Source organism: Mesorhizobium sp. L103C119B0 (assembly GCF_000502235.1).
In the GTDB taxonomy this organism is placed as follows: Bacteria; Pseudomonadota; Alphaproteobacteria; order Rhizobiales; family Rhizobiaceae; genus Mesorhizobium.
Genome location: NZ_AYXE01000007.1, coordinates 283,426 through 394,973, shown reverse-complemented (window position 1 = coordinate 394,973; position 111,548 = coordinate 283,426). Strand labels below are relative to the sequence as shown.

113 protein-coding genes and 1 pseudogene (1 of these 114 running past the window's edge) are annotated in these 111,548 nt (G+C 64.2%); 61 read left to right on the top strand and 53 right to left on the bottom strand.

What is annotated here, in order from left to right; all coding sequences use genetic code 11:
• Nucleotides 1–1,601 carry the 5' portion of an AI-2E family transporter gene (locus X728_RS151655; protein WP_023831738.1) on the bottom strand. 400 nt of this gene lie to the left of the window's left edge, so 1,601 of the gene's 2,001 nt are visible here — the first part of the coding sequence; it begins with the start codon at nt 1,599–1,601; its stop codon lies beyond the left edge, outside the window.
• 185 nt (nt 1,602–1,786) lie between these two features.
• Between X728_RS151655 and X728_RS151660 the strand changes: the two genes are divergently transcribed.
• The gene (locus tag X728_RS151660) at nt 1,787–2,020 is read left to right on the top strand and encodes a hypothetical protein (RefSeq protein ID WP_023728467.1); all 234 of its coding nucleotides are present in this window, start codon (nt 1,787–1,789) and stop codon (nt 2,018–2,020) included.
• A gap of 200 nt (nt 2,021–2,220) precedes the next feature.
• Entirely contained in the window at nt 2,221–3,300 is a 1,080-nt protein-coding gene (locus tag X728_RS151665) for an aminopeptidase (RefSeq protein ID WP_031195552.1), read from the top strand.
• Between the two features lie 29 nt (nt 3,301–3,329).
• On the opposite strand, the gene X728_RS151670 is transcribed toward X728_RS151665, so the two are convergent.
• Complete coding sequence (locus X728_RS151670) at nt 3,330–4,535, bottom strand: ROK family transcriptional regulator (RefSeq protein WP_023831736.1); 1,206 nt, start codon at nt 4,533–4,535, stop codon at nt 3,330–3,332.
• Nucleotides 4,536–4,680: 145 nt separating this feature from the next.
• Here X728_RS151670 and X728_RS151675 point away from each other — a divergent pair, with 145 nt between their 5' ends.
• The 7 genes from X728_RS151675 to X728_RS151705 all read left to right on the top strand — a co-directional run bounded on the left by X728_RS151675 (nt 4,681) and on the right by X728_RS151705 (nt 11,687).
• Nucleotides 4,681–5,946, top strand: coding sequence for an ABC transporter substrate-binding protein (locus X728_RS151675; RefSeq protein WP_023710878.1), 1,266 nt, complete (start codon nt 4,681–4,683; stop codon nt 5,944–5,946).
• Between the two features lie 80 nt (nt 5,947–6,026).
• Nucleotides 6,027–6,962: a sugar ABC transporter permease gene (locus X728_RS151680; protein ID WP_023831735.1), complete on the top strand. Its 936-nt coding sequence runs from the start codon at nt 6,027–6,029 to the stop codon at nt 6,960–6,962.
• Nucleotides 6,955–7,860 carry a carbohydrate ABC transporter permease gene (locus tag X728_RS151685; protein WP_023831734.1) on the top strand — a complete coding sequence of 302 codons (906 nt, stop codon included), beginning with the start codon at nt 6,955–6,957 and terminating at the stop codon, nt 7,858–7,860. The genes X728_RS151680 and X728_RS151685 overlap by 8 nt, the downstream gene beginning before the upstream one ends.
• A gap of 82 nt (nt 7,861–7,942) precedes the next feature.
• Nucleotides 7,943–9,049, top strand: coding sequence for a sn-glycerol-3-phosphate ABC transporter ATP-binding protein UgpC (gene ugpC, locus X728_RS151690; protein ID WP_023831733.1), 1,107 nt, complete (start codon nt 7,943–7,945; stop codon nt 9,047–9,049).
• 39 nt (nt 9,050–9,088) lie between these two features.
• Nucleotides 9,089–9,856 (top strand): SDR family oxidoreductase, encoded by a 768-nt coding sequence (locus tag X728_RS151695; RefSeq protein ID WP_023831732.1) that lies wholly within the window; start codon nt 9,089–9,091, stop codon nt 9,854–9,856.
• The gene (locus X728_RS151700; protein ID WP_023831731.1) at nt 9,853–10,875 is read left to right on the top strand and encodes a TIM barrel protein; all 1,023 of its coding nucleotides are present in this window, start codon (nt 9,853–9,855) and stop codon (nt 10,873–10,875) included. The genes X728_RS151695 and X728_RS151700 overlap by 4 nt, the downstream gene beginning before the upstream one ends.
• Complete coding sequence (locus tag X728_RS151705; protein ID WP_023735070.1) at nt 10,875–11,687, top strand: SDR family oxidoreductase; 813 nt, start codon at nt 10,875–10,877, stop codon at nt 11,685–11,687. The genes X728_RS151700 and X728_RS151705 overlap by 1 nt, the downstream gene beginning before the upstream one ends.
• 408 nt (nt 11,688–12,095) lie before the next feature.
• On the opposite strand, the gene X728_RS151710 is transcribed toward X728_RS151705, so the two are convergent.
• The 5 genes from X728_RS151710 to X728_RS151730 form a co-directional block, all read right to left on the bottom strand.
• Nucleotides 12,096–12,530 carry a hypothetical protein gene (locus X728_RS151710; RefSeq protein ID WP_023671095.1) on the bottom strand — a complete coding sequence of 145 codons (435 nt, stop codon included), beginning with the start codon at nt 12,528–12,530 and terminating at the stop codon, nt 12,096–12,098.
• 693 nt (nt 12,531–13,223) lie between these two features.
• Nucleotides 13,224–13,772 carry a dihydrofolate reductase family protein gene (locus X728_RS151715; protein WP_023744134.1) on the bottom strand — a complete coding sequence of 183 codons (549 nt, stop codon included), beginning with the start codon at nt 13,770–13,772 and terminating at the stop codon, nt 13,224–13,226.
• A gap of 185 nt (nt 13,773–13,957) precedes the next feature.
• Complete coding sequence (locus X728_RS1000000168900; protein ID WP_081725353.1) at nt 13,958–14,227, bottom strand: PilZ domain-containing protein; 270 nt, start codon at nt 14,225–14,227, stop codon at nt 13,958–13,960.
• Nucleotides 14,228–14,286: 59 nt separating this feature from the next.
• A complete protein-coding gene (locus X728_RS151725) occupies nt 14,287–14,496 on the bottom strand; it encodes a hypothetical protein (protein WP_023671091.1) in 210 nt (69 codons plus the stop codon).
• Nucleotides 14,497–14,697: 201 nt separating this feature from the next.
• Nucleotides 14,698–15,060, bottom strand: coding sequence for a hypothetical protein (locus X728_RS151730; RefSeq protein ID WP_023831729.1), 363 nt, complete (start codon nt 15,058–15,060; stop codon nt 14,698–14,700).
• A 45-nt stretch (nt 15,061–15,105) separates the two neighbouring features.
• On the opposite strand from X728_RS151730, the gene X728_RS151735 reads away from it, so the two are divergent.
• The 4 genes from X728_RS151735 to X728_RS151750 all read left to right on the top strand — a co-directional run bounded on the left by X728_RS151735 (nt 15,106) and on the right by X728_RS151750 (nt 17,830).
• Complete coding sequence (locus X728_RS151735; protein WP_023740887.1) at nt 15,106–15,378, top strand: hypothetical protein; 273 nt, start codon at nt 15,106–15,108, stop codon at nt 15,376–15,378.
• A gap of 260 nt (nt 15,379–15,638) precedes the next feature.
• On the top strand, nt 15,639–16,391 hold the full coding sequence (locus X728_RS151740; RefSeq protein WP_023831728.1) for a DUF4142 domain-containing protein: 753 nt from the start codon (nt 15,639–15,641) through the stop codon (nt 16,389–16,391).
• Between the two features lie 31 nt (nt 16,392–16,422).
• The gene (locus X728_RS151745; RefSeq protein ID WP_023831727.1) at nt 16,423–17,028 is read left to right on the top strand and encodes a hypothetical protein; all 606 of its coding nucleotides are present in this window, start codon (nt 16,423–16,425) and stop codon (nt 17,026–17,028) included.
• Nucleotides 17,029–17,209: 181 nt separating this feature from the next.
• On the top strand, nt 17,210–17,830 hold the full coding sequence (locus X728_RS151750; RefSeq protein WP_031195548.1) for a hypothetical protein: 621 nt from the start codon (nt 17,210–17,212) through the stop codon (nt 17,828–17,830).
• 47 nt (nt 17,831–17,877) lie between these two features.
• Here X728_RS151750 and X728_RS151755 read toward each other — a convergent pair whose 3' ends face one another.
• From X728_RS151755 to X728_RS151765, 3 genes are all read right to left on the bottom strand, one after another.
• Complete coding sequence (locus X728_RS151755) at nt 17,878–19,026, bottom strand: PHB depolymerase family esterase (protein ID WP_023831726.1); 1,149 nt, start codon at nt 19,024–19,026, stop codon at nt 17,878–17,880.
• A gap of 209 nt (nt 19,027–19,235) precedes the next feature.
• Nucleotides 19,236–20,222, bottom strand: coding sequence for an aldo/keto reductase (locus X728_RS151760; RefSeq protein ID WP_023831725.1), 987 nt, complete (start codon nt 20,220–20,222; stop codon nt 19,236–19,238).
• 243 nt (nt 20,223–20,465) lie between these two features.
• Complete coding sequence (locus tag X728_RS151765; protein ID WP_023831724.1) at nt 20,466–21,206, bottom strand: FadR/GntR family transcriptional regulator; 741 nt, start codon at nt 21,204–21,206, stop codon at nt 20,466–20,468.
• A gap of 104 nt (nt 21,207–21,310) precedes the next feature.
• On the opposite strand from X728_RS151765, the gene X728_RS151770 reads away from it, so the two are divergent.
• From X728_RS151770 to X728_RS151780, 4 genes are all read left to right on the top strand, one after another.
• Nucleotides 21,311–22,216, top strand: a complete 906-nt coding sequence (locus tag X728_RS151770; RefSeq protein ID WP_023814663.1) for an NAD(P)-dependent oxidoreductase — start codon at nt 21,311–21,313, stop codon at nt 22,214–22,216.
• A gap of 83 nt (nt 22,217–22,299) precedes the next feature.
• Complete coding sequence (locus X728_RS1000000170355) at nt 22,300–22,794, top strand: hypothetical protein (protein ID WP_023831723.1); 495 nt, start codon at nt 22,300–22,302, stop codon at nt 22,792–22,794.
• The gene (locus X728_RS151775; RefSeq protein WP_023804645.1) at nt 22,791–23,564 is read left to right on the top strand and encodes a DUF1828 domain-containing protein; all 774 of its coding nucleotides are present in this window, start codon (nt 22,791–22,793) and stop codon (nt 23,562–23,564) included. The genes X728_RS1000000170355 and X728_RS151775 overlap by 4 nt, the downstream gene beginning before the upstream one ends.
• 215 nt (nt 23,565–23,779) lie before the next feature.
• Complete coding sequence (locus X728_RS151780) at nt 23,780–24,667, top strand: AraC family transcriptional regulator (RefSeq protein ID WP_023814664.1); 888 nt, start codon at nt 23,780–23,782, stop codon at nt 24,665–24,667.
• Between the two features lie 322 nt (nt 24,668–24,989).
• On the opposite strand, the gene X728_RS151785 is transcribed toward X728_RS151780, so the two are convergent.
• Both X728_RS151785 and X728_RS151790 read right to left on the bottom strand, forming a co-directional pair.
• The gene (locus tag X728_RS151785; protein ID WP_023814665.1) at nt 24,990–25,787 is read right to left on the bottom strand and encodes a FadR/GntR family transcriptional regulator; all 798 of its coding nucleotides are present in this window, start codon (nt 25,785–25,787) and stop codon (nt 24,990–24,992) included.
• 3 nt (nt 25,788–25,790) lie between these two features.
• A complete protein-coding gene (locus X728_RS151790; protein WP_023831722.1) occupies nt 25,791–27,233 on the bottom strand; it encodes an FAD-binding oxidoreductase in 1,443 nt (480 codons plus the stop codon).
• A gap of 157 nt (nt 27,234–27,390) precedes the next feature.
• Here X728_RS151790 and gloA point away from each other — a divergent pair, with 157 nt between their 5' ends.
• Entirely contained in the window at nt 27,391–27,801 is a 411-nt protein-coding gene (gene gloA, locus X728_RS151795; RefSeq protein WP_019856614.1) for a lactoylglutathione lyase, read from the top strand.
• A 74-nt stretch (nt 27,802–27,875) separates the two neighbouring features.
• On the opposite strand, the gene X728_RS151800 is transcribed toward gloA, so the two are convergent.
• From X728_RS151800 to X728_RS151815, 4 genes are all read right to left on the bottom strand, one after another.
• Nucleotides 27,876–28,844, bottom strand: coding sequence for an ABC transporter permease (locus X728_RS151800; protein WP_023704158.1), 969 nt, complete (start codon nt 28,842–28,844; stop codon nt 27,876–27,878).
• Nucleotides 28,845–28,848: 4 nt separating this feature from the next.
• On the bottom strand, nt 28,849–30,351 hold the full coding sequence (locus X728_RS151805) for a sugar ABC transporter ATP-binding protein (RefSeq protein ID WP_023704159.1): 1,503 nt from the start codon (nt 30,349–30,351) through the stop codon (nt 28,849–28,851).
• 5 nt (nt 30,352–30,356) lie between these two features.
• Complete coding sequence (locus tag X728_RS151810) at nt 30,357–31,397, bottom strand: ABC transporter permease (protein WP_245266148.1); 1,041 nt, start codon at nt 31,395–31,397, stop codon at nt 30,357–30,359.
• A 102-nt stretch (nt 31,398–31,499) separates the two neighbouring features.
• Nucleotides 31,500–32,570: a sugar ABC transporter substrate-binding protein gene (locus X728_RS151815; RefSeq protein WP_023831720.1), complete on the bottom strand. Its 1,071-nt coding sequence runs from the start codon at nt 32,568–32,570 to the stop codon at nt 31,500–31,502.
• A gap of 304 nt (nt 32,571–32,874) precedes the next feature.
• Here X728_RS151815 and X728_RS151820 point away from each other — a divergent pair, with 304 nt between their 5' ends.
• Nucleotides 32,875–34,470 (top strand): GMC family oxidoreductase N-terminal domain-containing protein, encoded by a 1,596-nt coding sequence (locus X728_RS151820; RefSeq protein WP_023831719.1) that lies wholly within the window; start codon nt 32,875–32,877, stop codon nt 34,468–34,470.
• Between the two features lie 459 nt (nt 34,471–34,929).
• Here X728_RS151820 and X728_RS151825 read toward each other — a convergent pair whose 3' ends face one another.
• The gene (locus X728_RS151825) at nt 34,930–35,067 is read right to left on the bottom strand and encodes a hypothetical protein (protein WP_155923982.1); all 138 of its coding nucleotides are present in this window, start codon (nt 35,065–35,067) and stop codon (nt 34,930–34,932) included.
• A 185-nt stretch (nt 35,068–35,252) separates the two neighbouring features.
• Here X728_RS151825 and rsgA point away from each other — a divergent pair, with 185 nt between their 5' ends.
• Nucleotides 35,253–36,266, top strand: coding sequence for a ribosome small subunit-dependent GTPase A (gene rsgA / locus X728_RS151830; protein ID WP_245266147.1), 1,014 nt, complete (start codon nt 35,253–35,255; stop codon nt 36,264–36,266).
• A gap of 60 nt (nt 36,267–36,326) precedes the next feature.
• Here the strand turns inward: rsgA and X728_RS151835 are convergent, their stop codons facing one another.
• Genes X728_RS151835 through X728_RS151865 form a run of 7 tightly spaced genes read right to left on the bottom strand, consistent with a single transcriptional unit; the run spans nt 36,327 to nt 42,642 of the window.
• The gene (locus X728_RS151835) at nt 36,327–37,118 is read right to left on the bottom strand and encodes an SIS domain-containing protein (protein WP_023683131.1); all 792 of its coding nucleotides are present in this window, start codon (nt 37,116–37,118) and stop codon (nt 36,327–36,329) included.
• Between the two features lie 37 nt (nt 37,119–37,155).
• The gene (locus X728_RS151840; protein ID WP_023831716.1) at nt 37,156–37,926 is read right to left on the bottom strand and encodes a GntR family transcriptional regulator; all 771 of its coding nucleotides are present in this window, start codon (nt 37,924–37,926) and stop codon (nt 37,156–37,158) included.
• Nucleotides 37,923–38,798: an ROK family protein gene (locus X728_RS151845; RefSeq protein ID WP_023831715.1), complete on the bottom strand. Its 876-nt coding sequence runs from the start codon at nt 38,796–38,798 to the stop codon at nt 37,923–37,925. The genes X728_RS151840 and X728_RS151845 overlap by 4 nt, the downstream gene beginning before the upstream one ends.
• On the bottom strand, nt 38,795–39,535 hold the full coding sequence (locus tag X728_RS151850; RefSeq protein WP_032897776.1) for a PIG-L family deacetylase: 741 nt from the start codon (nt 39,533–39,535) through the stop codon (nt 38,795–38,797). Before X728_RS151850 ends, X728_RS151845 begins: the two co-directional genes overlap by 4 nt.
• Nucleotides 39,532–40,389, bottom strand: coding sequence for a carbohydrate ABC transporter permease (locus X728_RS151855; RefSeq protein ID WP_023831713.1), 858 nt, complete (start codon nt 40,387–40,389; stop codon nt 39,532–39,534). Before X728_RS151855 ends, X728_RS151850 begins: the two co-directional genes overlap by 4 nt.
• The gene (locus tag X728_RS151860) at nt 40,386–41,318 is read right to left on the bottom strand and encodes a sugar ABC transporter permease (RefSeq protein WP_031195540.1); all 933 of its coding nucleotides are present in this window, start codon (nt 41,316–41,318) and stop codon (nt 40,386–40,388) included. Before X728_RS151860 ends, X728_RS151855 begins: the two co-directional genes overlap by 4 nt.
• 49 nt (nt 41,319–41,367) lie before the next feature.
• A complete protein-coding gene (locus X728_RS151865) occupies nt 41,368–42,642 on the bottom strand; it encodes an extracellular solute-binding protein (RefSeq protein ID WP_023831711.1) in 1,275 nt (424 codons plus the stop codon).
• Between the two features lie 315 nt (nt 42,643–42,957).
• On the opposite strand from X728_RS151865, the gene X728_RS151870 reads away from it, so the two are divergent.
• Genes X728_RS151870 through X728_RS151880 form a run of 3 tightly spaced genes read left to right on the top strand, consistent with a single transcriptional unit; the run spans nt 42,958 to nt 46,000 of the window.
• The gene (locus X728_RS151870) at nt 42,958–44,250 is read left to right on the top strand and encodes an extracellular solute-binding protein (protein WP_023831710.1); all 1,293 of its coding nucleotides are present in this window, start codon (nt 42,958–42,960) and stop codon (nt 44,248–44,250) included.
• Nucleotides 44,250–45,140, top strand: a complete 891-nt coding sequence (locus X728_RS151875; RefSeq protein ID WP_023744116.1) for a sugar ABC transporter permease — start codon at nt 44,250–44,252, stop codon at nt 45,138–45,140. Before X728_RS151870 ends, X728_RS151875 begins: the two co-directional genes overlap by 1 nt.
• Entirely contained in the window at nt 45,137–46,000 is an 864-nt protein-coding gene (locus X728_RS151880; RefSeq protein WP_023831709.1) for a carbohydrate ABC transporter permease, read from the top strand. Before X728_RS151875 ends, X728_RS151880 begins: the two co-directional genes overlap by 4 nt.
• A gap of 13 nt (nt 46,001–46,013) precedes the next feature.
• On the opposite strand, the gene X728_RS151885 is transcribed toward X728_RS151880, so the two are convergent.
• The gene (locus X728_RS151885) at nt 46,014–46,265 is read right to left on the bottom strand and encodes a hypothetical protein (protein ID WP_023683121.1); all 252 of its coding nucleotides are present in this window, start codon (nt 46,263–46,265) and stop codon (nt 46,014–46,016) included.
• Nucleotides 46,266–46,492: 227 nt separating this feature from the next.
• Nucleotides 46,493–47,677 (bottom strand): Gfo/Idh/MocA family oxidoreductase, encoded by a 1,185-nt coding sequence (locus X728_RS151890; protein ID WP_023831708.1) that lies wholly within the window; start codon nt 47,675–47,677, stop codon nt 46,493–46,495.
• 86 nt (nt 47,678–47,763) lie between these two features.
• On the opposite strand from X728_RS151890, the gene X728_RS151895 reads away from it, so the two are divergent.
• The 8 genes from X728_RS151895 (at nt 47,764) to X728_RS151930 (ending at nt 57,122) form a co-directional block, all read left to right on the top strand.
• Nucleotides 47,764–48,651: a MurR/RpiR family transcriptional regulator gene (locus X728_RS151895; RefSeq protein WP_023831707.1), complete on the top strand. Its 888-nt coding sequence runs from the start codon at nt 47,764–47,766 to the stop codon at nt 48,649–48,651.
• Between the two features lie 79 nt (nt 48,652–48,730).
• Nucleotides 48,731–49,513 (top strand): SDR family oxidoreductase, encoded by a 783-nt coding sequence (locus X728_RS151900; protein ID WP_023726487.1) that lies wholly within the window; start codon nt 48,731–48,733, stop codon nt 49,511–49,513.
• Nucleotides 49,510–51,045 (top strand): mannitol dehydrogenase family protein, encoded by a 1,536-nt coding sequence (locus X728_RS151905; protein WP_023831706.1) that lies wholly within the window; start codon nt 49,510–49,512, stop codon nt 51,043–51,045. The genes X728_RS151900 and X728_RS151905 overlap by 4 nt, the downstream gene beginning before the upstream one ends.
• A gap of 22 nt (nt 51,046–51,067) precedes the next feature.
• Nucleotides 51,068–51,982 (top strand): sugar phosphate isomerase/epimerase, encoded by a 915-nt coding sequence (locus X728_RS151910; protein WP_023831705.1) that lies wholly within the window; start codon nt 51,068–51,070, stop codon nt 51,980–51,982.
• A 77-nt stretch (nt 51,983–52,059) separates the two neighbouring features.
• Complete coding sequence (locus X728_RS151915; RefSeq protein ID WP_023683115.1) at nt 52,060–53,094, top strand: ABC transporter substrate-binding protein; 1,035 nt, start codon at nt 52,060–52,062, stop codon at nt 53,092–53,094.
• 266 nt (nt 53,095–53,360) lie between these two features.
• On the top strand, nt 53,361–54,911 hold the full coding sequence (locus X728_RS151920) for a sugar ABC transporter ATP-binding protein (protein WP_023831704.1): 1,551 nt from the start codon (nt 53,361–53,363) through the stop codon (nt 54,909–54,911).
• Nucleotides 54,908–55,879, top strand: a complete 972-nt coding sequence (locus tag X728_RS151925; RefSeq protein WP_023831703.1) for an ABC transporter permease — start codon at nt 54,908–54,910, stop codon at nt 55,877–55,879. The genes X728_RS151920 and X728_RS151925 overlap by 4 nt, the downstream gene beginning before the upstream one ends.
• 262 nt (nt 55,880–56,141) lie before the next feature.
• The gene (locus X728_RS151930; protein WP_023669687.1) at nt 56,142–57,122 is read left to right on the top strand and encodes an ABC transporter permease; all 981 of its coding nucleotides are present in this window, start codon (nt 56,142–56,144) and stop codon (nt 57,120–57,122) included.
• A gap of 291 nt (nt 57,123–57,413) precedes the next feature.
• On the opposite strand, the gene X728_RS151935 is transcribed toward X728_RS151930, so the two are convergent.
• Nucleotides 57,414–57,854, bottom strand: a complete 441-nt coding sequence (locus X728_RS151935; RefSeq protein ID WP_023831702.1) for a hypothetical protein — start codon at nt 57,852–57,854, stop codon at nt 57,414–57,416.
• Nucleotides 57,855–58,013: 159 nt separating this feature from the next.
• Nucleotides 58,014–59,006: a hypothetical protein gene (locus X728_RS15180; RefSeq protein WP_023831701.1), complete on the bottom strand. Its 993-nt coding sequence runs from the start codon at nt 59,004–59,006 to the stop codon at nt 58,014–58,016.
• Nucleotides 59,007–59,204: 198 nt separating this feature from the next.
• Here X728_RS15180 and X728_RS1000000171020 point away from each other — a divergent pair, with 198 nt between their 5' ends.
• Together X728_RS1000000171020 and X728_RS151945 are read left to right on the top strand one after the other, a co-directional pair.
• The gene (locus X728_RS1000000171020) at nt 59,205–59,873 is read left to right on the top strand and encodes a hypothetical protein (RefSeq protein WP_031202403.1); all 669 of its coding nucleotides are present in this window, start codon (nt 59,205–59,207) and stop codon (nt 59,871–59,873) included.
• A 13-nt stretch (nt 59,874–59,886) separates the two neighbouring features.
• A complete protein-coding gene (locus X728_RS151945; protein WP_023737565.1) occupies nt 59,887–61,098 on the top strand; it encodes a cytochrome P450 in 1,212 nt (403 codons plus the stop codon).
• On the opposite strand, the gene X728_RS151950 is transcribed toward X728_RS151945, so the two are convergent.
• The 5 genes from X728_RS151950 to X728_RS151970 all read right to left on the bottom strand — a co-directional run bounded on the left by X728_RS151950 (nt 61,064) and on the right by X728_RS151970 (nt 64,570).
• Nucleotides 61,064–61,315, bottom strand: a complete 252-nt coding sequence (locus tag X728_RS151950) for a hypothetical protein (RefSeq protein WP_023831700.1) — start codon at nt 61,313–61,315, stop codon at nt 61,064–61,066. The genes X728_RS151945 and X728_RS151950 overlap by 35 nt on opposite strands.
• A gap of 15 nt (nt 61,316–61,330) precedes the next feature.
• Entirely contained in the window at nt 61,331–61,996 is a 666-nt protein-coding gene (locus X728_RS151955) for a glycosyltransferase family 2 protein (protein WP_023831699.1), read from the bottom strand.
• Nucleotides 61,993–62,868, bottom strand: a complete 876-nt coding sequence (locus tag X728_RS151960; protein ID WP_023686531.1) for an alpha-1,2-fucosyltransferase — start codon at nt 62,866–62,868, stop codon at nt 61,993–61,995. The genes X728_RS151955 and X728_RS151960 overlap by 4 nt, the downstream gene beginning before the upstream one ends.
• Before the next feature lie 105 nt (nt 62,869–62,973).
• On the bottom strand, nt 62,974–63,333 hold the full coding sequence (locus X728_RS151965; RefSeq protein WP_023691921.1) for a hypothetical protein: 360 nt from the start codon (nt 63,331–63,333) through the stop codon (nt 62,974–62,976).
• An 88-nt stretch (nt 63,334–63,421) separates the two neighbouring features.
• A complete protein-coding gene (locus X728_RS151970) occupies nt 63,422–64,570 on the bottom strand; it encodes an amidohydrolase (protein WP_023831698.1) in 1,149 nt (382 codons plus the stop codon).
• Between the two features lie 278 nt (nt 64,571–64,848).
• Between X728_RS151970 and X728_RS151980 the strand changes: the two genes are divergently transcribed.
• The 3 genes from X728_RS151980 to X728_RS01000000166780 all read left to right on the top strand — a co-directional run bounded on the left by X728_RS151980 (nt 64,849) and on the right by X728_RS01000000166780 (nt 66,505).
• The gene (locus X728_RS151980; protein ID WP_023744108.1) at nt 64,849–65,844 is read left to right on the top strand and encodes a GlxA family transcriptional regulator; all 996 of its coding nucleotides are present in this window, start codon (nt 64,849–64,851) and stop codon (nt 65,842–65,844) included.
• A 68-nt stretch (nt 65,845–65,912) separates the two neighbouring features.
• The gene (locus X728_RS151985; protein ID WP_023669694.1) at nt 65,913–66,194 is read left to right on the top strand and encodes a type II toxin-antitoxin system ParD family antitoxin; all 282 of its coding nucleotides are present in this window, start codon (nt 65,913–65,915) and stop codon (nt 66,192–66,194) included.
• Nucleotides 66,195–66,244: 50 nt separating this feature from the next.
• On the top strand, nt 66,245–66,505 hold the full coding sequence (locus X728_RS01000000166780; RefSeq protein ID WP_050589910.1) for a type II toxin-antitoxin system RelE/ParE family toxin: 261 nt from the start codon (nt 66,245–66,247) through the stop codon (nt 66,503–66,505).
• On the opposite strand, the gene X728_RS151990 is transcribed toward X728_RS01000000166780, so the two are convergent.
• Genes X728_RS151990 through X728_RS152000 form a run of 3 tightly spaced genes read right to left on the bottom strand, consistent with a single transcriptional unit; the run spans nt 66,492 to nt 71,000 of the window.
• Nucleotides 66,492–67,811, bottom strand: a complete 1,320-nt coding sequence (locus tag X728_RS151990; protein ID WP_023735099.1) for an HlyD family type I secretion periplasmic adaptor subunit — start codon at nt 67,809–67,811, stop codon at nt 66,492–66,494. The two genes, X728_RS01000000166780 and X728_RS151990, sit on opposite strands and share 14 nt — an antisense overlap.
• A 3-nt stretch (nt 67,812–67,814) precedes the next feature.
• Nucleotides 67,815–69,575, bottom strand: coding sequence for a type I secretion system permease/ATPase (locus X728_RS151995; protein ID WP_023831697.1), 1,761 nt, complete (start codon nt 69,573–69,575; stop codon nt 67,815–67,817).
• Entirely contained in the window at nt 69,576–71,000 is a 1,425-nt protein-coding gene (locus X728_RS152000) for a family 16 glycosylhydrolase (protein ID WP_023831696.1), read from the bottom strand.
• Between the two features lie 415 nt (nt 71,001–71,415).
• On the opposite strand from X728_RS152000, the gene X728_RS152005 reads away from it, so the two are divergent.
• Nucleotides 71,416–71,859, top strand: a complete 444-nt coding sequence (locus X728_RS152005; protein WP_023683102.1) for an SRPBCC family protein — start codon at nt 71,416–71,418, stop codon at nt 71,857–71,859.
• Nucleotides 71,860–71,929: 70 nt separating this feature from the next.
• Here X728_RS152005 and X728_RS152010 read toward each other — a convergent pair whose 3' ends face one another.
• The 3 genes from X728_RS152010 to X728_RS152020 all read right to left on the bottom strand — a co-directional run bounded on the left by X728_RS152010 (nt 71,930) and on the right by X728_RS152020 (nt 75,305).
• Nucleotides 71,930–72,895, bottom strand: coding sequence for a hypothetical protein (locus tag X728_RS152010; RefSeq protein WP_023831695.1), 966 nt, complete (start codon nt 72,893–72,895; stop codon nt 71,930–71,932).
• Nucleotides 72,896–73,023: 128 nt separating this feature from the next.
• Nucleotides 73,024–74,526, bottom strand: coding sequence for an ATP-binding protein (locus X728_RS152015; protein WP_023737555.1), 1,503 nt, complete (start codon nt 74,524–74,526; stop codon nt 73,024–73,026).
• A 137-nt stretch (nt 74,527–74,663) separates the two neighbouring features.
• The gene (locus tag X728_RS152020) at nt 74,664–75,305 is read right to left on the bottom strand and encodes a glutathione S-transferase family protein (RefSeq protein WP_023750095.1); all 642 of its coding nucleotides are present in this window, start codon (nt 75,303–75,305) and stop codon (nt 74,664–74,666) included.
• A 146-nt stretch (nt 75,306–75,451) separates the two neighbouring features.
• Here X728_RS152020 and X728_RS152025 point away from each other — a divergent pair, with 146 nt between their 5' ends.
• Nucleotides 75,452–75,682, top strand: coding sequence for a hypothetical protein (locus X728_RS152025; protein ID WP_023726475.1), 231 nt, complete (start codon nt 75,452–75,454; stop codon nt 75,680–75,682).
• A gap of 133 nt (nt 75,683–75,815) precedes the next feature.
• On the opposite strand, the gene X728_RS152030 is transcribed toward X728_RS152025, so the two are convergent.
• Nucleotides 75,816–76,301, bottom strand: a complete 486-nt coding sequence (locus X728_RS152030; protein ID WP_023726474.1) for a hypothetical protein — start codon at nt 76,299–76,301, stop codon at nt 75,816–75,818.
• A 175-nt stretch (nt 76,302–76,476) separates the two neighbouring features.
• Here X728_RS152030 and X728_RS152035 point away from each other — a divergent pair, with 175 nt between their 5' ends.
• Together X728_RS152035 and X728_RS152040 are read left to right on the top strand one after the other, a co-directional pair.
• Complete coding sequence (locus X728_RS152035; protein ID WP_023707576.1) at nt 76,477–76,842, top strand: RidA family protein; 366 nt, start codon at nt 76,477–76,479, stop codon at nt 76,840–76,842.
• A 102-nt stretch (nt 76,843–76,944) separates the two neighbouring features.
• The gene (locus X728_RS152040) at nt 76,945–78,171 is read left to right on the top strand and encodes an amidohydrolase/deacetylase family metallohydrolase (protein WP_023726473.1); all 1,227 of its coding nucleotides are present in this window, start codon (nt 76,945–76,947) and stop codon (nt 78,169–78,171) included.
• Between the two features lie 228 nt (nt 78,172–78,399).
• Here the strand turns inward: X728_RS152040 and X728_RS152045 are convergent, their stop codons facing one another.
• On the bottom strand, nt 78,400–80,190 hold the full coding sequence (locus X728_RS152045; RefSeq protein WP_023831694.1) for an NAD(P)/FAD-dependent oxidoreductase: 1,791 nt from the start codon (nt 80,188–80,190) through the stop codon (nt 78,400–78,402).
• A 403-nt stretch (nt 80,191–80,593) separates the two neighbouring features.
• Between X728_RS152045 and X728_RS15300 the strand changes: the two genes are divergently transcribed.
• From X728_RS15300 to X728_RS152075, 6 genes and pseudogenes are all read left to right on the top strand, one after another.
• Nucleotides 80,594–80,683 (top strand): K(+)-transporting ATPase subunit F, encoded by a 90-nt coding sequence (locus X728_RS15300; RefSeq protein ID WP_023669708.1) that lies wholly within the window; start codon nt 80,594–80,596, stop codon nt 80,681–80,683.
• 18 nt (nt 80,684–80,701) lie between these two features.
• Nucleotides 80,702–82,405 (top strand): potassium-transporting ATPase subunit KdpA, encoded by a 1,704-nt coding sequence (kdpA, locus tag X728_RS152055; RefSeq protein WP_023831692.1) that lies wholly within the window; start codon nt 80,702–80,704, stop codon nt 82,403–82,405.
• 232 nt (nt 82,406–82,637) lie between these two features.
• Nucleotides 82,638–84,731 (top strand): potassium-transporting ATPase subunit KdpB, encoded by a 2,094-nt coding sequence (gene kdpB, locus X728_RS152065; RefSeq protein ID WP_023699135.1) that lies wholly within the window; start codon nt 82,638–82,640, stop codon nt 84,729–84,731.
• Between the two features lie 12 nt (nt 84,732–84,743).
• A complete protein-coding gene (kdpC, locus tag X728_RS152070) occupies nt 84,744–85,310 on the top strand; it encodes a potassium-transporting ATPase subunit KdpC (protein ID WP_023710827.1) in 567 nt (188 codons plus the stop codon).
• A gap of 67 nt (nt 85,311–85,377) precedes the next feature.
• Nucleotides 85,378–88,109: pseudogene (locus tag X728_RS01000000166775) on the top strand (sensor histidine kinase KdpD).
• A complete protein-coding gene (locus tag X728_RS152075) occupies nt 88,106–88,798 on the top strand; it encodes a response regulator transcription factor (protein ID WP_023691942.1) in 693 nt (230 codons plus the stop codon). Before X728_RS01000000166775 ends, X728_RS152075 begins: the two are co-directional and overlap by 4 nt.
• 15 nt (nt 88,799–88,813) lie before the next feature.
• On the opposite strand, the gene X728_RS152080 is transcribed toward X728_RS152075, so the two are convergent.
• Nucleotides 88,814–89,404 (bottom strand): invasion associated locus B family protein, encoded by a 591-nt coding sequence (locus tag X728_RS152080; RefSeq protein WP_023691943.1) that lies wholly within the window; start codon nt 89,402–89,404, stop codon nt 88,814–88,816.
• Nucleotides 89,405–89,651: 247 nt separating this feature from the next.
• Here X728_RS152080 and X728_RS152085 point away from each other — a divergent pair, with 247 nt between their 5' ends.
• A complete protein-coding gene (locus X728_RS152085; protein ID WP_155923979.1) occupies nt 89,652–89,924 on the top strand; it encodes a hypothetical protein in 273 nt (90 codons plus the stop codon).
• A 122-nt stretch (nt 89,925–90,046) separates the two neighbouring features.
• Nucleotides 90,047–90,523 carry an NUDIX hydrolase gene (locus tag X728_RS152090; RefSeq protein WP_023669717.1) on the top strand — a complete coding sequence of 159 codons (477 nt, stop codon included), beginning with the start codon at nt 90,047–90,049 and terminating at the stop codon, nt 90,521–90,523.
• A gap of 6 nt (nt 90,524–90,529) precedes the next feature.
• On the opposite strand, the gene X728_RS0135240 is transcribed toward X728_RS152090, so the two are convergent.
• The 5 genes from X728_RS0135240 to X728_RS152105 all read right to left on the bottom strand — a co-directional run bounded on the left by X728_RS0135240 (nt 90,530) and on the right by X728_RS152105 (nt 95,748).
• Nucleotides 90,530–91,390, bottom strand: coding sequence for a citryl-CoA lyase (locus X728_RS0135240; RefSeq protein WP_031210406.1), 861 nt, complete (start codon nt 91,388–91,390; stop codon nt 90,530–90,532).
• The gene (locus tag X728_RS0135235) at nt 91,387–92,565 is read right to left on the bottom strand and encodes a CoA transferase (protein ID WP_031195530.1); all 1,179 of its coding nucleotides are present in this window, start codon (nt 92,563–92,565) and stop codon (nt 91,387–91,389) included. Before X728_RS0135235 ends, X728_RS0135240 begins: the two co-directional genes overlap by 4 nt.
• 15 nt (nt 92,566–92,580) lie before the next feature.
• Nucleotides 92,581–94,104, bottom strand: a complete 1,524-nt coding sequence (locus X728_RS152095) for a tripartite tricarboxylate transporter permease (RefSeq protein ID WP_023733580.1) — start codon at nt 94,102–94,104, stop codon at nt 92,581–92,583.
• A gap of 4 nt (nt 94,105–94,108) precedes the next feature.
• On the bottom strand, nt 94,109–94,645 hold the full coding sequence (locus X728_RS152100) for a tripartite tricarboxylate transporter TctB family protein (protein WP_023700086.1): 537 nt from the start codon (nt 94,643–94,645) through the stop codon (nt 94,109–94,111).
• A 125-nt stretch (nt 94,646–94,770) separates the two neighbouring features.
• Nucleotides 94,771–95,748, bottom strand: a complete 978-nt coding sequence (locus tag X728_RS152105; RefSeq protein ID WP_023820582.1) for a tripartite tricarboxylate transporter substrate-binding protein — start codon at nt 95,746–95,748, stop codon at nt 94,771–94,773.
• A 206-nt stretch (nt 95,749–95,954) separates the two neighbouring features.
• Here X728_RS152105 and X728_RS152110 point away from each other — a divergent pair, with 206 nt between their 5' ends.
• Nucleotides 95,955–96,728 carry an IclR family transcriptional regulator gene (locus tag X728_RS152110; RefSeq protein ID WP_023686553.1) on the top strand — a complete coding sequence of 258 codons (774 nt, stop codon included), beginning with the start codon at nt 95,955–95,957 and terminating at the stop codon, nt 96,726–96,728.
• On the opposite strand, the gene X728_RS152115 is transcribed toward X728_RS152110, so the two are convergent.
• From X728_RS152115 to X728_RS152125, 3 genes are all read right to left on the bottom strand, one after another.
• Nucleotides 96,715–97,815: an OmpA family protein gene (locus X728_RS152115; protein WP_023735111.1), complete on the bottom strand. Its 1,101-nt coding sequence runs from the start codon at nt 97,813–97,815 to the stop codon at nt 96,715–96,717. The two genes, X728_RS152110 and X728_RS152115, sit on opposite strands and share 14 nt — an antisense overlap.
• Before the next feature lie 120 nt (nt 97,816–97,935).
• Entirely contained in the window at nt 97,936–98,475 is a 540-nt protein-coding gene (locus X728_RS152120; RefSeq protein ID WP_023686555.1) for a GNAT family N-acetyltransferase, read from the bottom strand.
• 142 nt (nt 98,476–98,617) lie between these two features.
• Nucleotides 98,618–98,848, bottom strand: coding sequence for a YdeI/OmpD-associated family protein (locus X728_RS152125; RefSeq protein WP_023683083.1), 231 nt, complete (start codon nt 98,846–98,848; stop codon nt 98,618–98,620).
• A 141-nt stretch (nt 98,849–98,989) separates the two neighbouring features.
• Between X728_RS152125 and X728_RS152130 the strand changes: the two genes are divergently transcribed.
• The 4 genes from X728_RS152130 (at nt 98,990) to X728_RS152145 (ending at nt 102,691) form a co-directional block, all read left to right on the top strand.
• Nucleotides 98,990–99,445 (top strand): DUF2214 family protein, encoded by a 456-nt coding sequence (locus X728_RS152130; RefSeq protein WP_023683082.1) that lies wholly within the window; start codon nt 98,990–98,992, stop codon nt 99,443–99,445.
• 178 nt (nt 99,446–99,623) lie between these two features.
• Nucleotides 99,624–100,601, top strand: a complete 978-nt coding sequence (locus tag X728_RS152135) for a tripartite tricarboxylate transporter substrate-binding protein (protein ID WP_023683081.1) — start codon at nt 99,624–99,626, stop codon at nt 100,599–100,601.
• A gap of 98 nt (nt 100,602–100,699) precedes the next feature.
• Complete coding sequence (locus tag X728_RS152140) at nt 100,700–101,173, top strand: tripartite tricarboxylate transporter TctB family protein (RefSeq protein WP_023683080.1); 474 nt, start codon at nt 100,700–100,702, stop codon at nt 101,171–101,173.
• Nucleotides 101,174–101,182: 9 nt separating this feature from the next.
• A complete protein-coding gene (locus X728_RS152145; RefSeq protein WP_023683079.1) occupies nt 101,183–102,691 on the top strand; it encodes a tripartite tricarboxylate transporter permease in 1,509 nt (502 codons plus the stop codon).
• Here the strand turns inward: X728_RS152145 and nth are convergent.
• Nucleotides 102,651–103,484: an endonuclease III gene (nth, locus tag X728_RS152150; RefSeq protein ID WP_023683078.1), complete on the bottom strand. Its 834-nt coding sequence runs from the start codon at nt 103,482–103,484 to the stop codon at nt 102,651–102,653. The genes X728_RS152145 and nth overlap by 41 nt on opposite strands.
• A 22-nt stretch (nt 103,485–103,506) precedes the next feature.
• On the opposite strand from nth, the gene X728_RS152155 reads away from it, so the two are divergent.
• Nucleotides 103,507–104,001: a DUF2244 domain-containing protein gene (locus X728_RS152155; protein WP_023831691.1), complete on the top strand. Its 495-nt coding sequence runs from the start codon at nt 103,507–103,509 to the stop codon at nt 103,999–104,001.
• 10 nt (nt 104,002–104,011) lie between these two features.
• Here the strand turns inward: X728_RS152155 and X728_RS152160 are convergent, their stop codons facing one another.
• On the bottom strand, nt 104,012–104,827 hold the full coding sequence (locus X728_RS152160; RefSeq protein ID WP_023831690.1) for a class I SAM-dependent methyltransferase: 816 nt from the start codon (nt 104,825–104,827) through the stop codon (nt 104,012–104,014).
• 115 nt (nt 104,828–104,942) lie between these two features.
• Here X728_RS152160 and X728_RS152165 point away from each other — a divergent pair, with 115 nt between their 5' ends.
• The 5 genes from X728_RS152165 (at nt 104,943) to X728_RS152185 (ending at nt 109,487) form a co-directional block, all read left to right on the top strand.
• Complete coding sequence (locus X728_RS152165; RefSeq protein WP_031192912.1) at nt 104,943–105,848, top strand: methylated-DNA--[protein]-cysteine S-methyltransferase; 906 nt, start codon at nt 104,943–104,945, stop codon at nt 105,846–105,848.
• Between the two features lie 141 nt (nt 105,849–105,989).
• Nucleotides 105,990–106,898: a ribokinase gene (locus X728_RS152170; protein ID WP_023714115.1), complete on the top strand. Its 909-nt coding sequence runs from the start codon at nt 105,990–105,992 to the stop codon at nt 106,896–106,898.
• Nucleotides 106,895–108,355: an amidase gene (locus X728_RS152175; protein WP_031195527.1), complete on the top strand. Its 1,461-nt coding sequence runs from the start codon at nt 106,895–106,897 to the stop codon at nt 108,353–108,355. Before X728_RS152170 ends, X728_RS152175 begins: the two co-directional genes overlap by 4 nt.
• Nucleotides 108,356–108,453: 98 nt before the next feature.
• Complete coding sequence (locus X728_RS152180) at nt 108,454–109,068, top strand: LysE family translocator (protein ID WP_023669737.1); 615 nt, start codon at nt 108,454–108,456, stop codon at nt 109,066–109,068.
• Between the two features lie 146 nt (nt 109,069–109,214).
• Nucleotides 109,215–109,487 carry a hypothetical protein gene (locus X728_RS152185; protein WP_245266146.1) on the top strand — a complete coding sequence of 91 codons (273 nt, stop codon included), beginning with the start codon at nt 109,215–109,217 and terminating at the stop codon, nt 109,485–109,487.
• Nucleotides 109,488–109,696: 209 nt separating this feature from the next.
• Here X728_RS152185 and X728_RS152190 read toward each other — a convergent pair whose 3' ends face one another.
• Complete coding sequence (locus X728_RS152190; RefSeq protein ID WP_023698210.1) at nt 109,697–110,638, bottom strand: nucleoside hydrolase; 942 nt, start codon at nt 110,636–110,638, stop codon at nt 109,697–109,699.
• Nucleotides 110,639–110,782: 144 nt separating this feature from the next.
• On the opposite strand from X728_RS152190, the gene X728_RS152195 reads away from it, so the two are divergent.
• Both X728_RS152195 and X728_RS152200 read left to right on the top strand, forming a co-directional pair.
• On the top strand, nt 110,783–111,208 hold the full coding sequence (locus tag X728_RS152195; protein ID WP_023669741.1) for an Hsp20 family protein: 426 nt from the start codon (nt 110,783–110,785) through the stop codon (nt 111,206–111,208).
• Between the two features lie 64 nt (nt 111,209–111,272).
• Complete coding sequence (locus tag X728_RS152200; protein ID WP_023831687.1) at nt 111,273–111,530, top strand: DUF1150 family protein; 258 nt, start codon at nt 111,273–111,275, stop codon at nt 111,528–111,530.
• Nucleotides 111,531–111,548 lie beyond the last annotated feature (18 nt).

Below are 111,548 nucleotides of genomic sequence, written 5' to 3'. Positions count from 1 at the left end.
CCTTGCACCTCCAGCACCTGAGCGAGCATGGCGGCAGCGGCATCGTCGAGTTCACCGCGACCGCCGGCACAAAGCACCGACATGTCCTTGCCGTCGGGCAGCTCGATCTCTTCCTCTTCGATGCCATCTGTTTCCTTGCTCGCGGTCCCTTCGGCGGTGGTTGTCGGCGCATCTTCCTCGCTTGCCTCTTCCTGTGCATCGTCGGCAAGATTTGCCACAAGAATTTGGGCGCTCGCCGCCACCTGCCTTCGCTGTTGATCGCCCATCACGCCTCGCATGCGGTCCTGCTCGCCCAACAGGAGAGCAGGAATGGCGACCGTGTCGTAGAAATCGATCAGGTACTTCTCCTCGAGGATCTCCTCGGCATGGTCAGTTGCCTCGTCGGGATCGCCGGCCAGGAGCCGTTGATAGAGCCGGGCATGAGCTTCAAGGACGGGCTCGTTGCCAAACAGGACGTCGAGAAATTCGAACTGCGGAACATGTCGCCCGAGGACGACGAGGCAAACTGTCAGCGGCGTCGAAAGGACCAGGCCGAGCGGCCCCCACAACCATGTCCAGAAAATTGCCGCAACGATGATTGCCAAAGGAGAAAGTCCCGTGCGCGAGCCATAGAGCCACGGTTCGATGACGTTGCCGGTTACCAATTCCATGACGACAAACAGTGCGGCGGTCCACAGCACCAGCGACCAGCCGGGCGCAACCGCCAAGGCCAGAAACAAGGGCAGCAGCATGCCGATAACAGGGCCGATATAGGGAACGAAGCGCAGCGCCAGTGCCAGCAACCCCCACAGCAGCGCGTTGGGAATGCCGAGCACCCAAAGGCCAATTGCGATTGGTATCGCGTAGACGATGTTGACCACCAATTGCATGATCAGATAACGGCCAACCCGTTTGCCGGCATCCTGCAATGCCTGCGTTGTGCGATGGAGGTCGCCATAGCCGACAAGGCGGATAAACCGGTCGCGCAGATCCTCGCGCTCAAGCAACATGAAGATGACGACGATGATGATCAGGCCAGCTGATGCCAGCGGGCTGATCAACGGTCCGATGATGTTCTGCAATACCTCCAGAGGTCTCTCGCGGGCGACGATCTCGACGGGAACAGGCTCGCGCCGGGGCTTGTCCGCCGCAGGCGGCGCCACATCCTGCTTGTCGATCTCCTGACCGACGCGCTCGATCACCCCGCTCAGCCTGGCAATTATGCCGCCACCAACGCCCGTCTCCTTGAGGGAACGCACCTTGGTCAGAATGTTTGTCTGGTAGACGGAAATGTTCTGAGCAAGCTCGCTTACCTGGGTCGCAACAATGAAGCTGAACAGGCCCAGGGCCGCGAATGCGCCAATCACGCTCAGAAGCACTGCGGGCAGCCGAGGCAAGCCGACACGCTTCAGTGCGGAGACCATCGGCACCAGCGCAAAGGTCAAAAGCAGCGCGATGGCAATGGGAAGGAACACCTCACGACCGAAATACAGCGCAGCTACTGTCGTGACGATGGTTGCCACGGTAGGCAGAGCTGTGCGCGGATGGGCATTGCCTGCCGCAAGAATCCGTCCTAGCCCCCGCTCGGACGATGAGATGTCGTTTCGACGATTGGCAGCCACGTGATTCCCCCCGTTTCCTAGCGATAGTTAGACCCATTCGCCTGCCGGGCAATGTTTAGCAGGGCCGAATACATACGTTTTGCGGTTTTGCGCCCTGGGCGCTGTGCTCTGACGGTTCAGTCGATATCGTCGGAGCCGCAAATCTGTGGTAAAGCCGCCGCCCAACCAACCAAAGGACGACATCTGTGAGCGAACCGACTGTGGCCGAAGCGACCGAAAGTATCTATGCCTCGCTGCGGGCGGACAATGCCGACATCGACGCCCATATCGCGGCGCTCAAGGCTGCGCTGACACGAGAGGGCGCAAAACAGGCGGTGTTCGATCCGGCAAAATTGGCGCAGAACAACCGCTCGGGCCGTAAGTTGATGCAGGCTTATTTTCGCCAGCGCGGCGTGAGCGTGAGGTTTTCGGACCAGTAGCGCGCGGCAGCTTGGGGGAACGGTGTCCCAACGGACGGTCCGTATCTAGCCCGCTCCGCCCTGCGGTGGGCTTTCGTCAATCCTAGGCGAATGGCCTCATTGCCCTGCCCAGGTCGGTGTCGCCCCCTGCCCCTGCAGCTCTTGACGGAACCCGGTGCCTCCTGTTTGAGGGTGGACCAGGACGTTTGCTGCATGGGGAGATGGGCAAGGGTGGGCAAACAGTGAAGCGCGTTCTTCGGATGCTTGCCGCGGTCGTCATGGCGTCCGGGGTGACCGGCTGCACGAGCATTTCCTACTACGCGCAGTCGTTGCAGGGTCACGCGCAGATCATGGCCGCCCGCAAAAATGTTGGAAAACTCATCCGTGATCCTTCGACGCCCGAGGCATTGCGCGCGAAATTGACGTCGGCCAGCGCGATAAGACGGTTTGCGACAGATGAACTGGCACTGCCCGATAACAGCAGCTACCGCAGCTATGTCGACATCCATCGCGACGCCGTGACCTGGGCCGTTTTTGCCGCGCCGCAATTCTCGCTCGCGCCACGAACATGGTGCTTTCCGGTCTTCGGCTGCGTTCCATACCGGGGTTACTTCTCCCGGAAATCCGCGACTGAGAACGCAGTCGAACTTCAAAGACAGGGGCTGGACGTCTATGTCTCGGGCGTCACCGCCTATTCCACGCTTGGCTGGTCCAGTGACCCGCTGCTGAGCACCATGCTGCGTCAGGACGACACCTATCTCGCAAGCCTTGTTTTTCATGAACTGGCGCATCAGCGCCTCTATGTGGATGGCGATTCCGCATTCAACGAGGCATTCGCCGTTGCCGTTGAAACCAGCGGCGTCAGGGAATGGCTCCGCGCCGCCGGCGACCGGGCCGGATTGCGCCGATACGAAGCCGACCGCAAACGCAGCGCCGATTTTCTCGGACTGGTGGCGAAGACGCGCGACGAGCTAAGGCAGGTCTATGGTAGTCCCCGCACCCCGGAAAAGATGGCAGCCGCCAAGGCAGCAACCATCGACCGGTTGCGGGCGCGCTACCGGCAGATGCGCGACAGGCACTGGGCGGGATACCGGGGATACGACGCCTGGTTCGCTGCCCCGATCAACAACGCCAAGCTCGCGGCAACTTCTGTCTACGGTGAACAGGTTCCGGCCTTTCTTCGCTTGTTCGACCTGTGTTCGGGCGACTATCCAAGGTTTTACGCTTCTGTCCGGCGGATCGCGGATTTGCCCAAATCGTCACGCGCCGAAGCGCTCAAGGCTGCGGACACGTGCAATTGACTTGAACAAGCACAGGCTGGTCCTGACGATCACCCCAGCGACAGTTCCTTCGTCTGGTGTCTCAAAACGAGGCCGACCGCGCCCAGCAAGGCATCGTTCTCGGTGTGCCTGCCAACGATGATGCGCGTGCGCAGGGCGGGAGCGACATCCCGGGACTTGATCAGCGTGTGGCGTTCATAGGACGCGATCAGCGGCGTCAACAGAATGTCCCCTGCCAAAGCCATATGGCCGCCGATGATGATAAGCGGCGGATTGAGCACCGAGCCGATCAGGCCGAGACCCCGGCCGGCGATCTCGGCGGTATCCTCGATCATCCGCAACGCCCTGACGTCGCCCTGCTCGGCCATGGCGATGACATCGTCCATGGTGACTTGCCGCCCAACGACACGCGAAATCTGTTCCAGCGGCCGGGTAAAACTCGCGTAGAGCTCCAGGCATCCGCGATTGCCGCAGCGGCAAAGGTCGCCGCCGGGATCGATGCTGATGTGCCCGAATTCGCCGGCGCCGCCGGCGACGCCCGTCACCAGCCGGCCATGCTGGACAATGGCGCCGCCGACACCCAGATCGATCTTGAACAGCACGAAATCGTCCTGGCCGACGGCCGCACCCCACATCAGCTCGGCAATGGCCGCGCAGTTGCTCTCGTTGTCGGCGAAGATCGGCTGTTCCAGGACGGGTCCGAACACATCTCGTATGTTGACGCCGGCCCATGTTGGAACCATGCTGGCGCGCAGCACCACTCCATCGCGGCTGACAGGGCCGGAGACGGAGACACCAACCCCCAGGAGCCCCGCCACCGGCAGACCGTTTTCCCTGTAGGATTGGGCAATTGCCGATTTGACCGCCTGGGCCGCCTGTTGCGGCTGGTAGTCCAGCGCCATTGGAATATTTTGTTCGGCAATGACGGAATGCGAGACATCGGCGACGATGAGCCGTATCTGCTGAAGAGCCAGGTGAATGCCGACGCAGGTGCCCGCTGTCGGATTGAGCGTCACCGCCGCGGCTGGCCTGCCGATGCCTCTGATGCCGTCGCGGCTGGTCGGGGCTTCGATCACCATTCCAGACCTTTTCAAGCCGTTAAGCGCGGTTGACACCGTCGAGCGCGCCAGACCGGTGGCGCGTGCGATCTGCAACGCGGAGAGTGCGCCGCGCTCGCTCAGGCAGCGCACGATCATGCTCTCCGGCGACGCGGAGGGTCTGTCGATCAGCCAGGTTCTAAGCGAAGGTTTTGTCATGGCTCAACATAAACATCGTTGACTGATAGCTCCAATATGTCATCTTGGAAAGAACTCGAGATTGACGCATCTCGCCGGCGGCGGCTTCAAACCGCGGCCATAAGCGGTCGAGACGAACCGTGCAACACGATATGGGAGTGAAACGATGAAGTCCGTCATGACCGCGCTTGCGGCCGCTGCTGCGTGCACATTTTTCGCCGGAACAGCCTTCGCCGAACCCAAGACCAACCTTTTGCACCAGTGGGCGACCGGATCGGACGCCCAGGCGATCGCCAAGCTCGGCGAGATGTTCACCGCCAAGGGCGGCAAATGGGAACAGACCTCGATCGCCGGCCACACCGCCAATACGCTGGCCAAGCTGCGCGCCGACGTGATCGCCGGCAATGCCCCGCCTGCCGTGCAGCTCAAGGGCCCCGAGATCGCCGAATGGAACGAGACCGGCATGACCGCCGATCTCGACGAGTTGGCGGCCTCGGAAGGGTGGGAGAAAGTGGTGGCGCCGGAATTGCTTCCGGTGATGAAGCCGACCGGCAAATGGGTCGCCGCGCCCATGAACATCCACCGCATCAACTGGCTCTGGGCCTCGCCCAAGGTCATGCAGGCGGCCGGCGTGGCGGAAATGCCCAAGACCTGGGCCGAGTTCAATGCCGCCTGCGACAAGATCGTCGCCACAGGCAAGATCTGCATCTCGCATTCGACCGCCGACTGGACGGATTCGACGGTGTTCGAGGTCGTGCTCTACGGCCAGGACATCGATCTCTACCGTAAGGCCTTTGTGGAAGGCGATGTCGAGTCCATGCGCAGCCCGGGAATGGTCAAGGCCTTCACGCAGATGCGCCTGATGACGAGCAAATACATGGATCCGGGCATGGTCGGCCGCGACTGGGATTCGATGTCGGCGCTGGTCGGCAAGGGCGACGCGGCGTTCCACATCATGGGCGACTGGACGATCGGCCTTTTGACCGCCGCCGGCTTCAAGGAAGGCACCGACTATGTCTGCGCCCAGGCGCCGACCGATTGGGGCAAACCCGGCTTCATCCTCAACTCGGACTCGGTCGTGTTCTTCAAGCAGAAGGACCAGGATTACATCGACGGCCAGAAGCTGCTGGCCAGCCTGATCCTGTCGCCCGACTTCCAGACGGTCTTCAACCAGGCCAAGGGCTCGATCCCTGCACGCCTGGATATCGATCTGTCGAAGGGCTTCAATCCGTGCCAGCAGCTCTCGCAGAAGGATCTGCAGGCTTCGATCAAGGACGGCACGCTGGTCCGCTCGATGGCGCACAACATGACCATCCCGCAGAAGATGCGCGGCGCGATCATGGACTCCATTACCGAGTTCGTGGCGACACCGGACATGTCGCCCGAGGATGGCGCCAATGCGATGGCCGACGCGGCGGAAGCACAGAAATAGACGGGAATGGCCGGGCGCGATGCCTATCCGCCCGGCCGTCCTCCCTTTCAGTCCCGTGCTCTGCCAATGCTGTACTCTGAATGTCAAATCAAGACCTGATCCTGTCGGTACCGACGCCCGCCCGCCCCTGGCGCGAGCGGCTGGGCTCCGCGATGCCCTTGCTCGTGCTCGGCCCCTCACTCGTGGCGAGCTTCGTCTACGTCTTCGTGTTCACCGGCTGGACGCTCTATATCTCGCTGTCCAACTCCTCGCTGCTGCCGACCTACGGCTTCGTCGGCCTGGACAACTACGCGTCGCTGTGGGCGAACCGGCGCTGGAACATCGCCTACAACAACCTGTTTTTCTTCAGCGCTTTCTACATCGTCGGCTCGATGGCGGTGGGACTGCTGCTGGCGATCCTGATCGACCAGCGCGTGCGCGGCGAAGCGGCCTGGCGCACGATCTTCCTCTATCCGCTGGCCGTCTCCTTCATCGTCACCGGCACGGTCTGGAGCTGGCTCTACAATCCGACCGACGGCATCCAGGCCATGGTGCGCGGTTTCGGCTGGACGAGCTTCAGTTTCGCACTGGCCAGCGACCGGCACTATGCGATCTACGCGGTGATCATCACCGGCGTCTGGCAGGCCTCGGGCTTTGCCATGGCGCTGTTCCTGGCCGGCCTACGCTCGGTGGATCAGGACCTCGTCAAGGCCGCGCAGATCGACGGCGCATCGACATTCCGCATCTATCGCAAGGTGCTTCTGCCAACCATTGCGCCGATCTTCCTGGCGGTCGCCGTCATCCAGATCCAGTTCGCCATCAAGACCTTCGACCTCGTGGCGGCCCTGACCAAAGGCGGCCCGGGGATCTCGACCACCTTCCCCGCCATCTACGTCTATGACCTGATGTTCCAACGCGGCCAGATCGGCGAAGGTGCGGCCGCCGCCATCATGATGCTTGCCGCTGTTGCCGTGGTGCTGGTGCCCTATTCATTCTGGGTGGTCTGGCGCCGGCGCAAGGAAGCCGGCCATGGCTGACGTCTCCCTGGACCAGTCGCTCGACCGTCGCGCTGCCGCAGTCGCGTCGCGCCGGCATTTTCTCACCCGCTTCGCCATCTATGGGCTGCTGGTCGTCTTCGCGGCGATCTACCTGGTCCCGTTGCTGGTCGTGGTGCTGAATTCATTCCGCGACCAGCAGGAGATCGCACGCAACGGGTTGATCTCGCTGCCGCGCAGCTTCCGCCTCGATGCCTGGGGCCAGGCCTGGAGCACCTATTGCATCGGCGGCACCTGCGAGGGCATGCAGCGCAACTTCTACAACTCCCTGAAGATGACGATCCCGGCCACGATCATGTCGACGGCGGTCGGCGCGATGAACGGTTACATCCTGTCGAAATGGCGCTTCAGAGGCTCGGAAGCTTTGTTCACCTGCATGCTGCTCGGCGTCTTCATTCCGGGCCAGATTTCGTTGATGCCGTGGGCGTTCATCCTCGGCAATCTCGGCCTCAGCAATTCGGTCTACGGGCTCGTCCTCATCCACGTCATCCAGGGCATTTCGTTCACCACTTTGTTTTGCCGCAACTACTACGTCAGCATCCCCGACGACCTGATCAAGGCGGCGCGCATCGACGGCGCCGGCTTCTGGCGCATCTTCCGCAAGATCATTCTGCCGCTCTCCTCGCCGATCCTGATCGTCACGGTGATCTGGCAGTTCACCGGCATCTGGAACGAATATCTGTTCGGCGTCGTCTTCACCTCCGGGCAGCAACAGCCGATCACGGCAGCGCTCGTCGCGCTGACGGCAAGCGGCACCAATGTGCGCGCCTACGATGTCATGAGCGCCGCCGTGCTGATCGGCGCGCTGCCGCCGCTGCTGATCTATCTCTTCGGCGGCAAGTATTTCGTTCGTGGCCTGACCCAAGGGGCGATCAAGTGAGGCGCCGTCAAGTGAGGCGCGATCCAGTGAGCGGAGCCTGTCTCCTGTCGCCGATCGTCCCGTCCGCCAAGAAGGGCATCGCATGTCGACATTGACCATCCGATCGCTGCGCAAGAACTTCGGCGCGGTCGAGGTGCTGAAGGGCATCGATCTCGAAGCGCGGAACGGCGAGTTCATCGCGCTGGTCGGACCGTCCGGCTGCGGCAAGTCCACTCTGCTGGCGATGATCGCCGGGCTCGAATCTGTTACCTCCGGCGAGATCCGCATCGACGGAAGGCTGGTCAATTCGGTGCCGCCGAAGGACCGCGACATCGCCATGGTGTTCCAGTCCTACGCGCTCTACCCGACGATGACGGTGCGCGAGAACATCACCTTCGGCATGGAAAGCCGCCGCGTCCCGAAGCCGCAGCAGGACGAGGCCGTCAGTCGAGTTGCTGCCTTCCTGCAGATCGAACCGCTGCTTGGGCGCAAGCCCGGACAGCTCTCGGGCGGCCAGCGCCAGCGCGTCGCCATGGGCCGGGCGCTGGTTCGCGATCCCAAACTGTTCCTGTTCGACGAGCCGCTCTCCAATCTCGATGCCAAGCTGCGCGTCGACATGCGCACCGAAATCAAGAAGCTGCATCACCGCGTCGGCAAGACCACGGTTTACGTCACCCACGACCAGGTCGAGGCGATGACGCTGGCGTCGCGCATCGCCGTGATGCACCAGGGCGAGGTCCAGCAATTCGACGATCCCGCCACGATCTACAACCGTCCGGCCAACATGTTCGTCGCCGGCTTCATGGGCTCGCCGGCGATGAATTTTTTGGCCGCGGAACTGAGCCAGGAAGGCGGTCACGCCACTGTTGTGTTGCAGGCCGCCGATGGCAAGACGGCCAGCCTGCCGATCGTCCAGGCGCTCCCATCCGATACGCCGCGACAAATCATTCTCGGCATCCGGCCGGAGCACATCTACCGCTTCGATCCGGATCTTGCGCGCCGCAAGCCGGGCATCGCGCAAATCGATGCCGTGGTCGAACTGGTCGAGCCGACAGGCGCGGAGACCATGGCCGTCCTGCGCCTGGGCGGCAAGGAGATCACCGGCCGTTTCGACCCCGACGGCACGCCGCTTATGGGCGAGACGGTGACGCTCGGCATCGACATGGCGCGGGCGTGCCTGTTCGACCCGACGACCCAACGCCTGATCTGACCCGATCTGACCGAAGCTTGATCTGAAAAGAGTTCCGCCTTGTCCTTCGCCACCTATCCGAGCCTGTCCGAGCGTGTCGTGCTGATCACCGGCGGTGCGTCGGGCATCGGCGCCGACACGGTCCGCGCCTTCGCCGCCAATGGCGCACGAGTGGCGTTTCTTGATCTGCAGCAGGAGGCCGGCGAGCAGCTTGCCCGCGACCTCGCCGCCACGGCAGCGCATCCGCCCCTGTTCCTGCGCTGCGACGTGACCGATATCCCTGCCCTGCAGGCCGCGATCGGCACGGTGCGCGACCGCCTAGGGCCTGTCGCGGTGCTGGTCAACAACGCCGCCGATGACAATCGCCTCTCCGTCGCCGACGTGACGCAGGAATATTGGGACCACGCCCAGGATGTGAACCTCAGGCACCACTTCTTTTCCGCTCAGGCCGTGCATCCGCACATGAAGGAAGTGGGCTTTGGTTCGATCGTCAATTTTTCCTCGATCGCCTGGCGTTTCGGCGCGTCAGAGATGGCGCCCTATGCGGCGGCCAAGGCTGCGGTGGTCGGGCTGACCTTCGCGCTGGCGCGGGCGTTTGGCCCCGACAACATCCGCGTCAACGCCATCGAGCCGGGCGCCGTCATCACCGACCGGCAGCGGGAGCTTTGGTACAAGACCCAAGGTTCGGTCGATCAGGTCGTGCAGCGCCAGGTGATCCGCAAGGTTCTGCTCGGCGAGGAGATCGCGCGCACGGTGCTGTTCCTCGCCGCCGACGACAGCCGCATGATCACCAAGCAGTCGATCACCGTGGATGCCGGCCTGCGATGACCACACCTGACTCAAAGGATCGCTTCATGCTCGAGGTCGGCCTGAACCCCTACGGCCTGACCTATCATCTCGGCCTCCAGGGCCGCGGCACGCCACGCGCCAATCCGCAGCCAGCGGGGCTCGAAGGTTTCATCGCGCTCGCGACCGAACTCGGCGCGCGCGTGCTGGAGATCTGGGTGCCATGGCTGAGCGAGCTTTCCGACGACGCGGTGATCGCGCTGCGCGAACGGCTCGCCGGCCTTGGCATCACGCCGGTCGTCAGCGGCGGCCTGCTGGTGGGCGAACCGCTCGACGATGCGTTTCGGGCCGCGCGCCTGCTCAAGGCCAAAATCATCCGGACGGCGCTGACGCCGGTTCTCTGCGGCGACCGCAACGCCGCCGGCGCAAAATGGAGCGAGTACGTCGGCATCATTCGGGGGCGATTGGTGGAATGGGGTCCCCGCGCGAATACCGAAGGGTATGTCCTTGCGATCGAAAACCACCAGGACTTTACCAGCCGGGAACTCGTCGATTTCTGCGCCCTCGGTGGTGACAGTGTGGGCGTGACCTTCGACACCGGCAACACGTTCCCGGTCGGCGAAGCGCCGCTCGATTTTACGAAGGTGATCGCCCCCTATGTCCGCCATGTCCACCTCAAGGATTACCGCGTGCAGTTCACGACCGAAGGTTACCGGCTGATCCGCTGCGCCATCGGCGACGGTGCGGTGCCGTTTGCCGAGCTGTTCGCCATTCTTGGCCAGCACCACGATCGCATGACCGCCGTTCTCGAACCGGGCGCCTTGGAGGCCCGGCATGTCCGCTATCTCAGCGACGACTGGTGGCGCGGCTATCCCCCGAAGACGGCGCGCGACTTTGCCGCCTGCCTGGCGGCCGCGCAGCGCAACCGGCTGCCCGACGATGCCGACACAAGCACCCCCTGGGAGCGCGAAGACGACGTCTCACTGGTTTTCTATGAGCTCGACATGATCCGGCGCAGCGCCGCCAACATGCGCAAATTTGGTTTGATGGAGAAGATGTGATGACGGCACGTGAACTCGATGGATTAACCGCCTTCGTAACCGGCTCCGGCCGAGGCCTCGGCCGCGTGATGGCCGAGCGCCTGGCGGAACTCGGCGCCAATGTCGCGATCCACGACATGGACGAGGAAGCGCCGGCCAAATATGGCGAGTTCGCCAATCTCGGCGAAGTGGTCGAGCGCCTGAAGCGGCACGGCACGAAGGTCACGTCGGTGACCGGCAACATCGGCGACCAGAAAGCGGTTGCCGAGATGAAGCGCAGGATCGAGGCCGATCTCGGCGACGTCCATGTGCTGGTCAATTGTGCCGGCGGCGACATCGGCGCCAGGGGCGGCAAGCCGAACCCGAACAACGCCCTCGACATCGAACTCGACGACATCCGCGTGCTCACCGAGAACAATCTGATCGGCACGATGCTGGTCTGCCAGGCCTTCGTGCCGCCGATGAAGCAGCGCGGCGGCGGCTCCGTCATCAACATCGCCTCCGCGGCGGCACATCTCGGCTGCTCGCCCGAGGTCGTTTACTCCACCTTGAAGGCCGCGGTCGTGCATTACACCCGCTGCCTGGCCAAGGAACTGATCGACGACGGCGTGCGCATCAACGCGGTCAGCCCCGGCGCCACGAAGACGGCACGCTTCCAGGCGACCCGCGTGGTCGATCCGGAGCGCATGGATTCCAGCCGCAAATCGCTGAACCGCTATGCGGAACCGGAAGAGATCGCGGAGGCGGTGGCGTTTCTGGCTGGCCCGCGGGCGCGGTTTATCAACGGGCAGGTGCTGCGGGTGGATGGCGGGTTTACGATCTTTCCGGGGTGATGGGGGAGGCCTCGAATTTCAATTTCGGGGCCGAAAGCGGAAGGTCCGTTTTCGGGATTCCTGGGTTAAATTGCCCCCTCACGCCTCGATCTTTTCGCAGCGTCAAAACGGCTGTGGAGGGATTGGCAGGCTATACCGCTGACGAAGCGCACATGTGACGCACCGAGGATAAGTAACCCCGCTTGGTCACGAGGGCGCTGCCGACCGGTTGGTCGAAACTGGCGCTGGTACTCGCTATTCACGAAATTGCCGATCACCCTGACGAGGTCCACTAAGCAATGGTGAACGTCATTTCTGAAGTCGCAAGCAACTCGGCCGCCCTACTCCATTGAGGTCAGCCATGCCTTCGCGGAGCCGACGCAATCTCTGCTGGAGCCTGCATGCTTCTTCAGGCGCAAGCGCTGTGTCTCAGTGCGGCATGAATCCTTTTCTCAGCCAAGCCAATATCTTGCTCCCATTGAGAACCCTGCGGACACGCCCGGCGGCCCAGCCAGCCTGCATGGTGGCGCCGGTGTGGCAACTGCAGACGATCTCATGCAACTGCCAATCGGAGAGTTCGAAGAAGCGTCTGGCTTCCCCGTAGGTATCCGATTGCATGCCCGATGCACGCAGCAGTGGATCGTCAAAGGCGACACTAATCGCCGATCCGACCGCGCGCGCTTCTCCGCGGACAGAGGGATGCAGATGCTCAGTCCCGGTGAGAGCCACAAGGGAGCGCGTCGGATTTCGATAGAGCAGTTCCGCCCACCGCTCTATCCGTTGTGTCCTTGTAGCCAGCAGAGCCGGCGATAGTGGACTGATGTCCGCGACTGACTGGAGTTGATCGAGTGTCTGGTGCTTCATGACTGCCTCCTGTTGGTCGTTCCAATCCCAAGGCCTTTGCTGCAGGATTGGCTCACACGCTAAGCCGCCTCGTAAAGGAGCGGCGGCCGATCAGGTGTTGCCACCAATCGCCCACAGGCACCGCGCGGCGGCATCTGCAGCGACCCCAACTGCATTCCTTCGCCAATGTTCCAGCGGGATGAAAAAAACTGTGCGGCCGGCCGACCCGACGGATCCGGCTGGCGCACGCAGGATCCTGAACTGCTGGACGATGATGACGCAGGCCTGGAAAGGCGGCTAGGTTGGACCTTGCTTTTCAGGCTTGACCATGATGTTTCACTACCCGCTCGGTCATCGCGGGAAGGCCAGGAGCAGAGCCGCTGGCAACGGTGAGTTGCGGACCAGGGCGGGCGGTGGTGGACGACGCCCTTGGGCCGCCAGGTCACTGAAGGACCAACCGAAGCGGCGCTTCGGGCGTAAAAGCGATGTCCTTGTAGGTCTGCAATGTCTGCTTATGGAGGAACGGCGGCAAGGCCTCTTTGACCGGCATGGGGCGCATTGCTGACCGGCAGATTTTCGGCCGACAGCAGACCCTCTGCTGCTTGGGTACCCAGCACGCAAGCTGACATGTGAGACCTCGGTGCGAAGGCCGGGACCAGGCCCACTGCGAACGTACGTGTTGGTTCGCATGTTGGCGCTGAAGCGCCTTATCGTTCAGCCTCGCGGCACATAGATCATATGAACCGTATCGTCATCGATCAATGTGCTCGACACCAGTTGCAGCGGAGGCCTTGCCTCGTGGAAGAAAGGCTTGCCCTTGCCGAGCACGAACGGCCTCACGTGCAGGTGATATTCCTCAATCAGGCCCAGCCCGGTCATAAGACCGGCCAGTTCCGGACCGGAAACGCTCAGGATACCCTCCGTGCGGGCCGCGATCTCGCGAATCTGCGCTTCAATATCGCCGGAGATGAGGGTGGCGTTCGGGCCGACCCGTGAAAGTGTGCGCGAAACGACCCATTTGGGCAGCTTGCGCCAGAGTGTCGCGAACTGGCGAAGCGAAGCATCCCATTCCGCGTGATCATCGTCCCAATAGCGCATGACCTCGTACATCCGGCGGCCATACACAGCGCCGGCATGGTTGCGAATCGTCTCGATCCAGTACTCGAAGTGCTTCTGGCTTGGTGCGCCCATGACCAGATTTCCGGCAAGGTCATCGACATAGCCATCGATGGAAACGTTCATTCCCAAGATAAGTTTGCCCAAAAGCAGCGCCTTCACCTAGTGGGTCCACGGACCAACCGCTTGCAATGCAAGCGGTCAGAGGCTATCGCAACTGATTGCAAATCGCAAGCAGCATGGAAGGAAGCGTTCGTGCCGCAAACGAGCCCTGCCTTGTCCCATCAACCCTGCACTTGAACAGCTGGGTGATCCGTCCCGGCTACCGCCATCTACGCCTGCCGTCCCGAATCGAGTTGCACCCCAAGTCGCTCGTTCCGTCTCCACCGCACCACGGCGCGATAGCTGGTATGATCGACCGGCACGTGAAGCACGAAACGGTCGGGGATTGCGATATCGGCCTTCACCCGCAGCTCCGCACCGTGGGCGTGCTGGTTGCAAACCAGACAATTGATACTGGCGTCGCCAACGCGGATTGTCGCTTCCTTCAGAACAAGATCACGGATATGCGACCGTCGCTCTATCGGTGGGTCAGTCGGCATTGCCTTATCCCTCTGATTTGACGACCTGAAACTCTTCTGAAGCCGGAATGGAAAGCGCACTACCGGCCCAGCGGTTGCCTCGAAAGACTGACGAGCTCGGCTTCATCGACCACGCCGGCCATATAGTTCGCGATAATCCGGGATGCGATGGCGTCGCGTGCTTCGGGCGACTGACCGTCGCGCTTAAGCTGCTCGAATACACGGCCCAACAGCTCGAGTTCGGATGGCTGCAAAACGCCGGCCTCGGTGGCTTTGCGTCGAATGGGCATTTGTGATCCTCCACTACGGTCAACAACATACGACCGCGGCAGGGAAACTCAACTCACCTGTCGAGGGCGCCGCGCGGGCGGCGCCGACCACAAATCCCGTTTACCCGAGCGGGGAGTTTTTCACTCAAAGCCACGGTGATCTGGCGTCCATACAAAGCCCGCCAGCAAAGCCGGCGGGCGCAATATTCATAAGATACGCCGCTAGAACCAGCTTCGGTCGCGTTCCTGGCTTTGCCCGAGCAGCATGCCGATCAACAACCCGGCAATGCCGCCAAGCACGAAAGCGCTGCTGATGGTGCCGGGATTTTGCTGGACGGCTTCGGACACCGTCTGCGCCTGCGATCTCAGCTGCTGCGTTGCCCGTGCCGCGCGCTCGGTCGCGCTGCCATACCAGCCGCCGGCTTCGCCAACGGCATCTTCTGCGCGCTCGGCAAGCGTCCGGTTGATCTTGCTGATCTCGCGCTTCAGCGATGCGACCTGCTTCTCCAGGGCCTCCTGGGCCTCTCGGGCGGAAATCTTCGGGGTGTCCTTCGGGGTGTCCTTCGGGGTGTCGTTCTCGGCCATGGCTGTTCCTTTCGTTGAGGCAGGGGGAACGGCCAACGGACAAGGATGGTTCCGCTGCCTGCCGTCACGGTCATTCGCCGGGCCGGCCGCCAACTTTGGGAACACTCTCCCGATCCAACGGTTGTGGCTGATGGAGGCACGCATTTGTCGAATCGATCGAGCCATGCTGAAACGCTGCGGACGGTCTCCGACCTGCTCCACCGCGCCCGCCGTGTCATTCGCGACGGCGGCCATGCGGCGGCGATGTTCGAAATAGACACGCTGCTGCAGGTCGCACAAACAGAGGTTGCGCGCCGCCTCGAACGCAACGATCGCTGAACCTCGATAGGGCACCGCGGGCGGTGTTCATTTGCGGGCGGCGAAGGCCTCGTTTCCCTTTGCGATGGACTTGAAGGCGCCCATCGAGCGGGTCGCCGTCCGCCCCACGCGTCGACATCGCAAAGGCGCAAAAGCCGAGGATGAGGGGCCATCATCGCGGCATCGACCCTCCCGGTTATAACGCTTGGGCGGCGGAACAAAGCTTGGCCGCACTGGTTAGGCTCACAGCACGATGTGTGCCCCAACGAGGATCTCTGTCCATGAAAACACGTGTTCTTCTAGCTTCGCTGGCCACCGCCACAGCCATGGTCTTCGCCCTGCCCGCCTTCGCCGCCGACAGTGCTCAGGACTTTGTCGACAAGGCTGCCATCGGCGGCCTGTTCGAAGTGGACTCCAGCAAGATCGCAGAAGGCAAGGCCCAGGATCAAGGCGTCAAGGATATCGCCAAGAAGATGATCGACGATCACGGCGCCGCCAACGCCAAGCTTGCGACCATCGCCGGCGAACAGAAGCTGAAAGTGCCGACGGAGCTGGACGCCAAGCACAAGGCCGATCTGGAGGCTCTGCAGAATGCCAACGATGCCGTCGACAAGCCCTATGTCCAGATGCAGCGCGATGCGCATTCGGAGGCGGTCACGCTGTTCGAGAGCTACGCCAAGGACGGCGACAACGCGCAGTTGAAGACCTTCGCCTCCGAGACCTTGCCGACGCTCAAAATGCATCAGGAAATGGTCGAGAAGATCGCTTCCGCCGACAATGCATCGTCGGCCACCAGCTCCACCACCCCGGCCGTGAGCACGACCGACACCACCAATCCGGCCGCCCCGATCCCGGGTGCCAACAGCTTCACCGAGGATCAGGCGAAGAGCCGCATTCAGGATGCCGGCTTCTCCGGCGTGTCCAAGCTGACCAAAGACGACCAGGGCATCTGGCGCGGTCAGGCCACCAAGGATGGCAAGACCACGACCGTGGCGCTCGATTATCAGGGCAACGTCGTTGCCGGCGCCAACTGAACCTCTGAACCAGATCGAGGAGATCAAGACCATGAAAACCGTAACCGGACTTTTCGACAACTACGATGATGCCTCCGATGCCGTCGGCGAACTGGAGGCAATCGGAGTGCCGCAGGCCGACATCAGCATCATCGCCAACAATTCGGATGACTGGTACGACGACGGCGACACTTCCAACGCCGCCGAGGATGCAGCCGGCGGCGCCGGTCTTGGAGCCGTCATTGGCGGCGCCGGCGGGCTTCTGACAGGGCTCGGCATCATGGCCATTCCGGGCGTCGGTCCGGTCGTGGCCGCAGGATGGCTGGCCGCCACCGCGGTCGGCGCCGTTGGCGGCGCGGTCGTCGGTGGCGCTGCCGGTGGCATCGTCGGGGCGCTGACCGAGTCAGGCGTCCCCGAAAGGGATGCGCATGTCTATGCGGAGGGCGTTCGCCGCGGTGGCACGATGGTGACCGCCAGGGTCAGCGACGAACTCGCCGATGAGGCCGAGCGTATTCTTGGCGAGTCCAACTCGGTCGATCTGCAAGACCGCCGACGCGCCTACGAAGCCGGTGGCTGGACCGGCTTCGATGCCAATGCCGACCCCTACACCGACATCGAGGCCGAGCGCGACAGAACGCGCAACGCCAGCCCACTTTGATCATCGAGCCCCGCCGCCATACGGCGGCGGGGCCAAGGGTGCTGTCGGCGCGCTGCGAGCGACATTCAATTTCGGCCATAAGGGGCGGGTCTATTCGGACCTGCCCCTTTTCGCTGTTGCCTTGGCTTGACCGGCTCTTGCCGTGTTAGCATCGAACCAACGGAACCAGCCCCAGGAAAGCATGAGCCCGTCCCCGCAACTGATTGCCGAATGGCCGTTGTCGCCGTCAGCGACACTCGGGTCCGCCGTGCGCTCCAAGGGGATCGAACGTGAAGTCAGAGCCCGCCTGCCATGGGCAGTCAGGAAGCACGTCAAGGCCGAGACGGGGCGCATCGCATTGCGAATGTCGAGATCCGAAGCGGAAGCGTTCAAGGCCGCCTCTGCCAGTATCTCCAAAACACTGGAGGGAGTGGAGGCGCTGCCTGTGCTTCCGCGCGAGGTCGAGGATATCCTTACGATCTCTTCGCGCGAGCGCCACAAATGGCTCAAGGACGGTCGGCTGCAAAGCACCGGCACACGCACCGTCAAGATGCGTGGGCGATCAAAGTCTGTCACCTTCCACGTTTTCGACCCGCGCCACATCGAAGACGTCCTGGACCGCGATCTGGCAACCGTGTGGAGAGAGCAGGATGTCCAGGAGGTCGCCGAGAACAGGCGGCGCGGCGCGGGCAAGGCCGCGCTGACGCGCGCGGGAAAGGGCACCGGGCAGGCTCGCACTGCGAGGAACGCCCGGGACACGGATGGCCCGCCGCCCGGACTGAAGGGCTGGGATGCGTTCGAGGACGAAGGCCTGCTGCGATAATGATGCTGGCGCTTGCCCTTGTCCTTTGTGCGGGGCGAGCCTCAGCCTCAGCGCATCAATCCCGCTGCCCGCAGCGCGTCCTCGATGACCTTGGTAATCCCGCCCGCCGGACCGCTTGGCGGATTGACAGGCTCCGGGGGCGGATCGACACGGACGGCTCGCGGTTTTTCCTTTGGCGAGAAAGGCTGCAATGCAGTGCCTGAAGCGGCCTTGGCTTTCGCCGTGCGTTGTACCTCTGGCTTCGTCAACCCCCAGAAACGGGCGATGTGGCGCGTCGAGGAAATCCCGACATCCAGCATGAACGGCCCTGCTTTGCCGAGAGCATTGTCGCCGCTCGCCTGCAATGGCGTGCCATGGCCCATGCCGGCAATGCTGTATGTCTCGACCACGTCGCGGCCTTTGCCATCGGACCAGACTTTTCGGCTCTGACCGTCGACCTTTTCCGTGCGTGTCGGCGCTTGAGCGAGGCCGTGCACGCCCTGCCATTGCGCCAGCACCGCGTCGGCATTGGAAGGCACCACGGTCGTATCGGCCGAGCCCTGCCAGACCGAAATCCTCGGCCACGGCCCCTTGTGCGGCGAAGCCTCCCGCAACAGACGCTGCAGGTCGCTTCTGGACGGGCCGCCATGGCCACGCATGCGGTCGAAGGCTTCGGGGATGGTCGAGGCGCTGCCATAGGCAAGCCCGGCAATGATCGCGCCGCCGGCAAACACGTCCGGGTAGGTCGCCAGCATCACCGCCGCCATGGCGCCGCCGGCGGAAAGACCGGTGACGAAGATCCGCTTGCGGTCGAGACCGTGGGTGACCACCGCCGCCTCGATCATCTGGCGGATGGACAGCGCCTCGCCGCTGTCGCGGCTTATATCGCCCGGCACGAACCAGTTGAAGCAAAGATTGGCGTTGTTGGCGCGCTGCTGCTCGGGGAAAAGCACGGCAAAACCCTGCTCGTCGGCGAGTTCGGTCCAGCCGGAACCATGGTCGTAGCCGGCGGCAGTCTGGGTACAGCCATGCAGCACCACGACCAGCGCCGCCTGCTTCGGCAGGTTTTCAGGAAGATAAAGCCGCGCACGCAAGGCGCCCGGATTGGACCCGAACCCTGTCATCTCGGACAGGTGATCTTCCTTGCTCAGCCCTGCACCGGCTGGCCGGCCGCGCATCGCGCTCAGCCGGGCGATGGTATCGGATATGTCTCGCAAATCGGTATCCTTGCGCGCCGGAATGGGCAGACTCGTGCACACAACGCACACGCAGGAATATCGTTGCTGCACTGCACAATAACAAGCGGCGCGGCCGATTAAATGACCCGGTGGATCATGGGATCCGCTGCACGGCTTGTGACGGACCAGCGCAATTTGGCCCGGCTGACCTCTTGTCAGTTAGCCGGTCGAGGCCGGCAGGCGCTGGCTCACCAGCGCTGATGCACGTAGGGCTTGATGTTCTCGTCGTAAACCGCCTTCACCTTGGCCATCAACTCGGAGGACAACGGCGCAAGCTCCGCCGCTTCCGCATTGGAAACCGCCTGCGCCGGATTGCGGGCGCCGGGGATGACGACCGTCACCGCGTCGAACATCAGGATCCAGCGCAGCGCGAATTTCGCCATGGTGGTGTCGCCTGACACCAGCGGCCGCACCTTCTCGACCGCCGCCAGCCCGACGTCATAGGGCACGCCCGAAAATGTCTCGCCGACATCGAAGGCTTCGCCATTCCTGTTGAACAGGCGATGGTCGGTGGTCTCGAACTTGGTGTCCGTCCTGAACTTGCCGGACAACAGGCCGCTGGCCAGCGGCACGCGGGCGATGACGGCGACATCGTTCTTTTTCGCCTCAGCGAAGAACAGCTCGGCCGGGCGCTGGCGAAAGGCGTTGAAGATGATCTGCACGCTGACGACGCCGGGATATTGCATCGCCTTCAGCGCCTCTTCGACACGCTCGACGCTGACGCCGTAATTGCGGATCTTGCCCTGCTCGGTGAGCTTGTCGAGACGCTCGAACACCTCCGGATGATAGTAGAGATCGGTCGGCGGGCAATGCAGCTGCACCAGGTCGAGCGTGTCGGTCTCGAGGTATTTCAGGCTGCGGTCGATCCAGCCGGTGAGGTTCTCGACGCTGTAGCCCTCGACCGTCTGCTTCGGCAGCCGCCGTCCGGCCTTGGTGGCGATGAACGGGCGCGCGCCACCGCGTTCCTTCATCACCCGTGCGATCAGCTTTTCCGAACGGCCGTCGCCATAGACGTCGGCGGTGTCGAGGAAGCTGACGCCGGCATCGAGCGCGGCATGCAGGGCGGCGACCGCATCGTCGTCATTGACCTCGCCCCAGGCGGCGCCGATCGCCCAGGCGCCGAAGCCGATCTCGCTGACTGATCTGCCGGTACGACCAAATTTCCGTGACTGCATCTCGCTGTTCCTGACTGCGGCTTCGTCGGCAATGCCGGCTGCACGATTCCGTTTTTTCGGGGAGCCTCATACCGCATGGCAACGCGATTGACATCCCTCTTCCTGGGATTTACCAGATTACAGGGTTGTATGACAACGGGGTAAGACTGCAACAGTGGGAGCCGGGAGGAACATGTCGCTGATGCGCCAACTTTATCTCGGCGGGGTCGCCGGATGAGCAGTCCGTCAACCGTGGTTGGCTCCCTAATCGAGAACAGCCTTGTCGCGCAGATCCTCGAAGCGGGCATAGCTTTTGGTCAGATGGCTGCGCATGGCGCGGCGCGCGGCGTTGACGTCCCTGGCTTCGATGGCCCCGAGAATGGCGCGGTGCTCGCGCTGCATGCGGTCGAGATATTTTTCCCGCTCGGCCTCCGTCATCCGGTCGAGCCGCGTCCAATGGCGCGGGACCATGGCGCTGCCGAACGTGTCGAACAGCCGGGTGAAATTCGGGTTCTGCGTCGCGGCGAGAATGGCGCGGTGGAAGCCGAAATCCTCTTCCGAGCCGGAGCCGCCGGCACGCACCGCCGCCTCCAGCGCGTCGAGCCGCGCGCTCATCTGTTGAAGCGCCGCCTCGCTGCGCCGCTCAGCGGCAAGGCCGGTCGCTTCGACCTCGATGCCCATGCGCAGTTCGAGCACGCGCAGCACCTCGTCGATCGATTCGAGATCGTCGGGCAGCACGGAAAACGTCTTCGGCGGCGGATCCTTGGCGACGAAGGCGCCGAGCCCCTGGCGCGTGGTAATCAGCCCGCGCGCGCGCAGTGCCGCCAGCGCCTCGCGCACCACGGTGCGGCTGACACCGGTGGCAGCGACAATCTCCTGCTCGGTCGGCAGCCGCTGGCCCGGCGCAAGGTCACCGGATTCGATCTGCGCAATCAGCGTGTTGACCAGACCCGTCCGCAGGTTGGGCGCCTGCGGTATGGCATCGAAAGTCATGGGCTCCGCCATCGGCGCGACTCCGGTTCGATTCTTGTTCGAAGGATTGCATCGACAGGTGTTCGCCGCAAGGTGACGAAAGGTGAGCCCGCCGACGCGGGTCCAAGGAGGATTGCATGAAAGAACGCATCGGCTTCATCGGCCTGGGCAGCATGGGCGCCGGCATGGCCGACAATCTGCTGCGCAAGGGCTGGCCGCTGACGGTGCATGTCCACCGCAGCCGCACCGCCGCCGACCGGCTGATCGCCGCCGGCGCCACCGAAGCGCCAAGCCCGCGCGCGCTCGCCACCGCGAGCGACATCGTCATCCTGTGCGTCACCGGCTCGCACGAGGTCGAAGCGCTGGTCAAAGGCCAGGATGGCCTTGCTGCGGCAGCTAAGCCGTTGCTGATCATCGACTGCTCGACCTCCAACCCGTCATCGACGACAGCGCTTGCCGCCGACCTCGCGGAGCAGGGCATGACGCTGATCGACGCGCCGCTGGCGCGCACGCCCAAGGAAGCCACCGAGGGCAAGCTCGACGTCATGGTCGGCGGTGCGGCCGAAATCGTCGCCCGCGCCCGGCCGGTGCTCGAGGCCTTCGCCGCGCGTGTCGTCCACACCGGCCCGACCGGCAGCGGCCACACCATGAAGCTGCTCAACAATTTCATCTCGATGGGCTATTCCGCGATCTATTCGGAAGCGCTGAGCCTCGGCGCCAAGGCCGGCCTGACGCCGCAGGTCTTCAACAGTGTCATCTCCGGCAGCCGCATGGATTGCGGCTTCTACCAGGCCTTCTTCGATTTCGTCCTCAACCGCAACGAAAACGCCCAGCGCTTCGCCATCGCCAATGCGCTGAAGGACATGACCTACCTCGCCTCCTTCGCCCAGGCCGCCGGCATCGCCAACCCGATCAGCGCGGCGGTGCGCAATGGGTTTGCGATGGCCGTCACGACGGGTCATGGCGAGAAGTTCGTGCCGGCGCTATCGGATATTGTTGCGGGGTTGAACGGGGTGTCGTTGATAGAGCCGGCGACTGGGTGACGGAGGCGGCTGATGAGTACCGCCTAGTTGTATACTGACGATGTATAGGTGATTCCTTAGCGATTTTGCGCTATGAGGATCGCATGAATCTGAGGGGGATCATCGCGGCGGAGAAATCCGCCGTTGATACGGGGGATTGGAAACGAGGTGAGATACCACGCTCCAAGTGGCCGTCACGCCGCGCGAAGGCCAAGGCGTATAAATATGGGCCGCTTTATCAGTGGCGAATCCTTTTCTTTCAAGCGGCTGGTCAAGATTGTCGCGTTCTTCTGCTGTTCAACGAATCGAAGCGGATTTTTCGTGCTACCCTAGGCGTGACGAAGGGCGGCGAAACCCTTGTCATTTGTGACTATGAGTATCACGCCAGCGAACCAGGGTGGCATTGCCATGCCCGTTGTAGCGATTTGGCCGGCATCAATTCCGCTCACAATCGATTCGGCGGCGTTCGCTTGCCAAAGGCGGGTTCGTTCCATCGCCGAACAGAATTTAGGCATCTAAAGCAGCCTCTTTCTGCTCAGACCGCCTTTAATTGCGCAATATCAATCTTCAAGATCGATAGGGCGGAAGGAATGGTATGAAGACCGAACTCTGCCAAGCGTTCTGCAATGATATAACGGTCACTGAGGTGCCTGCTGGCCTTGCTGTATCTACGGCATTCAGGCGCGATGACGGCGACCGCGTGTCATTTTATGTAACGAAAACAGAGGGCGGCGCTTTCAGGCTTGAAGACGACGGCGCTACGATTCAGCAGTTAGAAGCGGCCGGCGTCGATTTTGAGACCGATACCCGCCGTCGCGGGCTGGAAAGCCTACTGTCCTCAGTGGACGCTCATTTCGATCAGACAGACGGAACGATCAAGACCGTGGCATTTCCAGAGAGGGAACTGCCGGCTAGGGCGCTGGAGTTTGTCGGCGTCATGATCCGCATGAACGATTTTCTCCTGCTCACACAAGAGAAGATCGCTTCCTCATTCAAGGAAGATGCGGCGGAAAGAATAAAGGCAATCGTGGGAGACCGTGCCATAGTCAGAGAAAATGAGGCGGTCAGTTCTCGTCTTTCAGAGGTGACTCCTGACATGGTTTTGGAGGTCAGCGGCCGCCCGCCCGTCGCAATATTTTTCGGGAATAGTCCTTCGCGAGTGAACGACGCGATCTTCCTTCACTTTGCTGCTCTGCATGAGGTGAAGCAGGACTTGTCGGTAGTAGCTCTATTGGAAGACGATCATGCGATCTCGAACGACCTTCGCCGCAGAGCAAGCAACCGCCTTGCGACCGTACCCGTCTACAAGGATGACGAAGACGCAGCGATAGCTCGTATTGCTCGCGAAGCACTGGGTAAGGCGGCATGAGCGACAAGGCCTACGCCAGGTAGGATGCGCCTGCCTTCTAATCCGGTTTCCTCCTCCATAGGCCAGGAACTTCCGCAACTTTGCGCCGCTGCTTCGGCGCCAGAGTTGGCCTTTAAGCCACCACTGGCCACCCCTCCCCATGTCAAACCGCAAGATCGGTCGAGCGCGACATGTCCGGAACCGCCTATCTGGTGTCGCCACGCAGGACGAGACGTTTGATGACGCCACTTGAAAACTACCAAGCCCGGATGCAGCGGGTGCTGGACCACATAGACCAGCATCTGGACGGCGATCTGGGCCTGGAAGCGTTGAGCGGCGTCGCGGCGTTCTCGAAATACCATTTCCACCGGCAGTTCACGTCAACCTTCGGCTTGTCCGTGCATCGCTATGTCCAGCTCGCCCGCCTGAAGCGCGCTTCGTACCGGCTTGCCGAGAGCGACGCCCAAAGCGTCACCGACATAGCGATGGATGCCGGTTACGACGCACCGGATGCCTTCGCCCGCGCCTTTCGGCAACGGTTCGGACAATCGCCTTCGTCGTTCCGGAAGTCTCCCGACTGGGGGGCGTGGCTCATGGCCTTCGGGCCGCTCGAAAAAGCAAGGACCACGCTCATGCAGATAATCTTCGAACCCGCCGACGTGATGATCCGCGATGTGCCCCCGACGCCGGTGGCGATCATGGAGCATCGCGGCGACCGGGCGACGCTCCAGGACACCATCCAGCGCTTCATCGCCTGGCGCAAGGCGGCCGGCCTCTCGCCCGAGACAAGCCCGACCTTCAACATCTTCCGTTCCGAAAGGGAGCCGGCGAACCCGGCCGATTACAGCATGGATATTTGTGCCGGAACCGACCTGCCGGTAGAAGGCGGGCCGATCGAGGACGCGCAGATGAAGGCCGGCGTGATCCCCGGCGGACGCTGCGCGGTGCTGCGCTATCCCGGCAACACCAACAATCTCGAGCCGGCAGCGCTTTACCTGTACCGCGAATGGCTTCCGGCCAGCGGCGAGGAGGCGCGCGACTTTCCGATCTATTGCCAACGGCACTTTTCGTCGAACGGACCGGTGCGCGAGGTGGTGCTTGAGCTGTTTCTGCCGCTGAAATAGCGCGGTGGGGTGGCGGCCTATCTCCGGCCCTGAGCTGGTTGAGCCGACGACCGTGCGAAATCTGATAAGGCGCTCCCCACTCCGTCTCGGCTTCGCCGAGCCACCTCTACCCCCACATTCGTGGGAGCGAGGAAACCCAAGCTTTTGAAGGGCTGCGATCTCGGAGATTGGCATTTCCTCATCCCCCATGAAATGGGGGGTCCGAAGGACGGGCGAGACGCGTGGCTCGCCCCGGCAAGGTGGCTCGGCGAAGCCGAGACGGAGTGGGGGTCAGCGCTGCCATAGGCGATTGGCCCAGCGCGCGGATAAGGCAAGGCTATCCCTAAGCCTGCCCGCGCACAGCCTTTCGCAACCGCGAATGCCGCACCGGCGATGCCACGTCCGGCGCCGGCGCTGCCTCCACAGCCACCTCGCCCTCATGCAACCCCACCCGCAGCGCGGCACCCGCCAGATGGTCGCGCATGGCCGCTTGCGCTCCTTCGGCGTCGCCGGCACGGATCGCTCTCAGGATGCGCTCGTGTTCGCCCAGCGTGATGCGGGCCATGTCGTCGGATTTCTGCTGGTTGCCGGCGGCCAGAATGCTTTCGCGCACCCGCTCGGACACGAAGACCAGGAATTGGCCCATGTAGGAATTGCGCGTCGCCTCGGCGACGGTGCGGTGGAATTCGAGGTCGCTGCGCAGCCAGGCGACGCTGCCATAGGGGGCGGCGCGCATGCCGGACAGCGCATCGCCCATGGCTTTGAGATCGGCGTCGCTGCGCCGCTTGGCGGCAAGGGCCGCCGCCTGCACTTCGAGGATGCCACGCAGTTCGAACAGATTGCGAAACGAGTCGGCGCGCTGCAGCGTCTCATGGTCGATGGTCAGCACCGTCGGGTTGTTGCTCTCGACCACGAAGGCGCCGCGCCCCTGCTGCGACCAGATTCGGCCTTCCGAGCGCAGCCGCGCGATCGCCTCGCGCACCACGTTGCGGCTGACCCCGAAAGTGGTTGCCAGCGCCGCCTCGGTCGGCAGCTGGTCACCCGGCTTCAGCCGGCCTTGCGCGATCTCGCGCGAGATGGAACTGGCCACCAGAGTAGAGAGGTGTGGGCCGCGATTGACCTTGTCGAGCTTCAGCGTCATCGCTCACCTATAGTCGACGGCGGCGGCCGGCGCCAGAATGCGACCGTTGCTCAGGATGTGGCGCGGGTCGAATGCGTCCTTGATGCCGGCGGCGAGGTCGAGCGTCACCGGATCGATGCGTTCGAGGAACGCCTTCTGCTTGACCCGGCCGATGCCGTGCTCGGCGCTGATAGAGCCGCCATAGCGATCGACGACGGTGAAGATCTCGGCTTCCGCCTGCTCGAACAGATGTTCCATCGCCTCGGTGCCCATGCCTTCCGGCGGCACGACGTTGAGGTGGATGTTGCCGTCGCCGACATGGCCGTAGGTGACGGCCAGCGCGTCGGGCCGGGCTTTCTCCAAGGCGGCCAGCGCATCGGTGACGAAGTCGGCAAGCCTGGAGATCGGCACCGAGACATCGGTGCGCAGGTAGCGCCCGCCCCTGCCCTGCCGCTCGACCATGATCTCGCGGTAGAGCCACAACCGCTCACCTTGAGCCCTGGTCGAAGCGATGACGCCGTCCTCGACGATGTCCTCGACGCTGCCGAGAAACCCCAGCAGCATATTGGAGAGGTCGATCAGCCCGCCCGACGACACCTCGATCAGCACATAGACGGGATAGGGCTGGCTGAGCGGATCGGGAAAATCCTTGCCCTCGCGCATGGTGATCTGGATGCCGACGCGCAGGATCAGTTCGAAGGCGGTGAGCAGGTCGCTACAATCGCGCCGGGCGCGGGCATAGAGTGCCATCGCATCCTCGACCGAGCGCAAGCCGACAAGTGCTGTTTCGATCTGCGTCGGCTTGGGAAACAGCTTCAGCGCCACCGCGGTGACGATGCCGAGCGTGCCCTCCGAGCCGATGAAGATCTGCTTCAGATCATAGCCGCGGTTGTCCTTGCGCAGCACTTTCAGCCCGTTCCAGATGCGGCCGTCGGCCAGCACCACTTCGAGGCCAAGCACCAGGTCGCGCGTCATGCCGTAGCGCAGCACGTTGAAGCCGCCGGCATTGGTGGCGACATTGCCGCCGATGCGGCAGCTGCCCTGCGCGCCGAACGTGATCGGCAGCAGGCAGTCGCTCGCTTCGGCGGCGCGCTTGGCGTCCTCGAGAATGCAGCCGGCCTCGACCACGATGGCGAAGTCGATCGGGCTGATCGAGCGAATCTTGTTCATGCGCTCCAGCGAGATGACGATCTCGCCGCCATCCGCCGCCACTGCGGCGCCGACGAGCCCGGTCAGGCCGCCTTGCGGCACGACCGGAATGCGCTCGGCATGGCAGAACCGCATCAGCGCCGACATTTCCTCCACCGAAGAGGGCCGCGCCACCGCCAGCGGCCGGCCGAAATGATCGCCCGACCAATCTCGGCTGTAGCGCGCCAGATCCACTTCCTCGGTCAGCAGCCCGCCATTCGGCAGCAAGCCGGCCAGGGCTGCGATCTGCGATGCGGAGGGTGGCGGCACGGCATTCATGGATTGGCTCTGGGCCCCTCGGCAAAACGGCTGGACAAATACCGGCGTTGTCGTGTTATCATACAACCCTGCTTGAGAACATCAAGCGAGGCTTGCCGCCAAGCGTTCGATGTGGATGATCAGACCCGCAAATCACAGAATTCGGAGGACTTCCCCAATGAGCGACGCCCCGGGATTTCGCTATATGCACACCATGATCAGGGTGCTCGACCTCGACAAGTCGATCGCCTTCTACACCGAGGTGCTCGGCATGACCCTGCTGCGCCGCGACGACTACCCCGGCGGCAAGTTCACCAACGCCTTTGTCGGCTACGGCCCCGAGGACAAGGAAGCCGTCGTCGAGCTGACGCTGAACTGGGGCCGCGAGGAGCCCTACGAGATCGGCACCGGCTTCGGCCATCTGGCGCTCGGCGTCAACGACATCTACGCCGTCTGCGCCGAACTGGAAAAGCGCGGCGCCAAGATCCCGCGCAAGCCCGGCCCGATGCAGCACGGCACCACCCACATCGCTTTCGTCGAAGACCCCGACGGCTACAAGATCGAGCTGATCGGCCTCGACACGATGTAATCCGATCGGGCCGGACCGCATCGGCCTCGCGCCGATGCGGTCCCGTCCTGTCCGCGCTTGCCTGGGAGGCGGGATCACTTGATGACCGCGATCTTGCTGCGGTCGATGGTGATGGCGACGGCGGCAATGAGCACCGCGCCGAACACCATGTTTTCCAGGAAAATATTGACGCCGACGAAGGTCATGCCGATGCGCACGATCGAGATGATCAGCGCGCCGACCGCCGTGCGGGCAACGCCGCCGAGCCCGCCGGTGATCGCCGTGCCGCCGACGATGACGGCGGCGATGGCCGGCAGCAGCAGCTGGTTGGCCAGCACCGGCGAACCGCTCGACAGCCTGGCTGCCAGCACGATGCCGGCGATGGCCGCGAGCATACCCGACGCGGCAAAGGCGATGATCTTGGTGCGGTCGACATTGATGCCCGCGGCCCACGCCGCCGGCTCGCCGGCGCCGACCGCGATCGCCTGGCGGCCGAAGCGTGTGTAGCGCAGCGCCAGAAAGGCGGCGATGCCGATGACCGCCGAAATCAGCACCACCACCGGAATGCCGATGATGGTGGCGTTGATCCACGCCGTGTTTTCTCGGCCACCTTCCTCGATGGTGATGGCGCGGCCATTGGAGACCCAGAGCGCAAGGCCGGTGACCACGCCGCCGGTGGCGAGTGTCGCGACGAAGGACGGCACGCGCAGCTTGACATGGACGACACCGCTCAACACGCCGAAGGCGAGCCCCGACAGGATCGCCACCGGAAAGGCGGCGAGGCCGAGCGACGGCAGCAATTGCGCCAGGATGACGCTGGCTAGTGACGCCACCGCCTGGATCGACAAATCGATGCCGCCGAGCAGAATGGCGAAGGTGACGCCGGTCGCCAGGATGAACAGCACGGCGGTGTTGGCAAACAAAAGCGCCACGGTTTCGCCGGTGAGGAAGCCTGGCGCGGCGATCTCGATGATCAGCAGCAGGCCGACCAGCAGGATCAGCGGAATGGCGCCTTGCGTCCACTTGCCCTCGAAAACCTGCCTGATGGAGAACGCCTCATTCATCGGTTCACACCATTGCCCTGAGAAGATCGACCTGGTTCGGCTTGTTGCCCGGACTGGCATCGAAGCGCGCGGTGATTGCACCGTCGCGCATCACCAGCACCTGGTGCGACAGACCGATCGTTTCCTCCAGCGTGTCGGAAATCAAAAGGATCGCCACGCCTTGCGCCGAGAGATCGCGCACCAATTCGTAGACCTCCTCCTTGGCGCCGACATCGAGGCCGCGTGTGGGATGGTCGAGCACCAGGATGCGCGAGCCCGCCGTCATCCAGCGCGCCAGCACCACCTTCTGCTGGTTGCCGCCGCTGAGCTTGCGGCAGGCGGCATCGGGACCGGGCGCCTTGATGCGCAGCCGCTTGATCCAGTCGGCGGCAAGCCGGCGCTCCTTGCCATAGTCGATGGCGCCATGGCGCATGACGCTGGAGAGATCGGCCAGCGAAATGTTCTCCGCGATCGACAGGAACATCACCAGCCCTTCGAGCCGGCGCTCGCGCGGGACATAGCCGATGCCCTTGCGCACAGCCGGCTCCGGCGAGGAGAAGCGCACGGCATCGCCGGCGATTTTCATCTCGCCGGCATCATGCTGGACGAAGCCGCCAACGGTGCGCGTCACCTCCTCGCGGCCGGAGCCGACGACGCCGGCAATGCCGACAATCTCGCCGGCCCGGATCGAGAGATCGACGCCGTGATAGAAACCGTTGGCGCCAAGCCCCTTGGCCTCGACCATCACGATATCGCGCGGCGCGAGCTGGCGGGCCTCGCGGTAATATTCGGCCTGCAGGCCGCGCCCGACCATGATCTCGTGCAGCTCAGGCGCGGTGACTTCGGCTGCACGATGTTCGGCAACGACGGCGCCATCCTTCATCGTGTAGACGCGGTCGGAGATATTGAGCACCTCTTCGAGGCGGTGCGAGACGAAGACGAAGCTGGCGCGGGATTTGAGCGACCGCACCCGCGCGAACAGCACCTCGATGTCGGCGGCGTTGAGCACCGAGGTCGGCTCGTCGAGCAGGATCAGCAACTGCCGCTCGACCACTTCCTCCAAGGTCAGCGCCTTGGCGAGCTCGACCATCTGGCGTGCGGCGAAGGTGAGTTCGGAGGTGCGCGCGGTGACGTCGATGTCGATGCCGATCTTGGCCAGTTGCCGCCGCGCCGCCGCGTTCATGGCGCGCCAATTGACGAGGCCGAAGCGGGTGAAGCGGTCCTCTTCGCCGAGATAGATGTTTTCGGCAACCGTCAGGTTCAGCACCAGCGACTGCTCCTGGAACACCATGCCGATGCCATGCCTGGCCGCATCACGGGCGTTGCGCATGCGCAGCTGTTCGCCATCCAGCGTCAGCGAGCCGCTATCCGGCCGGTAGCCGCCGGCCAGCACCCGCATCAGCGTCGACTTGCCGGCGCCGTTCTCGCCGATCAGCCCGACAACTTCATTGGGCCGCACCTCGATTGAGACGTCGCGCAGCGCCTGGACGCCGGGGAAATTCTTGATGATGCTGGACGCCTGCAGCATGGCGTTCACTTGACGATTTTCAGGCGGACACGGTCGAGCGACAGCGCCACCGCGGCGATGATCATCAGACCCTGCACCGTCTGCTGGATGTAGGGCGAGATGCCGAGCAGGATCATGCCATTGGCAAGCACGGTGACGATCAGCACACCGATCAGCGTGTTGACCACACCGCCCTCGCCGCCGGTCAAAGCGGTGCCGCCGACGACCACTGCCGTGACCGCTGCAAACAGCCTGCCGTCGCCGATGACGGCATGCGACTGGCCGAGCTGTGCGGCGGCAAGCACACCGGCAATGCCGAAGAAGAACCCTGCCAGCGCAAAAGCGGTGATGCGCACGCGCACGACATTGACGCCGGAGAGCTTGGCGACATCCTCATCACCGCCGATCGCCAATATGTGGCGGCCGAGCTTGGTGTGATACTGGATGACAGTGGCGAGCAGGAAGGCGCCGAACGCAACCCAGACCGCCACCGGCAGGCCGAGGAAACGGTGCAAGGCCAGGTCGCGGATCGAGGCGTCGTTCAGCTTGATGGCCGTGCCGCCCAGCATATAGACCGACAGGCCGAGGCCGATGAACCACATGCCGAGCGTGCCCATGAAGGACGGGATGCGCAGCATGGTCTGGACGAGACCGCTGACAAAGCCCATGGCGGTGCCGGCGGCGACGGCTGCGAGCACCGCCCACCAGCCATAATCATTGCCGTTGCCGTCATTGGCGGCGAGCAGAACAAGCACCATCGCCGCCACCGAAAGCGTGCCTTCGACTGCGAGGTCGATGCTGCCCATCAGGATGATGAAGGTCAGCCCCATGGCCAGCGTCAGCGGCACGGCGGCGGAATTCGCAAGCCGCACCAGATTGCGCAGCTCGATGAAATTGGGGTTGGCAATGGCGATGAGTACGCAGAGTACAATCAGCACCGCCATCGGCGCCAGGCTGCGCCAGCGCCTGCCGCCCAGGAATGTCGCGATGCGGCCGGGGAACGGTGTCATGGGCGTCGTCCGCTCGATGTCCGAAACGGACTTCAGGGGTTCTGTATGGATTGTCAAGAAACCGCTTCCCGTCTGCTGGTGACAGCCGTCGCGACAAGGGGATCGCGACGGCTGCGGGAGGAAGCGGGCCGCCAGGGAGGTGCAGCCCGCTCCGATGGATCAGGTACGGATTGCTCCGGTGACCCGGCCCCACAGATCGTTCCAGTCGATCTCGGGCTTCGCATCGACATTGGTCTTGTAATATTCCTCGACATTGTCGTGCGAGATCAGCACCGCCTTGCCGTAGAACTCGCGGTGCTCCGGGGGCTCCTTGGTCGGGTCGAACTTGCCGATCTTGGCGTTGTAGCCGATGGCGAGACCCATGCCGCCCTGCCAGAACGGATCCGAAGTGACCGTGCAGGCGAATTCGCCGGTGCGCACCGCATCGACCGCCGTCTTGATGCCGTCGACGCCGACGATCGGCACCTTGCCGGCGAGGTTTTCGGCGCGCAGCGCTTCCAGAGCGCCCGAGCCCATATCGTCATTGGCCGCCCAGATGCCCTTGATGTCGTCGCCGAAGCGGGTGAGCAGATTGCCCATCAGGTCGAAGGCTTCGGTCGACTTCCAGTTGGCGACCTGGAAGTCGAGCAGCTTGATGTCCGGGTTGGCGGCAAGCGCTGCGTCGAGGCCCTTCTTGCGTTCGATCGCCGCCGTGGTCGAGATCAGGCCGCCGAGCGCTACGATGCCGCCCTTGCCGCCAATGGTCTTGAACAGGATCTCGGCGATGGTCTTGCCGCTGTCGATGCCGTCGAACTCGATATGCGAGACATAGTTCGGGTTGAAATCCTTCGGGTGCAGATCCCCAGGCTTGTTCCACTGGGTCACCACATAGGCGCCGGCCTTGGCGCAGGCCTCGACGATCGGGCGCGCATCGGGCGTGTCGTTGGGATCGGAATTCAGCACCATATTGCCGCCGGTCTTGGCCAGCATCGCCTTGATGTCGGCAATGCCCTTCTCGCTGTTGCCTTCCGAAACCAGCGTGACGTGCTCCAGCCCGGCCCATTTGGCATACGCTTCGGCGCCGGTCTTCCACACCGCGTGATAGGGGTTGGACAGCGAGCGGATCGATGTCACGAGCGTCGGCTTGTCCTGCGCGCGCAGCACGCTCGGCATGGCGAGTGCCGCCACGCCGGCGGTGGCGCCCATCATCAGCGTGCGCCGGTTGACTGAAAAATTCTTCGTGTCGTTCATACCTCGAAACCTCCCGATTGAATTCTGTTCCGCCCGGCATCTTGCGCAGGGAGCGCGGCCGGGACCTCCTGGTGAGGATCGTCAAGCTCCTCCACTTGTACGACAACCCTTCAACACGATAACCATATCCTTTCTCTTGACGTGGCACAAGCGACTTGAGATCGTCGCGCGCAAGAGGAAGGGGCGGTGATTTCATCGCCCGCCGGAGCATGATCCCTAGAAGTGGGAACCGGTTTTCTCGGACAAATCGAGAAACCGTTTTGTCCGGAGATCATGCTCCAACAAAGAGAACCCGGGAGTGGAAATGACGGATTACATCATTGTCGGCGGCGGTTCGGCTGGCTGCATTCTGGCCGCCCGGCTGAGCGAGGACCCGGACGTGTCCGTCGTGCTGCTCGAGGCCGGTCCGCCCGACACCGACCGCTACATCCATTTGCCGGTCGGCTTCTTCAAGATGACGTCGGGGCCTCTGATCTGGGGCTATGACACCGCGCCCGGCAAGGAGATCGACGGCCGCACCATGGTCTATCCGCAGGCGCGTGTGCTCGGCGGCGGCTCCTCGATCAACGCCCAGGTGTTCACCCGTGGTTGCCCGCAGGACTACGATGGCTGGGCGACCGACGATGGCTGTGCCGGCTGGAGCTATGCCGACGTGCTGCCCTACTTCGTCCGCTCCGAGGGCAACGACACTTTTGCCGATGCGCAGCACGGCACTGACGGCCCGCTCGGCGTCTCCAGCGGCGCGCCGCATCCGCTGACCCGCATCTTCGTCAAGGCGGCGCAGCAGGCGGGCCTTCCTTTCCGCGCCGACTTCAACGCCGGTGAGCAGGCGGGCGCCGGCTTCTACCAGACGACGACGCGTCGGGGGAAACGCTCGAGCACGGCGGTCGCCTATCTGAAGCCGGCGCTCGGCCGCAAGAATCTGACGCTACGCACCGACGCCTCGGTCAGCCGCATCGTGGTCGAGAACGGCCGCGCCATCGGTGTAGAGATCATCGTCAATGGCCGCACCGAACTGCTCCGCGCCGAGCGCGAAGTCATCGTCGCCGCCGGCGCCATCGGCTCGCCGAAATTGCTGATGCTGTCCGGCATCGGCCCGGCCGTGCATCTCGGCCAGCACGGCATCAAGGTGGTCCACGATTCCAAAAACGTCGGCCAGAATCTGCACGATCACATGGACGTCGATGTCGTCGCCGAGCTCAACGGACCGCACGGCATCGACCGTTACAAGAAGAAGCGCTGGCAAGCGGTCGCCGGTCTTGAATATGCGCTGTTCGGCAAGGGGCCGGTGGCCTCCAACATTGTAGAGTCCGGCGGCTTCTGGTGGGGCGACCGCGCGGAGAAGACGCCGGACATCCAGTTCCATTTCCTGCCCGGCGCCGGCGTTGAGGAAGGCATCGGCTCGGTTCCCGGCGGCAATGGCTGCACGCTGAACTCCTACCATGTGCGCCCGCGTTCGCGCGGCAGCGTCACGCTCAAGTCCGCGGACCTGCGCGATGCGCCCATCATCGACCCCAACCCGTTCGCCGAGCGCTATGATCTCGAACGCGCCATCGACGGCATCGAGATCAGCCGCGAAATCCTGTCGCAGCCAGCCTTCGCCAGATACATCAGCCGCGAGCATCTGCCCGGCAAGGCGATGCAGGGGCGCTCAGCACTCGAAGCCTTCGCCCGAGAACATGGCCGCAGCGCCTATCACCCAGTCGGCACCTGCCGGATGGGCGGCGATGCCGACAGCGTCGTCGATCCCGAGTTGCGCGTGCGCGGTCTGCAAGGCCTGCGTGTCTGCGACAGCTCGGTCATGCCAAGCATCGTGTCCTCCAACACCAACGCGGCCGTGGTCATGATTGCGGAGAAGGCTGCGGATCTGATTGCGGGGCGAACGCTGCCGGTGGCGTAAGCAGGACAATCGCATGTGGTGGCGCCACGCGATTGCCCTGCCTTGAGCACCTGTCGCTGAGCGCATAGCACTCGAACCGCACTAAAAACGACAGCCTCCCGCAGCGCCTTCAACCGACGCTTGCGCAACCCACCAACCGACCGGAAACCCCCGGTTGCGGGCTCGTTGCCGACGCCTGCGCGGGGATGTGAAAGCGCTTTTGCGCCAGTTCCGCGATCACACCATATGAACCGATCCAAGCTCTGCTAGCTTGTGGGCGTGGGACTTGTCCCGCTTTGGCCGGTGCTTCAGGCAACCCCATCCCAACCCCCCGCCCCCTGCGGTACCGGCCATCCCCCTCCCCCTTTTGGCAGGCTTCTCGACCTGCCATCCTCAGCCGTCCCTGCCAACTTCGAGGTCGACGACGAGGCCTGATGCGTGGCATGCAAATCAAGACCATCGGCAGCGTATCGAGGGATTTCACATCGGCTGTCTGGACGACGTCCTGGAGAGCGACAGATCGGGGCCGAGCCGCCTCAGCTCCCGGTTGATGGCCGCCAGGCGCTCCGGTTCGCCTTCCGTGTTGCAGACATTGAGAGTAACGACGCGTAAGCGCATCAGCGAACCACCGCCTCGATGCGTTCCACGCGGTGCGCGAAACGGCTTGGCCATCGGCGCGGTTCGGCTTGCCAAATGCCGCCATGCCGCCCATACACGGCTTGAACAACCGCCGCGAGGGTCCGCGCCCATTTTGCCAAAGGATACTCTCCGATGTCTGTGACGCCGTCGCCGTGGTCAAAACCGTGACGGCTTCCCTCGCAAGCCTGGGCTGGACGGATTTCTTCGGCGACCAGCTTGAAGCCGATGAGGCAGACCTAGTGCCGACGCGCATCGCCTCGGTGCACCGCGACCGTCTGGCCGGTCTGTCTCTGTCACGGCCAGTGGATCTGACGCTGCCGGCCAATGCCAACACCGGCGACTATGCCGTCGGCGACTGGGTGCTGGTCGAGCCTCACACGCATCTGCTGCGCCGCCGACTGACCCGCAAGACGGTGCTGGAGCGCCGCACACAGGGCGGCAGGGTGCCGCAGCTGGCCGCGGCCAATGTCGACACGCTGTTCATCGTGACGTCCTGCAATGCCGATTTCAACATCGCCCGGCTCGAGCGCTATCTCGCGCTGGCCAACGAGGCCGGAACGACGCCGGTGATCCTGCTGACCAAGGCCGACACCGCTGACGATGCCGAGGCTTACCAACGCCAGGCCGCCGCCCTGCAGCGTGGACTGGCCGTGGTGATGCTGAACCCGCGCGTCCCCGATGCCGCAGCGGCGCTTGCTCCCTGGTGTGGCGCAGGGCAGACGGTGGCGCTGGTCGGCTCCTCCGGGGTCGGCAAATCGACGCTGGTCAACACGCTGACCGGATCGGCGCAGCAATCGCCGCAACAGACGGCGGGCATTCGCGAGCACGATGCCAAGGGTCGCCACACTACCACAGCCAGATCGCTGCACGCCATTGCCGGCGGCGGCTGGGTGATCGACACGCCGGGCATGCGCACGCTGCATGTCAGCGACGTCGCCTCCGGCATCGACACGCTGTTTGCCGAAATCACCGAGCTCGCACCGCTGTGCAAGTTCCGCGACTGCACTCATGTCCACGAACCGGGCTGCGCGGTGCAGGCTGCGTTGAAGGCGGGTACGCTCGACCCTGAGCGCCTTGCCCGCTGGCGCAAGCTGTCGGAGGAAAACCAGGGCAACACGCCGGTTCAGAGCGGGCCGCGCGGCAACAAATCGCCTGCCGGGCGCCCGAAGCGGCGTTGAGAGGATAGGAATTGCGGAACGAGACGTCGGAGGCCCGGCATGTGCCGGGCCTCCCTTTTTTCACTCTCCGCGCATGGTTGCCTGGAAGGTCGGCAGGTGCTTCTGCTGCGCCTCCAGCATGCGCTCGCGGTAGACGCCATAGATGACGTCGGTGTCGTGCAGCGTCACGCCGGCAATGGTCGGCGAGGCGAAGACCGGCAGTTCGATGCCGCGCTTGGCGAGCTGCTCGGCGGTGCGCGCGATCAGCTCATGCGCCAGGATCATGGCAAGCACCGTCGATGAGCCCGACACCGGCCGGCTCCAGCCCTCGACCGGCACGATGGCGTCCTCGATCGGCGAACAGGTGTCGATGACGAGGTCGGCGGCATCCGCCAGCCGCTTGCCGGACGAGTGCGTCGCCGGCTTGTCGAGATTGTTCTTGCTGGTGACAGCGACGACGAAGATGCCGCGCTTCCTGGCATAGAGCGCGGTGTCGATACCGGACGAGTTGCGGCCGCTATGGCCGAAGATGATGATCGAATCGCCCTTGTTGAGCGGCTGGTGGTCGAGGAATTTTTCGGCGTATTTTTCCGTACGCTCCAGCCACAAAAGCTCGCGGACGCCGCCGGCGCCGAGCACATTGTGCCACATCACGCGCGGGTCGGTCAGCGGGTTGAAGCCGACATAGCTGCCATAGCGCGGAAACACTTCCTGCACCGGCAGCACCGAATGGCCGGAGCCATAGAGATGCACCAGCCCGCCGCCCTCGAGCGAGTCGGCAAAGCGGCTGGCGGCCTGGCCAAAGGCCTCTTCATTGACTTTCGCAGCCTGGTCGATGAGGGCGGCGAGACGGTGGATGTAGAGATCGGACACGTGGGTACTCCTGTTTGCTGTGTCGGTCTGGAATGGATCAGCTTCTCGGGTTCAGCGGCACGCGTCCGGCGCGCAGCGTCGAGCGGATTTCGTAGCGGTCGCCGCGCATGATCGAGACCGTGAATTCGAACGGGCCGCGCTCGTCGGTGGTGATGCGTTCGACGACGAAGGCCGGGCTGCCGACAGCGAGGTCGAGCAGTTCGGCGTCCGCCGCGCCGACCGCGCCGACCCGGTAGTTCTCCCGCGCGGCCACCGGCACGATGCCGTAATGGCGCTCCAGCGCCTCGTAGAGCGAGCCCTGCAGCAGGCCGGCATCGAGGAAGCCCGGCACGCGCACGGCCGACAGCTGCGCCGTCTGGATGCCGATCGGCTCGTTGTTGCCGAGCCGCAGCCTGCGAATGCGCACCACCGGATCGCCCTCCTCGATCTCCATCGCGCCGGCAGCCGCCGCATTGGCGGTGGTCAGGCTGCAGTCGAGCAGGCGCGAGCCCGCGACCACGCCAATATTGCCCATCTCCTGGGTGAAGCTGGTCAGCTCGCGCGTGCCGGCGACCAGCGTGGTCGAGCGCACGAACGTGCCGCGGCCATGTTCGCGCCTGAGCAGTCCTGCCTCCTCGAGATTGCGCAAGGCGTGGCGCAGCGTGATGCGGCTGACGCCGAACAGGGCGCACAGCCTGTCCTCCGCCGGGATCTGGTCGCCCGTTGCCCATTCGCCGCTCTTGACGATGGCTCGGATCGCCTCTTCGACCTGGTACCAGAGCGGCTCCGGCCGTCTGCGGTCCGGCTGCTGAAAGCTTGCTTCGCTCATCGCACCTGCCTCCACCCTTGCCCAACGGCGCCGGCCAGCGCCGCGCCGACCAGACCGGCGCGGGGACCGAACTTTCCAGCCTTGACGTCGATGCCGCGCAGATGTGGCGGCAGTTGACGTCGCAGCGCCGCAAGCAGCGGCGGCCGGATCACATCCAGCGCCTCCGCCAAACCACCCGAAATCAGCACCGCTTGCGGATCGAGCAGCGCGACAGCGCCTGCAAGCGCGGTGCCGAGCTGTCGCGCCGGCAGTTCAAGCAAGGTGAGTGCGGCCAGTTCGCCGGCCTGGGCAGCGGCGATCAGCTGGCGGCCGTCGGCAAGGCCGATCTGTCCGGCAAGGGCATCAAGCGCCCGGCCCGACGCGACGCGCTCCAGCCAGCCGCTGCGCTCCTCGCCATGATCTTTGACGTCGGCGCAGGCCCAGCCGAACGAGCAGGCGCCGCCATGCGCGCCGGCAACGATGCGGCCATTGGCCAGCACCGCCGAACCGATGCCGGTGCCGATGGCGAGCAGGATCGCATCCGACATGTTTTTCGCACTGCCTTCGACAGCCTCCGCCAGCAGCGCAATCTGCGCGTCATTGCCGAGCGCTACGCGCAGTTTGGGAAACAGCGGCTGGATATCGACGCCGTCGAGGAACGGCAAGTTGGGGATCCAGCGGCAGATTGAGCCCTCGACCAGACCCGGCACCGCGATGCCAAGCGCTGAGACCGGCCCGGCCTCAGCGCACAGCGCGTCGATGCGAGCAATGAAGGCATCAAGGGTTGCCGGCGCCGGCTCGCTGCCCCGCGTCTCCAACGCACCGACATCGCCCGTAGATACGCCGGCGCGCAGATTGGTGGCGCCGAGATCGATGGCGAGTACCCGCGTCATCGACCGGACCCTTTGCCGAAGGGGAGCGAGAACAGGGCGCTGCCGGCATTCCACGAATGCGATGCCGCCGCGAAGGCCTGCGCATGGCGCGTGCCGCGCAGGCAGCCGCGCAGCCGGTAGAGCGAACTGTAATAGTCGACATAGGGGAAGCTGCTCAGGCCGCGCGCCAGCTCATACTCCATGACCGCGTCGCGCCACGCCTCGAACCCGTCGCTGACATCGACGAGATGCTCGGGCCGGAAGCCGTCATCGTCCTCCCAGTTCTCGCCGAACAGCAGCAGTTGCGGCGTGTGCGCCGGATGGTCGCTGGCAACGGTCGGCAGTCCGGCGAAGAAGATACCGGTCTTCGTCAAATGCGCGGCGGCGCGATGGTCCTTGTGCCAGCTGCCATGCCAATGGGTGATGACGATCTCGGGTTTCAGCTCGCGAATGATGTCGCCCACTTCGAGCGCCGTCTGATCGTCCGTGGGCAGGAAGCCGTCGCGCAGGCCAAAGCCACGCATGGTGACGCCGAGCCGCTCCGCCGCGCTGCCCGCTTCCTCTTCCTTCTGCACGCAATAATGCGCGGGAACCAGGTACGGATGGCCCTGCTCACCCATGGTCAGATGCAGGAAGGTCACAGTGGCGCCGCGCTTGACGGCAGCGGCCGCCAGCGGCCCGGCCATCACCTCGGCATCGAAGGCGTGCGCGCCGACCACCAGGATCGATTTCGCCGCATAAATCCTGTCTTCGATCATTTCATGCCCCCTCCGGTGCCCACGCCTTCGCGAATCTGGCGCGCCAGCAGACAATACATGATCAGGATGGGCGCCATGGATATCGCCAGCGAGGCGAACACCAGGCCCCAGTCGGTGCGGAACTGGCCGACGAAGACGCTGATCGCCAGCGGCACCGTCTTGTAGCGGTCGTCGAAGATGAAGATCAGCGGGAAGAAGAAATCGTTCCACACCGCGATCGCTGTGAAGATGGCCACGATCGACACCGCCGGCTTGACCATCGGCAGGATGATCTGGAACAGGATGCGCACCTCGCCGGCGCCGTCCATGCGCGCGGCCTCGTCCAACTCGGAGGGTAAGACGCGCATGAAATTGGCGAAGATGAAGACGGCGAAGGGAATGCGGATCGCCGAATAGACCAGGATCAGCCCGGTCAGCGAATCCAGCAGGCCGAGATTGCGCATCAGCGTGAACAGTTCGACCGAGGCGAGCCGGATCGGCAGCATGATGCCTGACAGGAACAGGCCGAGCATGATGGCATTCCAGCCGAGTCTGTATCGGCTGAGCGGATAGGCGGCCATCGCCGAGACGACGATGGTGAGGATGACCGCGCCGCCGGTGACGATCAGGCTGTTGATGAAATTCTGGCCGAGATCGGCGCGCGTCCAGGCGTTGACGAAATTATCGAAGGCAAAGCTTTGCGGCAGGCCGAGCCTGTTGTCGTAGATCTCGGCCGTGGTCTTGAAACAGGAGACGATGAGGATGTAGAGCGGCAACAGCACGGCCGCCGTCCAAACGACCAGCACCGTCCAGCCGGGCAGCCGCGCCAGTTGCCGAGAGATGGCCGGCCTTTGCGAAATCGCCAGCGCGCTCATGGCTGCACCGTGCGGCGGTCGAAGAAGCGCAGCATCATGAGCGTGCCGATGCTGAGGATCAAGAACAGCACGGTGCCGAGCGCCAAAGCCAGACCGATATCGGTGATGCCGACAGCACCTTCCGCGCCGAAGCCCAGCCGGTAGAAGTACGTCACCAGCGTGTCGGTCGAATAGCTCGGATTGCCCTGCACGCCCTGCATGACATAGACGATGTCGAACTGGTTGAAGGTGTTGATGAACGACAGCGTCGTCAGCGTGCCCAGCGCCGGCATCAGCAGCGGCAGCGCGATCGAGAACAGCATGCGCGCATTGCCGGCGCCGTCAAGTTTTGCCGCCTCGAAAATCTGGCCGGAAATCTGCCGCAGACCTGCCGTGTAGATCAGCACCGGCAGGCCCATCCAGTTCCAGGCATCGACGGCGATCAGCATGGCGAGCGCGGTGTGGCTGTTGCCGAGCACAGTCAGGCTGCCCTGGTGCAGGCCGAGCCCGTTCAGCGCCCATTCGACGACGCCGCCCGGTGCCAAAAGCAACCGCCACAGCGCGCCGACGATGACCGGGCTCAGCACCGCCGGAAAGAAGAACACCGACTGGAAGAAGGCCGCACCCTTGTCGCGCAGGAACAGCAGCCAGGCGAACAACAGGCCGAGGCCATTTTGGAAGACCATGATGCCGAAGAACCAGGCGGTGTTGTGCCACAGCGCGCCGTAGATCCGCGCGCCGCTGGGGAAAACGAACAGCCTTGAGAAATTCGACAGGCCGGCGAACTCGACCATGCGCAGCCCCTTCCAGACGAAGAAGCTGCCCCACAGCGACATCCCCAGGGGATAGAGGACGAACAGCGCATAGACCGCCAGCGCCGGCAGGATGAACAGCACGGCCATGCGCTGCTGCGTGCGGCGAAGGCTGCTGGTGCGGCGAAGGGTGCTCATGCGCTTTTCTGGTCCGTGAGAGGCCGGCCGCTTTTGCGACCGGCCGCGCCTACTGCTTCGGCTTGAACCAGGTGGCGACCGCGGCCTGCATGTCGGCCGCCAGCTTCTCCGGCGCGATGTTGCCTTCGACCATGTCGATGATCTCCGACTGCAGCACCGAAGACGCCGTCGGCGACTGCCAGCGGAAGCCGACCAGCGTCAGATAGGGCGTCGAATTCTTCGCCATCTCCATCATCGCGGCCAGCACTGGATCCTTCACCGTCACATCCGTGCGGGCCGGCGGCCAGCCGAGCTCGTCGGCGAACATCTGCGCGAACTCTGCCGAAGCCATGAAGCCCAGCACCTTGGTCGCGGCTTCCTTGTTCTGGCTCTCGGAGACCAGGCCATAGGAGCCGTCGGAGAAGGCCGAGGTGTAGAGTTTTGCCCCGGCATCGTCGGCGGGGAACGGGAAGATCGAGAATTTCAGCTTCGGGTTCTGCGCCTTGAAGCTGCCGTTCTCGAACGAACCGCCGAGGAACATCGCCGCCTTGCCGCCGATAAACTGCTGCGTGGCGGTGGTGTAGTCGATACCGGCGAAGCCGTCGGGGAAATACGGCTTCAGCTCGGCGAAGCGCTTCAGCGCCGCCACATAGCGCGGATCCTCGAAGGTCGCCTTGCCGCTCATCATCTCGTCGTAGAAGCCAGGACCATAGACGGTCGGGCCGACGACGCCGACGGCGATCTCCAGTTCCCAGGCCGAGCCGTTGGCGCCGCCGGTGGCGATCGGCGTGATGCCGGCCGCCTTCAGCTTCTCGCAGACAGCGGTGAAATCCTTGTAGGTCTTGGGGATCTCGATGCCTTGGGCGGCGAAAATATCCTGGTTGTAGAAGACGCCCATCATCGGCACCGAGTAGGGCACGCCGTAGACTTTTCCGTCAGCGCGGCCACGCGCGCCGCCAAGCGCCGCGTCCTCCATGTTCTTCAGCTCCGGCACGCTGTCGTCCAGCGCGTCGAGATAGCCGGCCTCGACGAAGGGCTGCAACTCGCCATAGGCCTTGAGCTGCGCGATGTCGGGCCCGCGGCCGCCCCGCAGCGCCGTGCTCAGCCGGTTCTGGTAATCGGCATCGGGCGTGAACTGGATGGCGACCTTGATGCCGGGGTTCTTCGCCTCGAAGGCATCGAAGATGCGGCGCATCGCTGCCTCGTCCTCGGTGCGCCAGCTCCACAGCGTCACCGTGCTGTCGGCGGCTCGCGCCGGCAATGAGGCGAAGACACCGGCGCAGGCGGCGGCAAGGCCGCCGATCAGGCCAAGTGCTGCGCGCCGGTCAAGTGAAAGCATGCTCATTGCCAGTCTCCCATTGTTCTCTGTCCTTGGCGTCCCGCGGCATTTCCTGCCGTGAGAGAGTCATTGGCTCGGGAAAGTCATTATAATGACATAGCGGCATTCGCAAGAGGTCTGCTGCGCCTCAGGAATGTCGGCGTTGGCCCCCTCACGACATTGCAGTACCCGCATCCGTTTGTTACCTAACGATAAATATCCACATTCCAGCGCTGCAAAGAAATCTGTGACCGTACCATGTGAGACTTTTTCGCCAGCAAGCCCTTGCGTCGCCGCGCTAACTTGTCATAACGTCATTGTGAACCGATAGGAGGATGAGGAATGTCGTTTGCCTGGACGTCGAAACTGGCACTGGCCGCAGGCCTCGCCATCCTGCCCACCACCGGCTGGGCGCAATCGGTCAACATCTCCTATCTCACCCACTGGTCGCCGGAGACGGTCGCGTTGCTGGAAGCGGCGGCCAAGGATTATGCCAAGACCAATCCGGATGTCAGCGTCACCGTGCGCGCCGTCCCCTTCGGCGACCTCCTGACCACGCTGCGCTCGCAAGGCGGCGGCGCGGACGGCCCGACGATCGGCGGCATCTACGATCTCTGGTTGCCGGAACTGGCGCGCGACAAGCTGGTCGCGCCCGCTCCCGATGCGGTGGCCAGCGAGGTCATGGCCGCCTGGCCGGCGGGCGTCACCAGCGCCGCCTCGGTCGGCGGCACGCTCTACGGCATCCCCAACGAGATCGATGTCTATGCGCTGAACTATAACAAGGCGCTGTTCAAGCAGGCCGGCATCGCGGCGCCACCCGAGACCTGGGACGAATTCAAGGATGCGGCCAAGAAGCTGACCAACAAGGATGCGGGACAGCAAGGCTTCGGCATGATCAATTCATGGGCCGCCGGCGTCGTCCACCCCTTCGCCTCGCTGCTGGTGTCCAATGGCGGCGACCTGGTCAAGGACGGCAAGCCGGTGCTGAACAGCCCGCAGGCGACCGAGACCTTCCAGTTCTATGAGGACCTGATCAAGTCGGGCGCCAGTGTGCCGGCGATGGCGACCGCAGACGCCAACACCACCGGCCCCTTCCTCGACAATTTCGTCTCCGGCAAGACCGGCATGATCATCATGGCCAATTGGTGGGAGAGCGCACTGAAGGCCGGCATGGGCGACAAGTTCGCCGACATTGCAACGGCGCCGATTCCCGTCGGCCCGAGCGGCGACAAGCCGCATTCGATCTCCTACTCCTGGATGACCGTGGTCAACGCCAATGCAGGTGCCGCCGAGCAGAAGGCGGCGTGGGACTTCCTCGCCTGGCTGAACAATCCAAAGTCCGGCAAGAACGGCGCTTCCGCGATGTCGGATATCCTGATGTCGATGGGCATCCTGCCCTCACGCCTCTCCGACATCGAGGCGCACAAGGACAAGCTCGGCTCGGAATTCCTCTCCGGCTATGTCAGCGTGCTCACCGACGCCAAGCCGTTCCCTGTCGTGCCCGGCGGCCAGGAATTCTCGGAATCGCTGCAGCAGACGCTCGAGGCGTTGCAGTATGGCCAGGTCTCGGCCAAGGATGCGCAGGCGACGGCGCAGGCCGACGCCATTTCGATCCTGGAGCGCGCCGCCAAATAATGATTCAGAGGTACCGTGCCTCGGCGGGCATCATGCTGGCGCCCGCCGTGACGCTGATCGGCATCTTCGTCCTGTTGCCGATGCTGCTCACCGTCTGGCTGTCGTTCCAGGACTGGTCGACGCAGACACCGTTTTCCAGCGCCAGCTTCATCGGCCTCGACAATTTCCGCGAGATTTTCGGGGCCACCTCGGTCGGCCGCGATTTCAAGGCCGCGCTCGTCAACACAGCCGTCTACACCGCGCTCTCCGTCATCCTCATCCTGCCGCTGTCGGTGGCCTTTGGGCTGATGGTCTACCAGCGCGATGTCGCCGGCGGCACGGCGCTGCGCACGGTGCTGTTTGCCACCTACATGGTGCCGATGATCGCCGTGGCGCTGGTGTGGTCGAAACTCTATTCGCCGAGCGAAGGCCCTCTCAACCAGATGCTCGGCCTTATCGGCATCGGCCCGCAGCCTTTCCTGTCGTCGCCGCGCTCGGCGCTGATCTCGATCGTCTTCCTCAATGTCTGGCAGCAGGTCGGCTATTTCACCGTGCTGGCGATCGCCGGACTGACGCAAATCCCCGGCAGCCTGTATGAAGCAGCAAAGCTCGACGGCGCCAACCGTTTCGAGCAGTTCCGCTTCATCACGCTGCCGCTGATGCGGCGCACGCTGTTGTTCAGCGCCGTCATCGCCATCATCAACGCCGTGCAGGTGTTCGAGCCGGTTGCCCTGATCACGCAGGGCGGGCCGGTCGGCTCGACCAATGTGCTGACCTACCACATCCGCCGCGTCGGCATCGAGCGTGCGCAGGGTGGACTGGGTTCGGCCATGGCGGTGATGCTGATGCTTTCGCTGATTGTCGTCGTCTGCGCGCTGTTTGCCTTCGCCAACCGGAAGAACGACGAATGAGCGCGGGATCGTCGAGCCGGCTGTCGCGCCGGCGCCCGTCCGGCCGCAAGGCGCTGCTGGCGACGCTGATGCTGCTGGTCGCCGTCGCCTCGGCCTTCCCGCTGGTCTGGATGGCGCTGTCGAGCCTCAAGACGCCGGCCGAGAGCATGCAGGTGCCGCCGGTGTGGATCCCCCTTACGCCGAGCCTCGACGCCTATGAGAAGGTGTCGGGCGTGATCAATGTCGGCCGCTCGATGTGGAATTCTCTGGTCATCGCCTCGATCACCACCGCCGGCATCCTGCTGACCAGCATGATGGCCGGCTACGCCTTCGCCAAATACCACTTCCCCGGGAAGTCGCTGCTGTTTTCTCTGCTGATCGCCACCATGTTCCTGCCGCCGATCGTGACGTTGATCCCGCTCTATCGCCTGGTCGGCTCGATCGGCCTCAACGCCAGCCTCGCCGGCATCATCGTGCCCAATCTCGCCAATGCTTTCGGCATCTTCCTGATGCGCCAGTTCATCTCCGGCGTGCCCGACGAGCTCATCGACGCCGCGCGCATGGACGGCGCCTCGGAGTTCTTGATCCTCTACAAGATCGTCGCGCCGAGCGTCGCCCCCGCAATCGCGGCTCTGGCCCTCTTCGCCTTCGTCTATCACTGGAACAGCTATCTGTGGCCGCTGACCGTGCTGCAGGGCAATGCCGACGCCTATCCGATCGTCATCAGCCTGAGCCGGTTGCTGAGCTACAACAGGGGCGCGGTTAACACCGGCCTGGTGATGGCCGGCGCGACGCTGGCCGTGCTGCCGCCGCTCATCCTGTTCGCCTTCCTGCAGCGCTTCTTCGTCGATTCCATCGTCGGCTCGGCGATCAAGGGATAGCTGCACCAAGCCTTCAAGCGCTCGGCCTGGTTCCGCCACAGATCAGATAGTAGCACTCGTCATAGCGCATGTAGTCAGCCGCGCCCTTGTCCGGCCATTCGCCCGTGTCGAAACGGATTTTGAGAAGGCTTCTGCACTGTGCCACCTTCGCTGCATTGCTGTCCGGGAACAGGGTGACGAGCAGGCCTTGCGGAGCGCCGAAGGAAACCGCCGAGAGAACGAGGCAGCCGAGGCTGGCAGCAAGGAAGAGAGACAAGTTGCGCATTGTTACCGAATACGGCTGGGCCGATGCTCTGACAATGAACAACCCATATCATGATTAACACATGCATAGCAGCGTTTTGCCCAGTAAAGCGACCGAAGAGTACTTGGCGCCCCGCCGCTGCCAGGTCTGCTGCGGCGGCGGTAGCGCCTTCGGCAGGTCAATCCCTTAGGGCAGCGCCAGTCCCCCAGGTGATTGCTTCTACCGCTGAACCGCGGCAGCTCCCGTCCTCACCCAAACCTTGCCGCCGTCCAAGCCCCACCCGCTGCATTCGACTCCACCGCCGCCGCGGCAAACTTCACCCCGCGCGCACCATCCACAACATCCGGCACCTGCGCGGCCCTTGCTGCATCGACCGCCCCACCTGACCTATGCGCACGAATAATATCAGCGGCGTCGCGGTAGAAATTGGCGAAGGCCTCGATATAGCCTTCCGGATGCGCCGCTGGCATGCGCGACACGCGCTGGCTTTCAGCGGTCGAGCCGTGACCGCCACGCACCAGCGTGCGGGTTTCCTCGCCATATGGTGAGAAGCGCAATTCCTCCGGCCGGCCACCCGACCATTCGAGCCCGGCTTTGTCGCCATAGATGCGCACCGAGAGATCATTGTAGTGGCCGGGCGAGGTCTGGCTGGCGAGGATCGTGCCGCGCGCCCCGCCGGTCCAGCGCACCAGCACATGCGCATTGTCGTCGAGCCGGCGTCCCGGCACGGCAGTGAACAGATCGGCCGACACCGCCTCGGCCTCACAGCCGGAGATATAGCTTGCCAGGTTGAAGGCATGCACGCCGATATCGGCCAGCACCGCCGACTGCCCGGCGCGCGCCGGATCGGTGCGCCACTCCGCCTGCTTCTGGCCCTCGGCGTCGATCGGCTTGGTCAGCCAGTCCTGGATGTAGGCGCCATGCACGGACACGATGCGGCCAAGCGCGCCCGCCGCCACCATCTCGCGCGCCTGGCGGACCATGGCGTAGCCGGTGTTGTTGAGCGTGACGACGAAGCGACGCTTTTTCTCCCGCGCCAGCGCCACCAGTGCCTCTGCATCGGCCAGCGTCGTCGACAGCGGCTTGTCGCAGATCACGTCGATGCCGGCCTCGAGAAAGGCCGTGGCGATCGGCGCGTGCAGATGGTTGGGCGTGACGATGACCACCGCCTCGATGCCGTCCGGCCGCGCCGCTTCGGCTCGTGCCATGGCGCGATAATCGGCATAGCTGCGCTCGGGCGCGATGCCGATCTCGGCGGCCGAGGCGGCGGCGTTCTCCGGGTTCGACGACAGCGCGCCGGCGACCAGCACGATCTGGTCGTCGAGGCGCATGGCCAGCCGATGCACCGCGCCGATGAAAGCGTTGCGGCCGCCGCCGACCATGCCGACCCGCAGGCGCTTGCCGGCCGACCCGTCCGATGTTGCGTAGACCATTTTCAAGCTCCTCCCGGCAGACCGCTTTCGAACATAATTTCCAATTTTCATATTGTAAAACGATCGTATCGCGCTAGCCTGAAATCATGAGTGGGGCAAGCAAGGCATCCGGACGGTCCAGCACCGACGAGGCGGCGACGCGCAAGCGCGGGCGCTCGCTGGCCGCGCTTGGCTACATCCAGCCGCAGACCTATGAGGAGCTGCGCGCGGTGCTGTCGTCGGGCACGGTGCATTTCCCCAAGCGGCTGCGCCAGGTGGCAATCTTCCTGTGGCAGCATCCGAGCGACGTCGCGCTCGGCACCATCGCGCAGGTTGCGGCACAGGCCGGCGTGCAGCCCTCGACGCTGGTGCGCTTTGCCCAGATCTTCGGCTATTCCGGCTTTTCCGATTTCCAGGGCCTGTTCAAGGAGCACATCAAGGGCTCATGGCCGGAAGGGCGCGGCGAACCGCGCACCGAGACCAAGCCCAATCTGCATTTCCTGCACGGCATGGTCGGCGCGTCGCAGGCCTCGCTTGGCCGCATCGAGGCGGGCTTCGATGTCGCGAGTTTCGACAAGATGGTGGCGCTGCTGGCGGCCGCCGAGCTGATCTATGTCATCGGCTCCAAGCGCGCCTTTCCCGTCACCGCCTATCTCTCCCTGACACTGTCGCAGCAGGGCGTGCGCAATGTGCTGGTCGACAATGTCGGCTCCTCCGCACTCGACCAGATCGGCTGCATCAGCGGCCGGGATGCCGTGCTCGCTGTCTCGTTTAGCCCCTACAATTCGATCACGCCCGATCTCGTCGCGGTGGCGCATGAGCGCAAGGCGCGTATCGTCACCGTCACCGACAGCACCTTCAGCCCGCTGATCCCGCTCTCGGACAGCTGGCTGGAAGTGGTGGAATCTGACTTTGCCGGCTTCCGCTCATTGGCGGCCTCGCTCGCCGTTGGGATGGCGCTGGTCCATGGCGTGGCGGCGCGGCGCGACGAATGAGGCGTCACTGGTCCAATTGACTATCGGGAATTGCCGTTCCATATTTCTCAAAATAGAAACTTTATTCCCGGGAGGAGGAATGGAGATCCGGCTTGGCGGCAAGGTGGCTCTGGTCACCGGGTCGACGCAAGGCATTGGCCGCGCCATTGCCGAGACGCTGGCGCGTTCCGGTGCCGCCGGGCTGTTGGTCACCGGGCGCGAGAGGGCGCGTGGCGAGGCCGTGGCGGCCGAGCTTTCGCAATTGGGCACGCCGACCATCTTCGTCGCCGCCGACCTTGCCGATCCTGACGCCCCCACCCTTCTGGCGCAGGCCTGCATCGAGCGCTTCGGCCGCATCGATGCGCTGGTCAACGCCGCCGGCCTGACCGATCGCGCCTCTTTCCTCGACGCCAGCCTCGACGACTGGGCGTCACTGTTTGCCGTCAATGCGCGCGCGCCGTTCTTCCTGATGCAGGCGGCGATTGCCGACATGAAGCAGCGCGGCCAAGGTGGCGCCATTCTCAACATTCTGTCGATCAACGCCCATTGCGGCTCGCCGGAGCTTGCCGTCTATTCCGCCACCAAGGGCGCGCTGGCGACGCTGACCAAGAACGCCGCCAACGCCCACCGTTTCGACCGCATCCGCGTCAACGGCATCAATGTCGGTTGGACGGACACGCCGGCCGAACGCATCATGCAGGCGGAGACTTTGGGCAACGGCCCTGGCTGGCTCGAGAAGGCCAACGCCGCGCAGCCTTTCGGCCGGTTGCTGACGCCGGACGACATCGCCAGCCTCGCCGTCTTCCTGCTGTCCGACGCCGCCGGCCCGATGACCGGCGCGGTTGTCGACCAGGAGCAGGCGGTGATCGGAGCGAACCGGTGAGCGCTTCCATCGAAACGCTTGGGCCGGCGCTGCTCGATCGCTTGCCGGCATCGGTGCAGACACCGTCCTATGACCGTACGCTCCTGGCGCCCGGCATGGCGCATCTCGGCGTCGGCGCCTTCCACCGCAGCCATCAGGCCGAATACACCGACGATCTCATCTCGCTGCGCTTCGACCGCTGGGGCATCGTCGGCATCAACATCCGTCCGCCCAGCCTTGCCGACACGCTGGGACGGCAGGGCGGGCTCTACACAAGGCTGATCCGCGAGAACAGCCACATCGAGGCGCGCGTCATCGGCAGCATCGTCCGGGTGGTCGACAGCCAGGAGAGTGCGGCACCGGCGCTCGGCGTGCTGATCTCACCCGATATCGAGCTGGTGACGATGACGGTGACCGAAAAAGGCTATTGCCACATCCCGTCCAGCGGCGAACTCGACCTTGGCCATCCCGACATCGTCCACGACCTCGCCAACCCCGAGACGCCACGCAGCGTGCCCGGCCTGCTGGTGCGGGCGCTGGAGCAGCGCAGGGCCACACATGAGCGACCCATAACGTTTCTCTCCTGTGACAACATCCCGACCAACGGTACTATTCTGAACAATGTCGTGCGGACGTTTGCCGAACGGCGGAGCAAAGGGCTGGCCCGCTGGATAGAGGCCAATGTTGCCTTCCCCGCGGCCATGGTCGACCGCATCGCGCCGGCGGTGACGCAGGATGACCTCGATAGTGTCGAGCAGTGGTTCGGCTACCACGATGCCGCCGCCGCTGTCGGTGAGCCGTTCCGGCAGTGGGTGATCGAGGAAAAATTCGCCGGCCGCATGCCGCGCTGGGATCTGGTCGGCGCCACCTTCGTCGACGACGTCACGCCGTTCGAGCATCTCAAGATGCGGGTGCTGAACGGCGCCCAGACGACACTGGCGACGCTCGGCGTGCTGGCCGGGCTCGAGCACACATCGGACGCCATAGCCAACCCGCTGCTGTCGGACTTCATCCGGCGCATGCTGGTCGAGGAGACGCTGCCGACGCTGATGCCGGTGCCGGGCGTCCTGCCCCTTGCCTATGTCGAGCAGAGCCTTGCCCGGCTGAAGAACACCGCGATCCGCCACCGCAACCACCAGGTCGCCACCGACGGTTCGCAGAAGATCGTCCAGCGCCTGCTCAACCCGATCCGCGACCGGCTCGCGATGGGCCAGAGCATCGGCCTGCTGTCGGTGCCGGTCGCCGGCTGGATGGCCTATCTGATCCGGGCCTCGGATCGCTTTGAAAGACGCTGGCCGGTGTCGGACCCCTATGCCGGCAAGGTCGCCGCGATCGCCGACGCCACCGGCCATGATGCACAGGCGCTGGTGTCCGCCATCGTTGCCATCGACGGGATATTCGACCCCGGCCTTGCCGCCGACGATACGTTCCGCGCGGCCGTCACATCGGCGCTGGGCGACCTGCTGTCGGACGATCCGATGGCGGCTGTCCGGCACAGTCTTGAACAAGATGAGGTCGCGAGGTTGAAGCGATCCAAACAATCGGCATTATAGTCGTCGGGTCTAGGGAGGCAGAATGAAACTAGGAGTGCTTACAGCACCGTTTGCGGAGACGCCGCTTGGCGAGGTCGCCGGCTGGGCGCACTCGGCCGGCTTCGAGGCGCTGGAAATCGCCTGCTGGCCGAAGACCTCCGGCGCGACGCGGCGCTATGCCGGCACCAGCCATATCGACGCCGCCTCCACCTCGCCCGCGCAGGCCAAGGAGATCGTCGCTTCGCTGACGGAGAAGAAGCTGACGGTCTCCGGCCTAGGCTACTATCCCAACCCACTGCATCCGGACCCTGCCCATCGCGAGGCCGTCATCGGCCATCTGAAGAAGGTCATCGTGCTGGCCGCCAATATGGGCGTGCCGGTGGTCAACACCTTCTGCGGTGGCGATGCCTCGAAGACCGTCGACGTCAACTGGCAGGACGCGCTGAAAGTCTGGCCCGAGACCGTCGCCTATGCGCGCGGCCACGGGGTAAAACTCGCCTTCGAGAACTGCCCGATGATCTTCAGTTATGACGAGTGGCCGGGCGGGCACAACATCGCCTATTCGCCCTACATCTGGCGGCGCATCCTCGAGGCCTGGGGCGGCGAGGTCGGCATGAATTTCGACCCCTCGCATCTGGTCTGGCAGATGATCGACCAGGGCCGTTTCATCCGGGAGTTCGGCCCCTACATGCTGCATGTCCACGCCAAGGATTTGATGATCGATCATGATGGTTTGTATGAGCGCGGAATCCTTTCCGCCGGGATAGGCTGGCAGGTGCCGCGCATGCCGGGATTGGGCGATGTCGACTGGAGCGGCTTCTTCTCCGGCCTCTACCGCGCCGGCTATGACGGCTCGGTCATCATCGAACATGAGGACAGGCGGTTCGAAGGCAACGACGATGCGGTGAAGCGGGGCTTCCTGCTCGCCCGCGACGTGCTGCGTCCCTTCGTCAAATGACGAGGTAATGACTTGGTCCGATCCTGCCGAAGGGTCTGGCCCTGAGACGAAAAACAACAATGTGGAGGAGTACTGACATGAAGAAAATACTGACCATGGTCCCGTTGCTTGCGGGCGCTGCCTTGCTGGCATCGATGGGCGTGTCGTCGGCCGAAGCCAAATATACGATCGGCATTTCCAACACCGTGCAGGGCAATGGCTGGCGCGAGGAAATGGTCTGCGCCATGAAGGCGCAGGCGCTGGCTTCGGGCGAAGTGACGAAGCTCAACATCGCCCACCGCAACACCGATGCCGCCGGCCAGCTCGAAGACATCCGCAATCTGATCAGCGCCAAGGTCGACGCCATCGTCGTCAACCCCGCTGATCCCGCCGGCATCAAGGCGGGCCTGGAAGAAGCCACCAAGGCCGGCATCGTCGTCGTTGCCGTCGACCAGGCGGTGACCGAACCGTCGGCCTACATCATCTCCAACAACCAGGAACAGTATGCCTATCTCGGCGCCAAATGGCTGTTCCAGCAGATGGGCGGCAAGGGCGAAGTGTTCTACATGCGCGGCGCCGCCGGCGCCTCGGCCGACAGCGATCGCGACAAAGGCTTCAAGAAGGCGCTGGCCGAAAACCCCGGCGTGAAGGTGGCGCAGGAAGTCTTCACCGGCTGGCAGCAGGATCAGGCCAAGCAGCAGATGCTGTCGTTCCTGGCCACCGGCACGCCGTTCAACGGCGTGTGGACGTCGGGCATCGACAACGTCATCGTCGACGCGCTGGTCGAATCGCAGGCGCCGCTGGTGCCGGTGGTCGGCGCCGACAATGCCGGCTTCGTCGGCCAGCTGAGCTCGGTGAAAGGTCTCGTCGGTGCAGCCGTCACCAACCCCGGCTCGATCGGCGGCGCGGGCGTGACGCTGGCGCTGCAGATCCTCGACGGCAAGAAGCCGGCGCAGCAGACCGTGCTGGTCGACCCGCAGCTTTGGGACAACGCCACCGACGAAGGCAAGGCCAAGCTGAAGGCAGCCGCCGATCCGTCGCTCAGCCCGGAATGGCCGGTCTCGATCTCGATCCCGGAGTGGACGACCTACACGAAGGACCAGATCGTGGCCTGCAAGGGGCCGGGGGAGTAAGCCTGGTTTGAATGAACTGGCGAGGACGGCGAACGACCGTCCTCGTCACACAGACTAGCGCTCTACGGCGCCCCCTCTGTCCTGCCGGACATCTCCCCCACAGGTGGAGAGATTGGCTGTCATCTCGGCTTTCGCTAATTTTCTACGTCGCAAGACGAGGGGCGGCGCCGGAACTGCCAATCTCCCGCCTTGTGGGGGAGATGTCCGGCAGGACAGAGGGGGGCGCCGTAGAGCGCCGACAAGAGAATTTCTGAGCGGACATCGATTTGACCACCAGCCCCCTCCTCGACGCCACCGGCGTCGCCAAGAACTACGGCGCGGTTGCAGCACTTCGTAACGCGTCGCTCTCCGTGCTGCCGGGCGAGGTCCACGCGCTGATGGGCGCCAACGGCGCCGGCAAGTCGACGCTGGTGAAGATCCTCACCGGCGCCATTCCGGCGAACGCCGGCCGCATCCTGATCCGCGGCGAAGCGCGCGACATTCGCTCGCCGGCCGCCGCGCGCCGCGCCGGGCTGCTGCCCGTCTACCAGGAGCCGTCGCTGATCCCCGATCTCGACGTGCTGTCCAATCTCAGGCTCACCGGCACGCCGGTCGAGCCGTTCCGCGCCTGGGTGCGCGAGCTCGGCATTGCCGACCTCGATCTGCGCGACACCGCGCGCGACATCCCGCTCGCCGTGCTGCGCGTGCTCGACCTGGCGCGGGCGCTCGCCGTCGAGCCCGACGTGCTGCTGCTTGACGAGATGACGGCGGCCCTGCCCGCCAACCTTGCCGAAAAGGTGCTGGAAGTGGTGCGCCGCCAAGGCGATTCGGGCCGCGCCGTGATCTTCATCTCGCACCGCTTCGTCGAAATCTCGGCGCTGTGCGACCGCGCCACCGTGCTGCGGGACGGCGAGACCGTCGGCGTCGTCGACATCGTGCCGGGCGTGGAAGAAAAGATCGTCGAGCTGATGCTCGGCACCCGCATCGTCAAAACCCATGTCGCGGCCCGCAGCGCTGCCGAGAAGGCCGCGCCCGCGACCACCCGGCCGCGCATTTCGGTGCGAAACCTGCGCGTCGGCGCCAAGCTCAGCGATGTCTCCTTCGATCTCGCCGACGGCGAAGTCGCCGGCGTCGTCGCGCTCGAAGGCCAGGGCCAGGACGAGTTGTTCGGCGCCCTTGCCGGCTCGATCCGGCCCTCCGGCGGCACGATCGAAGTCGATGGCCAGCCGGTGAAATTCTCGCATCCGATCGACGCCATCCGCGCCGGCATTGCCTATGTGCCGGGCGACCGCTCGGAAGCGCTCGCCATGCAGCGCTCGGTGCGCGAAAACATCGCGCTGCCTTTCAGCGCTGCCTTGCGCAACTGGGGTCCGATCAACATGCGCCGCGAACGCGCGACCGTGCTCAGCGCCATCGAGCGGCTGCAGATCGACACCCGCGCGCAAGGCGAGGTGCAGCGCCTGTCCGGCGGCAACCAGCAGAAGGTGACCATCGCCCGCTGGATCGCGGCGGATGCCCGCACCATCCTGTGCTTCGACCCGACGCGCGGCATCGATGTCGGCACCAAGCAGGAGATCTACAAGCTGCTGCGCGAACTCGCCGGCAACGGCAAGTCGGTGCTGTTCTACACCTCGGAACTCGAAGAGGTGCAGCGCGTCTGCGACCGCGTCATCGTCATCTTCGGCGGCCGCCTGGTCGACATTTTTCCGGTCGAGGAGGCCGACGAGCCGGCGCTGATGCGCGCCGCCTACGGCCTGCCGCGCGGCGCCAAGGCCGATATCGGCATATTGGCTGATCCGACCGCGAACACTTCGGCTTCGCCGGAGGCCGCGCCATGAGCCATTTCCTGCGCCGCCAAGGCTGGGTCGTCGGCCTGTTCGCCCTGCTCATCGTCCTGTTCATCGCCACCAGGATCATCCAGCCGGCCTATGGCAGCAATGATTTCGGCTCGCTCGCCCGAGCCGTTCTGCCCTATGCCTTCGCAGTCGCCGCGCAGACCGTCGTCGTCATCGCCGGCGGCATTGACCTGTCGGTCGCCGCCATGATGGCGCTGACCAGCGTCACCGCGGCGTCGATGATGAATGGCGCGAGCGAGGAATACGCGCTGTTCGTGGTGCCCTTCGTGCTGGCCATGGGTTTCGTGCTCGGCGCACTCAACGGCCTGCTCATCGTCGTCACCCGCGTGCCCGACATTGTCGTGACGCTGGCCATGCTGTTCGTGCTGCAGGGTGCAGCCCTGCTGGTACTCGACGCGCCGGGCGGCGGCATCGCCGAATGGCTGAAGGCGCTGATCTCTGGCACCGTACCGATCCCCGGCCTGCCCGACGCCATAGACGCCTGGCTGCCCAAGGCGCTGCTGGTACTGATCGTGTGCCTCTGCGTCATCTGGATACCACTGAGGCGCTCGCGCCTCGGCCTCTCCATCTACGCCATCGGCTCTAGCGAACTGGCGGCGTTCCGCTCCGGCGTGCCGGTCAAGCGCACTCGCATCATCGCCTATGCGCTGTCCGGCCTGTTCGCCGCCTTTGGCGGCCTGGCGCTGACCATGAGCACCGGCATCGGCGCCCCCATCCCCGGCCCCTATCTGCTCGCCAGCGTCGCCGCCGTGGTGCTGGGCGGCGTCGCGCTCGGCGGCGGCAAGGGCGGCCTGCTCGGCCCGATCGTCGCCGTCTTCGTGTTGAGGCTGGTGCGCACGGATTTGACCCTGCTCGCCATCGATCCGAATGTCTCCGCGATTATCGAGGGGCTGATCATGGTGGCGGTGGTGATGTTCGGCGCGTTTGTCACGATGCGGGGGCGGCGATGATGGGAGGGCTGTCGCAGAGAGACGTCGGCGTTCCTTCGCGCCCCCCTCTGTCCTGCCGGACATCTCCCCCACAAGGGGGGAGATTGGATGTCGCGACGACCTTCGCCAATCTCCAACCTTGCACGAATGAGCGAGGCGCTGAAGCTGCCAATCTCCCCACAAGTGGGGGAGATGGCCGGCAGGCCAGAGGGGGGCGCCGTAGAGCACTGTCCTCGCCAACTTGCCGCACCTTGCAAACCTCATCGCGAGCAAGAGCCGCCCCATGAGCACCACCGCCATCACCCCGGTCCCCTTCGGCCGCCGCATAAAGCGCTTCATGGCCGATCGCCCGCTCATCCCGCTGATCGTCCTGCTCGCCATCCTGGTTATAATCCTGCAGGTCCTGCGCCCCGGCATCGTCAACGAGCGCTGGATCGCCAACACGATTAAATTCGCCATACCGCTGGCGATCCTGGCGGGATGCCAGACCATGACCATGCTGACCGGCGGCATCGACCTGTCGGTCGGCACGGTGGCGACGATGAGCGCCTTCATCATGGCCACGCAAGTGGTCAACCAGGACCCGGCGGTGGCGTTCCTGCTGGCGATGATGCCGGCGGTGCTGATCGGCCTCGTCAATGGCATTGGCGTCGGCGTCTTCCGCGTCCACCCGCTGATCATGACGCTGGGCACCAGCCTGATCGGCACCGGCTGCCTGCAGGTTTACCAGCGCACGGTGATCGCGTCGGGCGCAAAAATCCCCGACTTCCTGGCTTGGCTCGGCACCGGCGTGACATGGGGCTTCCCCAACGCGCTGCTTTTGTTCGTGCCGCTCGCCGCCCTCATCGTCTTCACGCTCGCCCGGACCGGCTTCGGCCGCCTGCTCTACGCCGTCGGCGACAATGAGCGCGCGACCCGCCTGTCGGGCGTGCAATACTGGCAGGTCATCACCGCGCTCTATGTCACCTCCAGCGCGCTCGCCGGCATCACCGGCCTGCTCTATATCGGCCTGATCAAGGCGCCGTCGCTGTCGCTCGCCGAACCGCTGGTGCTGCCCTCGGTCGCCGCCGCCGTCATCGGCGGCACCTCCATCTTCGGCGGCCGCGGCGGCTACACCGGCACCATCATCGGCGCCCTGATCCTGACCGTGCTGACTACACTGCTGACCATCCTGCAGATGCCGGAGGGGGCACGGCGGATCTTGTTCGGGCTGATCGTGCTGTTCGTGACGGCGGCATATTTGCGGATTGTGGAGGAGCGGTAGGGGCCGAGGCCAGCGCCAGCCCCCACTCCGTCTCGGCTTCGCCGAGCCACCTCTACCCCCACGTCCGTGGGGGAGAGGAAATGCCAAGCTTTTCGAGGAGGAACCCAAGCTTTTCGAGCGAAGAAAAAACTCAACACTGTCGAGGCCGCAACCTCGAAAATTAGCGTTTCCTCTCCCCCACGAATGTGGGGGTAGAGGTGGCTCGGCGAAGCCGAGACGGAGTGGGGGGCACCCTAAGCGATTGCCATCATCCTGGGCGACCTTGCCAACCCAGGACGCCCCACCCGCCCCCTACTTCAACGAAATCGCCATCCCGCTCAGATCCGCATTCACCTGCAGCCCCACCTGCCGGCCCGTAAGCTCGAGCTGCGCGCCCTTGTCGTTGGTCATGACGATCACCTGCGCTCCCTTGCCGAGCGCGCCGCCACCGCCCGCCGCGCCATAAACCCCGGTCGCATCCCGCACCCTGCGGATATGGCGCACGGTGCCCCGGAAATAGGTCTTGGAAACCCCTAAGGCGAAGCCGCCCGAAACGCCGCCGATCGTGATCGGATAGGAGCGGCCATGGAAGGTCAGCGTCCCCTCGCCGCCGGAGCCGCCGACGAAGAACGCCGCCTTGTAGACGGCAAAGCGGATCGTGCCGCTATCGGCATGCGCGGCACTGGCAGCGCTGACGGCAACAGTGGCGATTGCCGCAACCGCGAGCGAACGAAAGCTGGATGAGATGGTCATGGTGGGAGCTCCTCAGGATCGCCGCTTGCCCAACCGGCAGGGCTCGTCGGCGTCGTAACAAACTTGAACAGTTCAGGCCGGATTTGGTTCCAGGCAGGCTGTGACAAGATCAGACGAAACGTGACGTGGTGTACTTTCGGGTTGCGGAGGAGGCGGCGGCTATTTCCTCTTCCTGAGCACTTTTCGCAGCGTTAACTTCAACCGCCTCATCTGGTAATGGCGCCGCAACTTGGCCAGCGCCGACTGGTGGGCGGTGTCGATTGCAGCCAGCGAGCCCGCCTCGGTAGCCTGCGGCAGCGCGAGCAGCGCGTCGGCCTGAAGATCGGCAAAGGGCTTGGGGTCATAGATGGCGAACGGCGTCGGCGGGTCGCTGAGCACGGTGGGGTTGCTGTTGATCTCGAACACTACAAGCCTGCCGTCCACGAAAGTGTAGTCGATGCGGCCATACTGCATGCGGGCTTTTTCGAAGACCTGCATGACCGCATTGGCGTCAGGATTCGTATCGATATAGGTCCTGATTTCTTCGATATGCGCCGGCAGCAATTGCTCGGGCGAATTCTTGACGAACCACGATTTCGACATGGCGCAATGCTGGCCGTAGATCGTATCGCCGACCCGAAACGCCGCGTACTTCCTGAAATAACCGTCCATTCCGGGGGTGCCGATCATCTCCACCACCATCGGCCGCACCAGATCGCTACCGTCCAGCCGGGCGATCGCGGCGTCCAGCGCCGGCCGGTCGTGCAGCAGCGGCGGCTCCCTGTAGAGTGCGCCCGTCTCGTCGCGGATGAAAACGGGATAGGGTATCGCCTCTTCCAGCTCGTCCGGCCTGAACACACGAAAAGCGTTGCTGCCGTCGGCATGAAGCAGGCGCAGCAGGTCGAAGCGCTGCAGGCTGGCGGTCGGGTGATTGAGCTGCGTCAGGCCGGTGTTGTCAGCCAGTTCGGCGCTGATGCCGGCCGCGCGGCTCAATTCGTCCGATGTCAGCCGGTCCATGTCGGACCAGATGACCACCCCGGCGCGAACGCCGCGCAGCAGCCCGGCATCCTCGTAGCGCACCAGCCGGAACCACGCCTCCAGGTCAGTCCGGTGATACAGAAGCACCACCGCCTGCGTGTAGGCGTGCTCCCGGTGCGCGACGTAAAATATCATGCGTTTCCGTTGTCCGTATGTAATTGCAAAGGGGAACCATGATAATTAGACAGGCTTGTGAAAGCCGTGAAATGGTTCTCGATCCGGCATGCGTCAAACAGGAGATAGAACAGGTTGACGTTTCCGTGAAGCTGCAAACCGCATTGGCAAGAAACTGCCATGCGCCATCAACGCGTTAGAAGTCGAGGCAGCCGACACATGAATTTAGACGATGTTGCGATACCCATCCGCCGGTTAGACCTGGAAGACATCCCTTTGCTGATGGAGCTTGAGGCTGCCGCCTGGGCCGCACCGCTGCAGGCGAGCGAAACGACCATCCGCCACCGGCTGGCACTCGGACACACCATGTTCGGCGCGATCGATGGCGATCTGCTTGCTGGCACCATCTGCTTTACCGAGACCAGCCAGGATCCGCTGGTGCGCGCCGATTTCCCCAGGAATTTCGATGCCTATGCATCGCTGCCGCGCAGCGAGCCGGTTTACGCACTTTACGCCTACAATCTCTGCGTCCGGCCGAGCCATCGCGGCTCCAACACGGCGGTGCGGCTCTTGAAGGAGATGGAGAGCCACGGCCGCCGCCTGGGCGCCAGCTGGCTGATCGGCGATGGCCGCTGCTCGTCCTATGCCGGCTCCTCGGGCGAAGAGTATGATCATGTCAAGGCCGATGCGCGGTTCCGCGCCACCATCGACCGCTGGAACCAGACCGGCACAAGACCGCCGCTGGAAGAGATCATCCGCGATCCGCTGCTGCGCATGCACTACCGCGTCTACGGATGCGAGTTCCTCTACGTCATGCCGGACTTCTTCCCGCAGGACGCCACGTCAGGCGGCTTCAGGGTCATTTCAGCCAAGAATCTCAAGGCATGAGATTCGAGCCGTCATGACAGCTCCGCATTTCGATCCGTTCGCGCTCGGCGACGACCCGTTTCCGCATTTCGCCCGCATGCGCGCCGCCGGCGGCATTGCGCGCGGCGTCGCGCCCTATCCCGAGCTGGCCGACGCGCATTATGTGTTCAGCCATGAGCTGGTGTCGGGCGCGCTGAAGCATCCCGCTCTTCTTCAGGCGCCGCCGGGTACATATGAAGAGGTCCGCCGCAAGCTCGTCGACCATGCGCCCATGGCTCTGCTCAGCCGCTCGGTGCTGCTCGCCGATCCGCCTCAGCATGGCGCCTTGCGCCGGCCGGTCGCTGGCTTTTTCTCACGGCCGGCCATCGAAGCGCTGACGCAAGGTCTTCGCGCGCTGAGCCACGAGCTGGTCGAGCGTGCGCTGGCGGATGGCCGCGTCGACGCCGTCGCCGGGCTCGCCGTGCCGGTGTCCTTCTGGCTGCTGCAGGAAATCCTCGGCATCGAGATCGAGGACCCTTGGGCGTTGAAATCGGTGACCCGCCGCATGGCCAGCGCATTCGACCTGCGAAGAGCGCAGCCGCCGGCAGCAAGCGCCGAGGCCTATCGCGAATGCCAGGCTTTTGTCGAGGAGCGGCTGGCTCGACAGGCCTACCGGCCGGACGGAATGGTTGCCGGCATGGTGCGGGAGGTTGCGCAAGGCCGCTGGTCGCGCGGGGACATGGTGGCCAACATCGTCTTCATGCTGTTTGCCGGACAGGAGACTGTCGTCGACGCTCTCGGCAACGCAATTGTTGCGCTGGATCGCTTTCCCGAACAGCGCGCGCTGCTCGAGCGCGGCGCTGTCGACTGGAGCAGCGCGGCGGCCGAACTGCTGCGCTATGGCGCCTCGGTGCAATACGCCGTCGCCCGCATCGCGGCGCAGGACATCGACCTCGGCGACGTCAGGATTGCGGCTGGCGAAGCGGTCGTGCCGGTGCTCGGCAGCGGCAATCGCGACGATGCCGTCTTCGCCGATGGCGACCGGCTGGACCTCACGCGCCCGCCAGCCATGTCGATGACCTTCGGCACCGGCCTGCATGTCTGCCTCGGGCAACATGTCGCCCGTATCGAGATCGCGGCGATGATAGAAGCCCTGTTCACCCGTGCGCCCGGATGGCGGCTCGATGCCGCAAATGCCGAGCGCCGCGCCACGATGTCGTTTCACGGCATGGCTACCGCGCCGCTGATCCTCGACCCCGCTGCGTGAAAAGCGGCCGCGTCTGGGCGATGACCGCCGGGTCGAGCGACCTGACGATTTCCGAAACCTTTGCCCGCAAGGCGCCCACCGTCGCATCGTCGAGCGGATCGATAATATCGTTCTGATCTCTCGATACCCGGTACTCGTCCAGCGACGGCGCCTCGCTCAACGGCGTGAAGCCGCCGCCGCGGGCATGCTTGTCGGCCAGTTCCTGCCTCGATTTCACGGCATAGTGGCGGATTCAGCCGATCTTCCATTCCATCGGCATGGCCGCCGGGTGCTTGTCGAGCGTCATGCCGTCGACCAGCGTCCTGCGCAGCGAGATGCGGAAACCGTGCGGGTGCGGCATGAACTGCCCGGGATCCCGCAGCGCCTTGCGCAGCACCGAGGACACGCGGGCAAACGACTTCTTCCAGCGCGCGGTCGGGGCGTCATGCGTGCCGCGCCTTTGAAACCGCACCGTCACCAGTTCGTCGTCATAGGCCTCTTTGCCGTCGCTGCCGAAATTCACCCAGCGAAAGGCGACGCTGCGCACGCCCGGGCGGCTCAAAAGCGAGCGGACCAGTTCGGCTCCGCTCCAGGGCGGCCCGTCGAGCGGCTCGAGGAACTCGTCGGCGTCCATGAAGCCCAGATAGCGATAGCCGTGGAGCAATGCCTGCCAGTAAAGATAGGAATAGGCCCGCCGCTGCGGCAGCACCGTGTCGTGCCGCCAGTCGACGAGCCGGATCCAGCCGGCATCGCGCAACGCCTGGAGCACCGCCGACTGCGGGCCGGCGCTGCAGTTGTCGGCGATCATCAGGTCGAAGCCATGCAGCTTGTGCCAGGCGACCCACTCGATCACATAGGGCTGCTCCAGCTTCATGATCGCGCAGATCACCGGCCTGTTGACGGAAAACGGAATTCTCATCGCAACGCTTTCCCGGCGCCACCCGCTGCTGCTTGAGGCTCGACCTGACGGAACGGGATCGCATCGCCATAAAATGCCGCAAGCTGCTCCGAAGAGCCCGTCCAGTCGCCCATGTCGAACTGGTGGAACCGATAGCGTGGGTCGTCAAGCGGCAGCAGGTCGATATCCGGCCTGATGCACCGGTCGAATATGCCGGCCACCGGCAGATGGATCGTCCGCGCCGAAGACAACCAACCGGCCAGCCAGGAGAAGCTGCTCACCCCCGTGACGAGATGGCTCGCCCGGCGCAGCGTCTCGAAATCGGTCAATGGCGACGCCTTCGGCGCGAAGACAGCATCGGGAAAACGCTGACGCAGGCGCCGGCAATAATCGTTGTCGTCATGGGTCTGGCCGACGAAGACCGGCTTGCGGCCGCTATCCTTGATGAGCGTCTCGAAGAAGCCGAATGGCATCGGGCAATAGTTGCGGTGGAAGCCGTCGAGGATGTCGCCGGCCCGCACATGGATGACGAGAAAATCGTCGCCATGGGTCGGCGCGGCGACGGCACGCCCGTCGAACAGCCCGGAGACCTCGTCCCGGTCATAATAACCCAGCCGCTGCGCGAAGCCCTTGAAGCGGATGCTCCGCGCTCGCCTGTCGCGGAACGCGGCTATGATCCCGTCGAGGTCGTAGCGGTGATAGCCGTCGACCCGAAGCAGCCGGTATTTCCACAACAAAGGCGGCCGCACCCTGGCAATGGACCATTCCGGCAGGTCGGCGTCGCAGACATAGCCACCGGGGATACGCTTCGCCAGCACATGGCAAAACATGTACTGGAACATCTTGTTCGCCATGCCGCCAAACGGCTGCATCACGATGGGCACTTGCCGCATTGGACCCCTTTCGCCAAAGACGGTCATTGTTACCCGAGCTGCGCGGGCCGGTCGACTGGCCTCTGACGCCAAGGGCGCATCATGATCGCCGCCGGCAAGCCACCCTCAGGGGTAATGCGTCGGCTTTGGCGCGTAGATCTTTGGATCGAAGTCCAGATCCCTCGGCAAGGGCAGGCTTGAGCACTGCAAATGCACCTCGCGTGCGAGCAGCCTTCGCTGCTTCTGCTCGTTCTCCTTGATGGCCGCCACGAGGCCCATGCTGTAGGGCCCCAGCACGACGCCGGCGGCCCATCCCGGATGCTCCTTCTCGCGCGCGTCGTAATTCATGGCATCGGTGCGGGCCTGCTGGCATTCCGGCGTCGCCCATTTCGGGTCTTGGGTCGAGAGCGAGGCTCCATACTGGACCGGAGACGATACGCACCCTGCCACTGTCGCAGTCAACGCGACGACCATTGCAATTCTCATCCGCAAGCCCCTCCTAATGTAGGAGGCGACTACAAGACGATTCCAGCGGGAAAAAGGCAGCTTCAGGATGCGGATTTTGCAGGGCCGCTCACCCCAGCAGGTTGCGCGCCGTGCGCATGAAGATCTTCGAACCGATCGGGATCAGATCGTCGGGAAAATCATAATCGGGATTGTGCAATGACGGGGTGCGCTCGCCCGCGCCGAGGAAGAACATCGCCGACTTCGCCTTGTGGCCGAAGATGCCAAAATCTTCCGAAGCGCGCATCGGCAGGGCTTCCTCGCTGCGCGCGACGCCCTCTTCGTCCAGCGCGCGGTTGAGATGTTCCACCGCGTCCGGCGCATTGACGCTGGCGACGAAGATTTCGTGATAGTCGCAGCGCACGGAAAGGTGGTGCTCGGCCGCTATCCTGGCGGCCAGCGCCTCCGCAGCTGCGACCAGCTCCGCCATGCGCTCGTCACGCCTTGTGCGCAGCGTCGCCCAAACCTCGGCGTAGCCGGGCGCGATGCCGAACACGGCCTCGCCCATCGTCGCATGGGTGACGGTGACCATGCTGAAATCGTCATCGGCGAAAGTGCCGCGCCCCAGTGCCGGAAGCGCCGGCATCAGCTGGCTGATCGCCGGCATCGGCGACACGCCGGTTTCGGGCATGGAGGAATGCGCGGTCTTGCCGTCCAGCACGATGCGGATGCCGCGCGAGGCGCAGTTGACGACGCCGGGCTTGAGACGCACCTCGCCGAACGGCACGCCCGGCAGATTGTGCAGCGAGAAGGCGAAGTCCGGCGCGATCTCGCCAAAGCGTGGATCGGCGACGACGCCGGCCGCACCATTGCCGGTCTCCTCCGCCGGCTGGAACATCAAGACGACGCGGCCGCGGGCCGGCCGCTCACGCCCGAGCTGGCGGCCAAGTGCGGCGAGGATCGCGGTGTGGCCGTCATGGCCGCACATATGCGATTTTCCCGGCACCTGCGAGGCATGCTCGACGCCCGAAAGCTCCTCGATAGGCAGCGCATCGATCTCCGAGCGGAACAGCACCGTCGGTCCCGCCTGGCCGCTGTCATAGACCGCCGCCACGCCATGACCGCCGAGGCCGGTCAGCACCTTGTCCGGCGCTGTATCGGCGAGGAAGCTGACGACTTCCTTGGCGGTCTGTTCTTCCTCGTTGGAGATTTCCGGGTTTTGGTGCAGCTTGCGGCGCCATGCCGTCAGCTCGATGATATCGCGATTGGTGAGGGTCATGGCTTGGGCTCCGCTTTGGTGCTGCAGGTTACACAAACACGATAGGGTTTTTCTCACGCCGTGCCATGCTGATCAATTCCACTGGTCCATCTGCCTGTCTTGTGTGAGCGTAGATGACGACATCCCATGACCACCACACAACCCAGAGAATTTCCAGCTCCGCACTGAGGCCGTCGATCTCATCTCCGACATCCGGTGGCTTCTCCTGAAAAGCGCCGCGTGCTCGCCTGTGCGACATCTTTGCTTCCATCCACCCGAAGGAACGTTTCGGAGCAACAATGGCCAGGCGGTTTGCGTTTCTCTTGGTTCGCGACTTCACGCTGTCGCCGCTGTCGCTGTTCATCGACACGCTGCGGCTGGCCGGCGATGAAGGCGACCGCAGCCGCCGGATCGAGTTCGACTGGGAGATCGTCGGCGAGCGTGGCCTGCCGATCCGCGCGAGTTGCGGTGTCGAGTTGCTGCCGACCAAGGCGATCGGCAATCCGCAGGAGTTCGACAATGTCGTCGTGGTCGGCGGTCTGCTCGACACCAACCGCAGCCTCAGCTCCGAAAAGGAGGCCTTCCTGTTGCGGGCGGCCGAAAAGTGCGTGCCGCTGACGGCACTCTGCACCGGCAGCTTCGTGCTCGCGCGCTACGGCCTGCTCGATGGCTACAGTGCCGCCGTCAGCTGGTTCCATATCAAGGATTTCCGCAGCCAATTCCCTGACGTGAACGCCCATGCCGACAGCCTGTTTTCCGTCGATAGGGGCCGCTCGACCTGCGCCGGCGGCACGGGTGCGGCCGACCTTGCCGGCCATTTCGTGTCGCAGTTCATCGGCCGCAAGGCGGCGGAAAAAGCCGCCAAGATCCTCGTGCTCGACCGCATCCGCTCGAGCCTGGATGTGCAGCCCGTCGGCGATCTCTTTCCGGCCGCGTCGAGCCGAGCGGTGAAACGGGCGCTGCTTCTGATGGAAAGCAATCTCCAGGAGACGCTGTCGGTCGCCGAGATCGCGGGCCGGTTGCATTTATCCCGGCGCCAGCTTGAGCGGCTGTTCGGCGCCGAGCTCGGCATCGGCCCGATGGCCGCCTATCTTGCGCTGCGCGTACATCAGGCCAAGTCGCTGCTGGAGGGGAGCGACTTGGCAATCGGCGACATCGCCTACCGCTGCGGTTTTCCCAATGCCGGCCATTTCAGCCGTGTCTTCCGCCATCAGACCGGTATCACGCCGACCCATCTCAGGCATCCGAACCGAATGTCCGGTGTCTTTGCCGACGGCAAGGGGAGCGGTCCCTAAGCCTATATTGGGGCGTGCGATCTCGCCGTTGGTATGATAATATCATACCAACCTGATAGGAGGGATCGATGTCCGCCACCGAAAAACGCACCTTCAGCCTGCCGGCCGAGCAGGCTGCTTTCATCGACCAGCTCGTTCGGTCCGGCACATACGCGACCAGCAGTGAAGTGATCCGCGCCGGTCTTCGCGCATTGCAGGAACGCGACGCCGCCGTGGAGCGCTGGCTGCGTGAGGAGGTCGCGCCGACCTATGATAGGTGGAAGGCAGACCCCTCCCAGGCCATCCCGGCCGACAAGTCTTTTGACAGCATCCGCGCACATCACGCAGCTCGCCTCAAGGGGAACGTGTGAAGCGCCGGCATGTTGTCCTTTTGCCGGAAGCCCAGACGGACCTGTTATGAATATACGACACGGTCGCTCACGCATCCGGCAACCTCACCGCCCTTCGCTACATCGAGCGGATCGAGCGATTTTGCCTGGGTCTCGACTATGCCTCGGAACGCGGAACCCTAAGGGATGATGTGCGGCCGGGGCTTCGCATCGTTGGCTTCGAGCGCCGCCTGACTGTGGCCTTCACCGTAGAAGGCGACCAGGTGGTGATTCTCAGGGTGTTCTACGGCGGCGTCAACTGGGAGGACGAGTTGGCGCCTATCGCTCCGTGAACGCCCGCGCGAACGAGTCCAGCATCGGCCGCGCCAGATATTCGAGGAAGGTTCGGTCGCCGGTGCTGATAAACGCCTCGACCGGCGTTCCTGGGTAAAGCTGCTCGGCTTTCACGCCCTGCGGCAGCGTGTCGGTGATCTTCAGCCTGGCGCGGAAATACGCCTCATGCGTGGTTTCATCGATCAGCCGGTCGGCGGAAATTTGCGTCACCGTAGCCGGGACCTCAGGGGTGAGGCGCGCGTTCAGGGCGGACAGCCTGAGCTTCGCCGGCTGGCCGACGCGAACCAGGTCCACGTCTTTCGGCCGCAGCTTCGCGTCGACGATGAGGCCCGACGCGGTCGGCAGGATCTCCATGATCTTCTGCCCCGGCGCAATCACGCTGCCTTTGGAGTTGTAGATCGAGGATACCACGATGCCGGCTGCCGGCGCCTTGATCGTCGTGCGCCCCAGCACCGCCTCGGCTGCGGTGATCTGTTCGCCGATGTCGGCCAGGCTGGTGCGAACCTCGTCGAGCTTGGTCAGCGCGTCCTCGACGCGCTGCGTGGTCGCGCGCTCGACCTGCGCCTGGGCTTCGACGATCTGCGTCTTGGTCGCTGCGATATCCGCCTCCAGCGCGCCGGCCTGGCCGACCAGATCGGCCTCGCTGCGCAGAAGCTGCGAATATTCGCTGCGGTTGGTGAGACCCTTGTCGAGCAGGCCGGTCTTGATGCCGAGTTCCTTCTTCACGATCTCGGCCTGTTGCTGGATGGCGAGTTTCTGCGCCTCCAGTCCCAGCGCCGACTCACGATGCATGGCGACGCGCTGCGCCAGGATCGACTGCTCGGAGCGGAACCGGGCGAGCCTGGCCTCGAACTCCTTCTGCTGTTCGTGCACCAGATTGTCGAAATCGCGCTGGAACGGCGCGGGTGCTGCTTCGGCGATCGGCGCCAGCCTGTCCGATCCGTCGCGCTCGGCCTCAAGTCGCGCGGCACTTGCCCTGAGCGCGATCGTCTGTCTGGTCAGCCGGTTGAGGTCGGTCTCGGCCGCCCTGCGGTCGAGCAGGACCAGCGGTTCGCCTTGTTGCACGCGGTCGCCTTCATGCACCAGCAACTGCTCGATGATGCCGCCCTCGGGGTGCTGGATGAGGATGTTGCCGCCCGTCGCCGAGATCGTGCCGGAGGTGATCACCGCGCCGGAGAGCGGCGCGTTCGCCGCCCAATAGCCGAAGCAGCCGACGAAGAGCGCTATGGCCACGTAGCCGACGACGGCCATGCGGCGGAAGTCGGTGCGCGGTCGACCTTCGAAGGCGAGGCTCTGCTGCATCATCGTCTATGACCCGAAGCGGACGCTGTGCGGGCGCACGGTCGGCACGAACGAGCCTGTCACCACCGCGCTCCCGGCCTTGCCGGCCGCCGGTTGCCTCAGCACCTCGCTCGCAGGGCCGAAAGCTTCGACCATGCCGTTGCGCAGGACCATGACGCGGTCGCAGGCCGCGGCGATCGAAGGGCGATGCGTGATGACGACTGTCGTGACGCTTACACTTCGCGCGGCCGAAAGCATCCCTTCGAGCGCCGCCTCCCCACTGCCGTCGAGATGGGCGTTGGGCTCGTCCAGCACCAGCATGCGTGGCTTGCCGTAGAAGGCGCGCGCCAGCCCTATCCGCTGGCGCTCGCCGCCCGACAGCACGGTATGCGACGGGCCTATCATGGTCTGATAGCCGTCGCGCAGCGTGAGAATCAGCTCATGCGCCTCGGCGCGCCTGGCCGCTTCGACGATCGCGGCGTCATCGGCGTCGGGTTCGAAGCGGGCGACATTTTGCGCGATCGATCCCGGGAAAAGCTCCACCTCCTGCGCGAGATAGCCGATATGCCTGCCAAGCTGGGTTTCGTCCCAGCTCCTCAGGTCGGCGCCGTCGACCCTGACCGCGCCGCCGGTCGGCTGCAGCGCGCCCACAAGCAATTTCGCCAGCGTCGATTTGCCGGCCCCGCTCGGGCCGACGATCGCCACCGCTTCGCCGGCGCCGATGGCAAAATTCAACCGCTTGAGGATGGGCTCCGTGCCGAAAGCCGCAGTCGGCGCGATGAAGAACAGATCCTGCACCGAAATCGCGCCCAATGGATCGGGCAGTGCGAGCTTGCGCCCCTGCGCTGGTTGCGCCGCAAGGGCGGTGTCCAGCCGCTTCCAGCATCGCTTGGCGTCGACGATCTGCCGCCAGGATCCGATCAGCTGGTCGAGCGGCTGCAGCGCGCGCGACGACACCAGCGACGAAGCGAAGATCATGCCGGCGGTCATCTGCCCTTGTAGCACCAGCCACGCGCCGGCGCCGAGGATCGCCAGTTGCAGCATCATGCGCAGCGCCCGCGACGTCGCGCTGAAGATCGCATTGGCGCTTCCGGAACGGTCATGCAGGGTCAGCGCCTCAGCAACGTGTTGTCCCCAGACCGCGGCGGCATTTTGCACCATGCCCATGGCGCGCAGCGTGTCGGTGTTGCGGGCGAAGGCCTGCTCCGCCTGGCTGGCCACCGCCGAGCGTTCCGCCGACATGGCATCGTTCCTGCCGATGGCAAGCTGGTTGGCCACGACCAGGAGAAACAGCAGCACGGCGCCGGCGAGCGTCAGCCAGAACAGGACGGGATGGATGAAATAGAGCAAGGCCAGGAAGACGGGCGCAAACGGCAGGTCGAACAGCACCGCCACGCCGCGCGACCTGATGAAGGCGCAGGCCGTGGCAAGGTCGTTCAGCGGCGACAGCCCGCTGCCGGCATGTCTGGCGCCAAGCGAGGCGGCGAATGTCCGCGCGCCCAGTTTCAGGTCGACGGTGGCCGCAACACGTTGCGCGTAGATGGCGCGGACCGCGTCCAGCAGGCCGAGGAAGGCGAGCGCGAGGACCGCCATGGCCGAGAGATAAAGCAGCGTCTCGACGCTGGAGGACGGCAACACCCGGTCATAGACCTGCAGCAGATAGAGCGGGATCACCAGGAGCAGGATGTTGATCAGCAACGAAAAGATGCCGATGTCGGCGATGCCACGCAGGAAGACCGGGCGCAGGCCGATGGCCGCATCGCTGATTGGCGCGCGGTCTCGCGACATCTAGACCGCGTGCTCGGCTGTCGTGCTCAGATGGCTCTGCTGCACATCGTTCAGCGTATAAGCGTGGATATAGTCGATCTTCATTTGCGCGGGCGTCGCCAGATGGTCCGGTGGCGCGCCGGCTTGACCGCCGACCGCAAGGTCGACCAGCATATACATGGGCTTGTTCATATCGGACGGCGTCGCAGCTTCCGCGACCTGGACGCCATCATAGGTCCAGACCAGCTTGTCCGGCGTCCACAACAGGCCATAGGTGTGATAGCCGTCGGTGTTGGAGACATTCACCGTCGACCCGACCGTGGTGTGGGTTCCCGTCTCATTTGTGTGCGCGGTCATGAGAAGCGCATTCGGGTTCTGCCCATACATTTCGATCACGTCGAGTTCCGGGGGCCATGAACCGTCTTCGGGCAGAAGCCAGAAGGCCGGCCACGCGCCGGCGTTTTCCGGGAGATCGGCCCGCATTTCGAAATAGCCATAGGTCTGCGAGAAGGTGTCGTGCGTCGTCAGTATGCCGGAAGTGTATTCGTAATTGTTGATCAGCGGCTTGATGTCGTCGGGCGTATGCGCCGCGGTTATGGTGAGCACGCCGCTTGCGACGCTGAACGGATGGACCGAGCTGGTCGGCACATAATTGGCGTCGATATACCATTGCAGCTCGCCGTTCTGGGGCTGCGAGCTGCCGTTCTGCGCCCCCCACCAGAAATTGGAATCCCAGATGCCGCTCTGGCCGTTCCACAGGCTCAGCGTGTTGAAATCGTCGTTGAAGGACAGCGTCATGCCGGCCTTGTCGATCGGCAGCTCGAACTGGCCGGGCTGAAACTTGTCGATCGTGGTGTTGTGGAACACCAGCACCTCGCTCGAGCCGAGGTTCAGCTGCACGTTCGATCCCACCTGGACCATATTGGCGTGGACGGCCTCGAACGAGGTGAAGGCATAGCCGTTGAGGCGCACCGTGTCGGTCGAGCCGAAATCGGAGATAAGGTCGCTGCCATTGCCCTTGGTGATGATGAAGGTGTCGGCGCCGGCGCCGCCGATCAGCACGTCATTGCCCTTGCCGCCGTCCAGCGTCTGGCTGCCAGCGCCGCCCGTTATGATGTTGTCCTGACCATTGCCGAAGGCATAGTGGCCGTCGCCGGTGACGACGAGGTTCTCGAAATTCGCGGGCAGCTTGTAGCTCATCCAGGTATCGATCGTGTCGACGCCCGCGACGTAGTTCTCGACCGCTTTGTTGATCGTCGAATAGAGATGGTAATAGTCGTCGCCCGCGCCGCCATACATGGTGACCTTGACATTGGTGTCGCCCCAGAAGGAATCGTTGCCCGAGGTGCCGTAGCGGTAAGGCGCGCCTCCAGTCGCCGAGAACCAATGGGTGGAAGCGCCGGTATACGGAAGTGGAATGCCTTTGGCGTTGAGGACTGTGGTCATTCCGACACTCCTTGCGCGTGCTGCCTTGGTCGTTCGACAACCTTCGAGCGACCATTTCGGATCAACTCTTAAATTGATCCGTCGTTCCAGGGAATCATTCTATAGTACACCAAGGAGATCGTCGCCCATCATTTAATAGATAATGCCGAAGGCGTTAAGCTGATCCTAATACAACTTTGTAGGAGAGACTTACAATTTTAATAAATTGTGAGATCCGCGCCGAAAAGTTAGGCAACCTGTCAATGATGCATGCAATTTGACGCGACACGACCGCCTGCCTGAGGCGGCGGTCGAAGTCGCGGGCGGATGGCCGCGGGCAAAGGGCTCAAGAAAATTTGACAGGCTATGTCGGACCGGGTGAGGTTCACCCGTCCTTGGGGCATCGGACAACGAAACCACAAAGGATACCGAAGAGATGCCAAGCACCGTACGTTTGCACCGCGTTCTGACGACCAGCCCGGAGAAGGTCTACCGCGCATTCACAGAAGCCGACGCGCTGGCGAAATGGCTTCCGCCGAACGGCTTCACTTGCACGGTACACAGCTTCGACGCGAAAGTCGGTGGCGCCTTCAAGATGTCGTTCCGAAACTTCACGACGGGCGGCAGCCATTCCTTCGGCGGCGAATATCTCGAACTCGTTCCCGGCGAGCGCCTGCGCTACACCGACAGGTTCGACGACCCCAATTTGCCCGGCCAGATCGAAGTGACCGTGCTCCTGAAGAAAGTGTCGGTCGGCACGGAACTCGACATCACGCAGGCCGGCATTCCGGACGTTATTCCGGCCGAAGCCTGCTATCTCGGCTGGCAGGAGTCGCTGCGCAATCTGGCAAAGCTCGTCGAACCCGAGATCAATCAGTAGAGCCCATCGGATCGGCGGCGCCGCCCAGCCAGTCCGCGCCGCCGACAATGCCGAGCCGAGGACTCATCCCTCACGGCCCGGTGCAGATCGGCAACGGTTGTGACGGCGGTGGCGGGTTGTCCTTGGCGTATTGCGCGATGATCGGCTCAAGGCTCTTTCGCGGCCAGAATTTCGGCTTGCCGATCTCCTTCAGGCAGGACGCATTCCAATAGGCCCCCGATTTACTAACGGCGGTGATGTCGCGCGATTCCGGGTAGATATAGAGCGTCGTCGGATTGCCCTTCACCATCGAAATGATCTGGTCGGCGTCGGACGGCGACCAGCTGGTGCAGCCATTGCTGCGGCCGCCGGCATAATCCACCAGCTTGCCGTATGGCACGAAGCCGTCATGGTCGGCATAGGAGCTGTTCGGGTTCTTGCGCACGCACATGCCGCGCAACAGCCGCGCCGCGTGGCCACCGATCACCCGCTGCCTGGCATTCGCCGTCTCCCCCTCACCGTCGAACTGGATGAAGGTGCGCAGCAGCGCCTGGTCCTTTTTTGCGCCGATGCGGTAAAAACCCTTGAATGAGGTCTTTGCCTCGCCGGTCATATAGGCGCCACCGGTCGTCAAGGACGAGTCCAGGGCATTGCCGAAGTTTTTCGCGCAGCGTTTGCTGTTGGAGAAATCGACCACGCCTTTCAAATTGCGGCCGCCGCCATGGCCCGACGAGATCGCCCTGAACGACTGCTTGGCCTCGCAAATGACGTAGTAGCGCCGCCCTAGCACGCCATTGCCGAGATCGCCGGGGCGCGTCGCATCCATGGCGAAATAGCAGCCATTGTGGACCGCGCCTTGGGCGACCTTCTTCAGGTAAAGCGCGCGCGCCCGCTCCAGCACCACTTGCGAAATCTCGCCGTCGTCATTGCCGACATGGGCCTGCAGCCAGGCCGGTATATCGGAGGACGCGGCAAAAGACCGGGCAGACATCGTCAAGGCGATGCCGGCGATGGCCAGGAGGCCAAAGACAAAGACAGCCAGAGATTTCAACCGCACCGGACAACCCTCCCGCCCGAACCGTTCTGCGATTCTCGGAAACCCATCATAAATCGTCGCGCGCCGATCGGCGAAACACATCTTGTTCAGAACCGCGCAAGCAAGTCAGGTAGCTGCCTGTTCGCCTTTCACAGCGCCAGGCTGCCCTGTTCCGCCTCCGCGGCATTGGGGTCGCCCGGCGCCGTCGCCCAGGCGAGCTCGACCAGCGTCACCGTGCGGCGGCCGGTGCCGTCGAGCTGGCAGACGATGAGGCCCTGCTCCTCGATATAGGTGAGCAGCCGCCGGGCGCGCCGCAGCGAATGCGAGCCGTAGGCGCGCGCGATCGCCGCGTCGCTCGGGCACGGCCAGCCCTCCTTGGCGGCGCGGGCGATCATCATGAACACGCCCTGCATGTCCTCGGGCAGCAGCGAGGCGCGCACGGAAACGTCCTGCCAGGCGTCATCGCCTGCCATGTCTGCGCCGAGCCCGGCGCGGGCACGCGTCAGCATGCGACGGAATTCTGAGAGGTCCGGCACCACCGAAGCGAGGCCTTCGATGCGGCAGCGGACGACGAACTCCTGATAAAGCACGCCGATGACGCGGAAACCCGCATCGGGCTGCGCCAGGATGGCGCGCAGGACACGGTCCACCCGCTCTCGCCGCTCGGCCATATCCTCGGCGCTTACCGCCGGTTCCGCAGGTTCCGGGCGGATCTCCATCGCCGCCGATTTGGCCGCCATCAGCTGGTCGAGCAGCTCCGGCGACGCCATCCGGCGCGGCGCGCGCATCGTCTCGGGCGGCGGCGCTGCCAGGATGATGGCGCGCGCGTCTTCAAGCGCTGTTTCCGGCATTGCCATCAGCCGCGGCGTACCGTTGCGCGGGCTGGTCTCGGTCTGGCCGATGCGCACGCCCAGCGGACGGCGCGACAGCGCTGGGCCCAACGCCATGAAGTGCCCGCGCTCCAGGTCTCGAAACGCCTCGGCCTGACGCCGTTCCATGCCCAGAAGGTCGGCGGCGCGCGCCATGTCGATATCGAGGAAGGTACGGCCCATGAGGAAATTGGACGCCTCCGCCGCGACATTCTTGGCGAGCTTTGCCAGCCGCTGCGTGGCGATGATGCCGGCAAGGCCGCGCTTGCGGCCGCGGCACATCAAATTGGTCATGGCGCCGAGCGAGAGCTTTCGCGCCTCGTCGGACACTTCGCCGGCCACGGCGGGCGCGAACAGCTGCGCTTCGTCGACCACCACCAGCATCGGATACCAATGCTCGCGGGCAACCTCGAACAACCCGCCGAGAAAGGCAGCGGCGCGCCGCATCTGGTTCTCGGCATCGAGCCCTTCGAGATTGAGCACCGTGGAGACGCGGTGGATGCGCGCCCGCTCGCCGGCTGCTTGCAGGCCACGCTCCGTATGCTCCTCGGCATCGATGACCAGATGGCCGTAATGGTCGCCCAGCGAGACGAAATCGCCTTCCGGGTCGATGATGGTCTGCTGCACCCAGGGCGCGCTCTGCTCCAGTAGCCGGCGCAAAAGGTGCGATTTGCCGGAGCCGGAATTGCCCTGCACCAGAAGCCGGGTGGCCAGCAGCTCCTCAAGGTCGAGCGCCGCCGACGCACCCGCCGTCGTCTGTCCCATCTCGATGGCTACGGTCATGTCACGACTCTCCTTGCGGACAGGGCTTATCAACCCGGCCGCGAGCCGTCGAGCGCGCCATGGCAACTCGCCCGCTGTTCCACACCTATGCTGCCAAAGCGCCACACATCAGCCCATCTGCCCAAAGGGAAGGCACGTCAAGCGGAGTTGACCGGCGGCAGAAGCGGCGCGTCCAGCCCGTCGAAGGGATCGCGCCAGGCATCGATGGCTTCGAGCCGGCGATACCAACCCAGAACATAGGGATAGTCCGCCAGCGGCAGGCCGGCTGCATCGTTGAACGGCAAAAAAGTCGCCATGCGGAAATCGGCATAGGAAAGCGACTTGCCCACAAGCCATGGCCGCTTGGCGAGCTCCGCCTCGAGAATCGCTGCCGCGATGCGGAACTCCGCCAGCCCCTCCTCGACCTTGCCCTGGTCGACAGGCCCAATCCCGTAGCGCTGCTTGGTTCCGCGCTCGAAATGCACGGTGTCGCAGGCCCGGACGAAATTTTCCTTGCCCCAGCTCAGCCAGCGGATCATGTCGGGTTGGTCGCCGCCGCCGCGCCAGAAATCCGAACCCGCTTCGCGCGACAGAAGGCAGGCTATGGCGTCGGCTTCCCACAGGCTGCCGCCCGGCCATGCCAATATCGGCAGGGTAAGATTGGGATTGAGCTGACGAAACCGCTCAGCCTGCCCGGGCGCCATGGGTGCCGCAAACTCAAACTCGACCTTGGCCTGCAGATGACGTGCCGTTGCAACCGCGAGGCGCGGATTGGGATTGCGGCTGAAGTACAGTTTCATGTCCGATCCTGGATGCTGTGGGCTCGATCCTATCAAACACGCAAACGTGCCATCTCGGCAATCTGGTCGGACCACGATTCCGCTGGCACACGCCGTCGTTCGGCGTATTATTTCCTTCGGGAGAGGGTTCTTGGCAGGAGGAAGCCATGAACGTAGTGCAGAGCGTACCTGTCATCGACGTGACAACCCAGAACCTTGTTTCCTCTGCGCTTTCCAGATTCCGCGCCGGCGATACCGTCTCGACCAGGGCGGCGCTCGACGCTATCCGCCGCATGGATCCAACCTGTGTCGACAGCGACGACGATCTCGTCGAGCTCGTCGTCATGGCGGCAATTGGTAAGACCATGGCGGTCGTGTTCGACCACCGCTCCCGCTAGCCCTGTGGGACGAACCTGTGCCGTTCAACTCGCTTGAGCTCGAGTGGATTCGGTTGGCGAGCTTTTACAACTGCAGCCCGGGAGGCGCACGTCTTCGTGCGCGAAGGCCGGCAATAGCATAAGCGGGCAAGACTCAGATCCCCAAGGGATGCGGCATGTAGCCGACGAAGCCGCCGATCTTCCAGTGGCCCGCCACCTTCCTGCAAAAATACAGCGTCTGCCATTTCAGCTTGTCGACGCTGCCATCGGCCTTGGCCACCGAGCCGTTGAACTTCTTGTGCAGCACGGCGCGGTCGCCATCGACATCGATGTCGCGCATGTTGGTGACGCGAAACAGCGCCTCGCGCAGCGGCTCGGCGAATCTGGCCGCCGCCGTCTCCTTGGCCTGGCGCAGCCATTCGTCGCGATAGACGGCAAGGCTCGGGAATTGCAGACGCCAGGCGTCGGCATCGCTGAGGAAATGCGCATGCATGCCGAAGAAGCTGTCGGCGAGGAAATCATCCTCGACCATCGACCAGTCCTGACGGATAAAGGCGTCGATGTCGCGCCGCACCAACATTTCCCAGAGCGCGTGGCGATCGGCATCGCCCTCTGGAAACGGGTTCTTGTCGAAGGTCATTGAAATCTCCTGTCGGGAAAATGCGACGCGCAAGATGCTGGCGAGCCTGCGATAAAGCAACACGCGTTTGGAAAAATGCTGCTTTCCAAAAAGCCCCCTATGAGGATCACCGGGACAGGCGTAGAGCGGTCGTCGAAAACGGGGCGCGGCCCGCCATTCTGAACAGGAGTTTCCTTTGCCTAAAGAGTGTTTTGGAACATCCCACGTGCCGCTGTCGCCGGCCGTGCGCGCCGGGGATTTCGTCTACATCTCAGGTCAGGTGCCGGTCGACAGCGACCGCATCGTGGTCAAGGGCGGCATCACCGAGCAGACCGAGCAGGTGCTGCAGAATGTGAAGGCGGCACTCGCGCTGGCCGGTTGCACCATGGACGATGTCGTCAAGACCACGGTCTGGCTCGAGGACGCGCGCGACTTCGGCGCCTTCAATGCCGTCTACGCCAAGCACTTCCCGAAAAATCCGCCGGCCCGCACCACGGTCGAATCGCGGCTGATGATCGACATCAAGATCGAGGTCGAAGCCGTCGCCTACCGGCCGGTTTGACCAGTCGGGGCATGATCCCGAAAGTGGAAACCGGTTTTCTCGGACAAACGGAAACCGTTTTGTCCAGAGATCATGCCCCAAAACGAAGAGAGGCAGGCGCCGATGCAGTTCGATCTCCTGATCAAGGGCGGCCGCCTGATCGATCCGGCCTCGGGCCTGGACGCGCCGCGCGATGTCGCCGTTGCGGGCGGTCGCGTCGCGGCCATCGAGACTGCCATCGACGCCGAGCATGCTACGCAGGTCGTGGATGCCAGGGATTGCATCGTCACGCCCGGCCTCATCGACCTGCACAGCCATGTCTATTGGGGCGGCACCTCGCTGGGCGTCGACGCCGACCGGCTGGCGGCCAAGAGCGGAACCACCACCTTCATCGATGCCGGCAGCGCCGGCGCCGGCAATTTTCTGGGCTTTCGCCGCCATGTCATCGAGCGCTCGAAGGTGCGCATCCTGGCCTATGTCAACATCTCCTTTGCCGGCATATTCGGCTTCTCGCAAAGCGTCTCTGTCGGCGAATGCAGCGATCTCAGGCTCTGCGAGCCACGCGAGACGGTGGCCGCGGTGCGCGAGCACGCCGATGTCGTCGTTGGGGTAAAAGTGCGCTCCGGCAAGCATGCCGGCGGCGCCAGCGGCATCGCCCCGGTCGATCTTGCGCTGGAAGCCGCCGACCAGGTCGGTCTGCCGCTGATGGCGCATATAGACGAGCCGCCGCCCGGCCGTTCCGAGGTGCTGCCACGGCTGCGCCGCGGCGACATCCTCACCCATTGTTTTCGGCCATTCCCCAACGCGCCGGTGTTCGCTTCCGGCGCGGTGCGGCCGGACATGCGGCTGGCCCGCGAACGCGGTGTCATCTTCGACATCGGCCACGGCATGGGATCGTTCGACTTCGCCGTGGCGAAAGCGATGCTGGCCGAGGGCCTCGCGCCCGACGTCATCTCCAGCGACGTGCATCTCTACTGCGTCGACGGTCCGGCCTTCGACATACTGGTCTGCATGTCGAAGCTGATGGCGCTGGGCATGCCGCTGGTCGAGGTGCTGCGCGCCGCCACGCAAAGGCCAGCCGAGGCGATCGCCAGGCCGGAGCTTGGGACGCTGAAAGTTGGCGGTGTCGGCGATGTCGCGGTGCTGAGACTGCGCCCCGGGCGCTTTACCTTCGTCGATGCGGTCGGTGCGGCGCTGATCGCGGATCAGCGGCTGGTCTCAGAAGGCATTGTTATCGGCGGTGTCTGGTGGCCGAACGAGGCGCCCGACCACAACGAGACCGAGCGCTTCGAGCCGCATGCGGCACATACGCATGTCGAGGTCGCGGCACGGCATTTCGGGCGTGGATAATCTCCCTCCTTGAGGGGGAGATGGCCGGCAGGCCAGAGGGGGTCGGTTCGACCGGACGCAAGCTCCTCGCGGCAGCTGGAGGTCAGCGCTCCACGCGCGGCGACCCCCTCTGTCGCCTTCGGCGACATCTCCCCCTCGAGGNGCGGCAGCTGGAGGTCAGCGCTCCACGCGCGGCGACCCCCTCTGTCGCCTTCGGCGACATCTCCCCCTCGAGGGGGGAGGAGATCGCTAGCGCCCTGCGTTACTCACCGCCCCAAACACCGGCGTCGCAATCCCTTCCATCCGCGCCTTGATCTGCAGCGCCACATATTTCGAGTAAAACCGCGACAGCGCCAGATTGCCGCCGTGGAACCACAGCGCGTCCTGCGCCGTCGGCTTCCACATGTTGCGCAGCTCGCCTTGCCAAGGACCGGGATCGCCCTTGACGCCGGAGCCGAGGCCCCAGCATGGCCCGACCTTGTCGGCGACCTCGCGCGAGACGATGGCCGCCACGGTCTCGTTCATCGACTGGTAGCCGGTACAGGCGACGATCGCATCGACGGCCAGCTCGCTGCGGTCGTCGAACAGGATGCCGGTCGGCGTCAATGAACTGATGCCGACGCCGCTCTTCACTTTGATCTCGCCATTGATGATCAGTTCGCAGGCGCCGACATCGATGTAGTAGCCGGAGCCGGTGCGGTAGGCCTTCATCAACAGCCCGGTCTCGTCCTCCCCGAAATCGATGGCGAAGCCGGCGGCGCGTAGCTGGTCGTAGAAGTCTGCGTCGCGTGCCTTGATCACCTCGTAAAGATCCCGCTGGCCCTTGGGTACAAGCGCGAACGGCGTGGACGCGACGATCAGGTCGGCCTTGTCGGTGCTGATGCCGCGCGCCAGAGCCTTTTCCGAGAAGATCTCGAAGCCGACTTCCATCAGAGTGTCGGATTTCACCACTGTCGTCGGCGACCGCTGGATCATGGTGACGTCTGCGCCGCTCTCCCAGAGGTCGACGCTGACATCGTGCCCCGAGCTTGCCGCGCCGATGACAGCGACACGTCTGCCGCGGAATTTCTCGCCGCTTGCATACTGGCTGGAATGCAGGAGTTCGCCCTTGAAGGTCTCGGCGCCGGGCAGCGCGATCTGGCGTGGCGGGCCATAGGCGCCGGTGGCAAAGACAATGTGCTTCGGCTTCAGCGTGATCTGCCGGCCGACGCGGTCGACCACCACAGTCCACACCTTCTCGGCCTCGTCATAGCTGGCGCTGACGCATTTGGTGGCGACCCAGTAGTTGAGCTCCATCACCCTGGTGTACATCTCCAGCCAGTCGCCCATCTTGTCCTTGGGCGTGAACACCGGCCAGTTCTCCGGGAACGGAATGTAGGGCAGATGGTCGTACCAGACCGGATCGTGGAGCACGAGCGAGCGATAACGGTTGCGCCAGGAATCGCCGGGGCGCGCATTTTTCTCGATGATGATGGTGGGCACGCCGAGTTGCCTCAGCCGCGCGCCGAGCATGATGCCGCCCTGCCCGCCGCCGATCACCAGGCAATAGGGCTGCTCGGTGGCGCCGAGGTCGCGCGTCTCGCGCGCCCGCGCCTCCGCCCAGGTTTCGCGCTTCGGATCGGCCTTGTGACGGATGCCAAGCGGCCGCGTCGGTCCCTTTTGTTCCTCGAACCCCTTGAGCTCACGCACCGCCGTGAACAAGGTCCGGCAGCGGCCGTTCGTGAGGCGCACAATCCCTTCGCCCCGCGCGACCGCCGTTTCGAACGTGAACCAGGCCTCGACGGTGCCCTCATCCGAGGTCGCCTCGCCGGACAGCGTCCAGTGTGAGGGCTTCGCTTCCGCCAGCGTCGCTTGCAGCATGTCGCGGATCGCATCGCGGCCTTCCATCGTGGTGATGTTCCAGGTGAAAGCCAGCAGATCGCGCCAGTAGCAATCCTCGACGAACAGGTTGGCGGCCGCCTCGGCGTCATCAGCTTCCAGCGCCCGAGCAAGCGCGGAAAGCCATGTCGCCGCCTGTTTCGATGGTGCCATGTCGAGCATCTGTTTTTCCCTCGTTTTGCGTTCCCATTGTTTCGAAAGACGGCGGCGCCGCAAGAGGGGTCGCGATATCATGGCCTCGGTTTCTAGCGGCCCGGAACGGAGCCATCTCCCGGAAATCTTTATAGGAATTTTATATCTTTCCTCCGCGGCCCGTCTCGAACCTTTATGGCGATCGGGTCCATATTCCACTTCGAGCAAAACGCTCCGGACGCCGTAGCCCTCGAAGCTAGGGCGGGTCGTCCTCATGGAATTTGTGGCTCGCCAGTCGCTGGCGCCAAATACAAGCAGAAGCAAGGACCAACACAAATGGACATCGTCGTCATCGGGATCGAGGTTTTGTTCTTCGGCCTTTCCCTCGCCTACATCAAAGCTTGCGACGCTCTTTAAGCGGAAGGATCGCACCATGCTTGTCGATTACATCCTCGGTGGCGGCGTGACCTTGTTCCTGCTCGTCTACCTGACATACGCCCTCGTTCGCCCAGAACGCTTCTGAAGCAAGGCACGGAAAGCCATGACACTCAACGGATGGATACAGATCCTGGTTTATTGCGGGATCGTCGTTTTGCTGGTGAAGCCGCTCGGCGGCTACATGTACCGCGTCTTCAATGGCGATCGCACCTTTCTCTCGCCCATACTCGGGCCCGTTGAGCGCGGCCTCTACCGCATTTCGGGAACCAGCGAGCTCGAGGAGCAGCACTGGACGACCTATGCGGCCGGCATCATCTTCTTCAGCCTTGCCAGCTTCCTGGTGCTGTACTTTGTGCAACGCCTGCAGGGCGTCCTGCCTTACAATCCGGCCGGGATGGCATCGGTCGAACCCAATCTCGCCTTCAACACTGCCGTCAGCTTCGTCACCAACACCAACTGGCAGAATTACGGCGGCGAAAGCACGATGTCCTATCTCGTGCAAATGGCCGGCCTCACCGTGCAGAACTTCATGTCGGCCGCCGTCGGCATTGCCATCGCGGTGGCGCTGATCCGCGGCTTCGCCCGCGCCTCGGCAAAATCGATCGGCAATTTCTGGGTCGATATGACCCGCTGCACGCTCTACATCCTGCTGCCGCTCAGCATCGTGCTCACCCTCGTCTATGTCTGGCTCGGCATGCCGCAGACGCTCGGGCCTTATGTCGACGCCACCACGCTGGAGGGCGCCAAGCAGACGCTCGCCCTTGGGCCGGTCGCCTCGCAGGTCGCCATCAAGATGCTCGGCACCAATGGCGGCGGCTTCTTCAACGCCAACGCCGCGCATCCTTTCGAAAACCCCGACGCCATCTCCAACATGATCCAGATGGTGACGATCTTCGCGCTGGGTGCCGCACTCACCAACGTCTTCGGCCGCATGGTCGGCAACCAGCGCCAGGGCTGGGCGATCCTGGCCACGATGGGTGTGCTGTTCATCGCTGGCGTCGTTATCTGCTACTGGGCGGAAGCCGCGGGCAATCCGCTGGTCCATGCGTTGGGCGTCGACGGCGCCAACATGGAAGGCAAGGAGAGCCGCTTCGGCATTGCCGCTTCGGCACTATTCGCCGTCATCACCACGGCTGCGAGCTGCGGTGCGGTGAACGCCATGCATGACTCGTTCACAGCACTTGGCGGCCTGGTCCCGATGCTCAACATGCAGCTCGGCGAAGTCATCGTCGGCGGCGTCGGCGCCGGCTTCTACGGCATCGTCATGTTCATCGTCATCACAGTGTTCGTCGCCGGCCTGATGGTTGGCCGCACGCCCGAATATCTCGGCAAGAAGATCGAGGCCAAGGAGGTCAAGATGGCAATGCTCGCCATCCTCGCTCTGCCGTTGGTCATGCTGGTCTTCACGGCAATAGCGGTCGTGCTGCCAAGCGCCGTCGCCTCGATGGCCAATGGCGGTCCGCATGGCTTCTCCGAGGTTCTTTATGCCTACACTTCGGCGGCGGCCAACAACGGCTCGGCCTTTGGCGGCCTTTCCGGCAACACGCCCTGGTACAACATCACGCTCGGCATCTCCATGTGGGTGGGTCGCTTCTTCGTCATCATTCCAGCGCTTGCCATTGCCGGCTCGCTAGCGACGAAGAAGACGGTTCCGGCTTCCGCCGGCACCTTCCCGACCGACGGCCCGCTGTTCGTCGGCCTGCTCGTCGGCGTCATCCTGATCGTCGTCGGCCTGACCTTCTTCCCGTCACTGGCGATCGGACCGATCGTCGAGCACCTGGCTGCCATCAACGGCCAGACATTCTGAGGCTTGTCATGTCCTGGTTCTACCCAAAACGCATGAAGGCCCGGCCGCGAGCCGGCCCACGAGCCGGCAATGAGGGGGAGGAAACGCCCCCTCCCTTCCCCAGCGTATCTACCTTCCTCGGCCTCGCGGCAGTCATGATCGTGATCTGGCTGCTGGCCTATGGTCCGCCGCCCCTCTTTTCGGCATCCGATCGGTCGGTGCCGGCCAACAGTTCAGATACTGGAGCCACCAAATGAGCCAGTCCAAATCCGCGAGCATCATGGATGCCCGCATCCTGTGGCCGGCCATCGGCGGCGCCTTCAGGAAACTCGACCCCCGCACGCTGGTCAGGAACCCGGTGATGTTCGTCGTCGCCATCGTCTCGCTTCTTACCACGGTCCTGTTCGTCAAGGATCTCGCCACCGGCGGCGGCGATTTCGGCTTTACGCTGCAGATCATCATCTGGCTGTGGTTCACCGTGCTGTTCGCCAACTTCGCCGAGGCCGTCGCCGAAGGCCGCGGCAAGGCGCAGGCCGATTCGCTGCGCAAGGCGCGCACCGAAACCCAGGCCAAGCTGCTTGCCGGCGAAGACCGCTCCAGGTTCAAGCTGGTGCCCGGCACCAGCCTGAAGGTTGGCGACATCGTGCTGGTCGAAGCCGGCGACATCATCCCGTCCGACGGTGAAGTGATCGAAGGCGTGGCCTCGGTCAACGAGGCGGCAATCACCGGCGAGTCCGCACCCGTCATTCGCGAATCCGGCGGCGACCGTTCGGCGGTCACCGGCGGCACGCAGGTTTTGTCCGACTGGATTCGCGTGCGCATATCAGCCGCCTCCGGCCACACCTTCCTCGACCGCATGATCTCGCTGGTCGAGGGTGCCTCGCGCCAGAAGACGCCCAACGAGATCGCGCTCAACATCCTGCTCGTCGGCATGACGCTGATCTTCGTGCTGGCCACCGCCACGATCCCGAGCTTTGCCTCCTATTCCGGCGGCTATATCCCGGTGACGGTGCTGGTCGCGCTGTTCGTCACCTTGATCCCGACCACCATCGGCGCCCTGCTGTCGGCCATCGGCATTGCCGGCATGGACCGCCTGGTGCGCTTCAACGTGCTGGCCATGTCCGGCCGTGCCGTCGAAGCGGCGGGCGACGTCGATACGCTTTTGCTCGACAAGACCGGCACCATCACGCTCGGCAACCGCCAGGCCACCGAATTCCGCCCGGTCAAGGGCGTCACCGAACAGGAACTGGCCGATGCCGCGCAGCTCGCCTCGCTCGCCGACGAGACGCCTGAGGGACGCTCGATCGTCGTGCTGGCCAAGGAGAAATACGCCATCCGCGCCCGTGACATGGCAACCTTGCATGCCAGCTTCGTGCCCTTCACCGCGCAGACCCGGATGAGCGGCGTCGACATCGATGGCTCGTCGGTGCGCAAGGGCGCCGTCGATTCGGTTCTCGCCTATGTCAGCCAGTCGTCATCGGCCACTCACGGCACGCGCCCCGGCAGCGACACCGTCAAGGATCTCCAGGCGATCGCCGACGAGATCGCCAAGTCGGGCGGCACGCCGCTGGCCGTCGAGCGTGACGGCCGCCTGCTCGGCGTCGTCCACCTCAAGGACATCGTCAAGGGTGGTATCCGCGAGCGCTTTGCCGAACTGCGCAAAATGGGCATCCGCACCGTGATGATCACCGGCGACAATCCGATGACTGCGGCGGCGATCGCAGCCGAAGCCGGCGTCGACGATTTCCTCGCCCAGGCCACGCCCGAGGACAAGCTGAAGCTGATCCGCGACGAACAGGCCAAGGGCAAGCTGGTCGCCATGTGCGGTGACGGCACCAACGACGCGCCGGCCTTGGCGCAGGCGGATGTCGGCGTCGCCATGAACACCGGCACGGTTGCCGCCCGCGAGGCCGGCAACATGATCGACCTCGATAGTGACCCGACCAAGCTGATCGAGATCGTCGAGATCGGCAAGGCGCTGCTGATGACGCGCGGCTCGCTGACGACCTTCTCGATCGCCAACGACGTCGCCAAATACTTCGCCATCATCCCGGCCATGTTTGCCGTCTTCTACGTTGCGCCGGGACATACAATCGGCCCCCTGCAAGCGCTCAACATCATGCATCTGGCGACGCCGCAGAGCGCCATCCTGTCGGCCATCATCTTCAACGCGCTGATCATCATCGCTCTGATCCCGCTGTCGCTTAAAGGCGTCAAATACCGCGCCATCGGCGCCGGCGCGCTGCTCAGCCGCAACCTGCTGGTCTACGGCCTCGGCGGCATCATCGTTCCCTTCGTCGGCATCAAGGCGATCGACATGATCGTCACCGGCCTCGGCCTCGCTTAAGGAAATACGTCCATGCTCACTCAGATAAGACCCGCTGTTATCATGATCGTCTTTTTCACCGTTTTGACCGGCCTGATCTATCCCCTGGGCATGACCGGCATCGCCCAGGCGCTGTTTCCGCACAAGGCCAATGGCAGCTTGATCGAGAAAAACGGCACGGTCATCGGCTCCGAACTGATCGGCCAGGGCTTTGCCGACGACAAGTATTTCCATGGCCGCCCCTCGGCTGCCGGCGACGGATACAACGCCGCAGCGTCCAGCGGCTCCAATCTCGGTCCAACCAACCCCAAGCTGATCGACCGCATCAAGGGCGATGTTGCAAAGCTGAAGGCGGAGAACCCGAACCAGCCGGTGCCGATGGATCTGGTGACGACGTCCGGCAGCGGCCTCGACCCCGCCATCAGCCCGGACGCCGCCTATTTCCAGGTCGCTCGGGTGGCCAAGGCCAGGGGCTTCGACGAAGCCAAGGTCAAGGCGCTTGTCGACAGCCATGTCGAAGGCCGCGAACTCGGCTTCCTCGGCGAGCCGGTCGTCAATGTGCTGGCGCTCAACCTGGCACTGGACGATACCAAGCAGTGAGAGACAATCTCTGAAGCCAGGGGCCAGGGATCGACACGATCCTCGGCGCCGTTCATGATCGAGCCTGATGCCGGACGCCAGAAGCAACTATACCAGACCCTCTCCGGACGCGCTGCTCGAGCATGCGGAACGGGAAGAGCGCGGCCGCCTGCGGATATTTCTGGGTGCTGCACCCGGTGTCGGCAAGACCTACGAAATGCTGATGGCCGGCCGCGCCATGCTTGCCGACGGCATCGACGTGGTCATCGGCATCGTCGAAACCCACGGCCGCAAGGAAACCCTGGCGCTGGTCGAAGGCTACGAGGTCATCCCGCGCCAGAAGGTCGACTACAAGGACCGCGTGCTGAATGAGATGGACATCGACGCCATCCTCGCCCGCCGGCCGGCGCTGGTGCTCGTCGACGAACTCGCCCACACCAACGCACCCGGCAGCCGCCACCCCAAGCGCTATCTCGACGTCCAGGAAATCCTTGCGCGCGGCATCGACGTCTACACCACGCTCAATATCCAGCATGTCGAGAGCCTGAATGACGTCGTGGCGCAGATCACCCGCGTCAGGGTGCGCGAAACGGTCCCGGACTCCATCATCGACCAGGCCGACGACATCGAGATCATCGACCTCACGCCCGACGACCTGATCAAGCGGCTGAAAGAGGGAAAGGTCTATTTCCCCAACACTGCCCAGCGCGCAGTCGAAAACTATTTCTCGCCGGGCAATCTGACCGCGCTTCGGGAATTGGCGCTGCGCCGCACCGCCCAGCGCGTCGACGAGCAGTTGCTCAACCACATGCAGTCGCACGCCATTCCCGGCCCCTGGGCGGCGGGCGAAAGGGTGCTCGTCTGCGTCGATGCGCGTCCGGGCGGAGCGTCTCGTGTCCGCTATGCGCGCCGGCTGGCCGACCGGCTGCGCGCACCGTGGACGGCGCTGCATGTCGACACGCCGCGTTCGGCCGCCATGTCGGAGGAAGACAAGGACCGGCTGGCCACACTGTTGCGCCTGGCCGAGCAGCTCGGCGCCGAGGTGACGACCATTCCGGGCCAGAACGTCGCCCAGGACATCGTCCGCCACGCCATGGCCAACAACTTCACCCATATCGTCGTCGGCAGGCCGACCCGCTCGCGCTGGCGCGAACTGATCGAGGGTTCGCTCACCTACGATCTGATCCGCAATGCCGGCGATATCAGCGTCCATGTCATTTCAGGAACGGAGCGCGACAACGAGGCCACGTCGAGGGTCAAGGCGGCGGCCGAGCAGACGCCATTTCAAATCTGGCCTTATCTTTTCTCGACCGTCTATGTCGCCGGCGCGCTTGCCGTCAGCGCCGTCCTCGATCAGTTCCTCGACGTTCGCAACCTTGCCAGCGTGCTGCTGCTGGCGGTGCTGACATCGGCAGTGACCTTTGGCCTGTGGCCGGCGCTGTACGCCTGTTTCCTCAGCGCCATTGCCTTCAACTTCTTCTTTCTCGAGCCGCGCTACACGATGACGATCCGCGATCCGGAGAGCATCGTTGCCTTCGNGTCTTCCTCGTCGTTGCCGTCATCGCCAGCAATCTGACGGCGCGTGTGCAGCGTCAGGCTGCCGCCGCCCGTTCACGCGCTCGGGCCACCGAGGACATCTACCTCTTTTCAAAGAAGCTCGCCGGCGCCGGCACGCTCGACGACGTTTTGTGGGCCACAGCCTTCCAGATCGCCTCGATGCTGAAGCTGCGCGTGGTGCTGCTTTTGCCGGAAGAAGGCACGATCACCGTCAAGGCCGGTTATCCCCCCGATGACACGCTGGCCGAGGCCGACATCGCGGCTGCACGCTGGGCTTGGGAACACAACCGGGCTGCCGGCCGTGGCGCCGATACCCTGCCCGGGGCAAAACGGCTCTACCTGCCCTTGCGGACCGGCCGTACCGCCATCGGCGTCGTCGGCCTCGACAATGACAAGCAGGGGCCGCTCTTGACGCCCGAGCAACAGCGCCTGCTCGACGCGCTGGCCGACCAGGCGGCGGTTGCCATCGAGCGCATCCAGCTGGTCGCCGATGTCGACCGCGCCAGGCTGGCGGCCGAGGCCGACCGCTTGCGCTCGGCACTGCTGACGTCGATCTCGCATGATCTGAAGACGCCGCTGGCGGCAATCATGGGCGCGGCCGGCACGCTCAGGGAATTTGCGCCGGCACTGCCCGAGGACGATCGGGCCGAGCTGCTGACCACCGTGCTCGACGAGTCCGAACGGCTGAACCGCTTCATCGCCAATCTGCTCGACATGACCAAGATTGAATCGGGCGCCATGGAACCGAATTTCGCCCTGCACTATGTCGGCGATGTCGTTGGCTCGGCCTTGCAGCGGGCACGCAAGATCACTGCCGGGCACAAGACCGAGGTTGATATTCCGGCCGACCTGCCGATGCTGAAGCTTGATCCCGTGCTGTTCGAACAAATGCTGTTCAATCTGCTCGACAATGCCGCGAAATACGCGCCACAGGGATCGACAATCCGGCTGCAGGGCTGGGCCGACAATGGCTCCGTCGCGCTGCAGATCATGGATGAGGGACCGGGCATTCCGCCCGCCGACCTGGAGCGCGTCTTCGACAGCTTTTACCGGGTGCGCAAGCGCGATCAGGTCCAGGCCGGCACCGGGCTCGGCCTGTCGATCTGCCGGGGCTTCATCGAGGCGATGGGCGGCACGATCATGGCGGCGAACCGCAGCGATCGCCCGGGCGCAGTCTTCACAATCCGCATGCCGAGGTTGGTACAATCGTCCGATACGGACGTATCAGGTGTGGACGAGCAAGCATCTGGTGATCCGGCATGACAAATTCCAATGTCAGCATACTGGTCGTCGATGACGAGCCGCCGATCCGCAAACTGCTGCGCGTCGGCCTCGGCAGCCAGGGCTATGCGGTCAGCGAAGCGCCCAACGCCAAGGCTGCGATCGAACTCGTCGATGCACAAAAGCCGGATCTGATCCTGCTCGACCTCGGCCTGCCCGGCATGGGTGGCCTCGATCTCCTGCGGAAATGGCGCGACGACGGCCTCGACGTGCCCGTGGTCATCCTGTCCAGCCGCACCGACGAAGCCGGCATCGTCGCGGCGCTCGAACTCGGCGCTGACGACTACATCACCAAGCCGTTCGGCATGAACGAACTGGTCGCCCGCATCCGCGTCGCGCTGCGCCACAAATTCCAGCAGCAGGGCGAAAAGCCGGTGTTCCACACCGGAGATCTCAGCGTCGACCTGGTCAAGCGCATCGTCAAGGTCGAAGGCAAGGAGATAAAGCTCTCCCCCAAGGAGTACGACATATTGCGCATTATGGTGCAGCATGCCGGCAAGGTGCTGACCCACCATTTCCTGCTGAAGCAGGTGTGGGGCGATTCGACCGACGTGCAGTATCTCAGGGTCTATGTCCGCCAGCTCCGGCAGAAGATCGAAAAGTCGCCCGACCAGCCGCGCTACATCACCACCGAGACCGGCGTTGGGTACCGGCTGCGCGAGGTTGAGTGACCGGACGTTTTCCGCTCAGTCCGCCGAGAGTTCCGCGGTCCGTGCCAGTGCGCCGCCGAAGCCGTTGAGCGGGATGGTGAAACTCACCGCTTGACCAGTGTCGGCCGCGAAGGCGTCGATCTTCAGCGTGGTGGCTGCCTTGAGCAGCGGCGTGACGCTGGCATCGAACGCCACCGGCACCAGGCAGCCGACGGCCTGGCAGGTGTTGAACGGCAGGCTGCCTTCCAGCTTCTGGTCGTCGATGGTCAGGCTGACGCCTTTGGCGAGCGCCAGGCCGAACGGCAGCGCCAGCGTTCCGGCGGCATCGTCGCCGCTCTTGCTCGACAGCTCGATCGCCAGCAGGCGCTGGTTGGACTGCTTGTTGAACTGCTGATGCGACAGGCTGCAAACCTTGGCCGTGCCGGTTACCTGGCAATTGACCGTCCAGTCGCCATGTGTCTCGGACAGCGCCGAGGCGCCGCCAGGCAATGTCGGGCCGGCAGCAGGGGCGGGCGCTGCGGCGGCAGGCGCCGCCTTGTCGGTCTTGGTTTGCGCCGCGACTGCCACCGGGCCAAGAATACAGATGCTGCCCAGTAGCGCCGCGAAATATACTTGCCTGCTTTTCATCAATATGCTCCCGATTGTGCCTCGAGTCAGCCGCGATTGAGCCCGAGATCCGCGCCCGATAGAGCGGTCAATCGATCTTTTCTGTCAAGTGCGGCAGGCCGCATCCTCAGGGATTTCGCCAACCCGTGGCAGATCCGCCAATGGCAGACCGGCCCATGGCAGATCGAGACGAACGCCCTATATAGAGAGGAGGTTATATCTGTACGGGAATGAACTGATGTCGACGCTTCGCCTATCGACAGTTCTCATGTCGGCAATGCTGGCGGCGGCAACGCTCGCCGGCATCATGCAATTTGCTGCGGCTCAGTCCGTCAATCCCAGCGCCAACCGGCTGATCCAGCAGAACCAGCTGCAGCAATTGCGCAACAGCCTGCAGCGGCAGCAGTTCCAGCAACAGCAGCAGCAATATCGCGAGCAGGACCGTCGGATCGTGCCGCAGCCGCGCCCCGAAGTGCCCGTCGTCCGGCAAGCTTGTCCGATTCAGATCGTCAACAACCAGATTGTGCGTGTTTGCCGTTGATATCGGTCGCTTGCGATTTACTTAGTCGACTTATTTACTAAAAATGCCTCATTGCCTCGCGGGCATATCAGGGGTTTGCAGGCGGCGTGCGGCGGTGCGCCCGCCGACCGGATTTTCAGCACATGGCGACGACCAAGAAAAAGGCGGTACGCAAGGCAAGGCGAGGCGAACGCATTCGCCAGGTTGCCGCCATTCCCTTTCGCCTGGACGTTTCAGGCAATTTCGAAGTGATGCTGGTGACGTCGCGAGCGACGAAGCGGTTCATCGTGCCCAAGGGCTGGCCCATGAAAGGCAAGAGCGGGCGCAAGGCCGCCACCATCGAGGCGCGCGAAGAAGCCGGCGTGCTCGGCAAGACCCGCAAGGCGCCGGCCGGCAGCTATTCCTATTGGAAACGGCTGGAGCACAATTTCGTGCGCGTCGACGTCGTCGTCTATCTGTTGGAGGTGTCCGAGGAACTGGCCAACTGGCAGGAGGCCAAGAGCCGCCAGCGGGCATGGCTCAAGCCGCAGGACGCGGCGTTGCTCATCGATGAGCCGGATCTCTCGACGCTGATGGCCAACCTGGCGCCGCCTCAGCCGGCAGTGCCGGACCCGGCCTGACCAACCTCACTTGCCCTCGTCCCCTTCAGCGGGACCCTGGTCCCCTGGAAATGGCCGCAGCGGCGTGCCCGTATAGGCCCACAGCCATTCGCGCGGCAGCGGACCTTTGTTGCGCTCGCTTTGCTGCGACTGCTCCCATGCATGCGCCAGGATGCCGACCGAGCGCGAGAGCACGAACAGGCCGCGCGTCAACGGCGGCGGAAAGCCGAGCTCGCCATAGATGACGGCGGTGGCGCCGTCGATGTTGAGCGGTATTTTCTTCCCCTTGCGGCGCGCGACCTCCGCCTCGACGGCCTCGGCGATGTCGGCAAAGCGTCCGCTGACGACGCCGCGCGCGGCAAATTCGCGCGTCACTGCGATCAGGCGCGGCGCGCGCGGATCGACCGGGTGAAAGCGATGGCCAAAGCCCGGCACATAGCCTTTCTCCTCGGCGAAGAAACGGTCGAGCCGTGCGGCTACGGCTTGGTCCAGCGCAACACCCTGGTCAATTGCCACGGCAATGTCGCCATAGAAGGACAGCGCCTGTTCGCCGGCGCCGCCATGCACGTCACCCAGCACGTTGACGGCGGACGCCATGGCGCTGTTGATGCCGACTCCGCAGGTGATGGCCATGCGGGCAATGGCGATCGACGGCGCCTGCGGCCCGTGGTCGACGGCCGCCCCCAGCGCAATGCCGAGCAGCGCCGCCTGCTCCTCGCTTGGCAATTCGCCACGCAGCATCAGCCAGATCGTGGCCGGAAAGCTGACGCGGCCGATCAGCTCCTGGATTTCATAGCCGCGCAGCCGGATGATGCCGGGGCCCATCTCGATGATGCCGGTCTGCCACCACTCCTCGCCGCGCTCGCGGCCGGTTTTTCTCTCGCTCACGCGCTTCTCCTGGCGCGCGGCGGCAGGGTGGAAAAAACCTCGTCCATATGCTCACCCAGCACCGGTGGCGGCAGGACCGGCAAGGGTGCCGCGCCATCGACCATGAAGCCGCCGCGCACCACTGTCAGCGGCTGCTCCATGCCGGGCAGGCCCTGGAAACGCGTGGTCATGTCGCGCTCGACCACCTGGCGCTCGCCAAGCACCTGCGGGATCGTCAGCACCCGGCCCGCCGGAACACCGGCGCGGTTGAACTTTTCTTCCCAGGCAGCCGCCGAGGCGCTCGCAAGCGCTGTCTCGATCAGCCCTTTCAAGGAGGCGCGGTTCTGCTTGCGCGTCTCGCGCTCGGCAAAGCGCGGATCGTCGGCCAGTTCCGGCTGGCCGATCAGCCGGCAAAGCGTGACGAACTGCTCCTGCTTGTTGGCGGCGATGTTGAGCAGGCCGTCGCCGGTGCGAAACGCGCCGGAGGGCGCAGCCGTCATGTTCTCATTGCCCATCGGCTGCGGCTCGACACCGGCGGTCAAATAGTTGGACACCGGCCAGCCCAGCGCCGACAGCGTGCATTCGAGCATCGAGACATCGAGAAACGCGCCCTCGCCCGAGGTCTTCTGCTTGACCAGCGCCGCGGCGATTGCGAAGGCCCCGACCAGCCCGCCCAGCGTGTCGGCGACGGGATAGCCGACCCGCAAGGGTGCTGTCTCCGGCGTGCCGGTGATGCTCATGATACCGGACAGCCCCTGGATGATCTGGTCGTAGGCCGGATTGTCGCGCATCGGCCCGCTCTGGCCGAAACCGGATATGGCGCAATAGACGAGACCGGGGCGGACCGCTTTCAGCACCTCATAGCCGAGACCCAGCCGCCCCATCACGCCCGGTCGAAAATTCTCGACCAGCGCGTCGGCCGAGGCGACGAGATCGAGGAAGCGTTCGCGGTCGGCTTCGCTTTTGAGGTCCAGCACCACCGATCGCTTGCCGGCATTCTGCGCCAGGAACGACGCGCCCATGCCGGCTTTGTTGAGCGCCGGCGAGGCGCCGAGCTGGCGCGCCAGATCGCCGCCTTGCGGCGTCTCGACCTTGATGACATCGGCGCCGAGCAGCGCCAGCTGATAGGCACAATAAGGGCCCGCCAGCACATTGGTCAGGTCGAGGATGCGGATGCCGGCAAGCAGATCGGTCATGATGCTCCAGGTTGCTCAGGCATCGCCCGGCACATGCTCCGGTCCGCGACGGCGCCGGTGCTCGATGAAGGCCCAGATATGCGGCCCGGCTAGGCCGATGAAGGCGAGGATCAGCAGCACCAGCGACAGCTTGTGGGTGTAGAACACCGACCAGTCGCCGTTCGAGATCGTCATCGCCCGGCGGAACTGCGTTTCGGCGAGCGGCCCCAGGATCATGCCGATGATGACCGGCGCTGTCGGGAAATCGAAGCGCCGCATCAGGAAGCCGGCGGCCCCCAGGAGATAGAGGATGACGAGGTCGATCGGCGATTGCGAGATGCCGTAGGTGCCGACGGTCGCGAACACCAGGATGCCGGCATAGAGCTGCGGCGCGGGGATTTTCAACAGCCGTACCCACAGCCCGATCAGCGGCAGGTTGAGGACGACCAGGATGACGTTGGCGATGAACAGGCTGGCGATCAGGCCCCAGACCAGATCGGCCTGCGTCGTCAACAGCAGCGGTCCCGGATTGATGCCGTAGCTCTGGAAGGCCGACAGCATGATTGCGGCGGTCGCCGAGGTCGGCAGGCCAAGGGTGAGCATCGGCACCAGCACGCCGGCGGCAGACGCATTGTTGGCGGCTTCCGGTCCGGCAACGCCCTCGATGGCGCCGACCGTGCCGAACTCCTCCTTGTGCTTCGACAGCTTCTTTTCGATGGCGTAGGACAGGAAGGTCGGGATCTCGGCGCCGCCCGCAGGCATGGCGCCGATCGGGAAGCCGATGAAAGCGCCGCGCAGCCATGGCTTCCACGAGCGCCCCCATTCGGCCGCGGTCATGTAGAGCGATCCCTTGAGCGGCACGATCTCGTCCTTGCCGGCATAGCGGCGCGAGGCCATGTAGAGCGTCTCGCCGACGGCAAACAGGCCGACCGCGGCAATGATGACATCGACGCCATCGAGCAGTTCGTTCATGCCGAAGGTGAAGCGCGGCTGTCCCGTCTGCAGGTCGACGCCGATCATGCCGATGACGAAGCCGAGGAACAGGCTGGTGAGGCCGCGCACCGATGACGAGCCGAGCACCGCCGACACCGTGATGAAGGCAAGCACCATCAGCGAGAAATATTCGGCCGGCCCGAAGGCCAGCGCGAACTTCACCACCACCGGGGCCAGGAAGGCGACGCCCATCGTGCCGATGGTGCCGGCGACGAAGGAGCCGATCGCCGAGGTCGCCAGTGCCGCGCCGCCGCGACCCGAGCGGGCCATCCTGTTGCCTTCCAGCGCGGTGACGATGGTGGCGCTTTCGCCCGGCGTGTTGAGCAGGATCGAGGTCGTCGAGCCGCCATACATGGCGCCGTAATAGATGCCGGCAAACAGGATGAAGGACGCCTCCGGCGCCACCTGGTAGGTGATCGGCAACAAAAGCGCGATGGTCAGCGCCGGTCCGAGACCGGGCAGCACGCCGATGGCCGTGCCGAGCGTGGTGCCGACCAGGCACCACAGCAGGTTCATCGGCGAGAAAGCGACGGAAAATCCGTGGGCGAGATGGCCGAGCGTCTCCATGGCGTCAGCCCCTCACAGTGGCGATGATCGCGTCGATCACCGTGTTCAGCTGGTTTTCGATGAAGCCGGCGCCAATGTTGACGCCGAGCGCCCTGGCAAAGCCGAAATAGGCGGCAAGCGCCAGGATCAGGCCGGTCAGCGCATCGCGCAGCGTGTGCTTGCTGCCGAAGCCATAACAGACGAGCACGAACATGATGACCGAGGCGGCGGTGAAGCCGAGCGGCTGGATCAGCACCAGATTTGCGACCAGGCCGGCAACGACGATGCCCATGGCCTTCCAGTCGGTCGGCGTTTCCTTTTCCTCCTGCGGCTGCCAGCCGCCGCGCAGCGCGGCGACGATGAGCAGCAGCGAAAGCACGATCATGCCTGTCATGGTGATGTAGGGGAAGACGGTCGGCCCGACCTTGGAATAGAGCGGCGAAACCGGGATCGCCAGGGTCTGCCACGCCACGGCCGCGGCACAGGCGAGAAGCCCGATGCCGATCAACAATTCGGGCATGGCAAGGCGCGGGGGCGCCGGCTGCTGGTCGCTGGTGCTCATCGATGTCCTCCCGAGATGGCCGGCATCCTCCCGCCGGCCGCATCCGCAGTTTCACTCCCAGCGCATGATATGTCCATGCCGCAGGCTAATGTCGGAAGGGGCGGCCGTGGCCGCCCCTGAAGACATCAGGCGAGGCCGAGATCCTTGAGGATCGCGGTGATGCGGGCGGTGTCGTCGACGAGGAATTTCGCATAGTCGTCGCCGGTCAGAAGGATGGGGGTCCAGTTGCGGTTCTTGCATTCGGCTGCCCAGGCATCGCTCTTGGCCATGGTCTCGATCATCGTGACCATCGCCGTCTTGTCGGCGTCGGAGACGCCTGGCGGTGCGAACACGCCGCGCCAGTTGAACAGTTCGACGTCGATGCCGGCTTCCTTCATCGTCGGTGCGTCGATGCCGTCCTGGCGCTTGTCGGCGGAGATCGCCAACAGCCGAAGCGCGCCCGCCTTGACCTGCTCGGAGAACTCGCCGAAGCCGGAAATGCCGGCCGCAACCTGGTTGCCGAGCAGCGCCGACAGCGCCTCGCCACCGCCGGCGAAAGGCACATAGGAGAGGTTGGTTGCCGGAACGCCGACAGTCTTGGCGATCAGCCCGAACAGGATGTGGTCGGAGCCACCGGCCGAGCCGCCGGCCACCGGAACCTTGGTCGGATCCGCTTTGAGCGCGGCGACGAAATCGCCGGCCGTCTTGAACGGCGAATCCGCCGGCACCACCAGCGCCTCGAACTCGCCGGTGAGGCGAGCGATGGGCGTCACTTCGGAGAGGTTGTTGGCCGATTTGTTGGCGATGATGGCGCCGACCATGACCATGCCGGCCACCATCAGCGAATTGCCCTTGCCCTTCCACTGGCTGATGAACTGCGGCAGGCCGACAGTACCGCCGGCGCCGCCGACATTGGTGATCTGCGAGCCGGAGATCAGTTTTTCACTGCGCAGCACCTGGTCGATGGTCCGCCCCGTCTGGTCCCAGCCGCCGCCGGGCGCGGCCGGCACGAAGATCTGGATCTGCGGTGCATCCTGAGCGAAAGCGGGCGTCAAATGCGTTGCAACGAATCCGGCAGCGCCTGCGGCCGCGGTGCTCATCAAAAATCTGCGTCTGTTCAGCATGGGATTCCTCCAAATCACGACACCTCCTCCGGTGCCTGCCAGAAACGTAGCCTGAAAACAGACCCGCTCGGCAAAAATTCATGCCGATTTCGGTACGTTCTGTCAACAGGAACGCTGTTCTACTAGACAGAACCATGGATGTGCGGCACAATCGCTTCGGCCGGCCTTTGTCCGAGCAGGTAAACTGGAATGAAACTGTTCGTGAGATGACCGAAGCGCGATCCCAGCCGTTGCCGGCCGATGGTGTTGCCGCGCTCGACCGCGCGATCGCCATTCTCGACGCGTTCGCGACCGCCGACCGCTCGCTCAGCCTGGCCGAGATCGCGGCGCGCACCGGGCTCTACAAAAGCACCATTTTGAGGCTAGCGAACTCATTGCTGCGTGGGCAGTTGCTGGAGCGGCTCGACGATGGCCGCTACCGCATCGGACCCGCCACCTTCCGGCTTGGCGCGCTTTACCAGCGCTCGGTCGTGGCGGTCGACATCTTGCTGCCGATCATGCGCGATCTTGCCGAACGCAGCTGGGAAAGCGTGGCGTTCTATGTCCGCTCGGGCGACGCCCGCACCTGTCTCTACCGCGTCGAATCCAAGCACCCGATCCGCTACACGATCCGGGAAGGCGACCTGCTGCCGTTGCTCACCGGCTCTGGCGGCCGCGTGCTGGCAGCGTTTTCAGGCCAGCCGGGCGAACCATACGAGACCATCCGCAACGCCTGCCACTATCTGTCGATCGGCGACCGCGACCCTGAGACGGCGGGCGTCTCGGTGCCGGTGTTCGGACCGGGCCGCGTTCTGCTCGGCGCCTTGACGCTCGCCGGCCCGTCGACACGCGTCGACACGGCGTTCCTGCGCCGCATGACACCGGACCTGCTGGAGGCCGCCGCTCGCGCCACCCGCGCCTTCGGCGAGGATGCCTCGATGCTGGAGCAGGCAGCGCGCCTAGCCGGCGCTGAAACCGTGATCGGCCTCAGTTCGCCTTGACCAGCACCACACGGCGGTTCTTGGCGCGGCCGGTTTCGCCGTCATTGCTGGCGACGGGCGCCATCATGCCGGCGCCGGCGGCGGTCAGCCGGCCGCCATCGATGCCGTATTTCGAGACCAGCGCCGCCTTCACCGACTGCGCCCGCCGCGACGACAGATCGATATTGTAGTCGAAGGCGCCCTGGTTGTCGGTATGACCGACGACGATCACCGCCATACCGGGCTCGTTGGTCAGAAGCGTCGAGATCTCCTTCAGCGTCGGTTCCGATTCCGGCTTGATGTCGGCCTTGTCGGTGTCGAAGAAGATGCCGTAGAGCGAGATGGAGCCGGTGGCCGACAGCGAATCCGCCATCTTGGCCGCTTCGACCACCACCATCTTCTTGTCGCGCGCCTTGGGCTCCAGCACCTGAACGACGGCGATGGTGCGGCCGTTGAGTTCCTTGCAGTAGAGGTCGTCGATCAGCGAATAGGCCTGAACAGTGACATAGGCGTCGCCGCCATCCTGCGGCACCTTGGCAGCGAAGAAGCGCTGGTCGTTGATACCGGTGGTTACCGCACAGGCGCCATTGGAAAAGGCCGCGTCCTTGACGTCGCTTTCATGGAAGAAATACATCATCAGGCTCATGTCGCCGCCGCCACCGCTCGACGACCGGTCGGCGGCGCCGCCGCACTCTTCCTTCTTGCATTCGAACAGGACTTCGCCGCCGGCGGCCGCGATCACATCCTGGTAGTTGCGCAGCACTTCGAGCGGGGAGCGCTCGGCCGGCAGCACATAGGCGATGCGGGTCAGCGCGCCTTCGACCTCAGCCTTCTTGTCCGGCGCGAACACACGGTTGTTCATCGTGTCACGGGCATCCGGATCGGCGCTCGGCTTCAGCGGCGACAGCGGCACTGTAAAATCGGTATAGGCGAATTTTTCGTAGGAGACGATGAACGACCCCTCGTAGCGCTTGGCCAGATGATTGTCGGCACCGCCCTCGATGTCGGCGGTCGGCACCGTCGCATCGGCGCCCGCCAGTTGCACGGCCGCCAGGAGCAGCAGCCCCGCCCAGAAAAGCTTCAGAAATATCGCATTGATCGCACGCATGTTCGGCTCCCCCAAAGAGCAATTCCAGGAAAAGTGTGAGCGGTTTTCCCACAGGAATTGCGTAGCTAGATTAGAATAGCCAACCCTGGCAGAACGTGGAACTTGCGTCGATGAAGCGCTTCACACCCGCCGTTCGAGCAGGATCGTCAGCCCGTCGTGATAGGTGGTTTCCAGGACCTTGGTGTAGCCGCACTTTGCCGCAACGTTCAACGAGCCGGTGTTTTCCGGATCGATGATGCAGACGGTTCTCGCGCCGGCAAAGGTTTCGTCGCCCCAGGCCAGGGCCCTTCTGACGACTTCGCTGGCAAGACCCTTGCCATGCGCTTGCGGCGCCAGCGCCCAGCCGGCTTCCGGAATGCCCTCGAGCGACGGCTCGATGTCGCGCTTCAGGTCGTGGAATCCGGCTTCGCCGATGAAGCGACCGCTGGCCTTGTCCTCGACCGCCCAGAAGCCGTAGCCGAGCAGCGACCACAGGCCGGCATGCCGCAGGAACCGCATCCAGCTTTCCTCCCGCGTCCGCGGCTTGCCGCCTATGAAACGGGTGGTGACGGGGTCGGCCCACATGACGGCATAGTCGTCGAAATCTTCGATCCGGTGCGCCCGCATGATGGTCCGTTCCGTTTCGAGAACCGGGACGCCGGCTGTTTTTGGACTGCCCATGAAACTCTGCCTCCGTTGACGGTCAGCGCTTAGCAAACCAGCGCGCCCGGACAAGGGCCAAGCCGGATCATCATTCAGCCAGGGAAGCTTCCGAACGGCCCGGCGCGACCAGGCGGTCGAAGCGAACAGCGTCGGCTTACTTTCAGCCGTGCCAGACCATCTTCATGTAGAGCCCACCGCGCCGCAATTCGTCCAGCATCTGGTCGAGCCGCTTCTGCCTGGTGTCGCTGCGTTTGGCGCGGGCGACCCAGCCGAGATAATCGTTCTTCTGGTAGTCCGGCCGCGCCTCGTAGGCCGCTGTCAGTCCTTTTTCGGTCAGGGCGATGCGGATGTCGTCCGGCATCGGGTTCAGGGCGCGCTTCAGTCCGGTCATTTCAGAAAACCCCAGCTGTCAGGATGGCGACGCCGATGGTCCAACCCAGGTCCGCCTCTGGGAATTCTGCCGAACGATGCTACCTTTCGCAACCGGTCCGGCAAGGGCCGGTCTCGATACCGCCAATGGGAGGAGAACGCCATGGACACCACCGATCTCGTGCTTGCCATTTTCCATCATCTGCTGGTGTTGTCGCTGGCCGGCATCATCGGCGCCGAATTTGTCCTGATCCGCGGCGACCTCTCCGCCGCCACGCTCAAGCGGCTTGCCGGCATCGACCGCCATTATGGCATCATCGCCATGCTGATCATCATCATCGGCATCTGCCGCGTCATCTACGGCCTGAAGGGCTGGGAATTCTACGTCTACAACTGGGTGTTCTGGGCCAAGATGGCGGCATTCGGCATCGTTGGCCTGCTGTCGATCATCCCGACCATCCGCTTCATCTCCTGGAACCGGCAAGCCAGTGCAAATCCCGGCTTTCAGGTGCCGGTTGCGGAACTCGCCTCGGTGAAGACCTATGTGCGCGCCGAAGCCTTCATCTTCCTGCTGATCCCGATCTTCGCGGCGGCGATGGCGCGCGCCTGCGGTTATTGAAGCAACGCCAACACCAAACCCATCTCCTCCGGGCATACTCCCCACTGATCGCCATGGTTGCGCACGACTGTATTTTGCAGTTTGCGTCAGGCGACAATCTGTTAGCTTGCCTTTGTTGCACCCTCGCTGCCTGACCTGCACAGCGATCGGAGATTGATATCCTGGGAGGAGAATTACGATGAGGAAAATTGTAGCCGCCCTGGCCGCCGCCGCGGCCGTCACGCTTTATTCGTTCACCGCCAGCGCACAGACCTATCCCGAGCGCACCATCACCGTCGTCGTGCCGTTTGCGGCCGGCGGTCCGACCGACACGGTTACGCGGCTCGTCGCCGAAGCCATGTCGAAGGATCTCGGCCAGCAGATCATCGTCGAAAATGTCGGCGGCGCCGGCGGCACGCTGGGCGCCGGCCGCGTCGCCAACGCCGACCCGGATGGCTACACGCTGCTCCTCCATCACATCGGCATGGCGACCAGCGCGACCCTCTACAGAAAACTCGCCTACGACACGCTGAACGCCTTCGAGTATGTCGGCCTCGTCACCGAGGTGCCGATGGCCATCGTCGCCCGCAAGGACCTGGAGCCGGCCGACCTGAAAGGGCTGGTCGAATACGCCAAGACCAACAAGGACACCATCACCGTCGCCAATGCCGGCATCGGCGCTGCCTCGCATCTGTGCGGCATGCTGTTCATGAGCGCCATCGGCACGCCGCTGGTCACCGTGCCCTACAAGGGCACCGGTCCGGCCATGACCGACCTTCTCGGCGGCCAGGTCGACATTATGTGCGACCAGACCACCAACACCACCAAGCAGATCCAGGGCGGCACGATCAAGGCCTATGCCGTCACCACGCCGGAGCGCCTCGACGTGCTGAAGGACGTGCCGACGACCATCGAAGCCGGCCTGCCCGCGGTGCAGGTCGGCATCTGGCACGGCCTCTATGCGCCGAAGGGCACGCCGGCCGAGATCACCGGCCGACTGTCGAAATCGCTCCAGGTCGCGCTGAAGGACCCCAACGTCATCGCCCGCTTCGCCGAACTCGGCACCAAGCCGTCGTCCGAGGCCGACGCGACGCCGGCAGCGCTGAAGGCCAAGCTGGAAGGCGAGATCATGCGCTGGAAGCCGATCATCGAAGCCGCCGGCCAATACGCCGACTGAGGCTTGAACGGGGCGCTGCCGGCGCCCCGTTTTCGCTTCGACGTCCGTTTTCACATTTGCAACGGCAAGCCCGTTGCAAGGGTCAGGGGAGGACCGCCATGAAACCTTTCGCCATCGACAGGGCAAACGGCCTGTGCGCCGCGCTGTTCATCTTTTTCGGCGCCTTTTTCGCGATACAATCGCTCGGCCTCGAAATCGGCACCGCCTTCCGCATGGGACCGGGCTATTTCCCGCTGGTGCTGGCGATCGTGCTGATCGTGCTCGGCGCCATCATCCTCGTCCAGGCGGTGCGCGTCGAGGGCGAGCCGATCGGCCCCATTGCGTGGCGCGGCATGCTGTTCATCCTGCCGGCGCCGATCTTTTTCGGCATGACCGTGCGCGGCCTCGGCTTCGTCCCGTCGATCTTCCTGACGGCGCTGATCGCCTCTTTTGCCAGCGCCCGCATGAAGCCGCTGACGGCACTTCTGCTGTCGGCCGGCCTGACGCTGTTTTCGGTGCTGGTCTTCAGCTACGCGCTCGGGCTGCCATTCCAGCGCTTCGGCCCCTGGTTGCCCCAATGGCTGGCATTGTGAGGCGCTGAGATGGACCTCCTCAGGAACCTCGAACTCGGCTTTTCGACGGCCACCACGCCGGCCAATCTGGGTTTTTGCCTCATCGGCGTTCTGCTCGGCACGCTGATCGGCGTCCTGCCCGGCATCGGCGCCACCGCAACCATCGCCATGCTGCTGCCGATCACCTTCCAGATCGGCGACCCGGTCTCGTCCCTCATCATGCTGGCCGGCATCTACTACGGCGCCCAGTATGGCGGTTCGACCACCGCCATTCTCATCAACATGCCCGGCGAATCCTCCTCGGCCGTGACCGCCATCGACGGCTACCAGATGGCCAGGAACGGTCGCGCCGGGGCGGCTCTGGCGATCGCCGCGATCGGCTCGTTCTTCGCCGGCACGGTGTCGACCTTCCTGGTCGCCGTCTTTGCCCCGCCGCTGACGGCAATAGCCCTGCAATTCGGCGCGGCCGAATATTTTTCGCTGATGATCGTCGGCCTCGTCTCGTCCATCGCTCTCGCCCATGGCTCGATCGTCAAGGCGCTGGCGATGGTCGTGCTCGGCCTGCTGCTCGGCATTGTCGGCACCGACATCTACACCGGCACGCCGCGCTTCACGCTCGGCATCCGCGAATATGCCGACGGGCTGAACTTCGTGGCGGTGGCGGTCGGCGTCTTCGGCGTCGCCGAGATCCTGCGCAATCTCGAAAACGAGCACGAGCGCTCGGTGATGATCAAAAAAGTCTCCGGCCTGATGCCGACCCGCGACGACTTCAAGGCGATGGCAGCACCCATCGTGCGCGGCACGATCATCGGTTCGGCGCTCGGCATCCTGCCCGGCGGCGGCGCGGTGCTTGCCGCCTTTGCCTCCTACACGGTCGAAAAGCGCGTGTCGAAACACCCGGAGGAGTTCGGCAAGGGCGCCATCGCCGGCGTCGCCGGACCGGAATCGGCCAACAATGCCGGCGCCCAGACCTCCTTCATTCCGATGCTGACGCTGGGCATTCCGGCCAATCCGGTCATGGCGCTGATGATCGGCGCCATGATAATCCAGGGCATCGTGCCCGGCCCCAATGTCGCGATCGAGCAGCCGGCGCTGTTCTGGGGCATCATCGCCTCGATGTGGATCGGCAATCTGATGCTGATCGTGCTGAACCTGCCGCTGATCGGGCTATGGGTGAAGCTGCTGACGATCCCCTATTATGTGCTCTTCCCGATCATCATGGCGTTCTGCTCGATCGGCGTTTACAGCGTCAACACCAACGCCTTCGATCTCTACGCGGTCGCATTCTTCGGCCTGCTCGGCTACATCCTGACCAAGCTGCGCTGCGAACCCGCACCCCTGCTGCTCGGCTTCGTGCTCGGCCCGCTGCTCGAGGAAAACCTGCGCCGCGCCATGATCCTGTCGCGCGGCGACCCCTCGACCTTCGTGACGCGGCCGATCAGCGCCGGCCTGCTGCTCGTCGCACTGGCCGTGCTCGTCGTCGTCTTCCTGCCGTCGGTCAAGAAGAAGCGCGAAGAGGTGTTCGTGGAGGAAAGCTAGTTGTCGGGACGCCGGGCGCCGCGATTTCCACGAGCGGCGCCGGCACGTCTGTCGTCTTCACCTCGGCCTTGCAGAGATCGGCGATGACGCAGGCCGGGCAATCGGGCTTGCGCGCCTTGCAGACATAGCGGCCATGCAGGATCAGCCAGTGATGCGCATGGCGCATATACTCGTCCGGGATGATCCGCAGCAGCCCTTGCTCGACCTGTTCGGGCGTCTTGCCTGGCGCCAGGCCGAGGCGGTTGCCGATGCGGAAAATATGGGTGTCGACCGCCATCGTGTGCTGGCCGAACGCCATGTTGAGCACGACATTGGCGGTCTTGCGCCCGACCCCCGGCAGCTTGACCAACTCATCGCGCTCGCTGGGCACCTCGCCGCCGTAATCGCGTATCAGCGCCTCCGAGAGCGCCACGACATTCTTGGCCTTGTTGCGCCAGAGTCCGATGGTGCGGATGTACTCGCCAACCCTGGCTCCGCCCAGCGCCAGCATCTTTTCAGGTGTGTCGGCGACCTTGAACAACGCCCGCGTCGCCTTGTTGACGCCGGCATCGGTCGCCTGCGCCGACAGCACCACGGCCACCAGCAGCGTGAAGGCGTTGACGTGCTCGAGCTCGCCCTTCGGCTCGGGCCGCTGCACCGAAAACCGCCGGAAGATCTCATGCACCTCGGCGGCGCTGTAGAGCGAACGGAGCCGCGCCGGCCGCGGTCGCGGCTTGGCATTCGAGCCGTCGCGCCGCCCGGGCGGCAGTTCACTTTTGGATAGGGAAAGATTTTTGGACTTGGGGCTGGCCATTTCCCTCCTATAATATCCTGGGATGAGCGACACAAACGCCTCGTTTCAGGCCGACGAGCCATTCTTCCAGGCGCTGCTGACACCGCACCGCTCGCTGGGCCGCACCGGCTTTGCCGTGCTGATGGGCGCGCTGCTGTTCGGCTGGGTGGTGACCGGGGCGTTTTTCCTGTCGCGCGGCGCCTGGCCGGTGTTCGGCTTCTTCGGCCTCGACGTCATCGCCGTCTACATCGCCTTCCGCGCCAACTATCGTGCCGCCCGTGCCCGCGAGGAAGTGTCGGTGTCGCGCACCAGCCTCGACATCCGCAAGACGGCGCCCTCGGGAAAGTCGGAAGCGCATCGCTTCAACCCGTTCTGGGCGCGCTTTTCCGTCGCTCGCCATGCCGAGATCGGCATCACCAGGATGACGGTGGAAGCACAAGGACAGAATGTGCCGATCGGGTCATTCCTGGACCCAGACTCCCGCGAGAGTTTTGCTGTGGCCTTTTCGCGGGCACTGACAAAAGCCAGGACGCGCTAGAGCCGCCGCATTAGAACCGGTAGCGTAAAATCCTGCCGACCTTGCGCAATGCGGGAATGTGTCTCCACAGTCCGATGAACAGTTTCGCGGACCAGCCCATGTGCGCGGTGCGTTCGGCGCTGTAGGCCGAGATATCGTCGACAAAGCGCAGCTTCGGAACGGCACGCTCCAGTACCTGCGGGTCGTCGATCGCCCAGTGAACCTCGGCGCCCGTCGCCCTGATGGTCGGATTGAGGCGCAGCATCTTCAGGCCGAAGTGGCTGTAGGCGTCGAACATCAGCTCGCCGCCGGCAAGATGCGCGACAAGGCGTGACAGCAGCCGTGGCCCCTCCTCTACCGGGAGATAAGGCGTCAACCCCTCCATCACCACGACGGCCGGACGATTGCTCGGCACTTCTGCCAGCCAGTCTGGGTCGGTTACCGAAGAGCCGACGAGGTGGTAGTGGTCCCGGGACGGGTAAAGCTTGCGCCGGAGCGCGATGACATCCGGAAAATCGACATCGAACCACTCCACGCCTTCGGGTGGATCGACACGGAAAATGCGCGTATCGAGCCCGCAGCCGAGATGCAGCACGATGGCGCCGGGATTTCTGGCGATGAAGTCCTGAACGCGGACATCATACGTCTTGGCCCGGATCGCCAGGCCGATGCCGAGATTGGTGTCGACCTTGAGGCGCGAGAAATCATAGTCGATCTTGCGCACGGCCTCGTCGGCGAAGCGATCCCCGAGCAGCGAATGCGGCAGCCGGCTTTCCAGTGCCTTGCCATAAAGCGTCATCAGCAAGGTCTCCCTTGCTCCGCTCAGATTCACCCTTTCGCCGGCCATTGGCATCTCCCGGGGCGCAATCCAGTATTTATCTGGGAACAGGCGGCAACAAGGCAAGTTTCGGGTGGTTGCAAGGGGCGGAAAGACCGATATTCGCGGTCAAGGAGATATTGCCATGAACGCCCAGATGACCATGAATACGCAGATGAAACCGACAGCGATCCTGCAGCACGACATCACCCCCAACGGCAGCGACTACGAGGTCGTGCGCCGCGCCATCGAGAAGATCAGCCTCGACTATCGCGACCAGCCCTCGCTGGAAGCCTTGGCCGCTGATGTCGGCGAGACACCCACGGGCCTGCAAAAGCTGTTCACCCGCTGGGCCGGCCTGTCGCCAAAAGCCTTCCTGCAGGCGGTCACCCTCGACCATGCCCGCAAACTGCTCGATTCCGGCATGCCGCTCCTCGAAACATCGTTCGAACTCGGCATGTCCGGCCCCGGCCGGCTGCACGATTTGTTCGTCACCCACGAGGCGATGTCGCCGGGCGACTACAAGACGCGCGGCGCTGGCCTGACCATCCGCTACGGCTACCACATCTCGCCCTTCGGCATCGCCCTGATCATGGTCACCGACCGTGGCCTTGCGGGGCTCGCCTTCAACGATCCGGGCGGCGAGCGGGCGGCGTTCGCCGACATGTCGGGCCGCTGGCCGAACGCCACCTATGTCGAGGACATGAGCGCCACCCAGCCCTATGCGGCGCGCATCTTCGATCCGACATTGTGGCGCGCCGACCAGCCGCTGCGCGTGGTGATGATCGGCTCCGACTTCCAGCTGCGCGTCTGGGACGCGCTGCTCAGGATCCCGATGGGCAAGGCCTGCACTTATTCTTCGATCGCCTCCAGGATCGGCGCGCCAAACGCCAGCCGGGCGGTGGGGGCGGCGGTCGGCGCCAACCCATTGTCCTTCGTCGTCCCTTGCCATCGGGCGCTGGGCAAGTCCGGCGCACTCACCGGCTACCACTGGGGCCTGACCCGCAAACGCGCCATCCTCGGTTGGGAAGCGGGCCAGACCGCGTCCTGAAGCTGCCCGCATCAAACAACACCGGCGAAATCCCTTCGCCGGTGTTTTTCTTTTTGCGAGCTCCCGGCGCAAAACATCCGCACGCTCTGGCAAGCCGCCGGGTTACAGGTTAGCTTCCCGCGCATTCCGCAGGAGGCTTTCTTGATCATCGTTGTCGGCTCGATCAACCTCGACCTTATCGCCAATGTCGACCGCCTGCCTTCGCCGGGCGAGACGGTCCGCGGCTCCGGCTTCACCACCGCGCCCGGCGGCAAGGGCGCCAACCAGGCGCTGGCTGCGGCGCGCGCCGGCGCCAAGGTGCGCATGGTCGGCGCCGTCGGCAAGGACAATTTCGCCACTGAGGCGCTGGCTTTGCTGGTGGCCGGCAAGGTCGATCTCTCCGGCGTCGGCCAGAGCTTCGCCTCCACCGGCACGGCGCTGATCCTCGTCGGCGCCGATGGCGAGAATGTCATCGCCGTCGTGCCGGGCGCCAATGATTCGGTGCTGCCCGGCGATCTCGCCAAGGCTTTCCTTGCGAAGGGCGACGTCGTCCTGCTGCAGCACGAGATCCCGTTGCAGACTGTCGATGCAGCGCTTGACGCCGCACGCGCCGCCGCCGCGGTCACCGTGCTCAACACCGCGCCGTTCCGTAGCGAGGCGGCAGCGTTGCTCGGCAAGGCCGACTACGCCGTCGCCAACGAAACCGAATTCGACCTTTACGGCGAGGCGCTGTCGCTGAAAGGCCGAGACCGCCCGGCGCGCATGCGCGACTTCGCCGGCAAAACCGGCCGCACCATCGTCGTCACGCTCGGCGGCGACGGCGTGCTGGCGGCGACCCCGGAGGATTTCCTGACCGTGCCGGCGCTGAAGATCACGCCGGTCGACACGGTCGGGGCCGGCGATACTTTTTGCGGTTATCTCGCCGCCGGGCTGGCGTCCAACCTGCCGCTGGAGCAGGCTCTCACCCGCGCCGCAGCCGCCGGCTCGCTCGCCTGCCTGAAGCCCGGCGCCCAGCCGGCCATCCCGCTGGCGGCGGATGTCGACACCGCCCTGCGCAACAACGCCGGATGACAGCCCTGCGCCCCGCAACGAAGCACGCCGTGCCCCCCGCCGGCGACATCTGCCAGATGTCCGCTGTCGACCTGGCCGAGGCGATCCGGCTGCGCCGCCTGTCCGTGCGCGAGTTGGTCGCCGCATTCCTCGACCGCATCGACGCGGTAAACCCGCTGGTCAACGCCATCGTCTCGTTGCGCGAGCGCTCCGACATCCTGCGCGAGGCCGACGCGGCGGACGCGCATCTAGCGCAAGGCGGGCCGGCCGGCTCGCTGTTTGGCCTGCCGATGGCGATAAAAGACCTCGCCATGACGCGCGGCTTGAGGACCAGTTTCGGCTCGCCGATCTTTGCCGATTTCGTGCCGCAGGAGGACGATTTCTTCGTCGAGCGCATCCGCAAGGCCGGCGCCATCATCATCGGCAAGACCAATGTTCCCGAATTCGGGCTGGGATCCAACACCTACAACAACGTGTTCGGCCCGACGCTGAACGCCTTCGATCCGGCGCTCACCGCAGGCGGGTCGAGCGGCGGCGCTGCGGTCGCCCTTGCACTCGACATGGTTCCGGTCGCCGACGGCAGCGATTTCGGCGGCTCGCTGCGCAATCCGGCGGCGTGGAACAATGTCTATGGCTTCCGCCCGTCGCAGGGCCTTGTCCCCGGCGGGCCGGATCTTGAAGTCTTTCATGCCCAGATGGGCATAGACGGACCGATGGGCCGCAGCATCAGCGACATGGCGCTGCTGCTCGATGTGCAGGCGGGCTACCATCCGCATGCGCCCTTGTCCTGGGAAAAGCCTGGTTCGTTCCTCGAAGGGCTGGCAACGCCGGCAAGCGGCGGCCGCGTCGGCTGGCTCGGTGATCTCGGCGGTCACCTGCCGGTAGAGCCTGGCATCCTCGACCTGTGCGAGGCCGCACTCGGCCGCTTCGCGGAGGCATCCTTCCTGACCGAGCCCTTGCTGCCGGATTTCGATTTCGAGGCACTGTGGCAAGCCTTCGTGACGCTGCGGCAGGCGAGCAGCGGCTCGGCGCTGAAAGTCCATTATGACGACCCACACAAGCGCGCCCTGCTGAAGCCGGAAGCCGTCTGGGAGGTGGAGAACGCCATGCGACTGACGGCGCCGCAGATCCGCGCGGCCTCGGTCATCCGCACCTCCTGGCACCGGACGCTGCTGTCGCTGTTCGAGCACTTCGATCTCATCGCGCTGCCGACGGCGCAGGTGTTTCCTTTCGAAGTCGGCACGCATTGGCCAAGTGAGGTCGCCGGACGGACGATGGACAGCTACCATCGCTGGATGCAGGTTTCGGCCTTCGCCACGCTCGGCGGCTGTCCGGCGCTCAACGTGCCCGTCGGCTTCGACGACAAAGGCCGCCCCTTGGGCATGCAGCTGATCGGCCGGCCGCGCGGCGACCTCGCCGTGCTCAGGGCCGGAGCGGCCTATGAGGCGACCTTGCCTTGGCAGGCTGGGGCGTCCTGACGCGAGGGGCGGCACGGTCTGCGACCGGCTTGCACCAGCCCCCGCCGCCATGCATTGATTGCAGCCAGCCGCCTAAGCGCATCCTCGAGGAAATCCCCATGTCGCTGGAACTCTACGCTGCCTATGTCCTTGCCTGCATCGTCATCATCCTGGTGCCCGGTCCGACTGTCACGCTGATCATCGCCAACAGCATCCGCCATGGCTACCGCGCCGGCCTTGCCAATGTCGCCGGCACGCAGGCTGGGCTCGCCGTGATGATCGCCATTGTCGGCATCGGCCTCAACACGCTGATATCGGGCATGGGCCACTGGTTCGAATGGGTACGCCTGATCGGCGCCGCCTATCTGATCTGGATGGGGGTGCAGATGTTCCGTTCCAAGGGCGCGCTGAATGCCGACGGCACCGCGAGAAAGCCGCGCGGCGGCTTCTTCCTGCAGGGCCTGCTGGTGGCGCTGAGCAACCCCAAGACCCTGGTGTTCTTCGGCGCCTTCTTCCCGCAATTCATCGCCCCGCAGGGCAATTACACCCTGCAGATCGTCGTCATGGGCCTCACCGCCATGATCTTCGCCGCCGTCTCGGATTCCACCTATGCTCTCGCCGCCAGCCGCGCCGGCCGCCTGCTCTCGGCCAGCCGCATCAAGCTGATGTCCAGGATCAGCGGCAGCTTTCTGGTCGGCGGCGGCCTGTGGCTGGCTTTTTCGAAGGCGAAGTAACAACCGTGGACGGGTATCCCGATGCAGTATGAGCCGGAATAGAAAGGCTGATTGAAAGTCTGCCTTTACGCCACCACATGAATCGGCGTGGGGGATTCACGTCGATGTCATGGACTTACGCTGGCATAAAAAGGGACGCGCCCGGCGTGGTCCTGATCGTCGTCCTGTTTGCGGTGATGGTTCCTTCGGCTCTCTACAAATGGACGAATGATGCGAGCCCCATCCGGTCCATCGAGCCAATCGACGCAACGGTCAAAAGTACCCATTCAGACAACGGCCGCACGCTTTATCTGGTTGCACTCGAAACCGGTTCGTCCATTCTGGTCGAAGACGACCTCCCGCATCTGATCGGCGCGCCGGCAAGATTGGAGCGCGTCACGCGCGAGAATGGAATGGTCTTCTATCGATTTGCAAAGTGAACGGCGGCGGCGCCTTCCTTCTCCCCTGTGGGAGAAGGTGGATCGGCGCGATAGCGCCGAGACGGATGAGGGGTGTTCCAGCGGAGTGAGACGTGGGCGTTCCCTGGAACACCCCACATCCGTCGCCTTCGGCGACACCGCCCGGGGGCGAGCCACTTGTCTCGCCCCGTCCCTTCGGAACCCACAATGGGGAGAAAGGAAAGACAGAGCTAAAGCCGAGCCAACCGCTCCACCAGCAGCGCGAAAAAGGCGTCATGGTCGATGTCGCGCATCACCATGGCGTTCTTCGGCCGCTTGGTCACGCCCCACCAGTCGATCACGGTCATGCCCATGGTGAGTTCGGAGGTGGTTTCGACGGTGACGTTGCAGTTGCGGCCCTTGAACAGCTCCGGCTTCAACAGATACGCGATGACGCAGGGGTCGTGCAGCGGGCCGCCATCGGTGCCGTATTTCTCCTCGTCGAAGCGCTCGAAGAACTCCAGCATCTCGGCCGTCGCGGTGCCGACCCGGGTGCCGAGCTGGCGGATGGCCTGCGTGCGCTTGGCCGTGGTCAGCGCCTTGTGTGTAACGTCGAGCGGCATCATGACGATCGGAATGCCGGATTTGAACACCAGGTCGGCGGCTTGCGGATCGACATAGATGTTGAATTCTGCGGTCGGCGTGACATTGCCGCCTTCGAAGAAACCGCCGCCCATCAGTACGATTTCCTTGATGCGCGGCGCGATCTTCGGCTCACGGATCAGCGCCAGCGCGACATTGGTGAGAGGGCCGAGCGCGCACAGCGTGATCGTGCCGGCCTCTTCCTTCATCAGCGTCTCGACGATGAAGTCGACCGCATACTGGCCCTGCAGCTTCATCTTCGGATCGGGCAGTTGCGGGCCGTTGAGGCCGGTCTTGCCATGCACTTCCTCGGCGGTGACCAGCTCGCGCGCCAACGGGCGGATGGCGCCTGCATAGACCTTGATGTCGGGCCGGCCGGCCAGTTCGCAGATTTTCCTGGCGTTCTTTTCGGTCAATTTCAGCGGCACGTTGCCGGCAACAGCAGAGATGCCGACGATCTCCAGCTCGGCGCTGCCGAGCGCCAGCAATATGGCGACGGCATCGTCCTGGCCGGGATCCGTGTCGATGATGATCTTGCGGGTCTGGGGCATTTCATTTCCTTATGCGGGGGAGTCTTTTTGGCGGGGGTGTTCGGCGGCTTGAACTTGGCCGCGGCGCGGACCATATCAAGACCATCGGGAAAAATGCCATCCGGGTTTTTCCAGTTTATGTCGCTCCAAAGAGGACAGTGTAACATGAGCCGAATGACGCCCTTCTCCAGCCCGCTTCTCCTTGGTTTCGATGCCATGGAAAAGACCCTGGAACGACTGGCGAAATCCGGTGACAGTTATCCTCCCTACAACATCGAGCGCCTCAGCGGTGCTGACGGCAAGGCCGAAAGGCTGCGCATTACGCTGGCTGTCGCGGGTTTCGCCGAAAGCGATCTCGATGTCACCACGGAGGAAAACCAGTTGGTCGTGCGCGGCCGTCAAACCGACGACACCGAGCGCGAATTCCTCCACCGCGGCATCGCCGCGCGCCAGTTCCAGCGCTGTTTCGTGCTGGCCGACGGCATGCGGGTGATCGCAGCGGAACTGAAGAACGGCCTTTTGTCGATCGATCTCGATCGGCCGGATACCGAACGGCTGGTACGGAAAATAAATATATCGGTGAAAGACTGATCTTTACCGATGGCTCTCATGCGGGATGGCCTTGAGCGGCGTCCTCGCGCCAAGGAGGCTTGAAATGACCAGAACTGACGAAATCATCACCATGACCAGCGGCGAATTCGCCCATCTCGGCGAAGGCTCGGTCGCTTATCTCCGCAAGGTCTCGAGCGACGAGCTGCTCGGGCGCTTCCCCAACCTCGGCGAAATAGCGCCTGGTATGGTCCTGTGGGCCCTGTTTGCCGCCAACGGCCAGCCGATCCTGCTTTCGGATGCGAAAGACCGGGCTTTGGCCGGCGCCATGGAAAACGACCTGACCACTGTCGCCATTCACTAAGGCGACTGCTGGCGGTTG

Coding starts and splice junctions, on each gene's coding strand:
- X728_RS151665 (WP_031195552.1), top strand. CDS start 2,221: ATGGGCAAGGGTGGGCAAACAGTGAAGCGCGTTCTTCGGATGCTTGCC.
- X728_RS151670 (WP_023831736.1), bottom strand. CDS start 4,535: ATGACAAAACCTTCGCTTAGAACCTGGCTGATCGACAGACCCTCCGCG.
- X728_RS151675 (WP_023710878.1), top strand. CDS start 4,681: ATGAAGTCCGTCATGACCGCGCTTGCGGCCGCTGCTGCGTGCACATTT.
- X728_RS151680 (WP_023831735.1), top strand. CDS start 6,027: ATGTCAAATCAAGACCTGATCCTGTCGGTACCGACGCCCGCCCGCCCC.
- X728_RS151685 (WP_023831734.1), top strand. CDS start 6,955: ATGGCTGACGTCTCCCTGGACCAGTCGCTCGACCGTCGCGCTGCCGCA.
- ugpC (WP_023831733.1), top strand. CDS start 7,943: ATGTCGACATTGACCATCCGATCGCTGCGCAAGAACTTCGGCGCGGTC.
- X728_RS151700 (WP_023831731.1), top strand. CDS start 9,853: ATGACCACACCTGACTCAAAGGATCGCTTCATGCTCGAGGTCGGCCTG.
- X728_RS151705 (WP_023735070.1), top strand. CDS start 10,875: ATGACGGCACGTGAACTCGATGGATTAACCGCCTTCGTAACCGGCTCC.
- X728_RS151710 (WP_023671095.1), bottom strand. CDS start 12,530: ATGAAGCACCAGACACTCGATCAACTCCAGTCAGTCGCGGACATCAGT.
- X728_RS1000000168900 (WP_081725353.1), bottom strand. CDS start 14,227: ATGCCGACTGACCCACCGATAGAGCGACGGTCGCATATCCGTGATCTT.
- X728_RS151725 (WP_023671091.1), bottom strand. CDS start 14,496: ATGCCCATTCGACGCAAAGCCACCGAGGCCGGCGTTTTGCAGCCATCC.
- X728_RS151730 (WP_023831729.1), bottom strand. CDS start 15,060: ATGGCCGAGAACGACACCCCGAAGGACACCCCGAAGGACACCCCGAAG.
- X728_RS151735 (WP_023740887.1), top strand. CDS start 15,106: ATGGTTCCGCTGCCTGCCGTCACGGTCATTCGCCGGGCCGGCCGCCAA.
- X728_RS151740 (WP_023831728.1), top strand. CDS start 15,639: ATGAAAACACGTGTTCTTCTAGCTTCGCTGGCCACCGCCACAGCCATG.
- X728_RS151745 (WP_023831727.1), top strand. CDS start 16,423: ATGAAAACCGTAACCGGACTTTTCGACAACTACGATGATGCCTCCGAT.
- X728_RS151750 (WP_031195548.1), top strand. CDS start 17,210: ATGAGCCCGTCCCCGCAACTGATTGCCGAATGGCCGTTGTCGCCGTCA.
- X728_RS151760 (WP_023831725.1), bottom strand. CDS start 20,222: ATGCAGTCACGGAAATTTGGTCGTACCGGCAGATCAGTCAGCGAGATC.
- X728_RS151765 (WP_023831724.1), bottom strand. CDS start 21,206: ATGGCGGAGCCCATGACTTTCGATGCCATACCGCAGGCGCCCAACCTG.
- X728_RS151770 (WP_023814663.1), top strand. CDS start 21,311: ATGAAAGAACGCATCGGCTTCATCGGCCTGGGCAGCATGGGCGCCGGC.
- X728_RS1000000170355 (WP_023831723.1), top strand. CDS start 22,300: ATGAATCTGAGGGGGATCATCGCGGCGGAGAAATCCGCCGTTGATACG.
- X728_RS151775 (WP_023804645.1), top strand. CDS start 22,791: ATGAAGACCGAACTCTGCCAAGCGTTCTGCAATGATATAACGGTCACT.
- X728_RS151785 (WP_023814665.1), bottom strand. CDS start 25,787: ATGACGCTGAAGCTCGACAAGGTCAATCGCGGCCCACACCTCTCTACT.
- X728_RS151790 (WP_023831722.1), bottom strand. CDS start 27,233: ATGAATGCCGTGCCGCCACCCTCCGCATCGCAGATCGCAGCCCTGGCC.
- gloA (WP_019856614.1), top strand. CDS start 27,391: ATGAGCGACGCCCCGGGATTTCGCTATATGCACACCATGATCAGGGTG.
- X728_RS151800 (WP_023704158.1), bottom strand. CDS start 28,844: ATGAATGAGGCGTTCTCCATCAGGCAGGTTTTCGAGGGCAAGTGGACG.
- X728_RS151805 (WP_023704159.1), bottom strand. CDS start 30,351: ATGCTGCAGGCGTCCAGCATCATCAAGAATTTCCCCGGCGTCCAGGCG.
- X728_RS151815 (WP_023831720.1), bottom strand. CDS start 32,570: ATGAACGACACGAAGAATTTTTCAGTCAACCGGCGCACGCTGATGATG.
- X728_RS151820 (WP_023831719.1), top strand. CDS start 32,875: ATGACGGATTACATCATTGTCGGCGGCGGTTCGGCTGGCTGCATTCTG.
- X728_RS151825 (WP_155923982.1), bottom strand. CDS start 35,067: ATGCGCTTACGCGTCGTTACTCTCAATGTCTGCAACACGGAAGGCGAA.
- X728_RS151840 (WP_023831716.1), bottom strand. CDS start 37,926: ATGAGCGAAGCAAGCTTTCAGCAGCCGGACCGCAGACGGCCGGAGCCG.
- X728_RS151845 (WP_023831715.1), bottom strand. CDS start 38,798: ATGACGCGGGTACTCGCCATCGATCTCGGCGCCACCAATCTGCGCGCC.
- X728_RS151850 (WP_032897776.1), bottom strand. CDS start 39,535: ATGATCGAAGACAGGATTTATGCGGCGAAATCGATCCTGGTGGTCGGC.
- X728_RS151855 (WP_023831713.1), bottom strand. CDS start 40,389: ATGAGCGCGCTGGCGATTTCGCAAAGGCCGGCCATCTCTCGGCAACTG.
- X728_RS151860 (WP_031195540.1), bottom strand. CDS start 41,318: ATGAGCACCCTTCGCCGCACCAGCAGCCTTCGCCGCACGCAGCAGCGC.
- X728_RS151865 (WP_023831711.1), bottom strand. CDS start 42,642: ATGAGCATGCTTTCACTTGACCGGCGCGCAGCACTTGGCCTGATCGGC.
- X728_RS151870 (WP_023831710.1), top strand. CDS start 42,958: ATGTCGTTTGCCTGGACGTCGAAACTGGCACTGGCCGCAGGCCTCGCC.
- X728_RS151875 (WP_023744116.1), top strand. CDS start 44,250: ATGATTCAGAGGTACCGTGCCTCGGCGGGCATCATGCTGGCGCCCGCC.
- X728_RS151880 (WP_023831709.1), top strand. CDS start 45,137: ATGAGCGCGGGATCGTCGAGCCGGCTGTCGCGCCGGCGCCCGTCCGGC.
- X728_RS151885 (WP_023683121.1), bottom strand. CDS start 46,265: ATGCGCAACTTGTCTCTCTTCCTTGCTGCCAGCCTCGGCTGCCTCGTT.
- X728_RS151890 (WP_023831708.1), bottom strand. CDS start 47,677: ATGGTCTACGCAACATCGGACGGGTCGGCCGGCAAGCGCCTGCGGGTC.
- X728_RS151895 (WP_023831707.1), top strand. CDS start 47,764: ATGAGTGGGGCAAGCAAGGCATCCGGACGGTCCAGCACCGACGAGGCG.
- X728_RS151900 (WP_023726487.1), top strand. CDS start 48,731: ATGGAGATCCGGCTTGGCGGCAAGGTGGCTCTGGTCACCGGGTCGACG.
- X728_RS151910 (WP_023831705.1), top strand. CDS start 51,068: ATGAAACTAGGAGTGCTTACAGCACCGTTTGCGGAGACGCCGCTTGGC.
- X728_RS151915 (WP_023683115.1), top strand. CDS start 52,060: ATGAAGAAAATACTGACCATGGTCCCGTTGCTTGCGGGCGCTGCCTTG.
- X728_RS151925 (WP_023831703.1), top strand. CDS start 54,908: ATGAGCCATTTCCTGCGCCGCCAAGGCTGGGTCGTCGGCCTGTTCGCC.
- X728_RS151930 (WP_023669687.1), top strand. CDS start 56,142: ATGAGCACCACCGCCATCACCCCGGTCCCCTTCGGCCGCCGCATAAAG.
- X728_RS151935 (WP_023831702.1), bottom strand. CDS start 57,854: ATGACCATCTCATCCAGCTTTCGTTCGCTCGCGGTTGCGGCAATCGCC.
- X728_RS15180 (WP_023831701.1), bottom strand. CDS start 59,006: ATGATATTTTACGTCGCGCACCGGGAGCACGCCTACACGCAGGCGGTG.
- X728_RS1000000171020 (WP_031202403.1), top strand. CDS start 59,205: ATGAATTTAGACGATGTTGCGATACCCATCCGCCGGTTAGACCTGGAA.
- X728_RS151945 (WP_023737565.1), top strand. CDS start 59,887: ATGACAGCTCCGCATTTCGATCCGTTCGCGCTCGGCGACGACCCGTTT.
- X728_RS151955 (WP_023831699.1), bottom strand. CDS start 61,996: ATGAGAATTCCGTTTTCCGTCAACAGGCCGGTGATCTGCGCGATCATG.
- X728_RS151960 (WP_023686531.1), bottom strand. CDS start 62,868: ATGCGGCAAGTGCCCATCGTGATGCAGCCGTTTGGCGGCATGGCGAAC.
- X728_RS151965 (WP_023691921.1), bottom strand. CDS start 63,333: ATGAGAATTGCAATGGTCGTCGCGTTGACTGCGACAGTGGCAGGGTGC.
- X728_RS151970 (WP_023831698.1), bottom strand. CDS start 64,570: ATGACCCTCACCAATCGCGATATCATCGAGCTGACGGCATGGCGCCGC.
- X728_RS151980 (WP_023744108.1), top strand. CDS start 64,849: ATGGCCAGGCGGTTTGCGTTTCTCTTGGTTCGCGACTTCACGCTGTCG.
- X728_RS151985 (WP_023669694.1), top strand. CDS start 65,913: ATGTCCGCCACCGAAAAACGCACCTTCAGCCTGCCGGCCGAGCAGGCT.
- X728_RS151990 (WP_023735099.1), bottom strand. CDS start 67,811: ATGATGCAGCAGAGCCTCGCCTTCGAAGGTCGACCGCGCACCGACTTC.
- X728_RS151995 (WP_023831697.1), bottom strand. CDS start 69,575: ATGTCGCGAGACCGCGCGCCAATCAGCGATGCGGCCATCGGCCTGCGC.
- X728_RS152000 (WP_023831696.1), bottom strand. CDS start 71,000: ATGACCACAGTCCTCAACGCCAAAGGCATTCCACTTCCGTATACCGGC.
- X728_RS152005 (WP_023683102.1), top strand. CDS start 71,416: ATGCCAAGCACCGTACGTTTGCACCGCGTTCTGACGACCAGCCCGGAG.
- X728_RS152015 (WP_023737555.1), bottom strand. CDS start 74,526: ATGACCGTAGCCATCGAGATGGGACAGACGACGGCGGGTGCGTCGGCG.
- X728_RS152020 (WP_023750095.1), bottom strand. CDS start 75,305: ATGAAACTGTACTTCAGCCGCAATCCCAATCCGCGCCTCGCGGTTGCA.
- X728_RS152025 (WP_023726475.1), top strand. CDS start 75,452: ATGAACGTAGTGCAGAGCGTACCTGTCATCGACGTGACAACCCAGAAC.
- X728_RS152030 (WP_023726474.1), bottom strand. CDS start 76,301: ATGACCTTCGACAAGAACCCGTTTCCAGAGGGCGATGCCGATCGCCAC.
- X728_RS152040 (WP_023726473.1), top strand. CDS start 76,945: ATGCAGTTCGATCTCCTGATCAAGGGCGGCCGCCTGATCGATCCGGCC.
- X728_RS152045 (WP_023831694.1), bottom strand. CDS start 80,190: ATGCTCGACATGGCACCATCGAAACAGGCGGCGACATGGCTTTCCGCG.
- X728_RS15300 (WP_023669708.1), top strand. CDS start 80,594: ATGCTTGTCGATTACATCCTCGGTGGCGGCGTGACCTTGTTCCTGCTC.
- kdpA (WP_023831692.1), top strand. CDS start 80,702: ATGACACTCAACGGATGGATACAGATCCTGGTTTATTGCGGGATCGTC.
- kdpB (WP_023699135.1), top strand. CDS start 82,638: ATGAGCCAGTCCAAATCCGCGAGCATCATGGATGCCCGCATCCTGTGG.
- kdpC (WP_023710827.1), top strand. CDS start 84,744: ATGCTCACTCAGATAAGACCCGCTGTTATCATGATCGTCTTTTTCACC.
- X728_RS152075 (WP_023691942.1), top strand. CDS start 88,106: ATGACAAATTCCAATGTCAGCATACTGGTCGTCGATGACGAGCCGCCG.
- X728_RS152080 (WP_023691943.1), bottom strand. CDS start 89,404: ATGAAAAGCAGGCAAGTATATTTCGCGGCGCTACTGGGCAGCATCTGT.
- X728_RS152085 (WP_155923979.1), top strand. CDS start 89,652: ATGTCGGCAATGCTGGCGGCGGCAACGCTCGCCGGCATCATGCAATTT.
- X728_RS152090 (WP_023669717.1), top strand. CDS start 90,047: ATGGCGACGACCAAGAAAAAGGCGGTACGCAAGGCAAGGCGAGGCGAA.
- X728_RS0135235 (WP_031195530.1), bottom strand. CDS start 92,565: ATGACCGATCTGCTTGCCGGCATCCGCATCCTCGACCTGACCAATGTG.
- X728_RS152095 (WP_023733580.1), bottom strand. CDS start 94,104: ATGGAGACGCTCGGCCATCTCGCCCACGGATTTTCCGTCGCTTTCTCG.
- X728_RS152100 (WP_023700086.1), bottom strand. CDS start 94,645: ATGAGCACCAGCGACCAGCAGCCGGCGCCCCCGCGCCTTGCCATGCCC.
- X728_RS152105 (WP_023820582.1), bottom strand. CDS start 95,748: ATGCTGAACAGACGCAGATTTTTGATGAGCACCGCGGCCGCAGGCGCT.
- X728_RS152110 (WP_023686553.1), top strand. CDS start 95,955: ATGACCGAAGCGCGATCCCAGCCGTTGCCGGCCGATGGTGTTGCCGCG.
- X728_RS152115 (WP_023735111.1), bottom strand. CDS start 97,815: ATGCGTGCGATCAATGCGATATTTCTGAAGCTTTTCTGGGCGGGGCTG.
- X728_RS152120 (WP_023686555.1), bottom strand. CDS start 98,475: ATGGGCAGTCCAAAAACAGCCGGCGTCCCGGTTCTCGAAACGGAACGG.
- X728_RS152125 (WP_023683083.1), bottom strand. CDS start 98,848: ATGACCGGACTGAAGCGCGCCCTGAACCCGATGCCGGACGACATCCGC.
- X728_RS152130 (WP_023683082.1), top strand. CDS start 98,990: ATGGACACCACCGATCTCGTGCTTGCCATTTTCCATCATCTGCTGGTG.
- X728_RS152135 (WP_023683081.1), top strand. CDS start 99,624: ATGAGGAAAATTGTAGCCGCCCTGGCCGCCGCCGCGGCCGTCACGCTT.
- X728_RS152140 (WP_023683080.1), top strand. CDS start 100,700: ATGAAACCTTTCGCCATCGACAGGGCAAACGGCCTGTGCGCCGCGCTG.
- X728_RS152145 (WP_023683079.1), top strand. CDS start 101,183: ATGGACCTCCTCAGGAACCTCGAACTCGGCTTTTCGACGGCCACCACG.
- nth (WP_023683078.1), bottom strand. CDS start 103,484: ATGGCCAGCCCCAAGTCCAAAAATCTTTCCCTATCCAAAAGTGAACTG.
- X728_RS152155 (WP_023831691.1), top strand. CDS start 103,507: ATGAGCGACACAAACGCCTCGTTTCAGGCCGACGAGCCATTCTTCCAG.
- X728_RS152160 (WP_023831690.1), bottom strand. CDS start 104,827: ATGGCCGGCGAAAGGGTGAATCTGAGCGGAGCAAGGGAGACCTTGCTG.
- X728_RS152165 (WP_031192912.1), top strand. CDS start 104,943: ATGAACGCCCAGATGACCATGAATACGCAGATGAAACCGACAGCGATC.
- X728_RS152175 (WP_031195527.1), top strand. CDS start 106,895: ATGACAGCCCTGCGCCCCGCAACGAAGCACGCCGTGCCCCCCGCCGGC.
- X728_RS152180 (WP_023669737.1), top strand. CDS start 108,454: ATGTCGCTGGAACTCTACGCTGCCTATGTCCTTGCCTGCATCGTCATC.
- X728_RS152190 (WP_023698210.1), bottom strand. CDS start 110,638: ATGCCCCAGACCCGCAAGATCATCATCGACACGGATCCCGGCCAGGAC.
- X728_RS152195 (WP_023669741.1), top strand. CDS start 110,783: ATGAGCCGAATGACGCCCTTCTCCAGCCCGCTTCTCCTTGGTTTCGAT.
- X728_RS152200 (WP_023831687.1), top strand. CDS start 111,273: ATGACCAGAACTGACGAAATCATCACCATGACCAGCGGCGAATTCGCC.